The following is a 115,343-nucleotide window of genomic DNA, read 5'->3' on the forward strand; positions in this document are numbered from 1 at the left end:
CTTTGGTGGAAGGGGAGTTTGAAACTCGTCATCAATTCTTTAAAGATAACCAAGCATTATTAAATGATATTGAAGAGTTAGAGCATAAATCACGTCGTCGCGACATTTTAGTGGATGATGAAACCTTGTTCTTGTTTTACGATGAAATCGTACCGCAAACTGTCTGCAGTGCAAAACAGTTTGATAGCTGGTGGAATCGAGAAAAGAAACAACAACCTGATTTATTAAATTATCAGCGTGAACAAGTCATGGCGCATGATGCTGATAAAGTGACTGCTAATGCCTACCCTGATTTTTGGCAGCAAGGTGATTTCCGTTTAAAGCTAGAGTACGCTTTTGAACCGGGCACTAGTCAAGATGGTGTGACGGTGAACATCCCTTTAGCGCTATTAAATCAGGTTTCTGATCAAGGTTTTGATTGGCAAATTCCGGCCTTACGTGAAGAGTTATTGATTGCCTTAATTAAAACATTACCCAAAGCGATACGCCGTAATTTTGTTCCTGCACCTAATTATGCAGAAGCCGCTATGGCGAACTTAGTGCCTTTACAAGGCTCACTACTAGAAGCTTTCGAAAAACAGCTTTTACGCATGACAGGTGTGCGCATCCCCGAAGATTCTTGGGATGTAAATGCTTTGCCAACGCATTTACGTATTAAGTTTAATGTGGTTGATGACAAACAAAAAAGTGTTGCTGTGGGCACCGACCTCAAATTATTACAGCACGACCTAAAAGGTAAGGTAAAACAGACCTTATCTAACGTATCGAAACAAGGGATTGAGAAGTCTGACTTAGTAGAATGGGACTTTGGTAAATTACCTAAATCTTTCAAGAAAGATCATGGAGGTTACGAAGTAAAAGCGTATCCAGCGCTAGTGGATAAAAACAAAAGTGTCGCCATTGAGCTGTTTGATAGTGAAGATAAAGCACAACGATTTAACCAAGCTGGGGTACGCCGTTTAATTCTATTAAATGTGCCATCACCGATTAAATATCTACAACAAAGCTTGCCGAATAAAGCGAAGCTAGGCTTGTATTTCAATCCTTTTGGGCAAATTAAAGACTTAATCGATGACTGTATTAGTTGTGCTGTTGATGCCATTTTAGACGGTGAAGTTCACCCACAAGAAGCACCTGAATTTGAAGCTCAAAAAGAAAAAGTACGCGCAGAACTTGCAGATAAAACTTTACAAATTACCCAACAGGTTGAAGAGGTATTAACATTGGCACATGCGGTTAATAAACAGCTTAAAGGCAAAGCTGATTTAACCATGCTGGTGGCAAAGGGAGATATTAAGTCGCAACTAGAGCGTTTGATCTTCCCTGGTTTTGTTTGCCAAGTAGGTGAAGCGAAGTTAAATGATATTAAGCGTTATTTATTAGCCTTACAAAAACGTCTAGAGAAGCTGCCGGTTAATCCTAATCAAGACCGATTAAACACTATTGAGCTGCATGAACTGGAAGAGCGTTACCGTGCACTATGTAAGCAGTTATTAAGTAATGAAACGGAACATGAAGGTTTAGCTGAAGTGTATTGGATGATGGAAGAGTTACGGGTTTCGTTGTTTGCACAACAGTTAGGTACGCCTTACCCAGTGTCCGCTAAACGTGTGAGGTTGAAGTTGACGGAATTGAAAGGCTAAAGTTATTTAGATCATTCCCATGCTATGCGTGGGAGTGGTACTTAAAATGTTAATCTCGATTTACTTGTTTTTGATCGTCATATTCATCAATGTTGTTAGCAGTATCTACAACGGTTGGCGATTTTACTTTCTCTTTGTCAGCAGACAAACCTATGCTTGTAACAATTTTCCTAATTATCTACTCATCTATGCTTGTTAAAATGAATACTAGCTTGGTTATTTATGTTTAATTAAAACAACTAGTTAGTGCAATCAACTTCTTACTTTCATCGGTTTTTTCTACGCTTAAATAGATCATCTAATTCATCTGTTCATTGTTAAGGTAGCGCTGCGTATGTGCATCTCCGTGCTAGCCTCAACTAATCTAACCTTTATTAAAAATGGGCAATCACTTGGAAAGGTTTAATGGCGCGAAGTTGCAACCGCATGCGTCTCTAGTTAACTAAGGTCTTATTTCGAGTGGCATAATTACTTTGTCTTTCTTTTTATTTAGGAGTAAAAGCCAGTACACAAAAATAAACGCAGGTATGTTCATTAACAGCCCATACAGTAAAGGTATAGTCGCCAGTGCAGGTTGATGCATGATAGTGAAGGCAATCATCATCGCAGTACCTGCATTTTGAATGCCGACCTCTATCGCAATAGTTTTTCTATCTGTGTTGTTAACATTCAACTTGCCTGACATAAAATAGGCAATGATTAACGCCAAACTACACATAGTCACTACAGCAACACCCTGTAAAGAAAGCATCGCAGGAATAATCGTTAAGTTTGTCAAAACAAGTGCAGTAATCACTAATAACATCGCAATTGTTGATCCCTTTTTAACCAAAGGAATAGCCGACTGCGACCATTTATCGGCAAAATAACGAATACTCATACCAACTACTGTTGGAAGTAAGGTGACAACAGCGAGTTGTTTCATTGCTGGTAACAAAGGTAAATCAAAAAGTTGGTTATCTGCGCTACCGCTGTAATGGATGAAGCCAATAAAGGTTATCGGTAAAATGAGCGGTGATAACATACTAACGAGGCTTGTTAAGCAAACACTTAAGGCGAGGTTACCCTTAGCAAGAAAAGAAAATAAGTTTGAAGTCGCACCACCAGGACATAACGCCAATAAAAATAGCCCAGCTGCCGCCGTTTGATTAAGTGCAAAAACTTTACTAATAAATAGCGCTAATATCGGCAGTAAAAGTAGTTGTAGTAATAAACCAATCATCGCAGCTTTTGGTTCGGTTAATACTGCTTTAAAGTCTTTTATTTGTAAGCTTAACCCCATCCCTAACATTACCAACCCTAATACAACAGGTAACATAATTTGAGTAACAGCTTGTGCAATAATTGGTGTCATAAAACCCCTTAGTTCAGGAATAGCTTGATGGTATTGATATTAGCGGGAGTTTTGTAAGGAGGTTTTGATATGGCGCAGTATTTGTTGATAATGTATGGGGAATTACTTGTAACTCGTGCCTATGCTTTGCGTGGGAATGGAGTCTGAGAATATAATGGCAAGTTGTTTCTCTGTATTCATCAAATCAACTTGAAAAGTGATAGGTAGCCTATAAAGGGTAACTATAAGCTTCTACACCTTCTTTTTACACTTAAAGATGTTTAACTATTTTGTTCATAATTTTATAACGTTTATTGATTTATAAATATTTAATGAGGGTATTTTCGCAGTTATAGGTAATTTTTTTACTCAATATTGCTAACCGAAAGCCACCTTCATAGCGTTATTATTTTCTGTTTACGGATATATTTAAGCGACTAACAAGTCGCAGTGAGTCCCTAAAGGTGTCAACGGTCGTCTTTGTGAAAGTTATCTGCTGACTTGAGTTGGTATGATAGATAGTTAAGCTATTTATAATTTTAGTGTTTAATACGGATAGTACTATTTTTAAATCATGTTGTTCATTACATGCTAACCACATAATTCTATTTTCACTTTTAAATTAACTAAATTAAAAGAAAAGGTTAAATGCCCTATAGATTGTTAACTTGTGCGATAGTATGCATTAAGAATAGTCATCACATTAAATAAGTGCATTACTATAGAATGACACAAATGAGGAACTTTCCTATGGATATAACTGCACCTGATACTTGGTTATCTGGGTTTAAACAACACTGTAAAAATCATCCCTATCTTATTCTCGCGTTGATTGCTTCGGTTATTTTAATCACATTAATGATCTTACATTCTATTAATGCGAATAATCAGGCCTATGTTAAATATGCTTTATTAGGTGGTACTGCTGGGTTTGTTGCTACTGCTGTTGGGACCCTACCTGCATTATTCATTAAAGAGATCCCGCGCAAACTCTCTGATGCCATGCTTGGTTTTGCTGCTGGCATGATGTTAGCTGCTTCTGCTTTTTCATTATTGCTACCCGGTATTGAAGCGGCTATTGATTTTACTGGAAGTACTTTCTTAGGGGGCATGATTGTATTATTCGGTATGATTATTGGTGTTGCTTTAATGATGGGGTTAGATGAATTTGTACCTCATGAACACATGGATACAGGGCCTTGTGGTGCAGGACATGAAGCCTGCAGCCGCGCTTGGTTGTTTGTATTTGCTATTGCATTACATAATTTCCCTGAAGGTATGGCGATTGGTGTTGGTTATGCGCAAGGTGACTTGTCTGTTGGTGTGCCTCTAACAACGGCTATTGCATTACAAGATATTCCTGAAGGGTTGGCCGTCGCATTAACCTTACGCGCCACTGGTTTTAATACTGGCTTTTCTGTTTTGATTGCAATGGCGACTGGGTTATTAGAGCCGTTAGGTTCATTATTGGGGGTGAGTTTAGCTGGGGGATTTATTGTCGCGTATCCAATTGGTTTGGGGTTAGCAGGAGCGGCGATGCTGTTTGTTGTTTCCAATGAAGTTATTCCAGAAACACACAGTAATGGTAATAAAACAGTTGCGACTATAGGGTTGATGATTGGTTTTGCGCTAATGATGTTATTAGATACCACCCTAGGTTAAGCCTTTACACTCCGTTCACTGTCTTTTCTCATACCTCTTTTTGAAGTCAAGGGTATTAACTTGCCAAAATGAATCTCTTACTGTTCAACTTCTAAAAGTTGACTAATATTAATACTGTTCAATTTCATGCTTGGTTACAATATCCACTAATTTAATGAGGTTAATGGTTTTTTCATTATAGTTTTTGTTTTTCATTTAAGGCATTACATTTCGTGACCTTGATCTAAATTATCCATGGAATGCTATCTTTTAACCTTAATACTCAAAAATTAGTACTTTTTTGTTGTAAGTATGATTATTATGTGAAGTTAAAGTACATATGTTATAGGGAAATAGGTATGTCTGATATTGTAGAATCGGCATCTACAACAAAAAAGTACATTTGGGTGTTGGTTATCACTTGTATAGCATCAGTTCTTATCATTTTGATCCACCTTTATTTCTCTGTGCAGTTTGGTCAGCTACCAAGTATTTTGATACTGTTCACCGTCATATTAGCTAGTCTATTTTGTATGCTATTGCTTGATGAGCAACAGCATCGTTTATCTCTTAAAGTCGTCAATAATATACTTCAGAATATCACTGATTTTGTGGTGATAAAGGATGAGGAGGGGCGTTTTGTTTATGGTAATAAGAGCGTTGCTGAACTTTACGGGACTACTGAATCAGAGTTAGTTGGTAAAATTGATCATGATTTCACTGGTAACCTTGAGCAATCTGAAGCTATTTTAAACAATACAAAGTCAGTATTAAAGAAATTTGAAACAGTAGAAACTTTTGATGTTTCTATGGATATTAAAGAAAATAAAACTCACCATTTCCATTCTATTAAAATTCCATTTTACAATACAAAAAATCAATTACGATTATTTGTTATTTCAAAAGATGTCACTGATATTATCCAATTAAAAGAGGAGTCAGAAAAAAATAAATCTCGATTGCAACATGTTCTAGGTGTGTCGGAGGAAGGTTTATGGGAGTGGAATCCACAAACGGGTGAAGTGGCCTATAACGAAAACTGGGAAGAGATGTCTGGTCTTTACGGAGATCAACAAACCTTTGAGGAATATGAAAAATGTATTCTTGAAGAGGACAAAGCCGCAGTATTTGATGCGATTACGGCATTATTGACTGATGATATTACTTTAAATATTAAATATCGTTTAAAACGACCTGACGGCAAAATTGTTTGGATATGGGATCGAGGTCGGATTGCTGAGCGAGATAAAGATAATAACCCCACCCTGGTCGTTGGACTTGCGCTTGATATAACCCAAGAAAAACTTAATCAGCAACGAATTCATGAGTTAGCTTATCACGACCAGTTAACCGGATTGTACAACCGTACTCAGTTTGAATTGCATTTACATGAGACTGTAAAACAGAGTCAGCAACAAAATAGGTATAGCGCCTTACTATTTCTAGATATCGATAAGTTTAAGTTGCTCAACGATAGTTATGGGCACTATATGGGGGATAAGCTTTTGTCGATTATAGCTGAAAAGCTATTACGCAATAGACAGGGCAATGAACTAATCTCTCGGTTTGGGGGAGATGAGTTTGTGGTAATTCTCCCGCTTATCGAAAGGCACTTAAATGCCGCAACTGCTTATACGACTAATTATGCTAATCAATTAATAAAGGTGTTGTCTGAAGCGGTTTCCTTGAAGAGTGATTTGCAAGATATTGACATCGAATATGAAGTAACGGCAAGCATGGGGGGGGTTATTTTTAACTCCAATGAGCTTCATGAAAATAAAGTATTGCAGCTAGCAGATATGGCGTTATATAGAGCAAAAGCTAACGGTGGTAACGAAGCTGTCATTCTAGATCCACAGACACAACATGACTTAAATCATAGCGGTGAATTACAAAAAGCGATGCGTCAATCTATCGATGATCATGAATTTTGTATTTATTTACAACCTAAATACTCTAACGAGCATAAAATTATCGGAGCAGAAGCACTGGTCCGTTGGCAACATCCTACTCTAGGCTTATTACTTCCTTATGATTTTATTAATATGGCTGAAGAGAGCAATTTAATTGTCCCTATTGGTATGGAAGTACTTGAACAAGCTTGTAAACAATTGCAAAAGTGGCAAGCTTCACCAAGCACAGCGGCGTTAACTATTGCGGTGAATTTAAGTGCAAAACAAATTTGGCAAAAAGATTTTGCTGAGAAGATTATCGAGGTTGTTAACCTTTATCATATTGATGCTAGCAAATTAATTATGGAAGTCACGGAGTCTATTTTTCTTAAGGATATTAAAGCTGCCACAAATAAGTTGAATAAACTTAAAGCCATTGGTATTTCAGTTTCGTTAGATGACTTTGGTACTGGCTTCTCATCCCTAAGCTACTTAAGAGACCTGCCTATAGATGAAATTAAAATTGACCGCTCTTTTATGAAAGATATTCATAATGACAAAAATGCATTAATGATGGTTAAGTCTATTGTTAATCTGGCTGATAACTTTAACTTAAAAGTTGTCACTGAAGGTGTTGAAAAAAAAGAACAATTGGATTTGTTGACCGAACTTGGTTTAGCCATCTTCCAAGGTTTCTATTTCAGCAAACCGATTCCTGCAAAGGAGTTAGATAAGTTAATTGATACAGTTAACCATTGATTAAACAGGTTACTGTCACTTGCTTTTAACTTTTAAACAGTTTTTTGGTTACTCGAATGGATGTTAAGTACCAGGGGGAAGTGGAAATAAACAGCCTAATAAGTAAGCATTGTTAGGCTGTTAGAAAGTGATGTATTTAGTGTTAAAAGAGCATGTTAGCCCACTTTTAGGGGGTAGAACTTATAAACTTTCAGTAAAAGTACGCGTTAATACATCTTGCTGTTGCTCTGGTGTTAATGAGTTGAAGCGCACTGCATAACCTGATACGCGAATGGTTAATTGCGGGTATTTTTCAGGGTGCTTAATCGCATCTTCTAATGTTTCACGGCGTAATACATTAACGTTTAAGTGTTGACCACCTTCCTGCGCTGCTGGCGCTTCAATAGCTACTTCTTTGTATTGAATATCACCTAGTTCAGCCAAAGATATAATTTGATCTTCTGCATATGTATTATCTTTTACACATAGGCAACGAGCTTGTGCATTTTCTTGATCTAATAACCAGAATGAATTTAATAATGCCGCGTTATCTGCTTGTGTAATTTGGATACCTAAAGCCATAATATTTCCCTTAATTTTGTTTAATGAATATGCCAGTTAAATTTACTGTTCATAACTGCTGATTAATTAATCTATTAATGATTATAGGGCTGGTTTTAAGGGATGTACAACACTATTCACCTACTTTATTTAAGGATTATTTGTATGTAAATTGAGCTGCATCAAGGAAGTTTACTAACTGTTTGTTTTTTATAAAAATCTTATGTTATTTAAATGTGAACAAATAAAGTTAATATTTAACAATAGCTTATATGTTATATTGTGCTTATAACATTTAGATAAACAGCAGGTGATTATGTCTTGGTCAGATTTTATAGCAGAACAACAACAGCAAACTTACTTCAATAAACTACAGCGATTTATTGATCAACAAGTTGACCAGGGAAAAACCATTTATCCATCTGAAAAAGATCGTTTTAATGCTTTTTTATTAACTGACTTAGACAAGGTTAAAGTAGTTATTCTAGGTCAGGATCCTTATCACGGAGCAGGGCAAGCGCATGGTCTAAGTTTTTCTGTTAAGCCCGGTATTAAACTACCGCCTTCTTTACGTAATATATACAAAGAGTTGGCCGATGACCTTGCTTGGGATGAACTACCAAGTGACGGTGATTTGAGCCATTGGGCAACACAAGGTGTATTGTTATTGAATACCGTGTTAACGGTAGAAGAGTCCAATGCGGGTAGCCATGCAAAGCAAGGTTGGGAAATATTTACAGATAATGTAATACAGCATATCAATGAACAAACTGAAGGCGTGGTTTTTTTATTATGGGGAAGCCATGCGATTAAAAAGTCGAGCATGATTGATCAACAAAAACACCATGTATTAACCGCTGTTCATCCATCACCTTTATCAGCTTATCGTGGATTTTTTGGCTGTAAACATTTTTCACAAACTAATAAGTTATTATCTGATCAAAATAAAAAGCCTATTAATTGGTAAAAATTGGTTGTTGGTTTTTTAATCGATTATTTATTGATGTGGCGCATAAGTTAACTCCGTCAATGTGTTTATTATTTATCAATACATTCATTAACAGGTGAAGTGACATGATTAATCGTATTCATAAAGATCATATTAATATTATGCAGTTATTGAAGGTGGTTGAGAATAAGGTAGCGATGCTAAAGATTGATGGCAATATTGATTATCAATTATTAAAATCGATTACCGATTATCTTAAAAGTTACGCAGATAAATATCATCACCCAATGGAAGATCTGATCTACGCTTATTACTTAAAATACAGAGTGGTATCAGATCAAGTAGCCAATCGTTTGGAAGAAGACCACCAGCAATTAAGTGAGTTAACAACGGAGCTAGACGATATGTTAAGTATGATATTACTAGATGCGATTATCCCTAAAGATATTTTTATAGAAAAGCTTGAAACTTTTGTTAATAAACAAAAACAGCATTTAAGTTATGAAGAGTTATCTATATTGCCCGCAATCCAAGCGAGTCTTACCCCTGATGATTGGGCGCATTTAAGTTTACAATGGAAACAAAAAGAATATAGTGATCCATTGTTTGGTGACAGTATCAGTGATCGCTTTAAAACCTTATCCGAATATATTAATAGTAATACTGTTAATTAGTAGGTCCCTTATTGTTCAAAATTGAGGTAACAGAGCCCTTATCCATATGCATCACACTAGTCTCAATGATGATTAGTTCTGCAAATCATTCAGTATGACTGATCATCATTAAATACTTTTCTTTTTCAAAAAAACTGGCACTATTCGCATTCACTCCTTATCGCGATAAAAAGAGACCTTTTTATTCTCTCCAATCAAAGACGCAGTGTTGTTAGCTTAATTAAATCGACAATACGTTTTAGCTAGCATTATTTTAACAAGTAAAATAGACCAGTTAATTAGTGTAACTGGTGTTATTCATTTATTTAATAAGGGCACCGCTTTGTTAGCGTTAAAAAATGTCAGTCAGTTTTCTGAAAATAACTTTAATGATGATTCTTTATTTGCATTAATTGCACAGGGAATTGAATCCAATGGTTACAGTATTCTACCAACTGCATTACCTGAAGCATTAACTGAAACGTTGTTTACTCACCAACAACTGATGGAAGCAGATAAATTTAAAAATGCTGGAATAGGGCGTGGTAAAGAGTATTTAAAAAATGAATTTGTGAGAACCGATGCAATTAGTTGGATCACAGGTGAAACCGAAGCTGGAAAAGATTGGTTAAACTGGGTTGCAGGATTACAAAGTTATTTAAATCGTCGTTTGTTTTTAGGTTTATTCTCATTTGAAAGTCACTTTGCTCATTACAGCCCTGGTGATTATTACAAACGCCATTATGATGCATTTAAAGGTGAGTCGAATCGTGTTTTATCATTGATTGTTTACTTTAACAGTCACTGGCTGCCAAACGATGGCGGTGAATTAGTGTTATATCAGGATCAACATGACCAAGTTGGTACAAAAGTCGTGCCATTAATGGGGACTATTGTGGCTTTTCTTAGTGAAGAGTTTCCACATGAGGTACTGGCTGCGAACCGTGATCGATATTCTATTGCTGGTTGGTTCAGGGTGAATACTTCGGTTACTGACCGAGTTGACCCTCCGCGTTAGTATTTTAAAAGTGGCATTAAAAGTAGTCAGCGGGGGAGGCTGACTATTTTTACAATGCCAAGTAAAGTTAACTGGAAAATAGGATTACGCTAGTTTTTTTAGCTCATTAATAATATCTTCTGGCTCAGAGCGAACGCGGTAATCAACGTCTACAAAACGCCATACTGCAGTGCCTTCTTTATCTAATATATAGGTTGCTGGGATCGGCATGATATTAGCGTTACCGTTATTGATTTTTTCAATGTCTAGATGACGATCAACCTTCATATGTTCTAATACAAAGTCTGGTACTTTCCACGCTACACCAAATTGTGCTGCAACATCTGCATTTTGATCTGACAATACTTCGAAAGTCATTTCATTGATCTCATTTTTAGTTAATGAGTTATCAGGTACTTCTGGACTGATGGCTACTAATTGAGCTCCCAGTCCATTGATTTGTTCTAAACGTGACTGTAAGGCTCTTAATTGCAGGTTACAGTAAGGGCACCAACTACCACGATAAAAAGTAACAATAACCGGGCCTTTTGCTAATAAGTCATCTAATGAGGTTAATTTTCCTTGCTGGTTTGGTAAGGTAAAACGCGGTGCTTTATCCCCTAGTTTGAGTGCATTACTACCTTCTTTGAATGATTTAGCTTCCTTGATAACGTCATCAATCCCTCTCATAAATTCAGGGTTACCTTTACGGCCTGCTGCAATTTTAGCATCAGTTTGTTCTCTTAATGTTGTCATCTTTTTTTCCTAATCAGCTGATGGAAGTTAAGGGGGAGCTCTTTTATTTAAGGGTTAGAAAATAAAAGAACAAGTGTTCAATAACCTATCAGGAAGTGTTATAAAAAACAACGTTACTATCATGCCAATCACGCTAATTAATCGTTTTAGTTTATTTGTTAAACTCAGTTATTTTCTCTGCACAAAATTTAGCACTCTTATCTAATATAATTGGTATTATTCAATCTCATTTATACTGAGCTATTAAATATGGATGAATAGCCTTGTTAATCAAGGTGATAACGATTAAAGGATTAAGTATGTCATTTGAATCTGCAATTACATTTTTTATTGCAATCTTTATTTTTGGTATTACACCGGGCCCAGGTGTCTTTGCCGTTTTAGCTAGAGCAATGGTCAGCGGTCCTAAAAGCACGGTAATGTTGATTTTAGGTATGATAGCCAGTGATGTGCTTTATCTTATTTTAGTGTGTTTAGGGTTAGCTGCTATTGCAACTAATTGGTCGGAAGTGTTTATTGCTATTCGTTATATAGGTGCTGGTTATCTGATCTACCTCGGTTATCAGATGTTTAATGCTTTGCCTCCATTGCAAGGTAATATGAAAATAGAAGGGGATGTTGTGAAAAATCCTGCGCTTTTTTCTGGTTTTATACAAGGGTTCCTCATTTCAGTGTCTAATCCGAAAGTTATCCTATTCTATATTTCATTTTTACCGACTTTTATTAATTTAAATGTGCTGACCTCTTCGGATATTTTGTTAGTGTCAGTACTTTCTGCATTTGCTTTGTTTGCAGGGTTAATACTAATTGCAATTGGTGCGAGTCGAATGGCTAATTTGTTAAAAACACCAAGTGCTCATAAAAAATTAAATCGAGTAGCAGGGAGTATTATGATATTGGCGGGATTGTACTTGGTATTGAGGTAAGAAAAACATTAGTTAATGTGTCAGTGATAAGTGTATTACCTGTGTAATAGACGGGTAATACACTTACTGCTACTATTTCTCCATTAACAGTTTAACTGCCAAGCCAATCAATACTACCCCTGTTAAACGTTCCATCATCAGTTGTGTTTTTCCTCCATCGAAACGTTTCTTAGCAGCGACAATCATACGGCTAATAAAGGCTTGCCAACAAAGTGCAATCACGAAATGAATGGCTGCCATCAATAATGATTGCATGAAAGCAGAGTACTCTGGGTTAATGAATTGCGGTAAAAAGGCTAAGTAAAATATGGCTGTTTTTGGATTTAATGCATTCGACAGTAAACCTTCTCGAAAGCTTCTTGTTGCTTTAAAACTACCTTGGCTACCGAATTTTTCAGGATCTTTAGCTGAAGCAAAGAAGCTGTGTCTTAAACCTTGAATTCCTAAATACAGGATATACAGGGCACCAATCATCTTCACGGCTTGGAATAATTGTGGTGATTGTGAAAGTAATAATGAGATACCAACGGCAGATAAGGTGGCATGGAAGAATAAGCCAAAACAGATTCCAACATTTGTCACAAATCCATCCTTTTCTCCACCTCGAGTGGTATTGCGAATGACTAATGCGGTGTCCAGTCCTGGAGTCAGGGTTAAGATAGTAATGGCGATCAGAAAAGCTTCAATATGTAAGATTGGCATTGGCGGTCCATTTTTCTGGTGTTGTTTTTAGTTATCAAAAAGCTAACATCTTAATGAGTAGATGCAGCATCCATGTTGAATTTATTCGTTGGCAGGCAACGGTTTAATATAAAACTGAATATCAGGTAGGTCAATATAATATCAAGTACTGTATTGAAATGATGTTGTTAGAATAAATTGAACGTTATAATGAAAAATGACAGATACTTAAATCCATATGGCTAAGTATCTGTGCTTAATGTCAGAGCAGTAGCTAAATAGTGGTTTGTTATTGCCAGTAACTTTCCATCCAGCTTTCTAAAATCAACGCGGCGGATACACTATCTACTTTGCCTTTTTCTAAGGCTTTATAACCACCTCGCTCAAAAATAAATTCTTTGGCACTCGCAGTAGTTAAACGCTCATCTTGAAATGCGACTTTGGCACCAAAACGCCCAGATAGTCGGTTACCAAACTTCTTTGCTCTTTGGGTAATTGGTTGCTCTGTACCATCCATATTTAAGGGTAAACCAACAACAATAAGGTCGGGTTTCCATTCTTTAATGACATGTTCAACAGTGTCCCAATTAGGAATGCCATCATTGGCTTTAATTGCTGCGAGAGGTTGAGCGGTAGCAGTGATCATTTGTCCTGTTGCAACACCGATACTTTTGGTACCAAAGTCAAACCCCAACAGGGCATTAGGGGCTTTTGTTTCTGTTGTCATTATGCGTGGCCTATTTCGCTACTTAATTGTAATGGGTCTACGCCTAATTTTTGTAAGGAGCTAGCCCAGCGTTGTTCTGCAGGTGTATTGAAGATGATGTCATGTTCAAAGTTAATGGTAAGCCACTGATTTTTAACCATCTCTTCTTCTAATTGTCCTGAATCCCAACTGGCATAACCTAGAGTGACCATATAGTTAGTGGGCTCATGAGTTGTGCCTAAAGATGACAACACTGTATTTGAGTTAGACATCATTAAGTGCTCATTCAGTACGGTGCTTTGTGCGCCAGTATCACTGGTTGGGCTATGCAATACAAAGCCTCTATCCATATCTAATGGACCACCTAAAAACACGGGTTTTTTAAGAGGCGGATTTGGTTCATGGTCAATGCTTTCAGCATTTTTTAATAACTCTTGTACGGTTAGTTTAACGGGGTAGTTGATAATAAAACCCATTGCCCCTAACTCGTCATGTTCACAGATATAAACTACTGATTGTTTGAAGTAAGGATCTGTTAAAGAAGGCATCGCAATCAAAAAATGGTTTTTTAAAGAAGCAATCACTTCCGTTTGCGTATTTTCATCGGTAAGTTTAATTTCAGCATCAACAGAAGATACCTCCAATAAAGGATCAACCTCTGGATCGGAAAAAGGGGGTTTTGTTTTATCGATAGTCATATGCTTCTCCATGAATTTTGAATACATTGACAATATCTTCTGTGTTTAGACTATAACAATGTATTCAAATTAATAGGGATTTTTAGGTCTATTTAAGCACCTTTTACACGCTTCTCAATGGCATCCATTAATTTGCCACTGATGTTAGTACCATAAGCGTTGTCAATCTCTTGGATACACGTTGGGCTTGTTACATTGATTTCAGTGACTTTATCACCAATGACGTCTAAACCAACAAAGATTAAGCCTTTCTCTTTTAACTTAGGCCCGATGGTATTTGCAATATGCCAATCTGATTCAGATAATGGCTGTGCTACACCTCGACCGCCAGCTGCTAAGTTACCACGTGTTTCACCTTTTGCTGGAATACGTGCTAATGCATAAGGCATTGGTTCACCGTCAACGATCAAGATACGTTTATCACCGTCTTTGATTTCAGGGATAAATGCTTGTGCCATACAATAACGTTGTTGATGCTCGGTTAGTGTCTCGATGATTACACCTACGTTGCTGTCATTTTCTTTAATACGGAAAATAGATGCGCCACCCATTCCATCTAATGGTTTTAGGATAACGTCTTTGTGCTTAGCGTGAAATTCACGAATTTTTTCAGCACTGCGTGTCACTAAGGTAATTGGTGTGAATTCACTGAACCAAGCGGTAAACAGCTTTTCATTGGCATCACGAAGACTTTGTGGTTTGTTAACGATTAAACAACCCTCATCTTCTGCGCGCTCTAATAGATAAGTGGCATAGATATATTCGGTATCAAAAGGTGGATCTTTACGCATTAATACGGCGTCTAAATCAGATAATGGATGCGTTACTGATTCTTCTAATTGATAAAAATCACCTTCTTTACGTTGAACAGTTAGTTTTTTGCTAGTTGCAAAACAGCGACCGTTTTCTAGGTGTAAATCTTTCATTTCTAAATAGTATAATTCCCAACCACGTGATTGAGCTTCTAATAACATCGCAAAACTTGAGTCTTTTTTAATATTAACGTCAGCGATGGGATCCATCACGATACCAATTTTAATGGTCATATAATTTCCTATTGATAATAAATTAAGCTAAATCGCCAAAACGACATTGTAATGCAGTAATCGCAGTTAATGCCGCTGTTTCAGTACGTAAAACTCGAGGCCCTAATAATGTTTCTGTAAATGCTAAGGTCTCTGTTAGGGTGATTTCTTCGTCACTAAATCCACCTTCAGGACCAATCAATAAACGTACATGCTGGATATCGTCGGGTAATGTATTCATTGAATATTTAGCACGTGGATGTAGGGTTAACTTACAGCAATCGACAGGCTCTTCACTCCACTCTGTTAAGGATACAACAGGATGGATTGTAGGGACGATATTTCTACCTGATTGTTCACAGGCCGCAATGGCTATTTTTTGCCACTGTTGTTGTTTTTTCGCCATACGTTCAGCATTTAATTTAACACCGCAACGTTCACTGACTAATGGCGTTATTTCGTTTACCCCTAACTCTACTGCTTTTTGTACCACAAACTCCATTCTGTCACCACGAGAGATAACTTGCCCTAAATGTAAATACAGAGGACTTTCATTATCAGTTGCTTGGAATGCGTTTATTTGCGCTTTACAACTTCGCTTTTGTACCTCAGTAAGTTGTGCTGAAAACTGTCCACCTTGTCCATTAAACAAAGTAACTTGATCGCCTTGGTTAAGACGCAAAACACGAATATGTTGAGCAGCATCATCAGAAAGTGTAATGATGCTGTTTTCTGCTAACGGTTGTGGTTCATAAAAACGAGGGTTGCGCATAACGGGTCTTTTTTGTTGTAAATAATAGCTAGTATAGCGCGAAAACTTTCTATGTCGCCATCGATGAAAGGTTAATTATTCCTATTTAATACAAGCTTTTAGTCTATTCGCTGATTTTTGCCGCAGTGAACCTTAACGCTCGCGTTTTTAATATGCTTTCCTTAATACCAATTGTTGGCAAGATATGGGATACTTTTGCTCTTTTATTTTCTGTGTAAAGTCTGGGAACTTGATATGTCTAACTCTAAGTTAAAAAGTATTACCACTGATCCGAAACGTGGCGTTTATTTCATTGGTACTACACCTCCAAAAAAAGATACTGATTTAGAGCTGGTTTCTGGCATTGCAGATAAATTGTTAGGGCGTTTAGATGAGATAGAATATGACGGTTTAATCGTTTACGATATTCAAGATGAAACATCTCGTACTGATAAACCCCGCCCATTTCCTTTTAAATATACTCATGATTCGCGTTTATATTCGAAATTATTACACGATAAAGTAAATAAACCCGTTATTACCTATAAAAGTGTATCGCAACGTGATGCTGCTGATTTTACTGCGTGGTTATCTGATGCTTGGCATCAATTTTCAGTGCGTGATTTGGTATTAGTTGGCTCTCCTTCATCAGAAGGGGACATTAAACTGTCTTTGAATGATGCTTATAAAACGCTTGAAGACCATCCTCAAGATTTTTATTTAGGTGGTGTGACGATTGCTGAGCGCCATGTTGCTAAGGGGAATGAACACCTTCGTTTACGTAATAAGCAAGACCAAGGTTGTGAGTACTTTATTACCCAAGCGGTATACAATGCGCAAGCGACTATTGATCTATTAACTCGTTATGCAAGTGAATGTAAGCAACAAGGTATTCAACCAAAACGTGTTATTTTAACTTTTTCTCCATGTGGCAGCGCTAAAACCTTAGAGTTTATCGAGTGGTTAGGGATTTCTGTACCGGAAGCAACATCATTGCGTATTTTAGCGTCGGATAACCCGTTAAAAGAATCACTACAAATCAGTCGTAATAACTTTGAGCAAATATTACAGGCGGTATTACCCTTAAATATTCCGCTCGGATTAAACATCGAAAGTTTAACCAATCGCAAAGAAGAGATAGATGCTGCTATATTATTATTCAAACTTCTTAAAGCCACGTTAGATCTAAAACTGGCTGAATCTCAACTATAGGTCGAGTACACCATGAGCTTGTCGAAGGAAGCACAAACGGAATTGACACGGGTAGCCGTGTTTGCAGGACAGATTTTACATCAACATGGTGCTGAAAGCCGCCTGATTGAACAAACCACACAACGCATTGGTTTGGCGCTAGGTGCAGATAATATAGAGTTATCTGTTAGTCCTGATGCCATTGTCATTACCAGTTTGTCGGACGGTCATTGTGTCACTACCACAAGACGTTGCTTTGATCGTGGTATTAATATGCAAATGGTTTGTGAAGTTCAGCGTATTTGTGTGATGGCTGAAAAGCAGCTATTGGATGTGAGAGATGTAAAAAAGCGTTTAAAACGTTTAATTCCGTTCAAGCATAACCGCTGGCTGGTGGTATTAATGATTGGCTTTTCATGTGCAAGTTTTAGCCACTTTTTCGGCGGTGACCGTGCAGCTTACTGGGTTACTTTTGTAGCTGCTGCTCTTGCTATGATCCTCCGTCAAGAGCTCGCTCATCGACATCATAATCCCTTTGTTAATTTTGCTGCTGCGGCTTTTGTTGCAACGACTATCACCAGTTTTGGGGTGATCTTTGAAGCTGGTGAGAACCCACAAATTGCAATGGCAGCGAGTGTATTACTATTGGTGCCTGGTTTTCCCTTAATTAACTCAGTGTCAGATATGCTCAAAGGGCATATTAATATGGGCATAGCACGTTGGGTGTTTGCGACACTATTAGCCATTAGTGTATCCATTGGTATCGTCGCTTCGATGACACTAGTGGGTGTGTCAGGGTGGACTAGCTAATGATTGAATTACTTTATCTGTTATTAGAAGATGCATGGTTTGCCTGGATACCTGCAGTCGGTTTTGCAATGGTGTTTAATGTACCGCGTCATATGTTAATTTACTGCGCTATCGGTGGTGCTTTAACGCATAGTTCGCGTTTTCTATTAATGCATTACGGTGTACCAATTGAATGGGCGACTTTTATTGTTTCTGCGAATATGGGGTTCTTAGGTCTGTATTGGTCACGTAAACACCTTATTCCAAGACCAGTTTTTACAGTTGCTTCGGTTATTCCGATGATCCCCGGTAGTTATGCTTTTACCGCAATGATTGCTTTAGTTGAAATCAATACTACGGGTTATAGTTTAGGGTTAATGCAATTGGTGATGGAAAATGGCTTACGCACTTTATTTATCCTAACCGCGTTAAGTTTTGGTTTGGCATTACCGTCTATTCTTATCTACCGTGGTCGACCTATTGTTTAATCTAGCGTTGCTTATAGATTAGGCTAGATTGGTATTAATAATACTGTACACTGTCGGCAAAATGCATGTGCTGAGTATATGCGTAACAGATTAAGCGTGAATAAAGAATAAAATAACAAAGGTTAAATATGTCAGATAAGTTTTTCTTCAAAGGTAAAAAAGAGAAGAAGCCAAAACATTCAAGTTATGGTTTTAATACAAAGCGTGCTGTAAAAGCGGGAACTGAAGAGTTACCGTTGCAGGTGATTGTAAACAGCGAAGCGCGCAGTGAAGAGATTCAAGCTTTAGCTAAGCAACATCAATTAGTTGTTACAGTTACGGTCGATGCTGAGCAAGCAGAAAATACTACTGAGTTAGATGTATTAATTAATAAGCCTGTGACTACACGTTTTGAAAAGAAACCTGCACGTAACGAGCCATGTGTTTGTGGCAGTGGTAAAAAATTCAAGAAATGTTGTGGTGCTTAGATCCTAAGGTTGACATCGCCTTTTACATAAAACGAGCTCCTAGGAGCTCGTTTTTGTTTTCTATGGTGGGTAGGGAAGTTTTAACCTTGCTCTAATAAACGTCTTAAGTCGATTAATGCTGCATTTGCTCGTGACACGTAATTTGCCATCACTAATGAATGGTTCGCTAGAAAACCAAAGCCGCTACCGTTTAATACCATTGGGCTCCATACTGCTTGTTGAGTACCTTCTAAGTCACGGATGATCTGTTTTAAGCTCACTGTCGCATTCTTTTTCTCTAATACATCAGCAAAATCAATTTGAACCGCTTTTAAAAAGTGCAGTATAGCCCAAGTTGAGCCGCGGCTTTCATAAAATACATCATCAATTTTAAACCAGCTAGTTTGAATTTTTAACTCTTCAGAGGTTCTTGTTGATTGCTTAGCTGTGGTGTCACCTGCTAAGTTGGTATCAAAAATATCATTACCGACGCTGGCACTCAAATTTTGTGAAATAGAGCCTAAGCGCTTTTCAATTTCTCGTAACCAATCACTTAAATTATCTGCTCGTGTATAAAATTGTGCTTCTGTTTCATCTTCGGCACTTAGACGAGTACGGTAACGAGCAAAGGCTTTTATTGCATCTTTATATTCGCTTTCAGCACTAGGTAGCACCCAATTTTTATGTGAAATATTCATTTTATTTTGTGCTGTTTCAAGGTCTTTATCACCCGTTGATTGTGACTGTGAACGACTGAAGTCTAAACGCATCACTAACGCTAAATCACGAACTTGCTCTAACACACCATATTCAAATGCGGGCATATTATCCATTAGTAACCCTGGAGGAATAACATCATTTGATAATAAGCCTCCAGGTTTATCCACTAACCACTCAGCCATATCAATTAAGGTAGTGACAGTGGCATAACCTGGTACTAATTCAACATTTTCTGCTTGTGCTGTTTCCTGAACACGCGATTTAACATTATAAGATGATGGCATCCAGCCCCACCAAATAGACAGTAACCAAGAGATAAAAATAATAATGATTAATAAAGGGATGGCAGATTTTTTTAGCGCAGTAAGCATTATAGGCTTCCTATTTCAGTAATAACTATAGTATGACTGTAGCATAACCTGAGTAATAATTATCCTTTGTAGATAATAAATAGCCTCTACACTGGATAAGAAAAGCGAGTTAACACAGTTATTTATACAGATTTCTGATTACAACCAACCGTATTGCCTAATAAATGATTTAACTATCTGACTTTAGAAAGCCTGGTTTCCGTTAAGCTGAGCTCAGGTTAATTAAATAGATGAATTCTAAAACTTTATTGTTAAACTAACGCTTTACAGGTTATTTATATATTCACTTTATATTTTGGGCGTTACATGAAAATTTCAATGATAGTAGCAATGGCTGAAGATCGCGTAATTGGTTTAGACAACGATATGCCTTGGCATTTACCTGCTGATTTACAGCACTTTAAAAAAACTACCTTAGGTAAGCCAGTGATCATGGGCAGAAAAACCTATGACTCAATTGGTCGTGCTCTTCCGGGGCGCTTAAATATTGTGGTATCAAGAGATGTAAACCTGAGTATCGAAGGCGTAACTTGTGTGTCTACTGTAGAGCAGGCAATTGCTGCTGCTGAAGGCAGTGATGAGGTGATGATTATTGGTGGTGCAACCATTTATGAACACTTTCTTGCAAGTGCGAATCGTTTATACCTGACTTTGATTGACTTAAAAACTAAGGGGGATACGCATTTCCCTGATTATTTAGCACAAGGTCAGTGGCAAAAGGTGAGTAGTGAGCATTATGCCGCTGATGAAAAAAATGCCCATAATTTAGAATTTTTGACTTTGGATAGAGTATAACTCAGAGCTAAATGGTGAAGTTTAAATAGACTTAGATTATTTAGACCGTTTGAGTTTAACCATAAACAGGGCAGGATAGAGAGAACATTTTTTTATCTTGCCAACGTATCATCGACAAACTATTTCCCCATACACATCCTGTATCTAACGGATAAATGTCTGGTTGTTGTGTTTTACCTAATAGAGCAGCCCAGTGTCCAAATAAGATCGGCTTTTTATGCTTACGTGGCGTAATATCAAACCAAGGCTTTAACTGGCTGTCTTGAACTTCACTAGGTGAACGTTTATTTTGAAACTCTAATTCGCCATCAATAGTACAGTAACGCATGCGGGTGAATACATTAACAATAAAACGCATTCTTTCAACACCTTGTAACGACTTACTCCAACGTGTGGGGTGATTACCGTACATATCTTTCAGCATGGTTTTATAATTATCACCATGTAATTGTGCTTCAACTTCTTTAGCAAGTTTCTTGGCTTTTTTAATGCTCCAAGCAGGCAATATACCGGCATGAACCATGATGAATTTGTGCTCAGGATGTTGCAGTAAAAGTGGTTGTTGTCTTAACCAGGTAAGCAGCTCTTGCCCATCATCGGCAGCCACAATTTCTGCTGTTTTATCTTTTTCTTTAAACGGGTGAATACCTAAGGCGGTGGCTAACAGGTGCAAGTCGTGATTCCCAAGAATCACTTTTGCGCCTATTTTCTTTATGTAACGTAAGGTTTGCAGTGATTTAGGACCTCGCGCCACTAAATCACCGGTTACCCATAGTTCATCCTGCTGAGTATCAAATTCTGCCAATTTAAGTAGCTGACGCAATTCGTCGTAACAGCCTTGAATATCGCCAACTATATAGGTTGCCATAATAACTTAGTCTTGTTGACGGTCAAAAACGTAGTTAGCAACACGTACATACTCTTCTACTGAAATATTTTCTGCACGGCTACCAATATTGATATCTAAACTGGTTAGTTCTTCAGCAGTAAGGATTTCACGCCAGCCATTACGTACCGTTTTACGACGTTGGTTAAAGGCCATTGAGCATACTTGGTTTAAGACTTTGATACTTTTAGCAATAAATGGTGGTGTGTCGTAAGGCTCTAAACGTACTACTGCAGAGTCTACTTTAGGGGCTGGTTTAAATGCTGTTGGTGGCACTTCTAGCACTGGAATAACATTGCAGTAATATTGTGCCATTACACTTAAACGGCCATAAGCTTTACAGTCAGGACCTGCACATAAACGGTTAACTACTTCTTTTTGTAACATGAAGTGCATGTCTGAAATTTTGTCTGCAAACTCAAACAAGTGGAACATTAACGGTGTAGATATATTGTAAGGTAAGTTACCAAATACACGTAGCTGCTTGTCACCTTGTACTAATTGACCAAAGTCGAAACGCATAGCATCGGCTTGAGTAATTTTTAGTTTATCGCGTAGGGTTGGGTGCTCTTCTAATCGTGCTGCCAAATCACGATCTAATTCGACGACGTTTAAGCAATTTACTTTACGTGCAACGGGCTCTGTTAAAGCACCTAAACCGGGACCAATTTCTACAATATTGTCTTCTGCCTGTGGTGCAATAGCCGCAACAATCGAATCGATGATGTAATCATCATGTAAGAAGTTTTGTCCAAAACGTTTACGGGCAGTATGGCCTAGGTGGGTTTTATCATTCATTTTTTAGTTAACCTTGTTGATGTTACTTTGGACCATGGTAATTGCTTCATTGACTGCACATAATAAACTACCTGAGTCGGCTTTTCCTGTTCCTGCTAAATCTAATGCGGTGCCGTGATCAACCGATGTACGGATGAAAGGTAGGCCTAGTGTAATATTCACTGATTGACCAAAGCCTTTGTACTTAAGTACCGGTAACCCTTGGTCATGGTACATGGCTAATACAGCATCTGCATCTTGTAAGTATTTTTCTTGAAAGAGGGTATCGGCTGGGAGTGGACCTACTAAGTTAATGCCTTTTGCTCGAATATTATCTAAAGCAGGCTCAATGATGTCGATCTCTTCTCTACCCATATGCCCACCTTCACCAGCATGTGGGTTCAATCCACATACATAGATAGTTGGGTTTTGTATTGCATATTTGTTTTTTAATTCAGCGTTTAAGATACTGATAATATTATCTAGCAATGGCTCTGTGATCGCAGCAGGCACTGCCGATAACGGCAAGTGAGTTGTTGCAAGTGCAACTCGTAAGCCTGTGGTTGCTAACATCATTACCACTAAATCTACACCTGCTTGCTCAGCAAAAAACTCTGTATGGCCACTGAATGCAACGCCAGCATCGTTAATAATGCCTTTATGGACCGGTGCAGTGACTACCGCAGCAAATTCACCATTTAAACAACCTTGGCTAGCAAAGCGTAATGTTTCCAATACGTAAGCACCATTCTCTACGTTTAATTGGCCTGCTACAACAGTTGCTGGGGCTTCTATATGTGCTACTGTAAGTTGTCCAACAGCTGGGGATGCCTGTTGTCCGTCGCGTTGATACTCAACGAAGTTAATCTGTTTGTTGAGTAGCGTAGCACGGGATTTTAGTAAGTTTAAATCAGCACAAATCACTAACTCTACCGGCCATACTTGGTCGGCAAGTTGTAAAATTAAATCAGGGCCTATGCCGCCTGGTTCACCAGCGGTTACTACAATACGTGGTAACATATTTATTCCTCGATGATGTAGTCAGGGTTAGTGATTTTAATGTAAGCCTCTTGGCGTAATTCATTTAACCAAGCGTAAGCTTCAGCCGGGAAACGTTGTCTGTAAATTAAATTGTAGGCTTTTTGTTTGGTTGCACTTTCAGTGGTGTCAGACTCACGTTTGTCTAGCACTTGTAAAATATGCCATCCATGTGTTGTTTGGAATGGTTGGCTAATTTCACCAATCGCTTGAGTTTGTGCAATGTCTCTGAATTCTGGTACATAAACGTTTGGATCTGCCCAGCCTAAATCTCCGCCACGCACAGCTGAACTTGGATCTTGTGAGTATTGCTTCGCTAATTCTTCAAAGGTTTTGGTGCCATCTAAGATCTGTTGGCGTAAGCGCGCTAATAACTCTTGTGTTTTTTGTTCACTTAAAATAATGCTCGGTTTAATTAAAATATGGCGAGATTTAACCTCTTCAGTCATCACATTTTGACCACCTTTTTTATCCAATATCTTAATTATATGTACACCTAAGCGTGTATGGAAAGGGCCAACGACTTCGCCTTTCGTATTGTTTTCTGATAACTCTTCAGCAAACAGACTTGGCACCTCATCTAACTTTCTCCATCCCCAATCGCCACCTTCTTCAGCTTTAGGCCCTTCAGAGTTAGCAATTGCAAGTGTTTGGATACTCGCGCCATTTTTAATCTGTTCTGCTAATTTTTCTGCTTTTTTATCAGCTGCTAGCTTCTCTTCTGGTGATGCATCCTCAGCTACTTTTAATAAAATGTGTGCAAAACGTAATTCCGTTTGTTCTTCGCCAGCTTGATTAATACGGGCAATAACTTGCTCTACTTCTTGATCTGAGATGCTGATACGACGACGTACTTGTATTTGACGCACTTCATTAATCGTTAATTCATCACGAATATTGCTGACAAATGATTTGTAATTAATGCCTGAAGACGCTAATTCTTGACGTAGGCCAGCAACTGTTGTACCACGATCTTTTGCTATTTCTACAATTGTTTGGTCAACTTGAGAGTCATTGATACGCAGACCAATGCGGTCTGCAATTTGTAGCTGTAGACGGTCACTGATTAATTTATCTAATACTTGTTTATCTAAAATTTCTGCATCAGGTAAGCTTTGGCCACTGTCTTGGTAACGTTTTATTAAGTCACGTTTCATGCTGGTCATATCACTTGTGAGTATTAGCTCTTTATTGACCACAGCTTCAATCTTATCGACTTCTACTTCTGCTGCATTCGCGAATGGCGATAATGTAGTCACTACAATAAGAGCACTTAAAATTCGTTTTGATAAATTCATTTTCTACCTATTACTTTAAATAAAATGGACGGCCATAGTCGAATAGACCATCATCAGTACCAGAAGTGCCAACACCACCTAAACCTTTTAACTCTAATGTTAAGCTAACACTTCTTTCTGTTTCAATATCATCATCGTAACTGTCTTCGTCACCATAATAAGAAAGTAAATGTTGATCATACGTTAAACCAATCGCCCAACAACATGATTGATATTTAATACCGATAATACTTTCAAAACTATTGTCATAGTCGACATTATAATAATAACTAGCAAATGTTGACCATTGAGTATTTAGAGACCAGTTTACTTTTGTCCCCACTTGGTTAACGATTTCATCCCAGTCTGCATCTTGGTCATCTTTGTAATAACGATAACTTAGTTGCATATAGTTGTCGCCAAGCCAACGTTTTTCGAAGGTTGTATTAGCGCGACGAATAAAGTTCTGGTCACTATTCCACTCGATACCAGCATGGTAAAAGTAGTCATTTTCAAAGTTAACATCTAGCTCTGCTACTATCGATGATTTATTTAGTTCAGTGTCGTCATCGTCATCATCGTCACTTGGTAACACGGTGCGTGATTGTGAGAAATAGTAGTTTTGACCAACTGCAAAGCGTAATTTCTCTTTACCTTGTGCGTTTAAGAAGCTTGTTGAAACACCAAAAGTAAGTTGATCGGCTTCAGCGATACGATCATATCCTGAATAACGGTTATCACGGAACAGACCGTAGTAATCTTGTTGAAGAGTGGTCGTATCGTATAAACCAATACCAGATTGATCTTGGTAAGGCACATATAAGTACTGAAGTTGAGGTACTAATGTCTGACGGTAATCATCACCAAACCAAGTTAAGTCACGCTCTAAGTTAATACCTGAGTTAATTTTGAAAGAAGGCAGGTTACGCACTTCAGTCTCTTCTAAATCGTCATACCAGTCATACTTGGTTGCGTTATCTAAATCTTGTTCGTAGTAACTCAACATATATTTCAGTTCAGTGTTAACAAACATTGAATCATAATATAGAGGTAAAGATATTTTAGGCTCTACATGTACACGCGTACCTGTGTATACGTCATCGTCATCATGAGTAAATCGGGTAACTTCAGAATACAAATCAAACTGTAAACTTTTCCAGTTAAGTGGTTTGTGCGCATTGAAAGCAAGTTTAGGCAACACAATATGTGAAGAATCATCGTCATCATCACTTTCTAGTACTTGGAAATTTCTCACTTCTAATTCACTATTCCAGTTGCTTTCTGTGTAACTTAATTGCGCGGTTTGTAATAATTGGTTATCACTACGTGTACCGTAATCAGTACTGATATCACTGAAGTAATATTCATCACTTACTTTGTTGTAGTCAGCCTCAAAGCGCCAGTTTTGTCCAAAGTCAACGGAGTGATCAAGATGCACTAAATAACGGTCACCAATGTCATTACCATCATCATCTTGACGAATACGGTCATCGGAGAGGTATTCAACCTGAGCTGTGCCTGAACCAATCCCAAACAGGTAACGATATTCAGCGGCAACTAACATGCCACGATTTTGCATGTAAGTAGGAGTAATAGTTGCATCTTGATTAGGTGCAATATTAATATATACAGGTTGCTTGTAGGTTAACCCATTAACTGACGAGTATTCATAAGTAGGGAATAAAATACCTGTTTTACGAGTATCAGATAATGGGTAACTGATATAAGGGAAATAGAAAACCGGCACATCTTTAATTCTTAGTACGGCATTCCAAGCTGTACCCATATCTTCTTCTTGGTCGATATATAACGTTGAGGCATCTAAGCTCCAGGTAATATCGTTAGGTGGACAAGCAGTGTAATTTGATGACTTTAGTTCGTAAAAGCCTTTACCGTTATCATGTACCTCATCTGCACTACCGCGACCACCTTGGCCATGGAATTGGAATTCGGTTTGGAATATTGAAGATTCATCGGTTTTAAAGTTGGTATCAATTTGGTCTGCTAACAGCGTAACTTGGCCATCAACATAACGCGCATTACCAATAGCATTGGCTTGTGCGGTATCTCGGTTATAAATTAACTTATCAGTATTTAGGCTTTTATCACCTTGCACTAGGTTAACGTCGCCTTGATAAATAATTTCACCGTCTAGTCCTCTCAGTGAGTCAGCATCAACACTAACAGGGATTTGGTTTCTATCTAATTCATTATTACGTGTTGTGATACGAGGAACTTGCTGATAACACTGTTGGAAAAACAGTTCTTGATCATTAAGCTCAGTGTTTTCTGAACTTTCTGAACCATTATCTGTATTATTTATATTGTCTTTTAATTCACTATTATCAACTTCCTGTGCAATCGCACTTGCAATGGGGGATATTATAAACAATAAAGGCAGTAGTTTTAGCATGGATAACTCACAACAAGTGCTTAGAAGCATTAACAAACGCTAAGCAGAAACAATAATATGGCGTATATAATAGAGTAAACTTATGCATGCTCCAATCTTTGATTGATTAATACGCGTGTATTTTTGTTATTTAGTACAAATAATTGGCAAATCGTTTCAGAGTTAGTCAAAATAATAAACAGATTGAATTTTTTCTTAATTTATAGGTAATTATTAGTTATGCGCATATGGGGCAAATTATTAGGTGGTCTTTTTGGATTTATGTTCGGGCATTTTTTAGGCTTGATCTTAGGTGTGTGGTTAGGCCATCGTTTTGATGTTGCTGTGGGACGTAACTTTAATATGCAAGATGGTATTTTAGGCGGCCGCGGAAATAGCGCAGAAAAACAAAAATTATTTTTTGAAACTGCTTTTTCAGTAATGGGGCACGTTGCAAAATCTAAAGGGCAAGTAACACAAACTGATATTCAAGTAGCCAATGCTTACATGGATCAAATGAACTTGCACGGTGAAGCTCGTACTCAAGCACAAGCGGCGTTTACTGAAGGTAAAAATGCTGATTTTGCATTGGTCGATAGATTACAAGATTTTAAGCGTGGTCTTCATGGTGAGCGTAATGTATTGCAAATGTTCTTGGCTATTCAAGTGCAAGTTGCTTGTTCAGATGGTGAGATTGACCAAAATGAACAAGCTATTCTGTACACCATTGCCGAAACCTTAGGTTTTTCTCGTTTTGAGTTAGACAGGTTGATTCAAATGATTCAAGGCCAGCAACATTTCCATCGCGGTAGCCAGGGAGGACAGCAATATAATAAAGCCGATTCAGAAGCGGATGCATACAAAGTGTTAGGTGTGGAAAGCAGTGCCAGTGATAAAGAAGTTAAACGAGCTTACCGTAAATTGATGAGTCAAAATCATCCTGATAAATTGGCATCAAAAGGGCTACCTGAAGAGATGATGGAGCTAGCAAAAGAGAAAGCGCAAGATATTCAAAAAGCCTACGAAGTATTACGTACTAGTCGTGGCTTTAAATAACTGTGCACTTAAATAACTCTGGTTTGAAATAACTAATGTACTCGGTAATTAAACGTTATAGCTTACAACTCGTCTTCACTTTGAGTTTACTGGTTGGTTTACAATTACCGAGTTTTTTACATCAGTATGAAACGCGTTTACAAGGGCACTTTGCTGAAGCTCAATTACAACTTGCTAAATTTCAGTCACTGGCTGATTTATACTTTGAAGGTGACTTAGGAGCTCTTATTCAACAGCATCGCGATAGTAATGAAAATGTATTTCGTGATGAAGCTGAAGTGATTTCAGCCAATTATCAACGCGTGCAAACATTAAAAATACAAATCAATGAATTACAACAGCCTTTATGGCATCGTCTATTCAGGTTAACCCAACAAGTTAATTCTCCGATCATTAAACAAACGTGGCAACACTATCAGGCTAATATTGTGCTTAATCAGCAAGCAATTATTGTTGGTGTTTCTGTGGCAATTATATTGATGCTGCTCTTAGAAGTTATTTTAACGTTAATAAAATATTTAATATCGAGTCTATTTATTCGCACTAAACAACCGGTTAAAAACTGAAGGATTCAGGCTGCTCTGTAAACCCTGTTGTGTATTTCTTTTAAGTCTAAATAACCTCAATACTGGATAAGAAAAGCGAGTCAGACCGCTATTTATACTGGTTTCTACGTTACATTATTTCTTAATAACCCGTTATTGCTTCCATAATTTACCTTGAGCTACGCACAACTAGCTGTATTGTCTAATAAATGCTCTAACTATATAATTTTATGTTGTTTTTCGCTCCCATCAATCCAAACTGAGGTTAAATAGGCATTTAACTTTTGCATCTATTGCATCGCTTCTCTATTATTAGCACCTTATTATTTCTAATAGACTTTTAAATCGGAGCTTAAATCATGTCTACTTTCTCTCTTGCATTTGGTACTGCTACTAAAAATCGCGACCAAAAAATCATTGAAGCGTTTTTTCCAAATCCAATTTTAAATCCAAATGAAGATCTAGTGGCAACGATTGCTGCTATCGTAGGTTACCAAGGTGGCAACCAAGTTATTGAAATTGACCGTTCACTTGCTGAACAATTAGCAGCGGCATTTAATGGCGAAAACGACACTGATAATGCTGATTTTGCTGTTGCAGCGGCTAAATCAAAGCAAACCTTAGTACTCGTTATTTTAGCGACAGATGAAGCACCACAAAGTGTTGCTGAAGGTTACTTAAAGTTACAACTTATCTCACACCGTTTAGTTAAACCACATGGTGTTGTATTAGACGGTATCTTTGGTCTACTTCATAACATTGCTTGGACTAATAAAGGTGCTATTGACCTTCCAGAGTTAAAAGATCGTCAAATCGAAGCGCGTCTAAAAGGTAAAACTATCATTGTAGATTGTGTAGATAAATTCCCTAAAATGGTTGATTACGTAGTACCTGCTGGTGTGCGTATTGCTGATACATCACGTGTACGCCTAGGTGCGCACGTAGGTGAAGGTACGACGGTAATGCATGAAGGTTTCATCAACTTTAACGCAGGTACTTCAGGCGTAAGTATGGTTGAAGGCCGTATCTCTGCTGGCGTTATGGTCGGTGAAGGTAGTGATATCGGTGGTGGTGCTTCAATTATGGGCACACTTTCTGGTGGTGGTAAAATGGTTGTTGCTATTGGTGAAAATAGCTTACTGGGGGCAAATGCAGGTTTAGGGTTCCCACTAGGTAATCGTTGTACTATCGAATCTGGTTTATATGTTACTGCAGGCTCTAAAGTTAAAATGTTAGACAACGAAGGTAACGATGCTGGTTTTGTTAAAGCGCGTGATCTAGCGAATAAAGATGACCTATTATTCCGCCGTAATTCAATGACTGGTCAAATAGAATGCTTAGCAAACAAAAGCGCTGTTGAATTAAATAGCATGCTACATTCAAACTAAAGACTAATGTTTATTTAGTGCTCCTATTAAGGTTATCTTCGGATAACCTTTTTTGTATCTGCTTAAAAGTTGCTGTGATTAATTTATAGCTTGTCCAACCTTTAGTTTCTTCTACCACTTTCTGATTTTATTTTGAGATGCATTTGCTTAGTGTTTTTAACTTACTCTATATATAGTACAAAAGAGGTAGTTTTGTTTTTTATGTCTATACTCATTTATTAATGTCAATTAAATCAGCGTAAAATGGAAAAAAGGAAGAGGGAAACAATGGATAAGAGTCATTATAATGCGTCATTGACACTTAAATTATATGCACTAGCTGCCATTTTATTTGGCAGTTATGGTGGTAAGGTTTGTCCTTTTTTGGCGACTTTAACCTTCACTGAGATATTTATACATGTTGCCCTAACTTTTACGACTTTATTTTTAGCTCGTCACTTTTTATTAGCAGATCATCATCTAAATAAGAGTAATCAGCAGATTAAATTAGACACCTGGTGTTTTTTCATCGCTAGTATCCCTTTGACACTTGTTTACAATATTTTTTATGACTTTGGTTTAGACAGTAATGCTAAAGTGTTATTTGGAATGGCCTTATTTGGCTTTTTCACAGGTTGTCTTTTGCAGCTTTCTGCTAAGTTAACCCAGATGCAAGAGATGCAAGAAAAGGGTGATTTTAACTATCAATTATTAGGTTCGCGTACTTCATTAGTTAATCAGATGATTGCCTTAGTAGTATTTCTATTAATTATGCTAACCGGTGCATTAACCATGGTTGCGGTTAAGGATATTTTTTGGTTGAAACACAATCCTGCTTTAGTGGCTGATGGCACTGGGCAAATTAGTGTGATTAAGGAACTGCTATTTATTGCGGCGATTGTCACTGGCTATGCGATTGCGGTAATGAGGTTATGGGCGAAGGTAATTAAAGGTGTGTTATTAAGTCAAGAACGCGCATTAATCGATGTCAGTGAAGGGCGGCTTGATACGCGTTTACCTATATTCAGTTTCGATGAATTTGGCACTGCAGCATCGCTGACTAATAGCATGTTAGATAGTTTACAATTTTCACAAAACGAGGTGAAAACTACACGCGATGTGGCTATTGTTAGTTTGTCTGCATTAGCCGAGTCTCGAGATAATGAAACTGGAGCACATATTTTGCGCACTCAAGAGTATGTAAAAGCCTTAGCTGAGCAGTTAAGTTTATCTTCTAAATATAAGGAGTTATTAACACCTACATACATTGAGTTGTTATATAAATCTGCGCCGTTACATGATGTGGGAAAAGTAGGAATTCCCGATAACATTCTACTTAAACCGGGTAAATTAACTGATGAAGAGTTTGTTATTATGAAAGGGCATGCACAAATTGGTGCTGATGCCCTATCGATTGCTGAGAAGCAATTAGGCACGAGTTCTTTCTTACAAGTGGCTAAAGAGATAGCACAATCACATCATGAGAAGTGGGATGGTTCAGGTTACCCTAAGCAACTTGTGGGGGAGGATATTCCATTATCAGGTAGATTAATGGCATTGGCTGATGTTTATGATGCATTGATTAGTAAACGTGTTTATAAACCTGCTTTCTCACATGACAAAGCAAAGGGAATTATTCTTGAGGGGCAAGGTACACACTTTGATCCTAATATAGTGGTCGCCTTTTTAGAGGTGGAGGATAGGTTTGTTGAGATTGCAGCGCACTTTCAAGACAGTAGTGATGATATAGCTGCATAATACTAATTAACTGCGCTATTTCATTTGTTAAAATAGTTTATTTTTCGTTGTAAATTTCACAAAAGAGACTGCTGTTTATTTTAACTTTCGTCTTATACTAACTCATTTTACTGCGCAAAAATGTCGAACGCTTATTTAAAAAATTGGTATAAAAAAGACCTACTAGCCAAGCTGGTAGGTCTTTGAAGTTTTGTAAGTGAAACTTAAGCTGCTTTTTATTTTACATACTGCTTATTTACACGACGTGAAATACCACAAAGTAAAGTATAGCCAATAGTGTCGGCACATTGTGCAATCTCATTGACTGGGATGTTATCTCCCCAAAATTCTACTTCATAGCCAATACAGTCTTGGTCTTCGAACATAGACAAATCAATCATGATCATATCCATTGCTACTCGACCTAGTAATTGGCTTTTTTTACCATTCACCAAAACTGGTGTGCCAGTACCTGCATGTCTTGGGTAACCATCAGCATAACCGATAGAAACTGTTCCTATTTTACTTGGTTCTTTAGCTTCCCACAGGGCGTTATAACCAACGCATTCACCGGCTTCGATGATGCGTTCAGAAATGACTTTTGCCTTAAAGGTCATAGCAGGTGCTAATGACTTTGCAATCTCTGGACTATCAATAGGAGAAGCTCCATATAACATAATCCCAGGACGAACCCATTGTACTCTATCTGGCATAGCCTTAGTTAATACTGCAGATGAGTTTGCAATACTAATGTCGCCAGGTAAATCTCCAACGGTTTCTAAAAAAAGTTCTGTTTGCTGTTTAGTGCGGAGTGAACTTAAATCATCAGCAGAAGAGAAGTGCGTAATATGGGTTATACTATTAACCTGTGGCATCTTTTCAAGTTGCTGCCAAGCATTTGCATATTGGTGAGGTAAAAAACCTAAGCGATGCATACCAGTATCCATTTTTAACCAAGCATTTATCGGTTTAGCGAAACTTGCTTGTTGTATTGCATCTAATTGATATTGGCTGTGTATAACAGTCCATAAATTAAATTCACTGATATAAGTAAGCTCATCTGCGGTGAAGAAACCTTCTAGTAATAAGATCGGTTGTTCAATACCTGCATCACGAAGCTCTTTTGCCTCTTCGATACATGCAACAGCAAAAGCATCGGCGACATCACTTAGTTCATTTGCTACTTCAATAGCACCATGACCATAAGCGTTGGCTTTAATCGTTGCAATGGCTTTAGCCGGTGCTGCCAATGACTTTGCGTATAAATAATTTTGTTTAATTGCACTTAACTTAATAACTGCCGTTGCAGGTCTAGCCATTTTGAATCCTATTTTGTGTAACGGTCAACTGATAAACCAGCATCATCAATTTCTGGCTGTTTATCATTAATTACATCGCTAACAAATTTTGCTGAGCCTAAAGACATGGTCCAACCTAATGTACCGTGGCCTGTGTTGAGAAATAAGTTGTCGATGTTAGTTTTACCCAGAATAGGTGTGCCGTCTGGTGTCATCGGTCGTAAACCAGTCCAGAACTCTGCCTTTGCTAAGTCAGCTGCATGTGGGAATAGGTCCGCAATAGAGAATTCGATATTTTTGCGACGTTTTTCTAATAAAGCCGTGTTGTAAGAACTAATTTCGGCTGTACCACCCACTCGAATTCGGTCACCTAAACGAGTGATCGCCACTTTATAGGTTTCATCCATTACTGTCGACTCAGGCGCAGCAGAAAAATCTTCAATAGGTAATGTTAGTGAGTAACCTTTAATTGGATAAACAGGTACTTTGATACCCACATTCGCTAACATATGAGTTGAGTAAGAGCCTAACGCCATTAAGTAAGTATCAGCAGTAAGTTCACCTTTATCAGTTGAGACACTGACAATTTCACCACCTTGCTTGTTTAGCTTTTGAATGTTGGTATCCATCATAAATTTCACACCCATTCTTTCACAATCTTTCGATAGTTCAGTAACAAACTGGTGACAATCACCGGTTTCGTCATTAGGTAAGTGAAGACCACCAACAATTTTATTAATGGTATGTTTAAGAGCTGGCTCGTAACTTAGACAATCATCAGCACTTAATACGGTATGAGCAACGCCACACTCAGTCAGTACTTGGATATCTTTCTTAGCACTTTGTACTTGGCTCTCTGTACGGAAAACTTGTAATGTGCCTTGCGTTCTGTGATCGTACTGGATATTAATTTCACGTCGAATATCACGTAAACAGTCACGACTATATTCAGCAACACGCATCATGCGAGCTTTATTGATTTGGTAATCAGATGTATTACAGTTAGCGACCATTTTAGTCATCCAAATCATGGTTTCTGTATCAAGATCTTTAAAGTTAATCTTTAAAGGAGCGAGTTCTTGTATTAACCACTTCATTGCTTTGATTGGAATACCCGGTGCTGCCCAAGGTGCAGAGTACCCAGGAGAAATTTGACCTGCATTAGCAAAGCTAGTTTCGTTAGCAACTGTAGATTGTCTATCAACAACAGTAACATCATGTCCGGACTTAGCTAAGTACCATGCACTTGTTACGCCTATTACACCTGAACCTAAAATTAACACTTTCATTATTATTCCAAAAATAATCATCCATTAGTAATCTCATCATAATGGCTATTGATCATTATTAATGTTTGTATTTACATTTCTTTCAGAATAAAACACTGAAAATATCGTAGTATTTAGCGTTTTACTCTTAATAGTCTTATATTTTTAATGGGTATTAGTTTTTCACTTTGAAATGTGCGTAATAATTGTTCTGTCACAGAAATGCTGAAATGAGGGATTATAAAAGCTAAAAGCAGTGTTATTTATATTGCTTAAAGAAAAAATCCAATACATTGCTGTATTGGATTTTATGAATTATCTATTCAATGCTGATGGCTTATTAAATTAAGCGTGCCAACAAAGGCTATTTACTATCTGCATCCACTTTGTCTTTTATTTTCTCTTCATCTTTAGGTAAATATTTATAAATATAAACACCACTTATTAATGTAAAGACGATAGTTGCGCCCAATAAACCAAACACTTTGAAGTTAACCCAAATATCTTCTGCCATATAAAAAGCTACGTAGATATTCAAGAGCCCTAAGATGAAGAAGAATACCGCCCAAGCTAGGTTTAAATTTTTCCAAACCTTGTCTGGTAAGGTGATCTCTTTACCTAACATCTGCTTGATGATTGGCTTTTTGAAGATATATTGGCTGGCTAACAAAGCAATAGAGAAGAGGGCATATACTGCCGTCACTTTCCATTTAATAAATAGGTCGTTGTGTAGAACGAGTGTTAAAGAGCCAAAGATTAACACCATCAAAAAAGTGATCACGTGCATTTTTTCTACTTTACCGTGTTTAAAGTAGTTATAAGCGAGTAATAACCCCGTGGTGATAATTAACGAGCCAGTCGCTGCGTAGATATCAACCATTTTATAAACAATAAAAAAGATGATTAAAGGTATAAATTCAAAAAATTGTTTCATATCACTCTCTATTATTTGAATGTTGCAGCTTTCATGGCACTGATAAATTCAGTCATTTCTGATTGCATTTTTTCCGGATTACCTAGATTACGCTCAATCACTTTAACTACCGCGGACCCAGAAATAGCTCCAGCTGCACCCGATTTGATAGCATCTGCAACCTGTTCAGGTTGAGAAATACCAAAGCCCAGTAACGAAGGAGGGGCGTTATGCTCACCTAATGTTTCAAGCATATGTTCAACGGGCATACCTGCTTTAGCATCAGCGCCAGTGACACCGGCACGACTTAATAAGTAAGTATAACCTTGGCCATATTCAGCAACTTGTTTTAAAGTTGCTTTATCACCATTAGGTGGTGCAATAAAGATTTGTTGTAACCCCACTTTGTCTGCTGCTGCTCGGTAAGGTGCACTTTCATGTAACGGCACATCCGCAATCAGAATTGAATCAACGCCAGCTGCTTTACACTCTTGGTAGAAAGATTCAATGCCATTACGATAAACAAGGTTAACATATAACAATAAACCAATAGGAGTTTCAGGATGCCTTGCACGAATCTCTTTGATTATTTCAAAGCATACTTGCGGTGTAGTACCTGAGTTTAAGGCACGAATTGAAGCATCTTGAATCACCACGCCGTCAGCAACGGGATCTGAAAATGGGATGCCTAATTCAAGTGCATCTGCGCCTGCTTTAACTAGTGTATCAATAATATTTAACGACTGCTCGCGGTCAGGGTCTCCAACTGTCACAAATGGGACAAAGGCACCTTGATTCGCTTTTGCTAGTTTGTCGAATAATTTTGCGTATCGCTGTGATTGTAGATCGTGTGCCATTAGATCATACCTCTCTTTTCAAATATGTCTGCGACAGTGAAGATATCTTTATCGCCACGTCCTGATAAATTCACAATGATGACCTGTTCTTTATCATCATGCTCAATAATTTTTAATGCGTGTGCTAAAGCATGAGATGATTCCAAAGCTGGAATAATACCTTCCTGCTCGGCTAATGCTTTAAATGCAAGTAGCGCTTCATCATCGGTTGCATTGACATATTCTGCGCGGCCTATTTTTGCTAAGTGAGCATGTTGTGGCCCCACTGATGGAAAATCTAAACCAGCTGAAATTGAGTATGATTCTTGAATTTGGCCATGGTCATCTTGCATCATCAATGATTTCATTCCAAAGAATATACCATCTGTACCACAAGCAATAGGACAACCATGCTCACCCGTTTCTATTCCGTGGCCACCTGGTTCTACACCAATTAGCTGCACGTTTTCTTCTTCAATAAAGTCAGCAAAAATACCAATCGCATTAGACCCACCACCAACACAAGCAATTACTTTATCAGGTAAAATACCTTCTTTACGTAAACATTGCTGCTTCGCTTCTTCACCAATGACTTTTTGGTATTCACGGACAATGGTAGGGAATGGGTGTGGTCCTGCAGCAGTACCTAACAGGTAATGCGCAGTTTCGTAGCTACCAGCCCAATCACGAAGTGCTTCATTACATGCATCTTTTAATGTTGAAGAGCCAGAAGTAACTGGAATCACTTCAGCCCCCATTAGACGCATTCTGAACATATTAGGTTTTTGGCGTTCACAGTCTACTGCACCCATGTAAACTCGGCACTTTAAACCAAGTAATGCACAGGCTAATGCTGTTGCTACACCGTGTTGACCTGCGCCTGTTTCAGCAATGATCTCTGTTTTACCCATGCGTTTTGCTAATAAAGCTTGGCCTAATACTTGATTAGTTTTGTGTGCGCCACCGTGTAACAAGTCCTCACGTTTTAGGTATAACTTGGTTTTTTTACCCTTGGTTAAATTACGGCACAAAGTCAGTGGAGTAGGGCGACCAGCATACTCTGTCAGTAGTTCTTTAAATTCTTCTTGAAATGATTCATCTTGCTGCGCTTTTAGAAATTCAGCTTCAAGTTGTTTTAATGCTGGGACTAATATTTGTGGTACATACATACCACCAAAGTCACCAAAATAAGCGTTTAATGTTTCCATTTTTATATTACCTTTTAATCGGTTTAATGTTGTCTAATATCAACATCATTTATCGCGTCATGTATCGACGAATTTCAGAGAAGCTACGGTTTAATTTGTCCGCGTCTTTCTTACCTGGAGCAGATTCAACACCTGAGTTGAAATCTAATCCTGCACAGCCTATTAATGCGGCTTCCTGTGCATTTTCAGGGTTAAGACCACCTGCGATAATAATGCTATTTTTATCACAGTTTTGTTGATTAAGTAGAGTCCAGTCAAAGCGTTGACCTGTGCCACCACTTTGCTCGCCAACACGTGTGTCTAAGATATGCTTGCTCACATTGTATTTTTCAAACTCAGGTAAGCTGTCAGTAATGCCGTGTGCTTTCCAAACTTCACAGTTTTTAGGCAATACTGCAAGTAAGTCTTTAATATATTTAGGTGATTCATCTCCGTGAAGTTGTACTGCAGTTAAGCCTAGGCTTTTGGCAGTATAAGCAACTAGCTCAACTTCTTCATTTTGGAAAACGCCGACATAAGCGAGTGGTGCGCCTAACATCACTAAACGTGCTTGCTCTAATTCTACAAAACGAGGTGATTTTTCGACAAAAATTAATCCACCGTAAACCGCTCCCGCTTTATGTACATCAGCGGCATCTCGAGCGTGCGTCAAACCACACACTTTGTTTTCACCTAAAATCAGTTTACGACAAGCAAAGTCAATGTTTGCCTGTGACATGATTGAACTGCCTACTAAAAAACCATTCGCATAGGCGCTAAGGTCTTTTATTTGTTGGTGTTCGTAAATGCCTGATTCAGAAATCACAATGCGATCCTGTGGAATCTTAACCGCTAACTCTTTGGTACGGTTTAGGTCAATACTCAGATCACGTAAGTCTCTATTATTAATGCCAATAACTTTAGCACCAAGGGCAATAGCACGTACTAATTCATGCTCGTTACTGACTTCGGTTAATACACCCATATTGAGGCTATGAGCGGTATCACGATAAGCTTGGTAAGCATCATCATCTAATACCGATAGCATTAATAAGATTGCATCTGCTTGATAATAGCGTGCTAAGTAAATCTGGTATGGGTCAACAATAAAGTCTTTACAAATAACCGGCTGAGAAACTTGTGAACGTACAGTATTAATATATTCAAAGTCACCTTGGAAATACTTTTCATCAGTTAATACTGAAATAGCTGAAGCATAGTTTTTGTAAGTGCTGGCAATTAAATCTAAATCGAACTCTTTACGAATTAACCCTTTTGAAGGTGACGCTTTTTTACACTCAAGAATGAATACACTGTCTTCTTGGTCGAGTGCTTGATAGAAGTGGCGATCACTTTCTATTAATTGATCTTTAAAGGTAATTAAAGGTTGTTGCTGTTTACGTTGTTCAACCCAGATTAATTTGTCATCAACAATCTTGCCTAAAATTGTATCTTGTAAACTTTGGTCATTAAGCATTACTTTGCTCCGCAAGTTGTTTTAATAGTGTTAAAGGTTGCCCTGATTTCATGCTATTGAGGGCCATTTCAGTCCCTTGTTTAAAGTTATCTGCTTTGCCGTTTAAGACTAATAATGCAGATACATTAATTGCCACAGCAGATTGCTGAGCTTCAGTGCCTTTACCTTGTAAAATTTGTTCAATAATCTGTTTATTTTCTGCTGGTGTGCCACCAAAAATACTTTCAACTGGATGATGCTGCACACCAAAATCTTCAGGTGTTAATGTGTATTCTGTTATTTTATCATTGTGTAGTTCGGCTACTTGAGTTGAACCATGCAATGCTACTTCATCTAAACCACTACCGAAAACCACCATGACACGTTTCATACCTAATTGTTGGTGTACTTTAGCAATGGGGACGAGTAACTCTGGTGCATACACACCCATCAATTCAAAGTCAGGGCGTGCCGGGTTAATTAGCGGGCCAAGTACATTGAAAATTGAGCGAGTTTTTAATGCGCCACGCACCGGTGCTGCAAAACGCATTCCTGCATGGTAGCTTGGTGCAAAAATAAAGCATACGTTCAAATCATCTAAACATTGGCGCGCTGTTTCAGGTGACATATCTAAGTTAACACCAAACGCCGCCAGCAAATCTGATGAACCAGATTTGCTAGAAACACTACGGCTACCATGTTTACAAACCTTTACACCACAAGCTGCAGCAACAAATGCGCTGGCCGTTGAAATGTTGATAGTACCTAGTCCATCACCGCCTGTACCCACGATATCGGTAAATGGGTAATCAGGGCGAGGGAAGGTTTTTGCTTGTGCTAACAAGGCTCTTGCTGCACCAGTTATTTCAGCAGGGGTTTCGCCTTTAATTTTTAGCGCGGTTAATACTGAAGACAGTACAATCGGGTCTATTTCACCTAAGACAACTTGCTCAAAGAATGCTTGGCTTTGTGACTCAGAGAGAGTTTGACCTTGATATAATTGTTCCAAGGTCGGGTATACATCATATTTGCTCATTTAAACATTCTCCGATTTAGTCAATAAATTAAGGCTGTTCTCTAAAAGTTGTGCCCCTTCACAGGTCAAAATAGACTCAGGGTGGAATTGAAACCCGATCACCTTATCTTGTGCTTGATAGATAGCCATACACATATCGTTATAATCCGCCACAGTTTGTAATGTATCTGGTACCTTAGTACCTACTAACGAGTGGTAACGGGCCACGGATAACGGCAAAGATAAACCTGCAAACATCTTGTCAGCACAATGGTTAATTAACGATGATTTACCATGTTGAATTTCATCTGCTTGTCCTACAACTCCGCCATATTGTTCAATTAAAGCTTGATGCCCTAGACATATGCCTAGGATAGGCACTTGTCCTTTACACAGTGTGATTAAGTCAATCATACACCCTGCAGCACTTGGTGTACCTGGACCAGGTGATAACACTAACACTACTTCGCCTACACAGGCATCAATATGTGCTTTGATTTGTTCAGCACTTTGGTTATTACGGTAAATTTTGACTGGGTAACCTGATGATTTGAATTGATCTACCAAGTTGTAAGTAAATGAGTCAAAATTATCAAGAAAGAATAAGGTTGCTTTGTTGTTGGTAGAAGTCATTGCTTATTCTCCTTGCTCTGTGGTGTTGGCTGTAACAGCCTTGAGTGTGGTGCCATGAGCAAGTGCTACGGCATTAAGTACTGCTGCCGCTTTGCTACGGGTTTCATCAGCTTCTAATTGCGGCACTGAATCATAGACAACGCCTGCACCTGCTTGCGCATGGGCAACCCCGTCTTTTACAAACGCAGAGCGAATAACAATACAGCTATCCATATCGCCGTTACCATTAATATAACCGACTGCACCACCATAACTACCACGGCGCTTTTTCTCTACCTTACGTACTAGGTTAGAAGCACTGATTTTTGGCGCACCTACTAGGGTGCCCATATTCATACAAGCTTGGTATGCATGTAATGCATCTAAATCTTCACGTAATTTACCAACAACGCGTGACACTAAGTGCATCACATGACTGTAGCGATCAACTTGCAATAGATCTGCTACGTGGCGAGTGCCTGGTTGACTAATTCGTGCTACATCGTTGCGTGCTAAATCAACCAGCATAAGATGTTCTGATGTTTCTTTTTTATCAAGACGCAATTCTAATTCTAGGCGTCCATCTAAATCTTTATTAATACTGCCATCTGCATTGAAACCACGACGACGTGTGCCGGCAATGGGGTAAATCTCCACATCACCTGAGCTTTGCGTATATTTAATTGCACTTTCTGGTGATGCCCCAAACAAAACAAAATCACTGTCTTTTAAGTAGAACATATATGGACTTGGATTAGTTTCTTTTAACTTTTGGTAAGCAGAAATAGGATCGGGGCAAGGCAATGAAAAACTTCGAGAAGGGACTACTTGAAAAATATCACCTTTAACAATATTAGTTTTCAACTCTTCGACAATAGCGCAATATTCGACATCACTGATATCGACTTTTACTGTCGCATCAATGCTTACTTGTTGATTAACAGGCGCAATAAAGTCAGTACAGAAGCCTTGTAATTGTTCAATACGCTGTGCAATACGCGCTTCACTCTCATCTGAATATAAACCACCAAATACACTGCCTAGCACTTCACCTTGTTGAGTTTGGTGATCGTGTAGCATTAATGTCTCTGCAACATAGAACAGGTAGTCAGGTGTTGTGTTTTCACCATCAGGTACCTCTAATAACTGTTCAAAGGTTGCGATAAAGTCATAGGCAAACACTCCACCGAGGAACAACGCTTCAGGATGGGTTGATACCTTTTTAATACGCTCTACGATGCAACGAATAGCATCCATTGGCGAAGCTGATTTTAGACGTTGGTCTTCGTCACCACTGGTATCTGATTGAGGGAAAGTAAGTTGTAATTGGCTTGGTTGCTGTGCTGTGATTAATTGCGTTGAAAATTTAGGAGTAATGAAAGTAAGTAGGTCTTTACCATTATCCGTTAATGCATCTAGAGTAACGGTCAACCCTTGACAGGTTATTTTTAAACAAGCATCAACTAAAATTAAACTTTTTAAGTGCGCTTTGCTTTCAATTTCTGCTGAGTCAAAGAGGAGATGATGGTCGCTGTCTGCACTGATTTGCTGAAATAGTCCCAATGAATCTTGGATGTATTGACAGGGTGCTTCGATCGTTTTTAATGTGCCGATTGGGTGGTGCGTGTTCATATTTAAGTCCTTAAAAATTAGTGATTGCAAATAGAGTGTTTAGCTGATTTTTATTTGCCATCGCCAATTAAGGGCGGTGTTTAAAATGATCATGGTTTACCTGTTTTACTTTTGTGTGTTCCAAATATGAAAAAAGCCCGCAATATGCGAGCTTCTAAATAGGTTTTTCTGGGAAATTAAATATACAAAAACCTCATTGCTCGCTTATGAGAATGAGTGCCACCAAGAATCTTTAAGAGTAATTGTATTAAAAATCATATATTATGCATCCCGTATTAATTAGGAGTTATTTTTTTGCATTCTGCTTCTAATGTCAAGGTTATTTTTAGGATATTCATGTTAATTGATCTTCACTCGCATACTAAAGCTTCAGATGGACAACTTACCCCTAGTGAATTAGTGCAACGTGCTGAAAACAGACAAGTTCACTTTTTAGCCATTACCGATCATGACACTATAGATGGTTTAGCTGAAGCGTCACAATATATTCAAAATCATCAGTTAAAATTACAGTTAATTAATGGAATAGAAGTCACCAGTAATTGGTTAAATCATGAGATTCACGTTGTAGGCTTAAATATCGATCCTACGCATCCTGCTTTACTGGAGCTGATTGACATACAAAAAAATAAACGTGAACAGCGTGCTATTGAAATGGGGCGACGTTTAGCCAAGGCAAATATTGAAAATGTTTATGAAGGAGCTAAGGCTCTAGCCGGTGATGGTGCGATCACTCGAGCCCATTTTGCGCGTTATCTTGTAGAGATTGGCGTTGCACCTACATTTCCTAAAGTATTCGATAAATACTTAAGTCGCGGCAACACGGGATATGTGCCTCACGATTGGGTGGACTTAGCTGATGCAATAGCGGCCATTCATGCTGCTGGTGGACAAGCGGTATTAGCACATCCAGATGCTTACCGATTATCTAACAAATGGTTAAGAAAGCTATTAATTACCTTTAAAGCCGCTGGTGGAGATGCCATGGAAGTGGCAATGGGGCAACAATCGCCACAGATGCGTTTACAATTAGGTATGTGGAGCAAAGAGTATGATTTACTTGCTTCTCAAGGTAGTGACTTCCATTTTGTTGGGCGTTGGCGCGATTTAGGAAAAAGTCTATTTTTACCTGATATTTGTCAGCCAATTTGGCATAATTGGGATCTCAATCATAGCGCGGAGATTAGCGCTTAATATTGAGTTGGTAGCAATGAGAGTTAGGCTAGTGTGTCATTTTTTAGTTAGTGATTTTGATAAAAGGCTATAGAACAATATGAGTCAGTTTTTTTATGTACATCCTGAAAACCCACAAAAAAGACTAATGAAGCAAGCAGCTGAAATAGTGAACAATGGTGGCGTGATTATTTTTCCGACCGATTCCGGGTATGCATTAGGTTGTGCGCTGGATGACAAGCGTGCACTTGAGCGTATGTGTCAAATCAGGAAAATAGATAAAAAGCATAATTTCACTTTAGTATGTAAAGACTTAGCTGAAATCGCTGTGTATGCTCGTGTTGATAATAGTGCATATCGTATGTTGAAAAATAATACACCAGGCGCGTACACCTTTATCTTTAAATCCACTAAAGATTTACCAAAACGTTTGATGAATCCAAGTAAACGTACCATTGGTATACGTATTCCAGATAACGCGATTGCGTTATCGCTCTTAGAAGAATTAGAGACCCCTCTAATGACCACAAGTTTAATACTACCGGGCAATACAAGTACTGAGTTTGACCCTGAAGAGATTCGTGATCAATTAGAGCATCAAGTCGATTTGATTATTAATGGCGGATATTTAGGAGAATCACCCACTACTGTAATTGATTTATCCGAAGATGATGTCGTGATAGTAAGAGAAGGCACGGGCGATTTAAGTCCGTTCCAATAAATTTAATTTAAACAGAAACAATGTTGTCTCTCTTTATTGAGCTTTGTTAATAGAGAAAGGCAGTTGGCATAATGTGAATTACCCAAAGGAAAGTAACATGAGTGAAAAATTACAAAAAGTATTAGCACGAGCGGGATTAGGTTCTCGTCGTAAAATGGAAACCGTGATCTCAGAAGGTCGTGTCAGTTTAGACGGTAAAATTGTTGAGTTAGGTGAACGTGTTACACAGGAACAAGTCATTCGTGTAGACGGACATGTGGTTAAATACCAAGCTGCAGAAAGTGTTGTTTGTCGTATTCTAGCTTACAACAAACCGGAAGGTGAAGTGTGTACTCGTAGTGATGAAGAAGGCCGCAAAACGGTTTTTGATCGCCTACCGCAATTGAAAGGTGCACGTTGGATCTCTATCGGCCGTTTAGATATCAATACGTCAGGTCTGTTGTTATTTACAACTGACGGTGAGTTTGCAAATAAAATGATGCACCCAAGCCAACAGGTTGAGCGAGAATATGCAGTGCGTGTATTCGGTGATGTCACGGAAGCTATTTTGAATCGCTTACGTACTGGCGTACAACTTGAAGATGGTGAAGCAAAATTCTTGGATATTAAAGAGCACGGTGGTGAAGGTATCAACCGCTGGTTCCATGTGGTATTAACTGAAGGGCGTACACGTGAAGTTCGTCGTTTATGGGAAAGCCAAGGCCTTCAAGTTAGCCGTTTAATGCGTGTTCGTTACGGTAACATTATTTTAAATAATCAATTACCACAGGGCGGTTGGCAGGAGCTAACACTAAAAGAAGTAAACTACTTACGTAAAATGGTTGATATGCCGCGTGAAACGGAAACTAAAGTACGTGTTGATACTAATAAAGTCTCTAACCCTCAGGCTCGAATCCGCCGAGCAGTGAAAAAACATAATCAACACCGTAAAGCAGGTGAAAGACGTCGCGTAACCCGTACAAGAAGTTAAAAAACAATAGATTATGTTTAGGTGTTTTATTTTTAAAACAATGATAAAGTAGATCTATGTCAAATAAATATATTAACAAGGTGAGGGATTATGATTAAAAAATGTTTATTTCCAGCTGCTGGATACGGAACGCGTTTTCTACCTGCTACTAAGTCTATGCCTAAAGAGATGATGCCATTGGTTAACAAACCGTTAATCGAGTTTGGTGTTGATGAAGCACTTGAAGCTGGTATGACAGGTATGGGGATTGTAGTTGGTCGTGGTAAGCATTCAATTGCCGATCATTTTGATCATAATTACGAGTTAGAAAATGAAATCAGTGGCACACCAAAAGAAGAGAAATTAAAAGATATCCGTAAGATTATGGATAATGCACGCTTCTCTTTTATTCGCCAACGTCAAATGAAAGGTTTAGGCCATGCAATCCTAATTGGTCAAGAGCTGATTGGTGACCAACCTTTTGCAGTGGTGCTAGCTGATGATTTATGTATCAACCCTGATGGTGATGGCGTATTGAAACAAATGGCTGCATTATATGAACAGTTCCGTTGTTCAATTGTTGCTGTGCAAGAAGTACCAAAAGAAGAGATTTATAAATACGGTGTGATTAAAGGATCGATGATTCGTGATGATATTTACCGTGTTGATGATATGGTTGAAAAACCAGCGCCAGGTACTGAGCCTAGTAACCTAGCTGTTATTGGCCGTTATATCTTAACACCTGATATTTTTGATATTATTAAAGAGACTAAGCCTGGTAAAGGTGGCGAAATTCAAATTACCGATGCGTTGTTAGAACAAGCTAAACGTGGTTGTGTATTAGCTTATAAATTTAAAGGTAAGCGTTTTGACTGCGGTAGTGTCCCTGGTTACATCGAAGCGACTAACTACGTTTATGACAACCTTTACGAAGACTAGTCCTTAGTGAATGTTATAAACTTATATTTGCAAATGCCGTTCACTGTGTGAGCGGCATTTTTTTATGCCATTTTTTGCATTGTTAAATTAAATACATTCTCGAATAAAACCTTGATGTTGCTGTAAACTGTTTTTTGCTTGCTGGGCATTTACGCCAGTTAATATCATTACTATCGCTGTTTTACAGTGGTTACCTGATTCTTCCAGTGCTAATTCAGCAGTTTCCCTACTACATTCTGTGGCTTCCATAATGATCTTCTTTTGGCGTTCGATGAGTTTGGCATTAGTTGCTTGAACATCCACCATTAAGTTGCCAAATACCTTACCGCTTTTGATCATAGCGCCTGTGCTTAACATATTCAGTACCATCTTCTGCGCAGTGCCTGCTTTTAATCTTGACGAGCCTGTTACGACTTCTGGCCCAACAATGACTTCTAGCGGAACATCTGCAATTTTAGCCATCGTACTGTTGTCATTACAGGTTAAACTAATTACTTTACAACCTTGTTGTTGTGCATATTGCATTGCACCAATAACGTAAGGTGTGCGCCCACTAGCTGCAATACCTACCACTACATCCTGTGAAATTAATTTGATATCTACTAAGTCTTGCTGTCCTGCTTGTTGATTATCTTCAGCATTTTCAACCGCTTTTAAAATAGCTTGATTTCCACCAGCAATTAACCCAATGACTTGCTCTGCAGGACTGCCAAAAGTAGGCGGACACTCACTTGCATCTAAAATACCTAAACGTCCCGAGGTGCCTGCACCGCAATAGATTAAACGTCCACCTTGACTAAAAGCTGATTGTATTAGGTCAACTGCTTGAGCAATAGCCGGTAAAATACGCTCAACGGCCAGTGCGACTTTTTTATCTTCATTATTGATAATGGTTAACATTGTTTCAGTAGATACAATATCAATATCAGTACTAGCTTGATTACGGCTTTCGGTGATAAATTGTTGTAATTGTAGAGACATATTGGTTACTTATTTATAATTGTTTTTAACACTGAGGATGTAACTTGGTATAGTAACAGCTCATTTAATCTAGTTGAATTGATATCATGAAAGAGCCTTCGAAAAGACAAGATCAGCAGACTAACTCATTAAACAGCCCAAAAACACAACAAACCGTTGAAACGCCGCTAACTGATCAGCAAAAAGTCGCAATAATGGTTAAAAATAGCTTACAACTGTGCGCAGGTTTATCCATTATATTTTTGTTTTTAGCGATAGCTAAGTTAATTATTCATTACTTTAACAGTACCTTTCCTGCTTCAATTCTTGGTATGTTAATGTTGTTTTTAGCGCTGTCGTTAGGGGTCATAAAATTAACTTGGATTGAGTTCACAGGTAACTTGGTTTTAAAATATCTTGCACTGTTGTTTATTCCGGTTGGTGTTGGCTTGATTAACTATTTTGAGTTGATTACTGCACATTGGTTAGTGATTATCTTTTCTTTGTTTTTTACCACCTTAGTGACTTTATTTATGGTTGGGCATTGTTATCAATGGCTAACTAAGGAGAAAAGCTGATGTTTGTTTATATCGCTACACCACTGACATTATTGTTTTTTTTCTTAGCCAAAAAATTATACAGCATGGCACCTAACCCATTATTGAACCCGGTATTAGTGACTATTTTTAGTTTAATTTCTTTGTTACTGATATTTGCTATCCCATATCAAGATTATCAACAGGGCACGAGTGTGATCACCGCTTTATTAGAGCCCGCTATTGTTGCTTTAGCTGTGCCGTTGTATTTACAATTAAAGGTGATTAAAGCACGCCTTAAATATATATTATTAAGCTGTTTGGTCTCTGTACTGGTTGCCTTTTTCTGTGCTTTTTACGTGATGCCTTTATTAGGCGCTGATCCAGTGACTGCAGCGTCTTTTGCCGGACAATCTGTGACTACTCCAATTGCTATGGAGATCAGTAAAAATCTGCAAGGTATTGTTTCCTTAACGGCTGCTATGGTCATTTTTGCAGGTATTATTGGTGCAAGTATTGGGCTGCCTTTTTTAAGGTTATGTAACGTAAAAGACCCTCAAGCAGTCGGTGTAGCAATTGGTTGTGCGTCTCATGCATTAGGCACGGCAAAAATATTAGAAGAGAGTGAAGAGTCTGGCGCTTTTTCTTCTATTGCATTAATTATTTGTGCTATTTTGTCGGCCTTGATTATGCCTGTGTTGTATCAGTGGTTAATTATCTAATTGTTATACCAATCATATTAAAATTGAGTAGACGAAAAAAAACCGAAGCTTGCTTCGGTTTTTTATTATGCGATATAAATGATGATATTAGTCAGCAGCGTAGCCAAACTCAGTGAGTTGTTGACCATCTAAAAACGCATATTGGCCTTGCATCGTTAAACGGTCACTAATAAACCACGATGCAGCTAATGCGTAAATCTGATGCTCTTGCGTTAACACACGCTCCGCTAGATCTTGTGCACTATCTTCAGTGAAAATAGGCACTTTAGCTTGCAGTACAGTTGGACCGCTATCTAACTCTGGTGTCACAAAATGCACTGTTGCTCCATGTTCTTTATCACCTGCATCAATAGCACGCTGATGTGTATTAACACCCGGATATTTTGGTAGTAAAGAAGGGTGGATATTAAGCATTTTACCTTGGTATTGATTAACAAAATCAGGTGTTAAAATGCGCATAAAGCCTGCTAACAAAATAAGATCTGGTTGTAATTTATCAAGTTCAGCGGCTAATAAAGCATCATACTCTTCACGTGAAGCAACACCTTTACTCTCTACTAATATAGCAGGGATATTGGCATCAGTTGCACGTTGTAAACCGTATGCATCTGCTTTATTGCTAATCACAGCAACCACTTCAACTTGTTGTTCATTTATCTGTTGTTGGTGTAACTTATCCATTAATGCTTGTAAGTTACTGCCACTTCCAGAGATAAGTACAACGACTTTTTTAATGCTCATCTGATTATTTAATCTCTACTTGAGATTCACCTTCAGCAGCATCTTCGATGTGACCTAATACCCAAGCTTTTTCGCCTTGTGCATTTAAGATCTCAACTGCTTTTTCTTTTTCTGCAGCTGGCACAACAATCATTAAGCCAACACCACAGTTGAAGGTACGGTACATCTCTTCTGTTTCAACATTACCATTTTCTTGTAACCAGTCGAAAATAGCAGGCCATTCCCAGCTTTTGCCATCAACAACCGCTTTGCTACCAGCGGGTAATACACGAGGAATGTTTTCCCAGAAACCACCACCAGTAATATGAGAAATAGCATGTACTGGACAGTTCTTGATTAATTCCAATGTAGATTTAACGTAGATTTTTGTTGGTGTTAATAGTGTTTCACCTAACGTTGAATCACCAAATGGTGCATTCGTATCAGCTTCAGATACTTCTAAAATCTTACGTACTAGAGAATAACCGTTTGAATGAGGTCCACTCGAAGCAACAGCAATTAATGCATCGCCAGCAGCAACTTTAGTACCGTCAATTACTTCAGATTTTTCAACAACACCTACACAGAAACCAGCGATATCGTAATCGTCACCTTCATACATACCAGGCATTTCAGCAGTTTCACCACCGATTAATGAACAGTTCGATAATAGACAACCTTCGCCGATACCTGTTACCACGTCAGCTGCAACATCAACATCTAGCTTACCTGTTGCATAGTAATCTAGGAAGAATAGTGGCTCAGCACCTTGTACGATTAGGTCATTAACACACATAGCAACCAAATCAATACCAACGGTATCGTGTTTTTTAAGGTCGATAGCTAGACGTAACTTAGTACCAACACCATCAGTTCCAGCAACTAATAGCGGCTCTTTGTAACCCGTTGGTAGTTGACATAATGCGCCAAAACCACCTAGTCCGCCCATTACTTCAGGACGTTTAGTGCTTTTTGCTACACCTTTAATACGTTCAACTAATGCCGTTCCCGCGTCAATATCAACACCAGCGTCTTTGTAGCTTAAAGAGGTTTTTTGGTTGCTCACTTGGTTTCCCCACAGATAGAAGTTAAAAGCGAAAATCGCTTTAAAAGTTTAGAAGGTAAAAAATTGCGCGTATTTTAACATCTATACGACGAGGGTCGAATTATTTCTGAAAAGAATTGTCTCTTTTACCTAAAATTTTTTGATTTAGGTTCGTAAGTCATTAAAAAGAAGGTTAAATAGTCAAACGTTTATATATTTAATGCATGATACTTGCATTAGTAGAAGATCTGCTTATGATCTCTTAGTATTGATGAAATTGAATGGTTGTGTAAGTAGATGAAAAATAATGTGTTGATTGCTTTTATGTTAGTGGTAAGTGTGTTGTTTTCAGCGCACAGTGTTGCTTTACCGCAAATCAGTGCTTATCAAGGCTTAGTACTTGCAGAGGGAAATAACGAAGCGCAATTACGAGAGCAAGCTTTGCAACAAGTATTAGTCAAAGTATCCGGCAATAAAAGTGTTATCAAATTAGATGAAACACAGCTACTAGCAAAAGATATCCCTTCGATCTTAGCCAAATATGGTTATCAAAATATTGAGGGTGACCGTTACTACTCCGCTTTATTTGATAAACAAAGAATTAATCAAGCATTAATTGAGATGCAACAACCAATTTGGGATGAGACTCGTCCTAACCCTCTGATTTGGTTAGTCAATGAAAATAGACAGTTAACCTCAGATAACATGGTTAATAGTCACCAAGACAACTCGCTTTCTATTGGTTTAGATAGTGCGCAGCTTGAACGTGGTATTTCGGCTAATTTTCCATTGGTTGATTTAGAGGATTCATTAATAGTCTCTGTTTCAGATGTGAGCGGACGCTTTTACCAAACCGTTGCCGAAGCTTCAACAAGATATGATGCAGAGTTTTTTGTATTAGCAAATCTAAACCGCGCTGCTGGGGAATGGCAGTTGAAATGGGAATTGGTGAAATATAATGCCCAAAATAAGCAAAGCCAAGTAGTCATCAAGCAAACTAATCGTGGTGAAAAATCTAATGTCATGGCTAATATGATGGGAGATATTGCTGACTATTATGCGAAGCAATTTGCTATTGTAGAAAATAACGGCGAGCGAACTACACAGCTTGTTAATATCAGCAACTTAACTTCATTGACGAGTTTGATGGCACTAGACAATATATTGAATAATTTAAATGCGGTGGATAGCTTTGAAATATTGAGTTTAAGTGCTACAAAGGTGCAAGTATTAGTCACTTTAAAAGGCAGTGCAGCAAGTTTAGAAAATGCACTCAATGCACAACCTAAATTACAACAAGATTTAATTAGCAACGCACCTTTTTATTATAACTGGCGACAGTAGAGTATTTAATGCCTCAAGATGAATTAAGATTTCAATACCCTTTATTGGCGTTAAAGTTTCCTGATGATGAAACCTTTGCGAGCTTTTATCCTGGTCAAAATGCCGAGTTATTAACTTTACTTAAGAATAATGTGGTAGGTATCGGCGAACCTATCTTGTACATGTGGGGAGAGTCAGGCAGCGGCCGTTCACACCTATTACATGCTTTATGTTCTGAAGTGGACGAAATAGGCGAAACCGTTGCTTATATTCCTTTGCATCATCATCGTAGTATGACCTTAGATATTTTCGAAAACATGGAAAATATCACTCTCGTATGTATTGATAATGTGGATGCGATTGCGGGTAACAAACAATGGGAAAAAGCGCTGTTCGATTTTTATAATCGTTGGTTAGACAATAAAGATAACCGTGCACCTGGTGCGAATTTGGTCATTTCTGCTAGTGATTTACCTAAACAAATTGGTATCGAGTTAGTGGATTTAGTATCACGTTTGGAGTGGGGTGCTTGCCATCATTTACAACCGCTCAATGATGAAGAAAAATTAGGCGCATTACAGTTACGAGCACAGTTAAAAGGGATGCGTTTACCAATTGATGTGGGGCGATTTTTATTGAATCGTTTATCCCGTGAAATGTGTATGTTATTAAATACACTAGACCAATTAGATAATGCGTCTTTAGAAGCTAAACGTAAGCTAACGATTCCTTTTGTCAAAGAAGTATTACGTTTATAAGGCGTTTATTAATAATTCTTTGACTGTTATTTGGATCATGATCCACCGATGATATCGTTTTCTATCATCGGTGTTTTTTATATATTAGGTGATTATAAAATACTTAATACTGACTCTGGTGGACGACCGATGGCTGCTTTGCCATTAGCTACTACAATTGGGCGCTCAATTAATTTTGGGTTGGCCTGCATCGCCGCAATTAATGCCGCTTCATCTTGCTCTTCAGCTAAGTTTAACTCTTTATATACGCTTTCTTTAGTGCGCATTAATTGACGTGCTGAATCAAATCCTAACTGCTTAATTAGCTGTGTAATTGTCTCCACTGAAGGTGGTGTTGTTAAGTATTTAATTATTTCTACTTGGTGTTGTTCATTATCTACTAAAGCTAATGTTTCACGGCTTTTAGAGCAGCGAGGGTTGTGGTAAAAAGTAATATCTGTCATATCGTTCTCTATCTTGTATTTATTATTCTGCAGGCCAAATGGCAATATAATCTTCTAAATTATCAGGATCTACCTGCGTTTCTGAGACTATTTTCCCGCGCACTGAGTGGCCGCCTTTATGCATTGCAGATTGACTGCCTGTTAATAATGGATGCCATTCAGGCAATGGTTTTTCTTCCACTAATAATTTATAGGCGCAACTCGCAGGTAACCAATGAAATTGTTCAATATCATCTAAGGATACTTTCACACATTCTGGTACTATTTTTAAACGCTTTTCATATTTTTTGCATCGGCATGTTTTGGTGTGTAAAAGATGACAGGCCACATTCGTAAAATGCAGCTCCTCTGTTTCATCATCAATTATCTTATTAAGACAGCACTTACCACAACCATCGCAGAGTGATTCCCATTCTGGTTGTGACATTTGTGAAAGTGTCTTGGTTTCCCAAAATTTGTCCATTTACTTTTCCTTACTCAACTACAATTTGCGGTGACATAATACGTTCTGAAAGATAGGTGACCGCTGTTGCAAAGTAATAAGAACGATTCCAATGCATCAGTACTTTATAATTATTATAAGCGAGGTAAACACGACCGTTTTTATCATCAGGAATAATCAGTGAAGCTTGTAAATCAACATCCGGTAGGTCTTGGCCTTCATAACGACGCACACCTAATGCCTGCCATTCAGCTAATGATTTTTGTTGTTTAATACCTGCTAGATCAGTATCGAAATCTTTAGGAATGGTAACTTGGCGCCCCCAAATATGGCGACTATCCCACCCTTCAGTTTTAAGGTAATTAGCAGCAGAGGCAAATACATCGGCAGGGGTGCCCCATATATCTTTTCTACCGTCACCATCATAATCAACAGCATAATTTAGATATGAAGTTGGCATAAATTGTACTTGACCCATTGCACCAGCCCATGAACCAATAAATTTATCTTGGCTGATATGACCTTGTTCTAAAATGGTTAAGGCTGCAAATAATTGCTTTTTAAATAATGCTTCACGGCGGCCTTCATACGCCATAGTCGCTAATGAAGAGATGACGTAATGACGCCCAGTTAAGCGTCCAAAATTAGTTTCAATTCCCCAAAGCGCCACAATAAAGCTGGGTTGAACGCCATATTCTTTACCAATTTTATGCAACAGTTTGTAATGCTTTTTATAAGCTTCACGCGCTTGCTTTACTTTCCATTCAGGAACAGCACGAGGAATGTAAGTATCCAAGGTCATTTTGAATTCAGGTTGCTGTTTATCCGACGAAACACTGCGTTCCAAAAATTCAGCATCTTTAAAGGCACTATTGATGGTATTTTGATCTATGCCTAGCTCAGTGGCTTCTTGTTTTAAATTATCGATATATTGTGTAAATGAAATGTCACGCTCTGTAGCTGCAAAACTTGTGATAGAAAAACAGCACAAAGTGATCGCGGAAAGGCTTTTTAGTGAGCGACTAATATTGTTAAGTAATACATTCTTTACTTTCATGAATCTGATTCCAATTGCTGTTGTTTACGTTGTTTATGGTCTTTTAAGTAATCTACAGGTGGTGGTGGAAGCTGTAAATAAAAACCAGATAAAGTGACTTCAGCGATCACTTTAGGTGCTTTTGCCATCGCCATTTTAGTGGTGTCTGTAATATTTAATACAGAGATTAATTTCGGTGGACCAAATTGTTCGAGCAAAGGAGTGGGGACGCGAGAAAAGTCGTCTCGTTTTGCAACAAAAAGATAGGTTTGCGGTTTACGGATACTTTTATATACAGCACATAACATAATACTTATCGAGCCCTTTACTTGCCTAATGTTGACGCAAACTATAACATGCATAAGCATTTATTTTTTATAGAAATTGACTGAATTTTATGTCAAAACAGAAAGATTTAATTAGAAAGGACAATTATGACGTTAAAATCGTTGAATTTTACCTTATTGGTCGTCAATCTTGAAAGTGAATCACTTTCAGCATTAGCTGAAGAGTTGAATAAAAGACGACTAATGGCACCTGAGTTTTTTGCTGATACTCCCATGGTGGTAAATATAGAAGAATCTTCATTAAATATCGATTTTTCTCAATTAAAGCGTACAGTTGCAGAGCATGGCTTTATTTTAGTGGGCATTACTGGAACGGTATCAGAAGCACAAAAACAGTTAGCAATTGAGCATTCGATTGCACTATTGCATGGTTCAAAAAGACAAGTGGTCAAAGCAACACCTTCGGAAAAAACAACCGAACAGTCAGCTGAATCAGAACAACAAAATACACAAAGCACTGAAGCTTCGTTAGATGACTCTGAATATGTGGTCAGCGAAGTGAAAACAAAAGTGCATGTTGGACGAGTCCGCTCAGGCCAACAAATTTATGCTAAAGAATGTGATTTGGTGATAAACGGCGATGTGGGCGCCGGCGCTGAAGTTATTGCCGATGGCAACATTCATATATACGGAACATTAAGAGGTAAAGCATTAGCGGGTGCCATGGGCAACACGAGTGCGGCTATCTTTTGTACTGTATTAGAGCCTGAATTAGTATCAATTGCGGGTGTTTATAAATTAAGTGAAACATTACCAGAGGATATGTGGTCTACCTCTTGCTCTGTTTCTTTAGAGGACCAAAATTTGGTCTTTTCAAGTTTAAATAAAATTTAAAATTCAAAGGAAAGTTATATGGCAAAGGTAATTGTTGTCACATCTGGTAAAGGCGGCGTTGGTAAAACAACAAGTAGTGCTGCTATTGGTACAGGGTTAGCGAAAACGGGCGCTAAAACGGTTATTATTGATTTTGATATTGGTCTACGAAATCTAGATCTAATCATGGGATGTGAGCGACGTGTTGTTTACGATTTGATTAACGTGATTAACGGCGAAGCAAACTTACAGCAAGCATTAGTAAAAGATAAGCGTGTTGAGACCTTATACATTTTACCTGCTTCTCAAACGCGCAATAAAGATGCGTTGAGTAAAGAAGGTGTGGCTGAAGTTATCGATGCGTTAAAAGCCGATGGTTTCGATTACATCATCTGTGATTCACCAGCTGGTATTGAACAAGGTGCGATGATGGCCTTGTATTTTGCTGATGAAGCTGTTGTAACTACTAATCCGGAAGTCTCTTCTGTACGAGATTCTGATCGTATTACAGGCATGCTATCAAGTAAGTCTTACCGTTCAGAAAAACAGATGGAACCGGTTAAGGTACACCTGTTAATTACACGTTATTCTCCTGAGCGTGTTGAGCGTGAAGAGATGTTAAGTATTGAAGATATTGATGACCTATTAGGTATTGATTTATTGGGCGTGATTCCTGAGTCTCAAGATGTATTAAGTGCATCTAACTTAGGTGAGCCTGTTATCTTAAATCAAGATTGTGATGCAGGTAAGGCATATCAAGATGCTGTTGATAGATTATTAGGAGAAAAACGCGACTTACGTTTTGTAACGGTCGAAAAGAAAGGCTTTTTAAGTCGTATATTTGGGGGATAAAATGGGATTATTACAATACTTTATTAAGGACAAACCAAAAAAAGGTACGGCTAAATTAGCTAAAGATCGTTTACAGATCATTGTTGCACACGAACACTCTAGCTTTGATGTACCATCTTACATGCCTGAATTACAAAAAGAGCTGGTCGCAGTTATCCGTAAATACATGGATATCTCAACAGATGATGTTAAATGTGAATTCAGTGATAAAGAAGAAGATGAGCTATCTGTATTAGAAGTGAATGTAACGTTACCAAAACAAAAGTAATCTATATCTGATGAGATAAAGCGTTTCAAACAAAAAATGCGACTTAAACAGTCGCATTTTTTTGCTTTGAAAAAGACGCTTTAAAGTATTTATTCTTGGTTCTCTTGAACAACAATGCTATTGATTATGATGTTATGTAAAGGTTTGTCCTGGGATGTTGTTTGCACTTTAGCGATACTATCAACTACATCTAACCCTTCAGTAACTTTGCCAAATACTGCATAACCCCATTGGCTTCCCTTTGCATCTAAAAAACTATTGTCTTTTTGATTAATGAAAAACTGACGAGAAGCAGAGTGAGGTGAATTAGTTCGTGCCATGGCAATCGTCCCACGTTTATTGCTTAAACCATTAGTTGATTCATTTTTAATAGGCGAAAGCGTTTCTGCACGTTGTCCTGATGTTAAAAAGCCACCTCCTTGAATCATAAACCCATCAATCACACGGTGAAAGACAGTTCCTTTAAACTGATCTTTCTGTATGTAAGTCAAAAAATTTTCAACGGTTTTAGGTGCTTCATTAGGATACAGCTCAAGAGTTATTTGGCCTTTATTCGTATCAATTAGTACAGTTGGATTTGCAGCAAGTACGGTATTGCTCATTAATAAAAAGAATAGTGCGGTAATAAATTTCATGTAATTTCCTTGCTATAAGTAGATATTTAAAATTGTTGAAGCTGACTGTTTAATTCTTGATCTTCAATAATTTGTTTTAATAATAAAGATAATTGCTTGTTAAGTTGGTCTGTAATGCCGTCAATCTGATTAGAAAAGACACCATCCCATTGTTTATTAGAGCGGAATATTTTATGGAAGTGTTTACCTCGATGGGTTAATGCAACATCTACTACCATTTGTGACGAGGCATCGTAACTAAAAGTCGACTCAGTCACTTTAGCGATTGCTTTAACCAGTTTTATGTCGACTTGGTAGTCACTGTTAGCATCTGTTTTTAAACCATTCTCTAACCAAGCCTTCGTTAAACTTTTTTCGACTAAGAGACGTAATGACTGCTGTTCGTTGATTAATTTGGCAACCCCATCTCCATCTGTTATTTCAATAACGTGTCGAGCTATACGTAAATCTTGGCTGTCTATTTTCCAAGGCTGCAAGTTGGTGAATGCTTGTCTATTTTGTTCAAGATTAACCTGGGGTGTGATATTGGTATAAGTGGGAGTGGAAGCACACCCTAACAAAGTGAATAAACTGATATTGAGTAAAAGCCATTTGCAACACATTTTAAACATTTTTAGATCCTGATTGGGTGAGTAAAGGTACATCATAGCAAACCTATTATAGAAGCGAGTTAATTTATCTTAAGCGATGCCATTAATCGATTTTATTTTAACCACTACTTATTTTGTATAGGATATTTTTATCTAATAAAGAGGTGTTTTACCTATTATGAGCAAGTATTTAGCTGTTTGCCATGCTAAACAGACGATAACTTTACTAAAAACATTTTGCATAAAATTTGACCTAGTCAGGCTATTTTTTTTATTGTGAGATCTTCGTCATATTACCTTAATCTTTCTGTAACACTGATTAACTCTAGGCTAGCGGTGGTTATCCACTTTTTCTGTGGATAACTCTGTGGGAAGTTCAATGAGAAGTGTCTGAAGGCCTTGCTATACCTTGCTTTTGGTTAAATAGAGTTATTTTTAACCGTAATAAATACCCCTTTATTTTCAACTGGTTATAATCGTCAAGTGGTTTTTTATAGAGAAGGTTTAGTAATCTATACCAGCTCTTTATTTATTAGTCTGTCAATAGCTATGTGTGTATTATTTGAAAATATATTAATTTATTTTTATTGACAAACTTTTACATAACAGAATTTATATTGTTTATTTATTCTACAAGCTATTTTAGGAGGATATGTGTTTTGTGAGGCTTTATTTATTGGATAGTAAATAACATTTGATAAATAAAAAGGGGCTTATTGGCTTATTTTGTAGCATTGTTGTTAATTAAAATACAGGTTTGAGGATAATAATTTTACATACTACGTGTTTTTATGGTTTTCAGTTTTTACGATCTGCATTTATTTAATTTTATTCGTAAAGGATCATTCTGTTGCGAATGAGTAATGGTAAGATAAAAAGATAACTATACTGGTAACACTTTTTGAGTGAGTAGTATTAACAGGTTGTAAAGAGGGTTTATGAGTAAGTCATTTGAATTAGTATGTCCATTTTCTCCCGCAGGGGACCAACCACAAGCGATAGAGCAGTTAGTCGAAGGGATTGAGTCTGGTCTTGCTTATCAAACGCTATTAGGGGTAACCGGTTCGGGTAAAACATTTACATTAGCCAATACTATTGCTCAATTGAATAAACCCACCTTGATCCTCGCGCCAAACAAAACCCTAGCGGCTCAATTGTATGGTGAAATGAAAGCGTTCTTCCCACATAACGCGGTGGAGTATTTTGTTTCTTATTATGATTATTATCAGCCGGAAGCCTATGTACCTAGCTCTGATTCTTTTATAGAAAAAGATGCTGCGGTAAATGCACATATAGAACAGATGCGGTTATCGGCTACTAAAGCCTTACTAGAGCGTAAAGATGTAGTGTTAGTTGCATCAGTGTCAGCTATTTATGGTTTAGGTGATCCACAATCTTATTTACAAATGATGTTACATATCAGTGTTGGAGAGATAATTTCAAGTCGTGATATTTTACAGCGATTAGTGGATATTCAATATACCCGTAATGAAACTGAGTTAAGTCGCGGTACATTTAGAGTACGAGGGGAAGTTGTTGATATTTTCCCTGCTGATTCAGAGAAACAAGCAATACGCATTGAGCTATTTGACGATGAGGTAGAAGGCATAAGTGTATTCGACCCACTCACCGGACAGCAGTTAGAAAAATTATCGCGCACCACAATTTTTCCTAAAACTCATTATGTGACTCCAAGAGAGCAAATCTTAAATGCTATTGAAGGTATTAAAGAAGAATTACAGGAACGTAAAAAAGAGTTCTTAGCGGAAAATAAATTAATAGAAGAGCAGCGCATTTCGCAGCGTACGTTATATGATTTAGAGATGATGAACGAGTTAGGTTATTGTTCAGGTATCGAAAACTATTCACGTTATCTGTCTAGTAGAGGGCAGGGCGAAGCGCCGCCTACCTTATTTGATTATTTACCTAAAGATGGCTTATTAATATTGGATGAAAGCCATGTTACTGTGCCGCAAATTGGCGCGATGTATAAAGGTGACCGGTCACGTAAAGAAAATCTAGTCAATTATGGGTTTCGGTTACCCTCTGCGTTAGATAATCGTCCTCTTAAATTTGAAGAATTTGAAAAGCTTGCTCCACAAACCATATATGTATCGGCAACACCGAGCGACTATGAAATAGATAAATCACAGGGTGATATTATCAGGCAGGTGATACGTCCGACTGGTTTATTGGACCCAATTATTGAAGTACGTCCGGTTAGTTCTCAGGTTGATGACCTACTATCTGAAATTAATATTCGCATTCCTAAAAGTGAACGAGTGTTGGTCACTACATTAACGAAACGTATGGCAGAGGATTTAACTGAATACTTAAATGAACACGGTATTAAAGTACGTTACCTGCATTCTGATGTAGATACCGTGGAGCGTGTGGAGATTATTCGTGATTTACGCCTAGGTATATTTGATGTGTTGATCGGTATTAACTTATTACGAGAAGGGCTAGACATTCCAGAGGTTTCTTTAGTGGCGATACTTGATGCAGATAAAGAAGGATTCTTACGTTCAGAGCGTTCGTTGATTCAAACCATGGGACGTGCAGCACGTAACCTTGAAGGTAAAGCCATTTTATATGCTGATAGAATTACTGACTCAATGAAAAAAGCGATTAAAACCACTGAAGATAGAAGAGAACTGCAAGATAACTTTAATAAAGAAAATGGCATATCACCGAAAGGGTTGTCGAAGTCAGTGGCCGATGTGATGCAACTAGGGCAAAACCCTCAACCAAAATCAACCATTACACCATTGAATAAAGTGGCTGAAACCGATGCGCCATATTCCGCTGATAAAGTGGTTCGTTCAGAGCAGGAAATTTTGAAAGAGATTGCTAAATTAGAAAAGCAAATGTTTGCCTTTGCAAAGGATTTAGAGTTTGAAAAAGCTGCTCAATTACGTGATCAAGTCTCTAAATTACACGAGCAACTTATTGCAACAGGATAAATAACTATTACTAATGAGGGGATCCGTTAAAATACTAGCTCGCTTTATATGGAAATAAAGTAAGTAGGTTATCAGTGGGATAAATTGTGTTGTTGTAACTAGGTATTAATAACTTGTATTTTTGAGTAGAAATCAAAGACAAAATTAAACTTTATCTTAATACTAAAGTACGATTACAGGCAAAATCCTTAAATTAAGCAATAATAATGAATAGTTAAAAAATTCAGCAATCTTAAAATGGAAAGTTAATGATTGATAACGAAGAATATGGATATCGCCGTACTACATTACGGGTTTTACTCGCCGTGACCATTTTTGCTGCAAGTTTTTTTGCGGTGAATAATTGGATAGCAGGTTTCCACCTTTTTGCTGTAATAGAAGGGGGTGTTGCCGCTTTTTGGTGTTGGATCTTGATTATTGCTAAAAGTACAAAATACCTACAGCGATGGTCTTTTATTTATTTGTGTACTTTCTACTTTTTAGTGATTTACGGTATTTTGATCACCACTTTTAAAGCTGGATTATTTTCTTGGTTGTTCATTTTCCCTATTTTGTCTTATCTGTTACTAGGCATAAAAGCGGGCAGTTGGATCACTTTTATTAGTGTATCTGGTGGTTTAGCTGTTTTGGGGAACATGGTGTGGGTTGATAATCATGAGATGCATTGGATTGTTATGGGAAACGTTGGTTTTACACTCGCTGCTATCTGGTCAATGGTGTATGTTTATGAATCTAAACGCGAGTACATCTTTAATCATTTACGTGAGCAAGCAAGAAAAGACCCTCTCACCGGATTACTGAATGTAAAAGCATTAAACGATACCCTTGCTGACACTTTAAAAATAGCACAGCGACACTCATATCCAGTTACTTTAGTGTATATTGATATTAATGATTTTAAGCAAATTAATGATATGCAAGGGCATCAAAAAGGCAATGAAATTTTACTGGCTGTCGCACAGACAATTCAAGAGCTGACTAGAGTAGAGGATTATGCTTTTCGGTATGGTGGTGATGAGTTTTGTATTATTTTTCCCAACTGTGTACATGAGCAAGTGCGACAAACCTTTGGAGTACGTTTAATAGAACGGGTTAAGCTTAATTTAGATAATCTCACCATGAGTATCGGTTATGCGCAGACCGGGCCTAGTGATTTTTGTTTACCAGATACCCTGATCCATAGAGCAGATAAAAATATGTATGTGGTAAAATCTATTTTAAAATCAAGTGACTCTTTTCATGAGTGGCAAAGTGGCAACGAAACAGGGTAGCTAAGTGTTGCTTAAAAAATATAGAACAAAAGGAAGTAATATTAATATACAGCGATGAGCTTATATTGAATAAAGGTGAATCACCTAATATTACTTCCCTTGAATCATGCCCTTTTAAAAGATCAAAGGTAATACTGTAATGTCAATATTGCTTTCGATTAAAGTACAGGATGACCTTCTTTGTCTAACATTTCGATTAATGAAATAAGTGGCAGGCCGATTAAACTATTCGGATCTTTACCTTCAAAGCGGCTAAATAAACTGATGCCAAACCCTTCGCTTTTAAAACTGCCTGCACAATTATACGGCTCTTCTTTGTTCAAGTAATTAGTGATCATTTGGTCTGATAACTCACGAAAATAAACATCGTAGGGTTCAACTAAAGACTGTACTTCGCCCGTTGCACTGTTCACTAAGGCTAAACCAGTGTAGAAGGTGACATGTTGACCACTAGCTGCTTTTAATTGTTTGAAGGCATTTTCAAAGTTACCGGGTTTACCTAAAATTTGACCATTGTTCAAACAAACTTGGTCTGAACCAATGATTAAAGCATTGGGAAAATCACTAGTGACAGCTTGTGCTTTTGCGATCGCCAGTCTTTCTACTAATTGAATGGCGGTTTCACCAGGCAGTTCATCTTCATTAACCTGTGGGTTAGCTGTGGAAAAGTCTACGTGTAGCTTTTCTAATAGCTGTTTACGAAACGGCGAAGTCGATGCTAATACTAGCTTTTGTGGCATAATGAATCCTAGTTATGTGTAAAAATAAGTTTATTTTAAGGACTGTGAAAGAATAAAGCGATAGTTGAATAAAAACTTAAGAAAAATAGCGGTTTTTCTTTGACTATATTGAACTCTATCTATATTATTCGCGACCATGCAAAAGGTTAAACTACCGATTAGCGTTGATTCTGTTCGCGCTGCTAATAATAGATTGGAGCTAAATGCTAGCCTCGACAAGTCTTTATTAAGCAGATTAAGAGAGTCAACAAACAGTATTCACTCTGATATCGACGTGCATTTTTCTTTTGAAGTAGATCAGCAAAGGTTGAGAATATTTCATGGGAAAGCAAGCGTCGCAGTAGAACTCACTTGTCAACGGTGCAATGAGCCTATGACTTATCAATGTGAAGCTGAATTTACGTATTGTCCTGTTCTGAATGAAGAGCAGGAAAATAATTTACCAGACGTTTATGAACCCATTTATTACGATGAAAATGGGGAGGTAAATCTTCACCAAATAGTTGAAGACGAGCTGTTATTAACACTTCCACAGATTGCAATGCATGCAATTGAGGATTGTCATTACAGTGACTACGAAAGTAGCTTCGGCGAAATTGAAGAAGAACAAGAACGTCCTAACCCATTTGATGCTCTAGCTCAGCTAAAGCTCAAGTAACAAGCAGGAATTTTTAAAATGGCAGTACAAAAAAGTCGTAAGACTCCTTCAAAACGCGGTATGCGTCGTTCACATGATGCACTAAGTGCACCTACTTTAACTGTTGACAGTACTTCTGGTGAAACTCACCGTCGTCATCACGTTACTGCTGACGGCTTCTACAAAGGCAAAAAAGTAATCGAAAAGTAAGTTATTACTTTGCGTAACTTTACTATTGCGCTTGATGCCATGGGGGGTGATTTTGGCCCCCATATTTCTTTACCTGCAAGCTATAAATCCTTACAACTCCATCCCAACTTATTCATCATAATTGTCGGTGATGAGCAGCAAATAAATCCCTTATTAAAAAAATATCATTTACTTGATCACGCTCGCGTTAAATTAGTGCATGCACCTGAAACCATATCAATGGAAGATGATCCTGTTTCAGTGTTACGTCATCGCTCACCCTCTTCAATGCTAATGGCACTACAATTAGTCGCTGATGGAGAAGCTGATGCATGTGTTAGTGCGGGAAATACTGGCGCATTAATGTTGCTTTCTAAGCATATATTAAAAACGCTTGAGGGGATTTCCAGACCAGCATTGGTTTCTGCTTTACCCAATAACCGTGGCGGACACAGTTATATGATGGATTTGGGGGCAAATTTACAATGTGGTTGTGATACTTTATTTAATTTTGCATTAATGGGAAGTGTGCTTTGCGAGAAGGTTGAACAAGTGAGTTCACCATCTATTTCCCTATTAAATGTAGGACGAGAAAGTAATAAAGGGAGCGATGAAATCAAACATTGCGCGAGTTTACTTAATGAAACTAAATATATTAATTATATCGGTTTTATTGAAGCAAATGAGCTGTTTGATAGCCCAGCGGATGTTGTAGTAACTGATGGATTTAGTGGCAATATCGCATTAAAAAGCTATGAAGGGATGGGACGCGTTTTTATAGCACAATTAAAAAAAGCCATGGATGCAACCTGGTATAGTCGTTTGCTTGGTAAGTTATTAAATCCATTGATAAAAAACCAATTAAAACATTTACATCCAGATCTGTATAATGGTGCCAGTTTGATAGGGTTACGTGGCATTGTTGTGAAAAGTCACGGTAGCGCAAATGTAGAAGCATTCACTTGTGCAATAGAACAAGCCATCAAAGAAATTCAATGGCAGATCCCAACGAGTATTAGCGAAAGGTTGGCATCTGTATTAGCAGAGCGAGATTGTTTATTACATGAATAGCAAAATTATAGGTACGGGTAGTTATTTACCAACAGCAGTACGCACCAATCAAGATTTAGAGAAGATGGTCGATACTAGTGATGAATGGATCACAGTACGCACCGGCATTAAAGAGCGTCGTATTGCAAGTGAACAAGAAACGATCGCGTTTATGGGCACAAAAGCTGGCGAGCAAGCGTTACAATCTGCTGGTTTAGCTGCAAGTGATTTGGATTTAATTGTTGTAGCGACAACAAGTAATCATAATGCCTTCCCTTCTGCTGCTTGTGAAGTTCAGAATCTATTGGGTATTTATGATATTCCTGCGTTTGACGTATCAGCCGCTTGTGCTGGTTTCACATACGCATTGAGTGTGGCAGATAATTTTATCAAATCAGGTAGCGCTAAGAATGTGCTAGTGATTGGTGCTGATGCATTAGCGGCAACCTGTGACCCAGAAGATCGCAGTACTATCATTTTGTTCGGTGATGGTGCCGGTGCCGTAGTGTTAACAGCAACTGAAGAAGTAGGTATTTTATCTACTCATATTAATGCCGATGGTCGTTTTGGTGACCTATTAAAGTTGCCTAATGTTGAACGTGGTAATGATCAAACATTAACTAATTCATACCTATCAATGGCTGGGAACGAAGTGTTTAAAGTAGCGGTGAAGAAACTGAGCCAAGTGGTGGTGGATACATTAGCTGCAAATAACATTGAGAAAGACAAGTTAGACTGGCTAGTTCCACATCAAGCCAATCAACGAATTATTGCTGCAACAGCTAAAAAACTAGGTATGTCTATGGATCAAGTTATTTTAACACTTGATAAACATGGTAATACCTCAGCTGCTTCAGTACCACTTGCCTTAGACGAAGGGGTAAAAAGTGGAAAAATTAAACCTGGCCAATTAGTGCTATTAGAAGCATTTGGTGGTGGTTTTACTTGGGGAAGTGCATTAGTTGTAATGTAACAACTGACACTCTTTAAAGTAACAATATAGACAAGCGATACATTGATGAGATCGTAAGAATAAATATTAGGAATTAAACATGACAAACTTTACATTTGCCTTTCCTGGCCAAGGTTCGCAAAGCTTAGGTATGCTCGTTGATTTAGCGGCAACTTACCCGGTTGTTGTTGATACATTTAAAGAAGCAAGTGAAGTACTAGGTTACGATCTTTGGGCGTTATGCCAAGATGGACCGGTAGAATCATTAAACCAAACTGATAAAACACAACCTGCTTTATTAGCTGCTTCTGTTGCTATTTGGCGTGTTTGGGCAGAGGTTGGTGGGGAAAAACCAACGACCATTGCTGGGCATAGTTTAGGTGAGTACTCAGCATTAGTATGTGCTGGTGTGATTGACTTTAAAGATGCACTTAAATTAGTTGAATTACGTGGCCAATTGATGCAACAAGCGGTTCCTGCAGGTGTTGGCGCAATGTATGCGATTATCGGTTTAGGTGATGCAGAAATTCAAGCGGCTTGTGAGCAAGCAGCGCAAGGAGAAGTGGTTTCTCCAGTAAACTTTAACTCACCAGGTCAAGTGGTTATTGCAGGTAACAAAGATGCCGTTGAGCGTGCTGGTGTGTTATGTAAAGAAGCAGGTGCTAAACGTGCCTTGCCATTACCAGTATCAGTACCTTCACATTGTGCATTAATGAAACCAGCTGCAGACCAGTTAGCTGTTGCATTACAAAACGTTACTTTTAATACGCCAAGTATTTCAGTCATTAATAATGTAGATGTTGCGATTGAAACAGATGCTGACAAAATTAAAGATGCGCTAGTGCGTCAACTATATTGTCCGGTTCGTTGGACTGATATAGTAGTTAAAATGGCTGAGCAAGGTATCGACTTACAAGTTGAAGCTGGCCCAGGTAAAGTATTAAGTGGTTTAGTTCGTCGTATCGACAAGAGCTTTACTGCACAAGCAATTAACGATACAGCAAGTTTAGCGGCTGCATTAGCTGCTGTTAAAGGAGAATAAGAATGAGTATGCAAGATCAAGTTGTTTTAGTAACAGGTGCAAGCCGTGGTATTGGCCGAGCAATTGCTGAAAGTTTTGTAGCATTAGGTGCAACTGTATTAGGAACAGCAACGAGCGAAAGTGGCGCTGCTGCAATCAGTGAATATTTAGGTGATGCTGGTAAAGGTTTTGTCTTAAACGTCACAGAAACAGAGTCTATTGAAGCATTATTTGCTGACATTAAGAAAGAGTTTGGTAGTGTGGATGTGTTAGTGAATAACGCAGGTATCACACGTGACAACCTATTGATGCGTATGAAAGATGCTGAGTGGGATGACATCATTGGCACTAACTTAACGCCTATCTTTAAATTGAGTAAAGCTGCACTTCGTCCAATGATGAAAAAGCGTGCTGGTCGCATTATTAATGTAGGTTCTGTAGTCGGTACAATGGGTAATGCTGGTCAAACTAACTATGCAGCTGCTAAAGCTGGTGTAATTGGTTTTACTAAATCATTAGCACGTGAAGTTGCAAGCCGTGGTATTACTGTTAATACAGTTGCACCTGGTTTCATTGAAACAGATATGACGAAAGCACTAAACGAAGAGCAACGCGCAGCTACTTTAGCAAATGTGCCTGCTGGTCGTTTAGGTGATCCAAAAGAGATTGCTGCTACTGTTGTATTTTTAGCCTCTGAAGGTGCTGCTTACATTAACGGTGAAACAATTCACGTTAATGGCGGCATGTACATGGTTTAATTTTTTGCCTAACTTTGTTGAGCAAATAAGCAATTAACTCAAAAAGATAGATATTCTATTAATTTATTGATTAAAATCTTAAAATACTGGTCTAACCAGTGATAGAATACTTGAATATTAAACGCGATAGAATAAACTACCGCAACTTAACGCAAATGCGTAATTACATAGGAAGATAAAAAATGAGCAATATCGAAGAACGCGTAAAGAACATCATCGTTGAGCAATTAGGTGTTCAACTAGACGAAGTTAAAAACGAAGCTTCTTTCGTTGACGATCTTGGTGCTGATTCACTAGACACAGTTGAGCTTGTAATGGCTCTAGAAGAAGAATTTGATACAGAGATCCCAGATGACGAAGCAGAGAAAATCACTACTGTTCAATCTGCGATTGATTACGTTGTTAACAACGGTTAATTTCTCACTATAAGTGTAGAAATATCTAAAGGCGGTCTTGTGACCGCCTTTTGTCTATTTAAACATTAATAATTTGACCTTAAATAATAGCTAAGTATTTTAAAACACCAATCATACAAATCCCGTGTTCTATATTCCTGGTTAAAGTGACTTGTTTTTTGTTGTAAGTTTAGTAAAAGAGACATCATTACATTAACTTACGTCACAAATTCAGCCATTTTTTCATCAGTGTCATATTAGAAACACGAAATTAATATACATTGGTATAAAAATTTTTAGTTATTATTTTTATAGCTTTATTTTAGGAGAGTCTAGTGTCAAAGCGTCGCGTTGTAGTAACCGGTTTAGGGATCATCTCACCAGTAGGTAATACGGTTGAGCAATCATGGCAGGCTATTCAATCTGGTCAAAGTGGGATTTCAAATATTGAACACTTTGATACTGAAAAGTTTTCCACTAAATTCGCTGGTCTAGTTAAAGACTTTAACGTCGAAGAGTATATGCCAAAGAAAGAAGCACGCAAAATGGATCTATTTATCCAATACGGTGTGGCCGCTTCTGAACAAGCATTACAAGATTCTGGCTTAGAAATTACAGAAGAAAATGCAGAGAGAATCGGTGTTGCAATCGGCTCTGGTATCGGTGGTCTAGGCATTATCGAACAAAACAAAGATAATTATAACAAAACAGGACCACGTAAAATCAGTCCTTTCTTTGTACCTGCAACTATTATCAATATGATCTCTGGTCATGTTTCAATCAACAAAGGCCTGAAAGGTCCAAACATCGCCGTAACAACTGCTTGTACTACAGGTACACACAGCATTGGTTTAGGTGCGCGTATGATCCAACATGGTGATGCGGATGTTATGTTTGTTGGTGGTGCAGAAAAAGCATCAACTGAAATGGGAATGGGGGGCTTCGGTGCTGCACGTGCACTTTCTACACGTAATGATTCACCAGAAACAGCCAGTCGCCCATGGGATGAATCTCGTGACGGTTTTGTATTAGGTGATGGTGCAGGCGTATTAATTATCGAAGAATATGAGCACGCGAAAGCACGTGGTGCAAAAATCTACGCTGAAATGGTTGGTTTTGGTATGAGTGGTGATGCTTACCACATGACGTCACCACCAGAAAGTGGTGCAGGTGCAGCATTATCAATGAAAAATGCAATCCGTGATGCAGGTATCGATGCTTCTGATATTCAGTACATCAATGCACATGGTACGTCTACACCAGCCGGTGACATTGCTGAAACTCAAGCTGTGAAAAGCATTTGGGGAGAGGCAGCAAATTCAGTGATGATGAGCTCAACTAAATCAATGACGGGCCACTTATTAGGTGCTGCTGGTGCAATCGAAGCTATCTTCAGTGTGCTAGCCCTGAAAGATCAAGTTGCTCCACCAACGATTAACCTTAAAAACCCAAGTGAAGGCTGTGATTTAGATTACGTAACAGACGGTAAGGCACGTCCTGCAAATATTGAATATGCACTGTCAAACTCATTTGGTTTTGGTGGCACTAACGGTACGTTAATTTTTAAACGTATCTAGTACTATTGCTAATGATATGAATCAGTCACTTGTAGTTGCTGATCTTAAAAACCCGATACGCAAGTTCGGGTTTTTTTATGTCCAAAAATTGTGTCCGCAAAAGGGATATTTCAATTTTAATAATAGCAATTATGGGTAGACATACAGCTAATGCTGCACTTTTTTGCAGAATTTATAATCTAAAATAATGTATTTTAGTAATCAATAATATTCCGCTATTTAGCGTGATGGGGATTATTTCCGATCTGCTATTTAGTGAACAAGGGATTATGCGTATAATCCTTTATTCAACTTTACATTGGATGAGTAACGTCATGTTAATTAACGGTATTGTCAGTCAAACTATTGATGCTGCTGATCGTGGTTTAGCTTATGGTGATGGGGTATTTTCTACCATCAAAATTGCACACGGTGAAGTAATTGATTGGTCATTGCATTTACAACGACTTAAAGATGGTGCAGTGCGTTTATTTTTCCCTGATATTGATTGGGAGTTGTTACAAACAGAAGTATTTAACAGTGCGCAATCAGTTGCTGCATACCCTCAACATGTATTAAAAGTGATGTTGACCAGAGGCAGTGGTGGTCGAGGCTATAGTGCAAGTGGCTGTGAGCAAGTGGTGCGGATTATCAGCTTGTCAGCTTTTCCCGAGCAGTATCTTACTTGGCAACAAACAGGCATCGCCATAGTACAGTGCCAGAGTCAATTAGGGCGCAACCAACAATTAGCTGGTTTAAAGTCCTTAGCACGATTAGAGCAAGTCTTTATCAAACAAGAACTACTTAAATTGAATGCTGTTGAAGGGTTAGTTTGCGATGAATTCGGCCATATCATCGAAGCCTGTAGCGCCAATGTTTTTATTTACCTAGCAGGTCAATGGATCACTCCAAAGCTTAATTATAGTGGTGTCGCTGGAGTGATGAGAGCCCGTATTTTACAGCTGCAAAATATCAATGTGATTGAGAAAGAGATCACCTTAGCAGACATTAATCAAGCAACATGCCTGTGTTTAACTAATGCGCTTATGGGCGTTGTTGCAGTCAAACAATATCAAGATAGACATTATTCAGTAGAGCAACTTAAACCTGTTACTGAATTACAAACATTGCTTAAGCAAGGAAGTTAATTTATATGATCAAGAAAGTTGGTTTAGCAGTCGCCTTATTCATTGTTATAGTAATCGCTATGATAGGTTGGGCAAAACAGCAAGTGGACACTTATTTAAGTACACCACGTGTAACTGAAACACAACTATTTACCTTGTCGGAGGGCAGCTACTTTTCGCATTTAGCACCACAATTAATGGAACAAGGATTATTAGACTCAGACCGTTGGTGGAAAGTAGTTGCGAAATTGTATCCTGAGTTAACACATATTAAATCAGGTACTTATCAATTTCCTAAAGAGGCATCTTTACAGCAAATCTTAACTATCTTAAACAGTGGGCGAGGCTATCAGTTTAAAGTGACCTTTGTTGAAGGTAGCACTTACAAGGATTGGCTAACCACATTAAGCAAAGCTGACAGAATCAAACCAATTGTAGAAGATGAACAAGCTATTTTAGCTAAGCTAGGCAGCACTTCACCTAAATTAGAAGGGTTACTTTTTCCTGAAACCTATCACTATTCTGCTGATATGAGTGCCTTTAGTATTATTAAAAAAGCGTACTTACATCAACAGGCGGTCGTTGAAAAATTATGGGCAGAAAGAGACAAAAACCTTCCCTATAAAACACCTTATGAAGCCTTGATTATGGCGTCAATCATTGAGAAAGAGAGTGGTTTAGCCAACGATAGAGACAAAATAGCCTCGGTGTTTGTTAATCGTTTAAAAATAGGTATGCGTTTACAAACAGATCCAACGGTTATCTATGGAATGGGGGAACGTTATGATGGACGTATCCGTAGTAAAGATTTACGAGAAAAAACAGCTTATAACACTTACACCATTACCGGATTACCACCGACACCAATTGCGATGCCAAGTGAAGAAGCGCTGTATGCCGCTTTGCACCCTGCAGATACAAAATACTTATATTTTGTGAGCAAAGGGGATGGTACCTCTTATTTCTCTAAAAACTTAAGAGAGCATAACAATGCAGTTAATAAATATATCCGAGGAAAATAAAATGTCAGCAATACAAAAACTAGCGGGTAAATTTATTGTTATTGAAGGATTAGAAGGTGCAGGTAAAAGTACTGCTATTCAATACATTCAAGATTGGTTAGAGCAACAAGGAGTCAATAAACAACATATTGAATTAACGCGTGAGCCTGGTGGCACTGTACTCGCTGAAAAGATGCGAGAAATAGTTAAAATGGATGTCGCAGATGAACAACTTGATGATAAAGCAGAATTATTGATCATGTATGCTGCTCGTGTACAACTGGTTGAACATAAAATTAAACCAGCACTGGCAGCAGATAAAGTGGTGATTGGTGATCGTCATAATTGGTCTTCTTTAGCTTATCAAGGCGGCGGTCGTGGCATCGACTTACAGTTAATTAATGACATTAAGCAAGTGGCTTTAGGTGACTTCAAGGCAGACTTTACCCTATTTTTAGATATTGAACCGGAATTAGGGTTAAGCCGAGCAAGAGGTCGCGGAGAGTTAGATCGTATCGAGCGATTAGCTATCGACTTCTTTAATCGCTCTCGAGCAGTGTTTCAGGAACTGACAGAGCAAGAAAAAAATGCCGTGAGTATCGATGCAAGTCAGGATTTTGAACAAGTAAAAGCTGCGATTCATCTGCAACTCGATAACTGGTTAGCGAGTTTATAAATGGCTACTACGCAAGTAACATCAGATATGGTTGAATCAAGTTTTGAACAAGTGTCAACGCCTTGGTTAACTCCTTTTTATCAGCAACTTCAGCAGACTTATTTGCAGGGGCGATTTGCCCATGGTTTGTTGTTTACGGGGAGTGCTGGTATTGGAAAGTACAAGTTAGCACAACAATTAGCACAATATCTGTTGTGTACTAACAAACAACATGATGATGCCTGCTTTGAATGCCATTCCTGCAAGCTATTTAGTGCTCATAATCACCTCGATTATCATTTGTTAGTGGCTGAAAAAAATAAATCTATCGGTATTGATCAAATTCGTTTATTGACTGAAAAACTCAATGAACGCCCACAGCTAGGCAACAATAAAGTCGTGCTAATTAAAGGAGCAGAACAGCTCACTGAAGCCGCAGCCAATGCATTATTAAAAACATTAGAAGAGCCGCAGGGTGATAGTTATCTGGTTTTGCTAGCAAGAACGCATCATCAATTAATGCCAACTTTATTAAGCCGATTGCAACAAACTCATTTGCATAGCCCGGATGACCAAAGCTTAATTAACTGGTTGTATGAACTGGGTTATCAAGTCAGTGATCTAGGTGTATTGCGTTGGTTTCAAAATAGTCCATTAGCTTTATTAAATCATTTAAAAGCATTACAGCAAGATGCAAGTCTAGATACACGTCGTCAATGTGTGGAAGGTGTGTTTAACATGCTGTATCAACCACAGCAGTTATTTAGCTTTTCACGCTTGTTAGCTAACGATGCAGAGCAAAATTTATTACTGCTTTTTCATCTATTACATGATATTCATAAATTAAAATTAAACACCGAACAACTTGATCAAGATGCTATCTATTACTTTGCATTGCCACAGTTACAACTTTGGCAAGCCCAATTAAGCTTTAAAAGTTTACGTATGTTAAGCCAAGAAATATTAAAAACACGAAGCTTATTAACCGAACACAACGCATTAAAGAAAGAGTTATTGATCAGCGCTCTGTTGATTAAAATAAAGAATGAATTTAAGGAAACGCACCATGTTAGTTGATTCTCACTGTCACCTTGATCGATTAGATTACACTAAAAAACACACGGGAATTGCCGATGTGATTGAAAAGGCACAAGCAAAAGGCATCAATCACCTATTAAGCGTTTGTGTCACGTTAGAAGATTATCCAGCGATGGCTGAAATGATTCAACCTTACGATCAAGTATCGAGTACTTGTGGCGTACATCCCTTGTACAAAGAAGCAGTGATGAATGAAGATTTGTTACTTGAATATGCAAGTGCTGAAAAAGTGATTGCCATTGGTGAAACAGGCTTAGATTATTTCTACTCGCCAGAGACAAAAGAGTGGCAAATAGATGCTTTCCGTAAACAGATTCGAGTTGCTAAAAAACTCAACAAACCTTTGATTATTCATACCCGTGGCGCTCGTGAAGATACTCTGAATATTCTTCGTGAAGAGGGGGCGGAACAAGTCGGTGGTATTTTACATTGCTTTACAGAGTCTATTGAAATGGCGCAGGAAGCAATGCAAATGGGGTTTTATATTTCAGTATCAGGCATTGTTACCTTCAAGAATGCTAAAGAGTTACAAGAAGTAATTAAAGCGGTACCGTTAGAACGTTTATTAGTGGAAACTGATTCGCCTTATTTAGCTCCTGTACCACATCGTGGTGAAGAAAATGAACCCGCATACACTTACAATGTGGCAGAGTTTGTTGCTGACTTAAAAGGTGTTTCATTTGCTGAACTAGCCGAAGCAACGACTAATAACTACTTCACCTTATTTAAAAATGCAAAACGTTAATTAATTAGGCGGTATTAGCCAAGGAGCTTTTATGCAAACAGTATTATTTAATGGACAACCCATTAGCCCTTCAAAAGTGGTCTGTATTGGACGTAATTATGTTGAGCATATTGCTGAACTCAATAATGAAGTTCCTACAGAACCAGTGATTTTTGTGAAGCCGAATTCTGCGATTAGTACTGACATGACGACCCATGCTGTTGATGCGATTCACTATGAATCTGAAATCTCACTATTGATCGACGATAATCAGTTTGTTGGTGTTGCTGTTGGATTAGATTTAACTAAGCGAGAAGTACAAAGTGTGCTTAAAAGCAAATCTTTACCTTGGGAGCGAGCTAAAGCTTTTGATGCCTCTGCTGTTTTTTCTGAGTTTGTGAGTTTTGATCAGCCGGTGGATTCCTTAAGCTTAGTTTTATCGATTAATGATCAAATCATTCAACAGGCAAACTACCAACTTATGATTTACAAACCTGCTGAAATTATTGCGGCAGTAAATGAATTTATGTCCTTTGAAAAGCATGATATTTTAATGACAGGCACACCAAAAGGTGTGGGTAAAATTAACCAAGGTGATAAATTCACTGGGCAGATTTTTTCTCAGGACACACTTTTAGTGTCGCAAAGCTGGACCGTCTCATAAGGTGCATTAAGCACTCATCCTATTAGGTACTGGAAATGCACAAAATAATTATGCATTTCCAGCCTTTTATCTGCCGCAAACACTTCTCAGCACTAGCCATATCTATTTGATCTGCGTAAAATTACAGCCATATTTTTTATCACTTGTATAAAGTAGAGTAAATTGAATGCAGCATCTAGATGAAATCGTTGCTAACGCGCAACAACAGATCGAAAACGCCGCAGATACTAATGAATTAGAAGAGATTCGTTTACAGTATCTGGGTAAAAAAGGCCTAATGACTGAGCAAATGAAAGGCTTAGGCAAATTACCACCTGCTGAGAAACCAGCTGCAGGTCAATTAATTAATAAAGCAAAACAAGCGATTCAAGCGGTATTAGTTGAACGTAAAAAAGGCATGGAAGAGGATATTTTAAATGCCAAACTAGCCTCAGAAACGATTGACGTAACGCTACCGGGTCGTGGTACAAAACAAGGTAATGTTCACCCTGTAACTCGTACTACTGATCGTATCGTTGAGTTCTTTAGTGAGTTAGGTTTTGAAGTAAAAGATGGTCCTGAAGTAGAAGATGGTTACCATAACTTTGATGCATTGAACATTCCACCTCATCATCCAGCGCGTGCTGATCATGATACTTTCTACTTCAACCCTGATTTAGTACTTCGTACACAAACTTCAGGTGTGCAAATCCGTACCATGGAAGCACAAAAGCCACCAGTGCGTATTATCTCTCCTGGACGTGTTTACCGTAATGATTACGACCAAACACATACACCAATGTTCCATCAAGTAGAAGGCTTGATGATTGCAGAAAACGTAAGCTTTACACAGCTTAAAGGTATTTTGCATGACTTTTTACATAACTTCTTCGAAGAAGATTTGGAAATTCGTTTCCGTCCATCTTACTTCCCATTCACAGAACCTTCTGCAGAAGTTGACGTGAAAGGTAAAAACGGTTGGTTAGAAGTATTAGGTTGCGGCATGGTTCACCCAAGCGTATTAAAATCAATGGGTGTAGATCCTGAGAAATACTCTGGTTTTGCCTTCGGCATGGGTATTGAGCGTTTAACAATGCTACGTTACAACGTTAACGATTTACGTTCATTCTTTGAAAACGATCTTCGTTTCCTCAAGCAATTCAAATAAGGGTTAATAATAATGAAATTTAGTGAAGCTTGGTTACGCGAGTGGGTTAACCCAGAAATTACACGTGATGAATTAACACATCAAATTACTATGGCAGGTCTTGAAGTTGATGATGTAGATCCTGTTGCCGGTGAGTTTACCAAAGTATTAGTCGGTGAAGTGGTTGAATGTGGTCAACACCCTGATGCTGATAAACTACAAGTGACTAAAATCAATATCGGTGAAGAAGAGTTAATCGATATTGTTTGTGGTGCTAAAAACTGTCGTTTAGGTTTAAAAGTAGCAGTCGCGGTTGTGGGTGCTGTTTTACCTGGTGACTTTAAAATTAAAAAAGCAAAACTGCGCGGCCAACCCTCTTTTGGCATGCTGTGTAGTGAATCTGAATTAGGCATGGCAGAAAGTGCAGAAGGTATCATTGAACTACCTTTAGATGCACCGATTGGTCAATGTGTTCGTGAATACTTACAACTAGATGACGTGATCATTGATGTTGATTTAACAGCAAATCGTGCAGATTGTTTAGGTATTGCAGGTCTTGCTCGTGAAGTGGCGGTATTAAATGGCATTGTAGCAACACAACCAACTTGGGAAAATGTGGTTGTTTCAATTGATGACCAAGTGGCTATCAACTTACAAGCGCCAGAAGCTTGCCCTCGTTACCTTGGACGTGTGATCAAAGGTATTAATCAAAATGCAACAACGCCATTATGGATGGTTGAAAAACTTCGCCGTTGTGGTGTGCGCAGTGTTGATGCAGTCGTGGATATTACTCAGTATGTATTACTTGAGCTAGGTCATCCGATGCATGCCTTTGATTTATCAAAACTAGAAGGCGGTATTGAAGTTCGTTTAGCTAACCAAGATGAAGAGCTTACATTATTAGATGGCAAAGAAGTTAAATTAAATGCAGACACATTAGTGATTGCAGACCAATCAAAAGCCTTAGCAATGGCAGGGATTTTTGGTGGTCAAGATTCTGGTGTACAAGAAGGTTCAACAGATATCTTCTTAGAAAGTGCTTTCTTTGCTCCATTAGCTATTGCAGGCCGTGCACGTAGCTATGGTCTACATACAGATGCTTCTCATCGTTACGAACGTGGTGTTGATCCACTGTTACAAGTAACTGCGATGGAACGTGCAACTCAGTTATTAGTTGAAATTTGTGGCGGTCAAGTTGGCCCAATCACAGAAGCTGTGAGCGAAGCAAATTTACCAAAACAAGCAACCATTGAATTACGTCGTAGCAAACTAGATCGTTTAATCGGTATTTCAATTGATGCAGAACGTGTTCAACAAATTCTGACTCAACTAGGTTGTGAAGTAACTGAAACCGCTGAAGGTTGGTCTGCAGTTGCACCAAGTTACCGTTTCGATATGGAAATTGAAGAAGACTTAATCGAAGAAGTTGCTCGTGTATTTGGTTACAACAACATCCCAAATATCGCACCTCAAGCTGCATTAACTATGCCAGCTCACAATGAGTCACGTTTAAAATTATCTAAAATTCGTGATGTATTAGTGAACCGTGAATACCAAGAAGCTATCACATACAGCTTTGTTGACCCTGATAAGCAACTTAAATTACACCCAGAAGCTGATGCACTTATTTTACCGCATCCAATCTCTAAAGATATGTCAGCAATGCGTGTTAGCTTATGGACTGGTTTATTAGAAAGTGTATCTAAAAATCAAAAACGTCAACAGAACCGTGTTCGTTTATTCGAAACGGGTTTACGTTTCATCAAAGATGAACAAGCTGAAAATGGTATTCGTCAACAGGCTATGTTATCAGGTGTGATTATCGGTAATGTTAGCGATGAACATTGGTCAATGGAAACTCGTGCCGCAGACTTCTTTGATCTTAAAGCTGATTTAGAAGCAGTATTAGATTTAACGGTTGATGATGCTAGTTTTGAGTTTAAAGCAGAAAAACACAGTGCATTGCACCCAGGACAATCAGCAGGTATCTACCGAAATGGTGTAAATGTTGGTTATATCGGTAGCCTACACCCAAGTTTGAAGAAACCTTTTGCATTAAATGGTCAAGCTATTGTTTTTGAAATAGAAGTTGATAGTATATTAACTAGACAACTACCTCAAGCTGGTGATATTTCTAAGTTCCCTGCGAACAGCCGAGATCTTGCTTTTGTTGTAGATGAACAAGTAAATGCAGGTAAGGTCCTAAAATTTATAGAAAAAATTGGCGGTTCTGAGCTAGTTAGCATAAACTTGTTTGACGTATACCAAGGTCAAGGCGTTGAAGAAGGTAAAAAAAGCTTAGCAATAGGCTTAATATTACAAGATTCTACACGTACTTTGGAAGAACAAGAGATTGCTGACAGCGTTAGCTCGATAGTTGAAGCGGTTTCTACGGAGTTTAATGCATCTTTGAGAGATTAATTTTATGGCACTGACAAAAGCTGAAATAGCAGCACACTTATCGGAAGAAATTGGATTAAGCAAACGAGAAGCAAAAGAGTTTGTAGAATCTTTCTTTGAAGAAATTAAATCAACGCTTGAATCTGGCTCGCCAGTTAAAATTTCTGGCTTTGGTGGTTTTGAGCTTAAAGACAAAGGCGAGCGACCTGGTCGTAACCCTAAAACGGGAGAAGATATCCCGATTGAAGCTCGAAGAGTTGTTACCTTTAAAGCGGGTCAGAAGCTGAAAGAGTTAGTGGAAACTAGCTTATCAGACAAACCTAACAAATAATTAATCAGCGTTTTTGCTATTAATCATTAATCTAGGGTTAGCCAATATACTATCTAGAAAAGTCGCTCTGCGGCTTTTTTTTTGCCTAAAATTTGGCTCGCTTAAATATGTGATTGGTATTACATGAGTTCAGACACACATTTGTCATGCTGTTCAGATTACAATGTTGTGCATAAAATGAATGCTAACTTTATGTACTTTCAACTTCCTTAACCAATTAGGACCGAAGATTTGAGTGACTATAAAAAAATTGTGGTATTAACCGGAGCTGGTATTTCTGCAGAGTCTGGTATTGATACATTTCGTACTAAAGATGGCTTATGGGAAAGGTACAAACTAGAGGATGTAGCGACACCCGAAGGGTATCAGCGTGATCCAGAATTAGTCTTAGATTTTTATAATCAACGCCGAAAGCAATTTTGTTCGGGTATTAACCTACCTAATGCTGCTCATCATGCATTGGTTGAGTTAGAACAAAAGTTTGATGGTGACTTTCTCTTAGTGACACAAAATATTGATAATTTACATGAGCAAGCGGGTTCGAAAAATGTGTTACACATGCATGGGGAATTATTAAAAGCGCGTTGCCCTGGCTCTAATCAATTGGTGCAGTGGCTGGGAGATTTAAACAGTGATGACTTGTGTACTTGTTGCCAGTATCCAGTTCCCTTACGCCCACATATTGTCTGGTTTGGTGAAATGCCGATTGGCTTGGATAAAATCTATCATCATTTATCTGAAGCAGACCTGTTTATTGCGATTGGGACTTCCGGCACTGTTTATCCTGCAGCAGGCTTTGTGGAAGAAGCAAAAAGTAGTGGGGCAGAGTCCATTGAGATTAACCTTGAAGTCAGCGAAGTACATAGTCATTTTGATCAAGTTATACAAGGTAAAGCAACGCAGTTGGTGCCTGAATTAGTTAAACAAATTTTAAGCTAAGCACTAAGTCTTGGTTGTTTTGTTTTCAATCTAAATCGTCTTAGCTAAGTATGAATAAACTTGAAATGCTATCAGAACCCCCTACAATGACGGGCTGCTGAACAGCTGTTATTTCATTTAGGGAAGTTACTAGGTTATGAGTTCAAAATATTTTGTATTGGGCGGTGATATTAAAAAATCGTTGGCCGAAGGGTATCATTTAGATTTAAAAAAATTGTTAAGCGATGGTTTTAAAATCACTCGCAAACATTTTCTGCCGCTTGTCTCTGCATGTCTTTTTATCATGTTAGCGTCTTTCTCCTTATTAAGTCTATTCATTGATACTGAAACGTCACTAACCGATCCTAAAGTGATTGGTTTATTTTTTGTATTTGCATTACTGATTGCACCTCCAATAATGACAGGGCTTATTATGATGGGCGTTCATCATTCTGTGGGGCTTAAAACCAACTCTTTCCATCTTTTTCATTACTTTAAAATGATATTGAAATTGTCACTGGCAGCGATGATGGTTAATTTAATGACTAATGCTGTGAGTATGGTGTTTGGACAAATATTTGGCAGTGCAGGATTTGTATTGTCTGTACTTGTTTTACTGTATTTGAAAATGTCATTCTGCTTGGTTTATCCATTGATTGCGGAAAAGAAAGCCTCGCCTGTAATGGCCTTAAAATTGTCTTTTAAATTAGTGCATAAAAACATTAGCCAGTTTACACAATTATTAGTTATTTTCTGTTTACTGTTTCTCTTTGGTTTAATCACTTCTGGCATCGGTTTACTGTTTGTTATTCCTTACTGCATCAACGTATTAGGTATTGTTTATCGTCAAATCTGTGGTGTGAGCATTGCGGTAACAGAAACAGATGATCAAGATTCCGACTCAGGACCAGACTCAGATTCAGGTTCTCGCCATGGTGGCTTTGAAGCTTAACTTGAGCATCCCTCAGTAAGAGCAGAGGAACCTCTGCTCTTACTTGTATATTTCCTCCCAGTATTTTAATGCCTATCAACCCATTCCTGTAAAACCTTTTGCATTGCTTATCCTCTGCTATAAAACATCAATGATTAGGCTTAAAAGTTTAATTGGTTAAAACTAACTAAGTCATTGATTAAATCTATCTAAATAATCTAAAAATTGGTGAACTTAATCTAAGAGATCTCCGTATCACTTATTAAAGGCTGAAAGAGTGAATAATTGTGATAAATATCAAATTTTATTGGCGTTATTAAACACATTCTGCTTAGATGAACACACACTAAAAAATAAAAATGTTGTAGGAGTTATTTTTGAAATTCACGGATAAAAAAGCAATCCTGTTTGATCTAGATGGTACTTTAATTGATAGCGCGCCAGATTTAGCATTAGCCATTAATCACATGCTAACCAGTATCGGTCGAGAAGAGATTGAACCTGTTATCATCCGCTCTTGGGTAGGTAATGGAGCTAGCATTTTAGTACAACGTGGTTTATCTGGGCAAACAGAGATTGACCCAGATTTAGATCCTGTATTATTAGAAAAGTCTTTAGCCATTTTCTTAGACTTTTACGCTAAAAATCTTTGCGTTGATACAGTGACATATCCTAATGTGGTTTCATCGCTTCACGCATTGAAAGACAAGGGCTACCAACTTGCGATTGTGACCAATAAACCTTATGACTTTATACAGCCAATTTTAGATGGTTTATCACTGAACGGCTTATTTTCGCTGTTAGTTGGCGGAGATACCTTAGAGAAACGGAAACCTGATCCACTGCCTTTACACTTTGCTTGTGAAAAACTAGGCGTAAAAGCGGAACAGTGTGTGATGGTAGGTGATTCTAAAAACGATATTTTAGCCGCTAATGCAGCGAACATGCAGAGCATTGGTTTAACCTACGGTTATAACTACGGCGAAGATATTAACGAGCATGGGCCTGATGTTAGCTTTGATGATTTTGCAAATATCATTGCGACACTTTAGGACGCTAATCAATCAATGTTAACTGATTAGTTTCCCTCTTTTTACGCAAATATGAACGGTTTAATAGTGACTAGAAGCGATATGTCTGATAAAAAAATTGCAGTTATAGGTGGTGGAATCGCAGGAGCATCCATTGCCCTGTACTTGAGTGAAATTGGGTTAAAAGTAGATTTATTTGAAAAGGGCACAAGTCTAGTTAATGGACCTCCAATTTGCCACTTACATGCTGGTGGCAATCTGTATAGAGAGATTCCTGACGAGCAATGCGTGACTTTATTAGAAGAGTCTATTGAAGCATTACGTTTGTACCCCGATTCTATTGATTACCGACCAACGGTCATCGCAGTGCCAAAACATGACCCAGGGCAACCATTGGATCTGTTACCACGTTTAACGTTATTACAAGATGAATATCAAAAGTTAATTGATAAAGATAGTAATAATAAAGTGCTAGGTGAAGTAAATGATTATTATCGTTTAGTTGAATTAGAAGAGTTACAGCACTTAGCCACTTTAGATGAGCAAAAAGTGCCAAGCACATCTGAGGAATGGTTAATTCCCTTTGCTAAGCATACCGATCTATCTTTACTTAAGTTCCCTGTGGTTCTGGTACAAGAGTTCGGTTGGAATGTATTCCGCTTAGGTGCAACGGCTGCGTTATCTTTAGAGAAAAATGCTAATTGTCAGATTCATCTCAATAGCAAGGTAACCAAACTATCTCAACAACAGCCGGAAAAATGGCAGTTAAACTATGTTGAAGATGATGTGGAAGGTGAGCATGAATTTGATTATGTGATCAATGCTGCTGGTTTTAGAACGGGTGAAATTGATGACTTAGCAGGATTTCATCGAGATCGTTTAGTAGAGTTTAAAGCTGCTTACGTTACGCATTGGGAAGGTACAGGTGGTTTCTGGCCTGAAGTAATTTTTCATGGCACACGCGGTACACCTCAGGGGATGGCTCAATTTACCCCATACCCAGGTAATCTAGTACAATTGCACGGTATGACCGAGGATATTACCTTATTTAAAGATGGTTTAGTCGAAAATACTGAAAACAGCTCTCAGCCGCAATTAGATGCTAAATTTTTGAGAAAAATAGATAAAGGGTGGTTGGAGCAAGAGATCGCTGCAAGAGGGCAGTTGTCGATAGATTTCCTATCGCAGTATATCCCTGCCTTTAAAGATGCTAGCGTTGCTGGTAAACCTTTATTTGGTGCGCAGCAAATACCAGGTGATGATTCAACGTTACGTACTGCAGGTATCTCTTTTGAAAGTAACCATTATGCGCGTTGTGAAATAGTGAAAGCTTCTTCAGTATTAACTTGTGCTGATGCATTAACAGAAAAGTTAGCTGAACTAGGGTTTGTGGATAGAGAAAAAGTAGGTGCAAGATTGTTCCCAATCACTGACTCGATTGACGACCAAGCAATTACTGAACGTTCAGAGCTGTATACGCAACAACGTGGTTATCCTATTGCCTTAGCTTATCGTAATATTAAACAGGATTAAGTTGCTTACGCTGGCTAACCTGAGCTTAGAGCAATAAGTGAGATTACTTATTCAGCTTAAATAAAAAATCCCATGACTTAACAGACCATGGGATTTTTTAGTTTCTCTCCTTTAATTTTTTTATAGATAAGTGCACTTAATGTTGCGCATTTCTATTTTTAATCCCCACTTTATTCATCTATTACCATGACTATGATTTTTTTCTATGTGCTAGAAACATAGATTTTTTGGTTTAGTAAACCAATACAGCAATGGGGGCAATAAATAACTTACGTCATCTATTTAGACCAAAATGTGGTTAGTGATTAACGCAATAGACAACCCAAACAATGGATGTAGTTAAAACTCACGAAATGACACGTATATTTGGGGATGAGATCAAGAACACCCATAAACTTTGACGAGTCATCATTACTCTTCTCTGTTTTTACAAGAAACAAAAACGGCGCTATTAAGCGCCGTTTATTTAATATTGAATCTATTTATTAAAAAGCATGTTCACCGATCATTGGGGCGGTTTGGTTACTGCTGAATAAGCTAGCGTGTAATCGTAATGCATGATTATCAGTTAAGCTGGAAATGTAATCGGCAATCACTCGTTGTTGACGTGATACATCGCCTTCATACAGCGTCCACAGGTTTTTTGCTCTTTCTGGTAAAAAACGTAAAGGGCCAGACTCAAAGGCTTCAAATAGTTCCATTACAATTTGTTGTCCACGGTATTCCAAAATTTGTAAATCTGGGCTTTGGATAACATAGGTTAATACAAACTTCTTCAATACTTCTAAGGTTTTAAACATAGCAGTATCTAAATAAGCATTGTAAGCCAATAGCGGCTCTTTAAACTGCTTATCAACACGTTGAATGGTAATGGACGTGATTAACGCATTAACTAATGAGCCTATCGCATCTTTGCGTTTAAAGTGCTGTGATGAAAATAAGTTGTCGGTGAGTTCTTGCAATTTATCATGAAGACAAAAATTTTCAATGGCGGCTAGTTGTGGAACTACCTTTTCTTGCCATAGTGATTTATTGATAATCCCCATCGCGATCGCATCTTCTAAGTCATGTACGCCGTAGGCAATGTCATCAGCGATTTCCATTATTGAACAATCAAAGGATTTATATTTTGTTTTTAAGTGTTGCTTAGTCTGCACATCGGCATCGGGCGTTCGGGTGCTGGCAAACAAGCGGCGGTCACTTTCACACAACGTTGATAATACGGCATCCAATAAATGTCTATCATGGTCGTAAATGCCTTTTGCTGGCGTCCACTCTGATGTTTTTAATTGGCGAAAGTTACGTTGATTATCTGCAGGATAAGGCATGCTTAATTCACTTAAACATAGCGGGTATTTTAATACCCCTAATAAACTGCGGCGCGTTAAGTTCATGCCGTTATGCTCAGTGTATTGCTCTAGTTGAGTGAGAATTCTAAAGGTTTGTGCATTACCTTCAAATCCACCATGTTTAGCCATCATGTAATTCAGGGCTGTTTCACCGCCATGCCCAAAGGGTGGGTGACCGATGTCGTGGCTAAGACAGATTGTTTCTATCAAGTTATAACCAGATAATAAAGGACGAAATTCTGGTTGGATCATTTTTAAGTTCGCAATAATCCCCGAGCCAATTTGCGCCACTTCTAGAGAGTGGGTTAAACGGGTACGGTAAAAGTCACTTAATCCATTATTGTGAATTTGTGTTTTAGATTGCAGTCGTCGAAAGGCTGCAGAATGCAAAACACGTGCTTTATCTCGCTGAAATGCGCTGCGTTGGTCGAGTCGTCGATTTTTATTAGGCTCTGCTGTTAAACGCTCTAGCCAGATATCGGATACAAAAAGAGTAGGCTGTTTTGGGTCTAAATGTAATTCTGTGTCGTTAGCTTCTTGTAGGTTATCTACTGTTACTGTGTTCGTCTCTAAACTCATATATTCACCATAGTTTTGCTAATCACATAAAAAGTGTAACGTGTTTCTATAATGAAAAATATAAGTAAATGACTGAAAAATAAAATTTTAAAGTGTTTTTTCTTTAAAAAAGTAAGTTAAAAAAGAAGGAATTTAAAAAAATGGAGGTCATTTTACCAACAGAATAGATGTCTATTGGTAAAATTTTTTGTCTATGAATCAATTGTTTAGCTTAGTTTCTAACACCTTCCAATACAATGTCTAAATCGACATAACTCGAAGCACCTACCACTTTAATGCCGTAATCTGCCACTTGTAAACGAGTTGTACCTTCAAAACCTGCACGGTAACCACCCCATGGATCTTTACCTTCGCCGATAAATTTAGCATCTATAACCGCTGGTTTAGTCACGCCGTGTAGTGTCATATTGCCTGCAATAGCTAATGTACCATCGTCATTCTTTGTTACTTTAGTACTCACAAATTTAGCTGTTGAGTATTTACTTGCGTTAATAAAATCATCACTTCTTAAATGCTTATCACGTTCAGCATGGTTTGAATCTAAGCTTTCAGTGTTAACGTTTACGGTCACTTTAGAAGCTTCTATATTGTCAGCATCGTAACTGAATGTGCCATCAAACTCATTGAAACGGCCTTGAATAAAACTATAACCTAAGTGACTTACTTTAAAGCTAACAAAAGCATGTGCACCTTTAGTATCAACAGTATAGTCAGCAGCCATTGCACTTAGCGGTAAGGCCATTACAGCAGTTAGTGCTGAAGCCATCATTAATTTTTTCATGATATTTCCTTATTAAGTTAAATGTAAATTAAAGCATTTTCTTTAGGGTGTTATCTTTATTAATAAAGTGGTGTTTGAGTGCCGCAAGTACATGCAAACTAGCTAAGCCAATTAAGGTATAAGCAACGTATTCATGTACTAATCCTGCATAGTCTTCTTGATCTTCCACAAAAGAGCCTAATCCTGGTACTTCAAACCAATCAAATACATCAATACCCCGCCCATCTGCTGTTGAGATTAAATAGCCAGATAAAAACATAGTGAACAATAATATGTAAATTAATATATGCGCTGCCGTCGCCGCTTTCTTCTCAATGGTTGAGCCTTCAATCTCTGGTGCGGTTGATAGTAGTTTCCAGATTAATCGAGCAGTGGTGATAGCAACAAAACAAAGGCCTACTGATTTATGCCAGTGTGGGGCTGTTTTATACCATTCACTGTAGTAGCTTAAGTCAACCATCCAATATCCGGCTGCAAACAAGCCAATTACAAGTACTGCTGATAGCCAATGAAACGCTCTACTTAACCCATTATATTTAGCAATTATTGTTGCCATCGTAAACCTCACTACGTGTTAAGGAAATATAATCTCTTCACCAGATTCTAACCATGTTGGATACTTTTTCATGCACTGAGCAAATAAATTACTATTCATCAATGTCTCTAGCCATCGCTTAACTTGCTCATAACCTGCCTGCTCAAACCATGATTTATCAACACTGGCAAACTGACGAATAAATGGAAAAATAGCCATATCCGCTAAACTAATACGATCTGAAAATAGGTAGGGATTCTCATTCAAACGTGATTCTAATAGAAAAATAAACTCTTCTGCTTGTTGTCGATAATAATCTACTGAGTGTTCAGGGTGGCGATCTGCGTATTTATATCTATCTAACCAAGGTTTAAACTCATAATCGTTAATATCGATAAGGTCTAACATCTCTTCAATAGAGGGGGACAACCATTGTGCTGGATCGTTTTCTGATAAAGCCCAAACCATAATTTCTAAACTTTCATCAAGTACAGTATCAGGAGTCACTTGTTGTGTTAATTGCAGTACAGGAATGGTCTTATTAGGTGAAATAGCTAATAGTTCAGCGGGTTTGTGCTTTAATACAATTTCTCTGAGTCGTACTGATTGTTCGCTGATTGCAAGTGCCAACCTTGCTCGCATTGCATAAGGGCAACGTCTAAAAGAATATAAAATAGGCTGCATAACAATTCCCAATGATGAATGATAATTAATTGTTTCATTCTCCATCATAAGGGCAGGTTAAATTTTTGTAAAAGGGTGTTTATGTTATTTGTATCGCTTTTCTGGCCTTTTTTAGTTCTAAATGAAGAATAAAAAGCTAAGCGACTCAAAGGTGTCGCTTAGCGGAAGGTTTATGAGCAGCTATCATTTTCAAGTGCTTGTTTTTTCTCTTGCCTTGCTTGTTGAATAATTTGTTTTGCAGAACTTAAAAATAGGGTGGCTAAAAAAGCGGCGACAATGAGGTCGGGCAATGCACTGTCTGTGACCCATACGCCTGACGCTGCCAATAAAACCACTAAGTTACCAATGGCGTCATTACGGCTACATAACCACACCGAACGAACATTGGCGTCACCATCTTTGTATTTCATTAGCAACAAAACACTTAATACATTGGCAGCAAAAGCTAATATCGCAATACTCCCCATAATGCTGGCATCAGGAGTGACAGAAAACCAAAGTTTGTAGAATGTAGAAGCTAATACATATATTGCCATCAACAATAAGCTAACGCCTTTTATAAGAGCAATATTACTGCGTAAGCTTAATGATTTACCAATGACCCAAAGGCTAATGCCATAGGTCAGAGTATCACCTAAAAAGTCTAATGCGTCGGCTTGCAGTGCTTGTGAATTAGATTTTATACCTGCGAACATCTCTACTAAAAACATAACTGCATTGATTACAATAACGGCAATTAAAATACGTTTATAAACAGGATCAATTCCTGTGAAGTCTGCTTTATGATCACAACATCCAGCCATAGTTTATACCTCTTTGATAAATGAATTCGGAAACGTTAAGATAGTCTACAAGCTCTAGTAACTAGAGGTTCAAGCTTTTTTTTATTAATATCAATCATAAAAATTAGCTATCCTATTATTCTTGTTAAGGTAATTTATGGATTATTTGTAAATTTAACAATTAGTTATGAATGTTCCGTTTTAAACTAAGTCATTTTTCCTATACAAAATATCGAACAGTTATTTAATAAAAATAGTTTAACGAGGAGATGCATATGATTTATTCAATTGGTCAACTGAGTAAACTGGCACAGTGTAAAATACCTACCATTCGTTATTACGAAGAGATAGGTATTTTAGATAAAGCGACTCGCAGCACAGGAAATCAGCGTCAATATACACAAGCACATTGCGAACGATTAAATCTAATCTGCCATAGTCGTGCACTAGGGTTTAGTCTCAAAGAGATTAAACAATTGATTAAATTACAAAACGGTCAGTTTGATAGTGGCCAAAAATCGCATTCTATTGTGCAGAGTCATTTAACGGATGTTAGGAATAAGATAGCGAAATTAAAGGAGCTAGAGTTACAACTATTAACACTAGTTGAGCAATGCCATCAGTCAGAAACCTCTGATTGCCTTTGTGTGTCGGCGCTTAAGTAATATGAAAGTGGTTGTGGGCGGCCATGATAGTAACCTTGCTGTAAGCGATAACCTAATGAGTTTAACAACTCTGCTTGCTCTTCCGTTTCAATACCTTCAATTAAACTATTCATCGATAAGTCAGTCACTAAACGCTGAATACATTCCAGAGTTAAAGTGCTATTGATATTTTCTAGAAACGTTTTATCTACCTTTACCGTGGTTGCAGGAATGGTGTGCAAGTAGGCTAAAGAAGAATAACCTGTACCAAAATCATCAATACTGACTTTAATCTGGTGGCTAGCTAGAGTATTAATTGGGCTATTGCTATGATTAACATCAGTTAGCAACACACTTTCTGTCAATTCAAGAATCAAGTCTTGTGCCTGTAAGTCATGTTTATCGAGCATGTATAAAATAGTATCGACTAAGTTAGGGTTAACCAAATGTAACCCAGATAAATTAACAGCCATGGTGATACTAGGGTGGAACAGATCTTTGAGGGTTAGGAGATCATGCAGAGCTTGGTCCAGCACCCAGGTTTCAATTTCGTATATTAAGCCAACCTCTTCAGCAACACTAATTGCTTCTTCTGGTGAAACAAACCCAAGCTCATCGTTATACCATCTTAATAAAGCCTCAAAGGAAACGATCTTTCCTGTGGAGCAATCAAGTACAGGTTGGTAATGCAAGTAAAGTTCATTATTAGCTAAGGCAAAAGACAATTTTTGTGCAATTACACTTAAACGTTTTTGGCTATTTTCCATGCCTGTTTGGTATTGCACCCATTGCTTTTTACCGAGTTTTTTAGCGTGATACATAGCGGCATCTGCATAAGCGATAATTTGCTCGTAGCTTTGTGCATCATTAGGGTAATCTGCTACGCCAATACTGGCAGATAATAAAAGTTCTCGACTTAGGAAGCTTTGATAAGGTTCACTTAAGGAGTCGATGATAGCTTGGCAACGTAATGTAGTAGAAATATCACTCTGTGATGAACCGTTTTCAATAATGAAAATAAACTCATCTCCGCCAAAACGGCAAAGGATATCGCCTTTTTGCTTGTGCTCTTTTAACCGTTCACTCACTTTAACTAGTATCTCATCACCTTGTCTGTGCCCAAGAGAGTCATTAACCATTTTAAAGCCATCTAGGTCGATATATAGCAAAGTAAAAGGAGTTTGTTTTTCAAACATAGGTTTTAAAGTATCGATTAAACCACGTCTATTTACTAAGTTCGTTAACGGGTCTGCCCATGCTTGTTGACGTAAATTTTGCTCAACAATTTTACTTTCATGGATATCATATTGATTAATTAAGATATGTGTCGAGTCATCTTGGTTTTTAATTCTATTGGCAATCACTCTAAACCAGTTATCGCCATAACAAGTCTTCATTAAGATATCAGATTCAAACTTTTCCTCTTTATCGATCGCTTGCAGTAAGTTCAGCGCATCTTGATGATCGCAACATAGGTCTTTTAAATGTGTGGTGGTGCTACTAAATTTTTTGGCGAAGGGAGAGTTAGCACTCAGGAATTCGCCATTTAAATTATATAAAGAGATGATTGTTGCACTTTTAAACTGCATCGTTGTATGTGCTAAAGTTGGCGTGGCTTCAACTAACATCGCTAATCGACCATCTTCCAGAGTCACTCCTGAAAACTGACACAATGCCTCTGTTTCATTTCCTTTTGGAGAGAAAAACCAGTTTTCTTGTACGACTTTATTCTCTTTAAAAGCACGACGATATTGTTCAATGGTTTCATTGATAGCGTCAGATTGACCTATCTTAAAATCACGTTGGGCTAAGTCATCGATACTAGTGCTATCCCACAATAATAATGCAGCTGTATTTGCCCAGATTATTGCATAGGCATCAATATCATAAATCCAGATCGCGGTATGTAATTGGTCTATATTTACCTGCATAGAAGCCTATTTTTATTATTAACAATCGTAATATTTTGTGTGTAACGAGTTAATAAATAATGTAACTCTGTTTGCTATTTTAGCAGAAAAAACTACCAATATAGGAGTGTTATTTTTATGGTTTTATTGTTTAGTGGCTATAATGCGATAGGTAATTAAAATATTTTAAGTATATTATAAGTCTGATTTTATTATCTTATTGATATCTAAATAGTAAATATTAAAAGCTTACATAACCAACGGTACTGAGTTCGTTGTTAATAAACGATTAAATATTTGCTAAGCCACTGTTAACGATATAAATTTAAATAACCCTAATACTTATTGAGAATAATAATGAAAAAACCACAACGTGATATAACACTTCGATTTTTAGCTGAAACACAGGATGTAAATTTTGGTGGGAAGGTACACGGTGGCGCAGTGATGAAATGGATTGACCTTGCTGCTTATGCTTGTGCTGCTGGATGGAGCGGACGTTATTGTGTTACCGCTTATGCTGGTGGTATTCGCTTTGTTGCCCCGATCCATGTTGGTAGCTTAGTTGAAGTAAAAGCAAAAGTTGTTTATACAGGCAAAACATCAATGCATATTGCCCTAGAGGTGAATGCCTGTGATCCTAAATCTTTAAATAAACGCACGACAACACATTGTATAGTGATCATGGTTGCCGTTGATCAAAATGGTCAATCTGAATTAGTACCACAATGGGTGCCAGAAAGTGAAGAAGACATTAAACAGCACGAAACGGCTGTTAAGTTGATGGAGATGCGTAAAAAAATAGGTGACGAAATGGAAATATATATGGATTAATTCCGTTCTACTTATTATCAATAAATAAGAAGTTGAATAGATAAATAGGCAGCCATAATGAAACTAGTGTATAGCCATGATAACCACTTTATTGTCGGTAACATAAAAAATTTGATAGAAGCGCAAGGCATTCAAACATTTATTAAGAATGAGTTTACACAAGGTGCAATGGGTGAAACTTCTGCCGTAGATAGCTGGCCGGAAATTTGGGTCTTTGACGATAATGATCATCAACAAGCATTAGCTATCGCAATGCAATCTCAGCAAAGTGCTGATACACCTGACTGGGTTTGTAATAGTTGCAATGAGAGTAATGATGGCTCCTTTGATTTTTGTTGGCAGTGTCAGCAAGCAAAGTAATCGTGCATTAAAATTGACATAAAGGAAGGCTATTTGCGTATTATTGAAATTGATTGGCAACAAACGATTGCCATTCGCCATCAAGTTTTATGGCCAGATAAAAAGCCTGAGTTCTGCATTGTCGAAGGTGACGAACAAGCATTACATTATGCAGTGGAATTAAACGGTCAATTGATTTGTGTTGCTTCGATCTATCGCGATCATGATTGTGTTCGCTTAAGAAAGTTTGCAACCTTAGTTGACTATCAAGGTAAAGGTGCGGGTAGTTTGATGTTAAGGTTTATTATTAATGCCCTAAAAGAAGCAGGCACCAGCTATTTTTGGTTTGATGCAAGAGAATCTGCTTTAGCTTTTTATCAAGGTTTTGGTTTTGAAGTGGAAGGAGAGTTATTTTATAAAAGTGATGTGGCTTACTATAAAATGGCACGCCATTTATAACTCACGTTAATGCTGACTTAGAATAAAGGCAGTCAATTTAAAACTGCCTTAGTCGCTGAACTAATCGCTGAAACCTTGATGGATAAATTGCTGTCTTAGTTGAGTAAAGTTGGCTTCGTTACATTGTAAGAACTGCATCGCAAATTCATACCCTTGCTCCTTAAACTTATCTAATTTTGCAAGTTCATATTCATTCATGATCACGTGCATTGCTTCTTGAACTAATTCAGGCTCATCTTCACCAATTAATGTCTCTGGTGGATCAAAATGTGTCACCATCCAATCTTGTAATTGTTCATTATCGATTTTTTTTTGATGCCAAAGTGTCAATGTATCGATAAGCTGTTTTTTGCTGATAACCGGTTGTGTCATGATTTTTCTCATATAATAAACTTAATTGAGATCATAACTGATCCGTTCATTTATCACCACCTTAGCCATCTTTTTTCACTGAAGATAGAGCTCATAATTGCTATTCTTGTTACAAAGGCGCTTCTATGATTTTTGAACCATGGTAAAATATGTCATAAGGGAAAGGATTTTAATACAGGGGAAGGTAAGTGACTAAGATTGATAATCGAGAATTGACTCGTTTAAATCATGTTAATTGTGGTGAAGTAGTGCACCTTCAAGTTGTCACACCCACTAAGCCTATTCGTTTAAAAACACGTTTAATAGGCATCGACCCAAATATGTCGGTTATTCTGGCATTTGGCAATGATGCTTCTTGGATCAAAGCCTTACCACATCTAAAAGAGACGAATGATGTGATTGTTCGCTTTATGAATAGTGAACAGCAGCAAGCTAACGTCACTGCTTTTCGTACGTCGATACAAAAAATTATGACTATTACTGGTCGTTGGTTAGTGCTTGATTACCCTAAAAATATAGAATCAGTGCCGTTACGTAAACACCGCCGTGTTGACGTTAGTATTGAAGCGGCGTTAGTCAATTCTGAAAGTGATACTGTATTAGCAAACGGTGTATTGATTGATGTATCTATTCAAGGTTGTGCGTTTGTTTGTAAAAAGCAGGGCAGCCTTTCGATAGGTGGGATTTATCAATTGTTGATTGATTTAGGAGATGGTAGCTCAAAAGTGACGCTATCAGTAGCATTAAAGAGTAATAAAGAATTAGGCGTTAATGACGAAGTACAATATGGTTTAGTATTTACCACACCTGAAGATGTGCAATCTGCGATTCAGCAATTACTTTTACACTATTTACAAAAATAATGTTATTCCAAACTGATTGACAATAAAGCAGCTTACCTTCAATTCTATCGGTTATCTGAAGGTAAACTGCTTAGTTTTTATTGCTAACTATAAAAGATTAGTAACCTTCACTAAGAGAAGAAGGTCGACGTGGGTCAGACGCACCATATAAGCCAGTTTCAGACTTAATAATACTTTGCGTACTTCCCATTGCAGATTCAACTTTAAGTTGATGTCCCTTTGCTTCTAACAGTTTGATTGTATCTAAACTCAAACCAGATTCCATACGAATGTAATCAGGTAACCATTGATGATGGATACGCGGTGCTGCAGTGGCATCGGCAACATTCATATCAAAGTCGATAACATTAGAAATTACCTGTAAAGTGGTGGTAATGATTCTTGAACCGCCTGGTGTACCGGTTACCATGAATAATTCATTATCTTTTAGGATAACAGTTGGGCTCATTGAACTCAGTGGGCGTTTACCCGGCTCAATAGCATTTGCTTCACCACCAATCAATCCATAACCATTAGCTACGCCTGGTTTTGAAGAGAAATCATCCATTTCATTATTTAATAAAACGCCAGTACCTTCGGCGACAATCCCAGAACCATAGCTGTAGTTTAGGGTATAAGTATTGGCCACTGCATTACCCCATTTATCAACGATACTAAAGTGAGTCGTTTGGTTACTTTCATAAGGCAAGTCTGCATCAGGCAAAATCTCAGAGCTTGGTGTTGCTTTGTCTGGGTCAATACCGTCAACTAGTTGTTTTGCATACTTTTTACTGGTTAAGGTTTTTACAGGTACTTTAACAAAGTCACTATCACCCAAATGTAAACTACGGTCAGCATAAGCACGGCGCATACTTTCAACCATGGTATGAATATGTTGAGCACTATTGTGGCCCATCTTTTTAATATCGTAATTTTCTAGCATATTAAGGATTTGTACTATGTGAACACCGCCCGAAGATGGAGGTGGCATAGAGAATATTTGGTAACCTCGGTATGTACCTTCAATGGCCTTACGATCAACAGAGTTGTAGTCGATTAAGTCCTGTTGACTAACTGTACCGCCAGCCTCTTTAATGCTCGATACAATAGCATCAGCTACTGGACCTTGATAAAAACCTTTTTCACCTTGCTCACTAATTAAAGAAAGTGTTTTAGCTAAGTCAGTTTGTTTAAGTAGCTCTCCAGCATGGTAATTTGCACCATCTTTTTTATAAAATATTTTGCTGGTATTAGGCCATTTACTTAAACGTTCTTGCATCGCCGTTAACGAGTTTTCTAAATCAGGTGTAACGATAATGCCATCTTTTGCCAACTTAATAGCCGGAGCGATCAATGCTTCTCTTGAAAGTGTGCCGTAGGTTTTACGCGCATGCTCTAAGCCCATCACAGTGCCTGGTGTACCAATGGCTAAACCATGGAATTTAGATAAACCCGGTACAACATCACCATTTTCATCTAAATACATATCACGTGATGCAGTAGCTGGTGCTTTTTCTCGATAATCAATGGCAATTACTTGCTCTTTGTCAGCTAAATAAACTAACATAAAACCACCGCCACCAAGGTTACCTGCTCTTGGTAAAGTAACTGCAAGCGCATAACCTACCGCCACTGCTGCGTCTACCGCATTACCGCCTTGCTTTAAAATCTCAACACCAATCTTAGTCGCAAGTGCTTCTTGTGTTGCAACCATACCGCTCTTTGCCCACACTGGGTGATGAATCGACATTTGGCTAAAGATCGCCGGTTGGGAAGTGGTAGCCGCATTAATCGCTGGTGCAGTTAATAAAAATGAAGTGGAGACAACCAATAAGCTAATAGGTTTGGCTATTTTATTTTTGATCAGATCTAACATAATACTATTCCTTTATTTTTGTGTAGATTTATTATCGAAGGTATAAAGTCAGGCGTAATACCAATTATTTATTTTAATTGGTAACAGTTTTGCTCCTTAATGTAGTGACAGACAGGGGTAGGCGTTAAAAATTCTATGCCTTGGTTATTCGCGCATAGCTTACGAATTTGTGATGAAGAAATATCTAGCTGTGTTGTGCTTTGAAAATAGATACAACCATTAAGTGATGAATGCAGATCTGTTGTATCTTGTGTTTGATGCTTGGCGAGAATCGTTGAGACTGTTTCGTTAAATTGCGGTGACCAACCCGGTCGATGGCTAACAACAAGATGGCAATATTGCAAAATATCTTGGTAGCGATACCAAGTATGGAAGTTAATTAATGAGTCCATTCCCATAATGAAGCAGATCGGCGTATCAGGGTATTGTGCTCTTAATAGTGCTAAGGTTTCCACTGTATAGCTAGGAGAGTTGCGTAATAGCTCTTGTGTATCCATTTGTAAGCTAGGGGTATCTTGAATGGCTAATTTAACCATTTCAATGCGTTGTTCAGTGCTGGCTAAACTAGTTGCTTTATGCGGTGCAATATAATTTGGCATGAGGTATAAAGACTGGAGCTGAAGTGCTTCCTGAATCTCTAATGCAGGACGTAAATGCCCAAAATGAATAGGATCAAATGTCCCTCCCAAAAAGCCAATTGCAGACTCGTGTTTTTTGTTCATTCAATTCCTTTATTTGAAAAACTGATAACAGATAGCATCCAGTTGTAGCCAAATATCTGAACGATTTTCTACTTTAACTGAAATTTCTAAATCTGCACAAGCAATTAAAATATTTTCAAGTTGAGGTATTTTTAAGCGAGTGAGGGCCTGAGTAATTAAAGCTTGTTTCGCAGGCCATAATTTAGGTTTTTGTTGCGCAAGTAACTGGCTTAAAGGTGTATGCGTTAATTGATAGGCGTAATTAAGTAGTTTTTGCACTTCACTGCTTAAAGTTGCACTCAGTAAAAGCAGTTCAGTACCTTCGGCATTGAGTTGTTTAATGATCCGCGCATTACGTGCTTTATCACCGGCTAATAAACTATCAACCCATTGAAACAGGCTGAAATGGTTATGGGTAGTGATGCTTTGTTCGACTTGCGGCAAGTGTAAGTGCTGTTTAGGGAACAAAATAGACAGCTTCTCAATTTCCTGTTTGGCCGCCAGTAAATTACCTTCAAAATGCAAAGTCAGAAAGTCAATCACTTCATTATCCGCACTTAAACCAACTACTTTTAAACGCTGGTACAACCACTGTGGAAAGCGCTGTGGTAACAACGCGTTAGTAGATACAAATAAGCCTTGTTGCTCTAGTTTGGTAAACCAAGCACTTTTTAATTGTTGCGTGGTGAGTTTAGGGCCTTTAAGTATTAATAAAGTATCTGGATTTAGTAGAGGGGTTATCTCTTTAATAAAATCCGTATTATCCTTGGTTGTTTTAGACAAGGATAATTCTATGATTTGTCTTTCAGAAAAAAGAGATAGAGTATTGAATTGACTAAATATTTGATCTTTGTCGAAACTGCCATCTAGGCTGTAACTAAAACGTTCTAAAAAGCCTTGTTGCTTAGCTTGCGTTTGAATTTGTTCAAGCGCTTCAATGGTTAATAATGCTTCATCACCAAAGATTAAGCAGCAGCTAGGTAACGTCTGTTGCAGCTGCTTTAATAACTGTTCTGGGTAAATGCGCATTAACCGTTACTCTGGAGAATTGTTTTCAATACTTAACATGGTAGAGATGATGTGGTCAGCTGCAACTACACGTAACTCTTCTATTAATTGTTCTTCTTCACGAGATTTTGCTAGTGCTTGTGTTGAGTCGTATAAAAAGTCACGGTATAAATTTACGCTGTAATTTTTTGGCGTGTAATTTGGCATTTTAATAGAATACTTCATGATGTAACCAATCTCTTTTTCAGCATTTTGTGCCGTCGCATACAGAGAAATAGTACGTTTACTTTGTTTTTCTGATATTAATCTTAAGATGGCAGTATCTTCATTCGGTGCTGCTAATACTTTAATATTTGCACCTACTAGGCGGAGTTTAACCAGACGTGCTAACTCACCTTTAGGGTTACTGGTTTGCACATATATTTCTGGAAACTTTTCTACTAAACCATCACTGTGTTTCAAGTGAAATCCACAACCAGAGAGCATTACAGTCATTGCCAAAGTCGCAAATAACATAAAGCGGCGATAAAAAGCTTGAGGGCGAAGTGAATACATAAAAAAGCCTTTTGTAGTGTCTATGACAATCAATAATATAAACGGGTTGATGTGTTTTTTAATAAAATTAAACGCTCATCAACCGCTCATAAATAAGCGGTTGATGACGTGATTTGCTAGTTGCTATTAATCGTTTACATCAATAGCGTAACAAACTAGTTAGCTACAATATTCAGTAGCTTACCTGGTACATAAATCACTTTACGTACTGTTTTACCTTCAGTAAATTTATTTACATTTTCTTCAGCGTTTGCTTGTGCTTCAACTTGTTCCTGTGAAGCGTCAGCTGGCACTGTTAATTTTGCACGTAATTTACCATTTACTTGTACCACAATCAGTTTTGAATCTTCAACTAAAGCTGATTCATCCACTGTCGGCCAAGGTGCAGATAGAATATCACCTTCAGAGCCTAATAACGTGTGCAACTCTGCACAAATATGTGGTGTGATTGGTGATAGTAGTTTAGTGATAGCTACTAGTGCTTCTTGTAAAATAGCTCGATCTTGTACGTCCGCAGTCGGTGCTTTCGTTAGTTTGTTCATCAGTTCCATCACCGCAGCAATTGCAGTATTGAAAGTTTGACGACGACCAACATCATCACTTACTTTAGCAATTGTTTTATGTACTTCTCTGCGTAATGTTTTTTGGTTGTCATTAAATATTTTCACATCTAATTCAGCAACATCACCAGCTTGAACATGATCAAATGCTAATTTCCATAAACGTTTAAGGAAACGTAAAGAGCCTTCTAATGCAGAATCAGACCATTCAAGAGTTTGGTCAGAAGGTGCCGCAAACATCATGAATAAACGAACGCTGTCCGCGCCGTATTTATCAATCATTAACTGTGGGTCAATGCCGTTATTTTTTGATTTAGACATTTTGCTCATGCCGTCATAAACCAATTCTTGACCGTCAGCTGTTTTCGCTGAAATTACTTTACCTTTAGCATCAGTTTCTGTGATTGCATCTGTTGGTGCAACCCACACTTTACCGCCTTTCTCATCTTCATAGTAATAAGCGTCTGCTAATACCATACCTTGCGTTAATAGCTTTTTGTATGGCTCATCGCTGTTTACTAATCCAAAATCACGTAATAACTTATGGAAGAAACGCGAGTATAGAAGGTGTAAAATAGCATGCTCAATACCACCAATGTATTGATCTACTGGTAACCAGTAGTTTGCTTTTTCTGGGTCAAGCATCTGGTCATCACTTTGCGGTGAACAGTAACGTGCGTAGTACCAGCTTGATTCCATAAAGGTATCAAAGGTGTCTGTTTCGTGTGTAGCAGGTTGACCTTGGTAAGTTGTTTTTGCCCACTCTAAATCCGCTTTGATTGGTGAAGTAATACCATTCATTTTAACATCTTCAGGTAATACAACTGGCAGTTGGTCTTCAGGTACGGGTACCACGGTACCATCTTCCAATGTTAATGTTGGAATCGGAGCACCCCAGTAACGTTGGCGAGAAACACCCCAGTCACGTAAACGGAAGTTAACTTGGCGCTTACCTTTATTCTCACTTACTAACTTAGCTTCAACGGCATCAAATGCTGCTTCAAAAGTGAGGCCTTCTAATTCAGCGAAATCACCAGAATTAAAACAAACGCCTTTTTCTGTGTATGCTTCAGCGCTAACATCAACTTCTGCATCGGCAGGTTTGATTACAGCTTTAATATCTAAACCGTATTGCTTAGCAAACTCAAAGTCACGTTGGTCATGTGCAGGAACCGACATTACCGCACCAGAACCGTAACCCATTAATACGAAGTTAGCTGTCCAGATTGGCACTTCTTTACCGGTAATAGGGTGGATAGCTTTTAGACCTGTATCCACACCTTCTTTAGGCATAGTGGCTAAATCAGCTTCTGCTAATTTTACATTTTTACAGCTTTCACAGAATGCTGCTAATGCTGGGTTTGATTTTGCCGCTTCAAGTGCTAAAGGATGTTGTGCAGCAACTGCCACATAAGTGACACCCATCACTGTATCAGGACGAGTTGTGTAAACAGAGAAAGTTTCATCACTGTTTGCCACTTTAAAGTCCATTTCGATGCCTTCAGAACGACCAATCCAGTTTTTCTGCATGGTACGAACTTGCTCAGGCCATTCTTCTAACTGGTCTAAATCATCTAATAATTCTTGTGCGTAAGCTGAGATTTTAATAAACCACTGTGGGATCTCTTTTTGCTCAACAACGGCACCTGAACGCCATCCACGACCATCAATTACTTGCTCGTTAGCTAATACAGTTTGATCTACCGGATCCCAGTTAACTGTTGCCATTTTCTTATATACTAAATCTTTTTCTAATAATTTAGTGAAGAACCATTGTTCCCAGCGGTAATATTCTGGCTGGCAAGTTGCTAGTTCACGACTCCAGTCATAACCAAAACCTAGCTGTTTAAGCTGTGTTTTCATGTACGCAATATTTTCGTAAGTCCAACCTGCTGGTGCAGTATTGTTTTTAATCGCTGCATTTTCTGCAGGTAAACCAAATGCATCCCAACCCATAGGTTGCATTACATTTTTGCCTTGCATGCGTTGGAAACGAGAAACAACATCACCAATGGTGTAGTTACGCACGTGGCCCATGTGTAACTTCCCACTCGGGTAAGGGAACATAGAGAGGCAGTAGTATTTCTCTTTTGTTGGATCTTCTGTCGCTTTAAATGATTGATTGTCATCCCAATATTTTTGGAATTTAGCTTCAATCTCTTTAGGGTTGTATAACTCTTGCATATTCAGTCTGCCTGCAATGAAAAATGAAATAATAAGGGCTGTAGGATACAGTAGCAGTTGCTTTGCAACAATATTTATGAAGAATCAGAGGCTATTTTTTAAGAAATATGAATTATTGAGATAAAGAACCACATAAAAAGTGAATTTTTTGGACATAAAAAGCAAAAACTGCAGTAAAGTATTACTATATATAATTATAAGTGACAAAAGGCGAAGAGCAGATGGCTAAATTACATGAAGAATTATTAATCAACGATCAGGAATTAGATCTGCTGTCTGAAATGCTAGCAGAAACTGAAAAAGCAGAAAATAAAGAACTGGTTTATGATATTTCAGGCAAATCTGGCCAAGAATCATTGTTGTTTCAACTTGGTTTAGCAGATGATTTACAATTAGTTGCTAATTATGGCAATCATCATTTAGTGTTTCCTGTACAGATGCAAATGGGCGATTTTAGTAACTTTAGCATGAGCCTTAAGTCTCCTAAGATTTTTGAAACCGGTGACCAACTTCGCTCATGGCGTTTATCTAACAACACGGCCATGAGCATTGTGAACGAAAAAGGTGAAGTTTTACCATACCGAGTTAAGGATTTATCTGCTTCTGGTATCTCTTTGTTGATCGATGACCCTGAAAGCGAGACATTACCTAAAGAACTCAGTAACATTTATCTACAGTTGCCAGACCAGGAACGCTTAGCTATTTCAGGGTCTCAAATTAGACGTATCGATCAACATACAGTTGCTTATTCTCTAGGTAAAGAGGGCGATGATAATATGCTGTCTTCATTAACAGAATATTTGTTTAAATGTCATGCGGAACAACATCCTGAAGCGCATATTAATAGATTCAAATAAATATTAGCTTGTCGTTAAGGATATTTCTTTAATAGCAGTGGTATAAGAATTGATCAGAATGTTTTTTATTTAAACTGTTTGTTGGATTATTCGACAAACAGTTTTTTTTTGTAAAAAGTTCCTTTACAAACAAGGCTTAAACTCTGTATTATTCGTCTCGTTCTGCGGAGGGGTGGCAGAGCGGCTGAATGCACTGGTCTTGAAAACCAGCGAGGGTTAATAGCTCTCCGAGAGTTCAAATCTCTCCTCCTCCGCCACATTAAGAAAAAAGGCTTCTCATTTGAGAAGCCTTTTTTCGTTTCAGTCAGTTTACTTTTATCCTACCCAAAATAATAAAATATTTACACTCAGAGTTCTCAAGCCTGTTTAATTCCAATCAATTTGCTCGTATCCAACCTTACAATTTTAACTAATGTATTTGTATTCATAATTTTGATGAAATTTATAATCCATCTTCACTAAAAAGTGATATGTTAAGTAAAAATGTGATTTTATTTGCTGATTTATGACTATTAAGTGTTGTTTTTGGTTGATAAATGAACTTATTTACATAAGAAAGGAATCATAAATTATGAAGCTAAATCAAACTCTCTCCATAGTGAATCAAGTAGAAAAGTCTAAGTTTATTTCATGTCTGGATCGTATGTGTACAGACATTGCTAAAGATAATAAAAAACTTGCTAAGGCAATAGATAATATCGATGGTCAGATTAAAAATGCCTCAGGAAGTGAAATTACACAATTGTTCAATACAGTAAGAGTTTACTTTAAGGGATCTGTAAAAGAACAAATATTAATGAGCTCAGCCCAATTAAACTTACTGATTAATATCCTAAGTCGTGATGGAAATTGTGTTGCTAGGATTAGCTGGATTGAGTCTTTATATGCAAAAGAATGGAAGCAGTTATCAAGCTTGTCAAAAGAGTTACATGATTCAATACAACAATCAAACGACAATAATAATTTAGATCGAAACCGCTCATTAAAAATTTACCATAGTTGTATGAAAGAGGCTTACTTAAATGATGAAAAAGTTAACAGAGAAGCAAAAGTTACTGATGATGAAAGAAGTATATTGAATGTTTTAGCAAATGAATTAAACCTAACTACAGATGAAAGCGCTGCTATTGAACATCTGGTAGATATTATTCCTCAAAATGGGGTATTAGATGCTCTAAATAGTTTAAGGGATATGGGACTATTATTTATAAGTAGAAAAAGACAAGAAGTTTTTGTTCCAGATGAAATTGTTGCGTTGTTAAATGAAATTCAAGGTAAAGAATTAGCTGATAAGTATGTACTACGGATTCTTAGAACTCTAACTGACGGTGAGTTATCAAATATTTTGAAATCTTACGGTCGAAAAATAAGGGGAGTAAGTCGCATTGATAAAATTCATACAATTATTCACTCTGGGCTGAGCGCAGTAAAACTACTTTCTGAAGATATCTACAATGAAGGTGATAACCAAAATCAAAGAAAAGAACGTTTAAAACAATTAATCAATGACTTAGATATTGATGTAGATAAATTGGGAACTACTTTAGATGAGAGGATTAATTTAATTTTAGTTTCTTTATCAAATGCTTCAGAAAAAGAGTTTGATGTATTAAGTGCAAGTGGCTTTAAAGAGTTATTAAAAACATTGGAATCTCATTTTCCAAGTATGTTGAAAATTTTGAAAGAAGCTTTTGAATTAGAAGATAATGAAATTATTGATACTGAAAAGCTACGTTCACTGAGTATTACTCCGCATGATATTTTATATTTGCTTTCCAATGATGAAGTAAAAGAAGTTAGAGATAGTATGGGTCTAGCTAAAAGAGGTAATGCTAGGTTTGCCATATTAGAAAGTTTTGCGAATGCAACAGACAAATTAATTGAAAACTATGATGCTTTAGCTAAAAGAGACATGAATTTACTTAAGGATGTTGGTGTAGAAATCAATGAATCTGAGATTGGAGTAAAGTTCGAAGAAGTTACAAAAGCTATTTTTGAGCACTTAGAGTTAAATATAGATGAAGATCTTAGGAAAGATTTGAATACAACAAAGGATAAAGCCGACATCATTATATCATTAAGTGAGAATGATATTATCATTGGAGAGGCTAAGACTTGTAAAAATGGTGATTTCGCGAAATATTCAACAACTTCAAGACAAGTAAAGTCATATGTCACAAGGGCAGAAAATCAAGGAAAAAGAGTTGCTCAAGTATTGATAATTGCTCCTAGCTTTTCGAATGATTTCATTGAATCTGTTGAAATGGATACTGAGGTTAATATTTCATTGTTGGAAGCTCATGGGCTTAAGCTTATTCTTGATGCTTTTAAAGCTAAAAGAAACCCAAATTTTTCACCTAAATTACTTACAAAAGGTGGTTTGTTGAAAGCTCAGCTAATCGCAAAAAACTTATAAACAGTTTTCTCTATAAACTATTTAATTAATAAGATAGAACCGGGAAGAGTGATTAAACTTTACTTTATTATGACTTTAATCATCTATGGTTTATTGGGGCTCGGCTTTGTACCTTTGAGGTGGGAAGCTTTTCAAATTGTTAGCTTCTTTATTATTTACGGACCTATCTTATTCTTGATGCGTTAGGGGTGCCTTGGTTACTTGAGAATAATGGTTTATGTGGAGCAGGAATTTGTGACTTAACCATTTTGGGGTGGGGGGGCTATATTTTGGAAAGCTTTTATCTTTATCGTTTTAAAATTAATTACGTGTTTGCCTAAAAATCAAAACAATTAACTCTAGACTTTTTAATATGTGTAGTTGGGCAAGGTAAAAAAAGCACATCTACTACTTCATTGAACGTATCAAGAAAGGGGCAGATGCACTTGATTTATTTTGATTAAAAAGGCGCGTAATTATCCGTAAGGCTTTGTGTTTTTGTCCAACGCTCAGTTGCAGCTATTATTGGTCTTGTTGTATTGGGTAACGGAGTTTGGCCTCTATTACCGAATAACCACATTACAAAATTAGTACGCTCACCACTTCTGATTGGCTGTGCTGTGTGCACAACAGAGCCTCGGTGTAACATTGCACTACCAGGTGTGAATGTTAGTGGGATCATTTTTCCACTGCTTTGGTCAAAAAAGTCCACGCTTGAACCAGTAAACTCCTCTCCTGGTATATTCAAATTTACGTTTAATGTGACTGCTGATGCGTCCGAATGTGGGCGAAGTGAGTTATCAGTCGTTGGTTTATAGTTAATAGAAAAACCAAATGTTTGCGTATCAAACCCGATTATCTCAGGGAATAATAGTCGCGAAATTGGTCGCATATAAATATCTAATACCTCTTGATAAAAAGCTTGGAAGCTAGGTGCTGCAAAGTAACCTTCAGAGCGTTTGTCCAACATTGCTCCACCACGGTTTAAAGCGATACCGTAGGGTGGGCGTAATGGGATTTGTGCATTCCATGCGTTTTTTAAATACGCTCTTAACGCCGCTAATTTTGCTGGATCAAACAATTGCAATTGATACACATCCGGTGCTACTTCTGCTAATAGATCTTTAACTGCGAACTCTTTACTAGGATCTTGCCAAGCTTGAGTGATGGCTTCACGTAACGCTTTATCAAAGAGACTACCGTTTAATAGGAATGAATTTTCTTGTGTTTTTTCCCATTCAGCCCATGCATCTATTAAGGTTGATTTGTTAGTATCCCAGAAATGTTGTACTGAAGACTCTCTGTATAATATTGCTGTTTGAGAAGGTAATCTCAGTTCTTGTGCTCTTTGTAATTGAATTGCTGACATAATGTTTACTCCAATATTAGGGTCGCCTGTGTTGGCGTTGAAGTTAATTTATTATAATTGGTTTTGTTGATAAACAGGGCTTGTTATGAAACAGATTCAAGGTTTTGTATATAATAGTTAACACCGAACTGGGTTCTGTTTTATGTCTACGATAGAGCGTTATATTTAAACCATTAATTTATAACTATATTCTGTATTATGAACAACATAGTCATATCAATATCAAAGGGTAAACATGATTCAATTATTTATAGGTGGTGTGCGCAGTGGTAAAAGCGATGCTGCGGAAGAGCTGTTATTGGAACTGACCAACAATAACGCAATGAAGCCAGCCTATGTTGCCACTAGTGTTGCCTTTGGTGAAGAAACGGTTGAGCGTATCAAACTACATCAAAAAAATCGTGAGTTACGTTTTGGACAACCGATTACAACCTATGAACTGAATTATCAAACATTAGATTTGTTATCTGTTTTAAAATCTCTCGATAAACCTGACAATATCGTTTTAATTGAATGTTTATCCACTTGGGTTGGTTGGTATTTATCATTGGATAATACGCTTCAAAAGAATCTAGACATAATGGCAGAGCAGCAAGCTGCTTTATTGGCATTTTTAAGAGATGCAACATGTCATGTGATCATCGTGACCGGGGAAGTCGGTTGCGGTTTGATTGGAGAAACACCATTACAAAGGCGATATGCGGATCAATTAGGTAAATTAAATCAGGAGGTCGCTGCACTATCTGAACAGGTTTATCTGTTAACCGCCGGGTTAAAACAGCAATTAAAATAAAGAGTTTAGATAGATTATCTTTGTTTTATAAGGGATTTTTTAATTTATTTAAATAAAATGTAATTTTTTATGGTTTTTCCCTTTAAATCTTATTTTTGTTCCCCATATAATTAATAACATCGATGGGGAAACCCAAAAATTCAATTATATAAGAGAATAATTATGTCTGAATATACTACTCAAGAGCAACAAGCAAGTTACGGTATCGGTTTACAAATGGGTGAGCAACTTGCTTCTAATCCTTTTGAGGGTTTAGATATCTCTGCTGTTTCTGCTGGTATTGCTGATTCTTTCGCTGGCGCTGAAAGCAAAGTTTCACAACAAGACCTTCAAGCTGCTTTCCAAGTAATCTCTGAGCGTATGCAAGCTGCTGCTGCTGAGCAAGCGAAAGTATTAGGTGCAGCTGGTGAAGCATTCCTAGCTGAAAACGCTAAAAAAGATGGCGTTACAGTCACTGAATCTGGTCTTCAATACGAAGTTATTACTGAAGGCGAAGGCGAAAAACCAACTGCTGAATCTACAGTAAGTGTTCATTACCACGGTTCTTTAATCGACGGTACTGTATTTGATAGCTCTGTTGAACGTGGTCAACCAGCTGAATTCCCAGTTGGCGGCGTTATCGCTGGTTGGACTGAAGCACTACAATTAATGTCTCCAGGTGCTAAATACAAACTAGCTATTCCAGCTGGTCTTGCATACGGCGAACGTGGCGCAGGTGCTGCAATCGGTCCACACGCTACATTAGTATTTGAAGTTGAACTACTAGCAATTAAATAATTTTATTTAATTGGTTTTAGCTTAAAAACCTTCTCTGGTAACAGGGAAGGTTTTTTTATGCTTGGTGATTTATTTTAGCCTACGTGTTTGATTATGTAATTATAAACTAACAAAACATCATTAAAGGGGCGCTTGCTTTGACTTTATGTTTTTCAGGGGGATAGTAGCTTCGCTTTGGCATTCTTTTATCGATGAAAAAGATGAAATAGGTTTTAGAGGCGTGCTGCTTTAACCTTTAACCTTCCACCTTACCCACTACTGACTAAAATGCTCTAATATCAAAGGAAGGAATTCATATCCGCTAATACACACCAACCAAAACCAGGCGCTTAAGCTAATACGTTGAATGGCTAGGCTCACTTTTTGTGCGCTTGGCTGTTGGTCAAAACCGATATTGGCGTAGGTGATCTTCTGTTCTTCGTATAAACGTACTCCACCTAATTGTGTTTCCGTGCTTAAACCAAAGCTACTTAATAACAAACCAGATGAAAAGTGATGCCAATCAGCACCCTGTTTGAACTTTTTAAATAAGTTTTTTATTGGTTTATCGTATAAAGCAAAAGTGAAACTAACAATAATATGCACAGGAATTTGTAATAAGCTTGTAATTAAAGAGGGGAGTTTTCCCAATGCGCTATATTGCGGTAACTTGCAATTCCATTGTTGCCCGCAAATATGCATTAGTTGATAAAATAGAGCGCCGTATATGCCTGTCGCTAAATACCAAAATATTACTGCAAACCAACCGTTGGTTAACTGTAACACTAAAGACTCAATGGTTGCTTTATGTGTGCCTAATTGGGATAAAGGTTTTGTTTCTCTAAGGGTAAGCTTATCTAATAACAACTTAGCCGTGGCTAGGCTTTCATATTGCAAGTCGTTGTCTATCTGTTTATATACGTGCATTTTATCGTGCCAAGATAACAGTAAATAAATTGCGACTAAATCAATGATAAAAGGCTTGAAAGCAACAACGTAAAGTTGGCTAATAATTAATACAATGGGAAAGAAAATTAGCGAAAACGCCAACATGCTTGCTAGTCGTTTATAGCCATCATTGCGATCAGGTCGATTTACTTTGAGCGCGATACGTTGAAAAATAAGTGCAAAAGCAGAAAGAGGATTTAGATCTCTAGGTAATGAAAAACAGAACGAGCACAAGGCCGCAGTTAAAAAACTGAAAAAGGCTGCGTGCTGTTCTATTAACATTAAAAGGGATTGCATTAATTCAATCTATCTACAATGGCTTCTACTAATATAGAAGCGTTTTTTGCTGCAACAGGTAAAAACTCATCAAAAGAGAGTTCAGATTTTTTACCTGCAATATCAGATAGAGATCGAATAATGACAAATGGTACTGAGAATTGGAAACAAACCTGAGCAATCGCTGCAGCTTCCATTTCACATGCAGCCATAGTAGGGAAGTTGTTACGCGCTACTTCTGCTTTTACTGGGTCAGCCATAAAGATGTCACCAGTACAGATTAATCCTTTGATGATGTTTAAACCTGGTAATGTTTTTGCCGCATCTTCAGCAATATCAACTAAAGAAGACGTTGCTTCAAAAGCAGCTGGCAATTGTGCCATTTGTCCAATTTCATAACCAAAAGCAGTCAGGTCAACATCGTGGAACCTTACTTCCGTAGAAATAACAATATCACCTACATTTAATGCCGTGTCGTATCCGCCAGCTGAACCTGTGTTAATGACGACATCAGGAGAGAACTGATCCAGTAATAATGTCGTTGCAACAGCTGCAGCGACTTTACCTATACCTGATTTAGTTAAAATCACTTGTTTGCCGTTAAGGTCACCTTGGTAAAATTCGCAACCTGCGACTTTGCTTGTAGTAACGTTATTCATCGCTGATTTTAAGATGCTAATTTCTTCATCCATTGCACCAATAATGCCTATTTTCATCTGTTTTTCTCTTTGTTATACCTATAAAAGTGTAATGCTATCATATTGTTGACGATATCTTCACTCTAAGGTTTTTTTGTGGTGAGTAACTGTGTAAAATCCTAGCCAATTATTGCTAGTAAACCAGGAAAAGTAAATGAATGCCTTAATAGAAGATCTAAAAGCCCGTGGCTTAATCGCTCAAACAACCGCTGATGAAGAGTTACATGAACATTTATCAAGTGGAAGTCGTACATTATATTGTGGCTTTGATCCGACAGCTGATAGTTTACATATTGGTAGCCTAGTACCGTTATTAATTTTAAAACGTTTCCAAGAAGCTGGTCACAAGCCATTGGCATTAGTGGGTGGAGCAACAGGGTTAATTGGTGACCCAAGCTTTAAAGCCGCTGAACGTAAATTAAACAGTGATGATATTGTTGCAAACTGGGTTGATTCAATTAAAAAGCAAGTAAGTGCTTTTATTGAATTTGGCGAACAAGATAACGCAGCTGAAGTGGTAAATAATTTAGATTGGATCAGTAAAATGGACAGCATCTCTTTTTTACGTGATGTTGGTAAGCACTTCAGTGTTAACGCTATGATTCAAAAAGAGTCTGTTAAACAACGTATTGATCGTGAAGGTGCAGGTATCTCATTTACTGAGTTTAGCTACATGTTGCTTCAATCTTATGATTTCGCGGCATTAAATAAAGAGAAAAACTGTACGTTACAAATTGGTGGATCTGATCAATGGGGTAATATTACTGGTGGTATCGATCTAACTCGTCGTATGAACCAAGAGAAAGTATTTGGTCTAACTATGCCGCTAGTAACTAAAGCAGATGGTACTAAGTTTGGTAAAACTGAATCAGGTACCATTTGGTTAGATCCTGCAAAAACATCACCTTATGCTTTCTTCCAATTCTGGATCACTACGCTAGATGCTGATGTTTACAAGTTCCTACGTTACTTTACTTTCTTAACCGTCGAACAGATTGCGGAAATTGAAGAAACAGATAAAAACATTAAAGGACGCCCACAAGGTCAAGGCATCTTAGCACGTGAAGTAACCCGTTTAGTGCATGGTGAAGAAGGTTTAGCATCGGCAGAGCGTATTACAGAAGCGTTATTTTCAGGGAACTTAAGCAACCTAAGTGAGTCTGACCTTGCGCAATTAGCACAAGATGGTTTACCAGCGACGGATGTGAATAATGATAGTGCTTCAATTGTTGAACTATTAACAAGTTGTGAGTTAGCGGCTTCAAACAAGATGGCTCGTGAATTTGTCAATAATGGCGCGGTGATGGTAAATGGTGAGAAAATAACCGATACTGAAGCGACTATTACAAAAGCTGATGCATTATTCTCACGCTACACGTTAATTAAACGCGGCAAACGTTTATTTAATCTATTTATTTGGAAATAAAAGAGAATCATATGATTTTAAAAAAATGTGTTTTAACCGCTTCGGTTGGTTCATTGTTAAGTCTTTCTTCTTTATCGGTATTCGCAGCAGATGAAGATGTTACTTTCTCTGATGATACTCCTGCAGTAACAGAGTCTGTGCCACTTACTGAAACAGAAAGTGATCCTAGTACTTGGGTTGATATGAGTGATCCAACGGCTATCTACTCTCACGCAAGTATTGGTGGCGGTAATCAAGGTGTTGATTTATCGGCTACTTATGGTGGCTACTTAAGCGGTGTTTATAAGCATAGCTTTACACTTGCAGCACGTGAAGATTTAGAGCATTACGAAACCAACTATTTTATCTTGAACTCTGCTTCTAATTCAGGTGTTGCATTTGATAATAGTTGGAGTGAAGACATGCGTATTGATCACACTGATTATGATGACCTGAATGACAACTCAATCGGTTTTTTCGCTAAACTGCCATTCATGGAAGATAAAGTAAGATTCCACCCTAAAGTAAGCGTTGGTTTTATTTGGGGCGATCATTTCAGTGATACAACTTACGTTAAATTCGATGCAACGACTCGTTACCGATTTGACCACATGTACTGGGTCGGTGTAACACCAACTTATGCATATGGCTTTAAAGGCGAAGACTTAAATGAATGGACTGCGACATTAGATGCTGGTGTTCAAATTTCTGATGTTTTTGGTATCAGTGCAAGTGTTAATGATGATAAAGATTTCCTTGCGAATGTAACCTTCGCTTTTTAATCTTTGTTGATTCATCAAATAACCTTATCCTTTAAACAGATAACGATTATTAATAGTAGGCCAGACGCATTATGCTTCTGGCCTTTTTTGTAATTAAAGGAGGGGATTATATTGAAATAAAAGTACTTTTTAGCATAGTGTAAATATTATCACTGGTTTAATTATGAGCACATTGGCAACAAATTAGTCCTTTCATTCACTCTCTACGTTTAGTAAAACCCCGTCATTGAAACTTTATTGGTAGGTGCCGCGAAGCGCACTTATTTTAAAAAAAGAATAAATAATAAGTCTTTCAAACATATTAAATAAGTCGCTTTGTACTATTTACTTGACATCGTTCGGTTAAATAAATCACAATACGAATCTAAATAATTATCATTTGATATGTTATTTCTTGTTTATTGTATTTATATCAATCAATTTTAACTTAATACTTTTTGGAACATTATTAATGAAGTTCACCCGTATTTTTTTCCTTTCCTCATTTATTGCTCTCATGACAATCAACTCATCAGCCTTTGCTAGCGAAGCAGCCAAAACAGCACAACTAGATGCTGATGGTTTTAGTGTAGAAATGAATGATCCACGTTATACAAAATTAAAAACCTATCTTGTTGAGATGAAAGATGGTGTGTTAACGCCAGCTGAATTAGTCGTACCAGAAAAAACTAAATTTCGTCTGGTAGTACGTAATCTTGGTAATAAACCTGCTGAGTTTGAAAGTAACCAGTTACGTCAAGAAAAGGTTCTCTTTATGGGCGCTGAAACGACATTAGTGATTATTCCTCTCGATGTGGGTAGTTATGATTACTTTGATGACTTCGCACCAACAACACACGGTAAAATAGTAGTTAAAGCTAAGGATTAAAAGATGGGACAAACAATTTTTGTCGTCTGTAGAGAGAGCATTGAAGCACTCTTAGTGATCGGAATTCTTTATGCTTGGATGGATGGAAGAGCGGATGCAGCAACAGGTAAAAAATGGTTGCTTGCAGGGGTAGTAGGTGGCTTTGGTTTAGCCGCGTTATTAACGTTAACGTTAATTGGTGTATCAGATTTATTAGGTGGCGAAAGCCGCGCTTGGTTTGAAGTCGGCATGTTAACGTTTGCCAGTGCATTGATTGTCCAAATGGTGCTGTGGATGCGAGTTCATGGACGTACATTAAAGAAAGAGCTAGAAGCTGGATTAGAGAAAAGCTTACAAGGCAAAAAAAGCTGGTGGGGTGTTTTCTTCCTCGCGATGATTGCCGTTGGTCGTGAAGGTTCTGAAACGGTGATGTTCCTATATGGTTCGCTTTTACAATTGGGTACTTTAGCTTCTTATGTGAGCTTTTTTAGTGCTGTCGCTATTGGTTTAGCCTTAGCCATGGTGCTGTTTTATGCATTGCAATTAGGTGGCAAGTTCATTTCGTGGAAATGGTTTTTCAAGGTCACTGAAATCATGTTGTTATTTCTTGGATCTGCCCTGTTCTTGGCTGCTTCGGAAAAACTATTAGGTGGGCCGCTTGCTGCAACTGATTTACCGGGCTGGTTATACAGCAATATCTGGGATATGAGCAGTGTATTGAGCGATAGCTCAGTATTTGGCAACTTATTAGCCTCATTATTTGCCTATCGTTCACAGCCGATAGGTTGGGACTTAGCTGTATTAGGTGCTTATTGGGTTGCTGTGATCGTTATTCTTAAATGGCAAACAAAAGCTAAATTAGAGCCTGTTGCATATGTGACGGCTGAGCATGCTTAACCAGTAACAAATATTAGTAGTAAATTTTTATAAACAAATTGCAGAACACAATTTACATAGTTGCAGGAAGCAATTAATAACTTGAGCTTTATTGATAATAATAAAGCTCCTAACGTTTAAACGTAAAACCAGGAGTAATAAAAGTGAAAAAGACAATGTTAAGCACTGTGATTGCAGGAGCTCTATTAGTTTCTGCTTGTAACTCAGAAGCTGAAAAACCAGCTGCAGCACAAACTGAAGCACCTGCAGCAGTAGAAGCAGCTGCTCCGAGTGAAGCAGCGACAACAGGTTTATCTAAGAGCGATAAACTAGCAACATTATCAACTTATGCAAGTATTGCTTCTGCTAACTACTCTGATGCAGTAAAAGATGCAAAAGCACTACAAACAGCGATTAGCGAGTTTGTTGCTGAGCCAACAGAGGCAACATTACAAGCAGCAAAAGACGCATGGTTAGTTTCTCGTGAAAGTTACGGTACCACTGAGATTTTCCGTCTTTCTAACGGTCCAATTGATGCTGAAGATGGTTGGGTAGCTGAGACTTACGGTGGTGTTGAAGGTGAACTTAACTCTTGGCCACTAGATGAAAACATGATCGATTACACTGTGAATGCAAATAATGAGCGTACTAGTGGTAATATTATCGATACGCAAGGTATGTTTACACCAGGTGGTGAAGACGTAACAGCGGTTGATGTAACAACACTAACACCAGAAGTTTTAGGTGAGTTAAACACTAACGGTGGTGATGCAAACGTAGCAGCTGGTTACCATGCAATTGAATTCATGCTTTGGGGTCAAGATCAAGACTACAACAACATGATTGAAGACACTATCAGCAATGGCGCAATGACAGCAGGTCAACGCCCACTAACTGATTTCACAACAGACAAATTAGCAGAGCGTCGTCTTGCTTACCTTGGTGCTGTTGCTGAAAAAATGGTTGATGATCTATCTGTAGTGGCAAGTGCTTGGGAAGATAAAGTAAGTGGTGATAACGGTCTTTACCGCGCTGCTTTACTAGAGCAACTAACGGGTGACCAAGCGTCTAAAAATATCGAGCTAGCAACTGCACTTAAGCAAATCTTTGCTGGTGTTGGCGTGTTCTCTAAATCAGAATTAGCAAACGAACGTATTGCTGTTGCTGTATTAACACCAAGTGAAGAAGATGAGCATTCATGTTTCTCTGATAACACGCACCGTGATATTGCATTGAACTATCAAGGCATTAAAAACGTATTACTAGGTGAATACAAAGGTAAAAAAGTAGGCCCTGGATTTATTGATAACGTATCAACTGAAGAGCAAGCTGCTATTACTGAGTTAATGACAGACATTGAAGCACGTATTGCTACTATCAATACATTAGCAACAACGACAATGCACTTTGATTACCAAATTCGTCCAGAAAACGAAGAAAGTGTTCAAAACATTGTAACGCTTAAAAACCAATTACGTCGTTTAGGCGACCAAATGGTTGTTGTGTCTAAAGCTTACGGTATTTCACTGACTACAAATGATGTAACGGATGTTGAAGAAACTCAGCTATAAGACCTTATATCGCTGTAATACAGCAATGTAGTCCAGCATGAAATAACAAACGCCACTTACCGTATTCGGTCGGTGGCGTTTTGCGTTATCTGTTCACCTTAAGGTATACCATTCATTTTGAAAGTGATCTATGAAAAGTAATTATTCCAAGGTCTCGAAGCATATTCTTCGCGGCGCTTTTTTGTTTTTTAGCCTTAATAATATGGCGCAGGCTGACAGCACTAAGTTTAATACCGATGAGTTTAGCGATGCCAGTGGCAGCAAGCCTTTTTCACACCCAATAAAAATGAATGATAAAGAGTTTGACCAATATATTCTTGGCCGCTCATTTTTTACTATCCCTTGGGTAGAAGCACCTAGTGCAACGACTGCTCGTGATGGTTTAGGTCCACACTTTAGTGCCAATACCTGTGTCAGTTGTCATGAAAATAACGGCAGTGCACCTACTCTGAGCAGTAAAAACCAACCTCTAAGAGCATTAGTTTTTAAATTAACTCAACCTAGCAAACATGCTTCACGTTGGTTAATTAATAATATCGATACACCTGCCCACGATAATGTACCTGACCCAGTTTATGGATCACAGGTGTCGATTAGAGGCAATGGCAAAGTAATGCCTGAAGCACAAACTAGGTTAAAAGTGGAGTCTGTTCCATTTACTTACCCGGATGGTCAGACATTGACCTTAACCAAATTTAAACCTTATTTAGATAAATTAGCTTATGGTCCGTTAGCAGAAGAGACAACCATCTCTTTACGACAGCCGCCAACATTAGCTGGTTTAAGATTAATTGAACAAGTCCCAGTTGCAGATATTCTGGCTTGGGAAGACCCAACAGATGAAAATGAAGATGGTATCAGTGGTCGTGCAAACTGGTTAAATGCACCAGATCAAGATGAAAAAATATTAGGTCGCCTTAATTGGAAAAGTAGTGCCGCTGGCATAGTTAATCAAACGGCTAATGCAGCCGCTCATGATTTAGGCTTAACAAATCCCTTTTTCACCGAAGAACGTTGTCAACCTGCACAAAAAGATTGTTTAGCTGCGCCTAAAGGGGATAATACGCGGCTTGGTAGTTTAGATTTACCTATGTTGCGTTTACAGGCGATTAGCGCGTTTATCCGTGACCATAAAGCACCACAAACGGTGCGCTTGGATGAACAAGGACGCCAAGGTAAAAAACTATTTGTAGAAACAGGCTGTGCCGCTTGCCATCGGGCCACAATGACAACTAGCGAAGGCGTTGAATTTCATCCATACAGTGACTTGTTATTACATGATATGGGTGAACAATTACAAGACGGTCGCCCGGAATTTTTAGCCACAGAAAGAGAGTATCGTACCGCACCTTTATGGGGTGTTGGGGCTAGATTAAGAGCGAAACATCGTTTTTTACATGATGCACGAGCAAAAACACCGGAAGAAGCGATTCTTTGGCACGGTGGAGAAGCAGAAACTGCGAAATTAACATTTATTAAATTAGACCAAGAGCAACGCTTGGCCTTGCTACACTTTTTGGAGCAATTATGAAAACTTTTACACATCTGTCATGCATTTGTTTACTTAGCGTACCAATGTTAAGTCATGCCGTGCAAAAAGACCCTTATGCCTCTATTTATGACAATGTGCTTCAGCAAAATGCTGATAACGCAGTGCAATACTGTGCTGATTTACAAGGTGCATTAGACAGTGACTCAGGTGAAGTACGTCATCAAGCATTCGAACAACTGGCAAAAGGCTGGGGGCAAGTGCAAGCTAGTTACATTCTTGGCGGTTACGACATGAATGCCATGGATTACCCATTGATGGTGGATTTTTTCCACAGTGGAAATGAAGATATTCATGCCAGTATCGAACGTTTAATTGGCCGTGATTCAAAACCACAGACCGCATTGTACAAAAACTCTTACAAAACCATGACCGCTATTGATTCAGTAATGTTCAGCGGTGAGTGGTCTGAGCGCAGAAAAGAGTTTGCAGAGGTAATGGTTGCTAATGTATGTAAGCGCTTTACGCAAATTAGCGACGGTTACAAAGCAAACCGTGATGCGTTCCTGTTTGACGTTGATAAAGGTTTATCGTTAGTGGTTAATGCGCAAATTGAGCATATTTACAAAACTCGTGATTGGCGTATTGCTCAAGTGAGTGGGTTAACTAAGGCAAACTTAGGTGAAACTAAACCTGAACACCAACAGTTCCCATACAGTGAAGCATCTTGGGCATTCATTGGTGGAGTATTGGAAACCAATCAACAACTACTAGCGGAAGATAAGCAACCTAACGTAGCGACTATTGCTTACGAAAAACACGGTAGTGAAGGTATTAAAGCGGTACAAAATGCACTGACTGCATCAGTAGAAGCGTATAACAATACACCGGCAGACCAT

Annotated in this window: 114 protein-coding genes and 1 tRNA gene (2 of these 115 running past the window's edge); 67 read left to right on the top strand and 48 right to left on the bottom strand. The window is 37.9% G+C overall.

Translation table 11 applies throughout. The annotated features are described in order from the left end of the window. Positions 1–1,643, top strand: the 3' end of a protein-coding gene (hrpA, locus tag AC0L3W_RS02500; protein ID WP_409439749.1) for an ATP-dependent RNA helicase HrpA. The gene continues 2,245 nt to the left of window position 1, outside the view; 1,643 of the gene's 3,888 nt are visible here — the last part of the coding sequence; the start codon falls outside the window, past its left edge; it ends in the stop codon at positions 1,641–1,643. A gap of 442 nt (positions 1,644–2,085) precedes the next feature. Here hrpA and AC0L3W_RS02505 read toward each other — a convergent pair whose 3' ends face one another. Beyond that, positions 2,086–2,997, bottom strand: coding sequence for a bile acid:sodium symporter family protein (locus tag AC0L3W_RS02505; protein WP_290038531.1), 912 nt, complete (start codon positions 2,995–2,997; stop codon positions 2,086–2,088). Positions 2,998–3,726: 729 nt separating this feature from the next. On the opposite strand from AC0L3W_RS02505, the gene AC0L3W_RS02510 reads away from it, so the two are divergent. After that, on the top strand, positions 3,727–4,638 hold the full coding sequence (locus AC0L3W_RS02510; RefSeq protein ID WP_290038530.1) for a ZIP family metal transporter: 912 nt from the start codon (positions 3,727–3,729) through the stop codon (positions 4,636–4,638). A gap of 338 nt (positions 4,639–4,976) precedes the next feature. Beyond that, a complete protein-coding gene (locus AC0L3W_RS02515) occupies positions 4,977–7,268 on the top strand; it encodes an EAL domain-containing protein (RefSeq protein WP_409439748.1) in 2,292 nt (763 codons plus the stop codon). Between the two features lie 180 nt (positions 7,269–7,448). Here the strand turns inward: AC0L3W_RS02515 and grcA are convergent, their stop codons facing one another. After that, entirely contained in the window at positions 7,449–7,829 is a 381-nt protein-coding gene (grcA, locus tag AC0L3W_RS02520; RefSeq protein ID WP_290038527.1) for an autonomous glycyl radical cofactor GrcA, read from the bottom strand. A gap of 292 nt (positions 7,830–8,121) precedes the next feature. Between grcA and ung the strand changes: the two genes are divergently transcribed. From ung to AC0L3W_RS02535, 3 genes are all read left to right on the top strand, one after another. Beyond that, positions 8,122–8,775, top strand: a complete 654-nt coding sequence (gene ung / locus AC0L3W_RS02525) for a uracil-DNA glycosylase (protein WP_417697589.1) — start codon at positions 8,122–8,124, stop codon at positions 8,773–8,775. A 107-nt stretch (positions 8,776–8,882) separates the two neighbouring features. Next, a complete protein-coding gene (locus AC0L3W_RS02530; protein WP_290038526.1) occupies positions 8,883–9,431 on the top strand; it encodes a hemerythrin domain-containing protein in 549 nt (182 codons plus the stop codon). 322 nt (positions 9,432–9,753) lie between these two features. Continuing rightward, positions 9,754–10,428, top strand: a complete 675-nt coding sequence (locus AC0L3W_RS02535; RefSeq protein WP_290038524.1) for a 2OG-Fe(II) oxygenase — start codon at positions 9,754–9,756, stop codon at positions 10,426–10,428. A gap of 84 nt (positions 10,429–10,512) precedes the next feature. On the opposite strand, the gene AC0L3W_RS02540 is transcribed toward AC0L3W_RS02535, so the two are convergent. Beyond that, the gene (locus AC0L3W_RS02540) at positions 10,513–11,163 is read right to left on the bottom strand and encodes a peroxiredoxin-like family protein (protein WP_409439746.1); all 651 of its coding nucleotides are present in this window, start codon (positions 11,161–11,163) and stop codon (positions 10,513–10,515) included. Positions 11,164–11,462: 299 nt separating this feature from the next. Here AC0L3W_RS02540 and AC0L3W_RS02545 point away from each other — a divergent pair, with 299 nt between their 5' ends. After that, entirely contained in the window at positions 11,463–12,089 is a 627-nt protein-coding gene (locus AC0L3W_RS02545; RefSeq protein WP_409439745.1) for a LysE family translocator, read from the top strand. A 72-nt stretch (positions 12,090–12,161) separates the two neighbouring features. Here the strand turns inward: AC0L3W_RS02545 and AC0L3W_RS02550 are convergent, their stop codons facing one another. From AC0L3W_RS02550 to rsmE, 5 genes are all read right to left on the bottom strand, one after another. Beyond that, entirely contained in the window at positions 12,162–12,791 is a 630-nt protein-coding gene (locus AC0L3W_RS02550; RefSeq protein WP_290038520.1) for a LysE family translocator, read from the bottom strand. A gap of 268 nt (positions 12,792–13,059) precedes the next feature. Then, positions 13,060–13,497 (bottom strand): Holliday junction resolvase RuvX, encoded by a 438-nt coding sequence (ruvX, locus tag AC0L3W_RS02555; RefSeq protein ID WP_290038519.1) that lies wholly within the window; start codon positions 13,495–13,497, stop codon positions 13,060–13,062. Then, entirely contained in the window at positions 13,497–14,174 is a 678-nt protein-coding gene (locus AC0L3W_RS02560) for a YqgE/AlgH family protein (protein WP_409439744.1), read from the bottom strand. The genes ruvX and AC0L3W_RS02560 overlap by 1 nt, the downstream gene beginning before the upstream one ends. A gap of 92 nt (positions 14,175–14,266) precedes the next feature. Further along, positions 14,267–15,220 (bottom strand): glutathione synthase, encoded by a 954-nt coding sequence (gene gshB / locus AC0L3W_RS02565; protein ID WP_290038517.1) that lies wholly within the window; start codon positions 15,218–15,220, stop codon positions 14,267–14,269. Positions 15,221–15,242: 22 nt separating this feature from the next. Then, positions 15,243–15,971 carry a 16S rRNA (uracil(1498)-N(3))-methyltransferase gene (gene rsmE / locus AC0L3W_RS02570; RefSeq protein ID WP_409439743.1) on the bottom strand — a complete coding sequence of 243 codons (729 nt, stop codon included), beginning with the start codon at positions 15,969–15,971 and terminating at the stop codon, positions 15,243–15,245. Positions 15,972–16,205: 234 nt separating this feature from the next. On the opposite strand from rsmE, the gene AC0L3W_RS02575 reads away from it, so the two are divergent. The 4 genes from AC0L3W_RS02575 (at position 16,206) to AC0L3W_RS02590 (ending at position 18,885) form a co-directional block, all read left to right on the top strand. Continuing rightward, on the top strand, positions 16,206–17,162 hold the full coding sequence (locus tag AC0L3W_RS02575) for a methylenetetrahydrofolate reductase (protein WP_290038514.1): 957 nt from the start codon (positions 16,206–16,208) through the stop codon (positions 17,160–17,162). A 12-nt stretch (positions 17,163–17,174) separates the two neighbouring features. Then, positions 17,175–17,951, top strand: coding sequence for a threonine/serine exporter family protein (locus AC0L3W_RS02580; protein WP_290038512.1), 777 nt, complete (start codon positions 17,175–17,177; stop codon positions 17,949–17,951). Further along, positions 17,951–18,418, top strand: a complete 468-nt coding sequence (locus AC0L3W_RS02585; protein ID WP_409439742.1) for a threonine/serine exporter family protein — start codon at positions 17,951–17,953, stop codon at positions 18,416–18,418. The genes AC0L3W_RS02580 and AC0L3W_RS02585 overlap by 1 nt, the downstream gene beginning before the upstream one ends. Before the next feature lie 128 nt (positions 18,419–18,546). After that, a complete protein-coding gene (locus tag AC0L3W_RS02590) occupies positions 18,547–18,885 on the top strand; it encodes a PBPRA1643 family SWIM/SEC-C metal-binding motif protein (RefSeq protein WP_290038509.1) in 339 nt (112 codons plus the stop codon). 80 nt (positions 18,886–18,965) lie between these two features. Here the strand turns inward: AC0L3W_RS02590 and AC0L3W_RS02595 are convergent, their stop codons facing one another. Next, the gene (locus AC0L3W_RS02595; RefSeq protein ID WP_409440428.1) at positions 18,966–19,958 is read right to left on the bottom strand and encodes a DUF2333 family protein; all 993 of its coding nucleotides are present in this window, start codon (positions 19,956–19,958) and stop codon (positions 18,966–18,968) included. 303 nt (positions 19,959–20,261) lie between these two features. Here AC0L3W_RS02595 and folA point away from each other — a divergent pair, with 303 nt between their 5' ends. Next, positions 20,262–20,750, top strand: a complete 489-nt coding sequence (gene folA / locus AC0L3W_RS02600; RefSeq protein WP_409439741.1) for a type 3 dihydrofolate reductase — start codon at positions 20,262–20,264, stop codon at positions 20,748–20,750. A gap of 55 nt (positions 20,751–20,805) precedes the next feature. Here folA and AC0L3W_RS02605 read toward each other — a convergent pair whose 3' ends face one another. Genes AC0L3W_RS02605 through lptD form a run of 5 tightly spaced genes read right to left on the bottom strand, consistent with a single transcriptional unit; the run spans position 20,806 to position 27,141 of the window. After that, positions 20,806–21,618 (bottom strand): symmetrical bis(5'-nucleosyl)-tetraphosphatase, encoded by an 813-nt coding sequence (locus AC0L3W_RS02605; RefSeq protein WP_290038505.1) that lies wholly within the window; start codon positions 21,616–21,618, stop codon positions 20,806–20,808. Positions 21,619–21,624: 6 nt separating this feature from the next. Next, on the bottom strand, positions 21,625–22,434 hold the full coding sequence (gene rsmA / locus AC0L3W_RS02610; RefSeq protein WP_290038503.1) for a 16S rRNA (adenine(1518)-N(6)/adenine(1519)-N(6))-dimethyltransferase RsmA: 810 nt from the start codon (positions 22,432–22,434) through the stop codon (positions 21,625–21,627). A 3-nt stretch (positions 22,435–22,437) separates the two neighbouring features. Next, the gene (pdxA, locus tag AC0L3W_RS02615) at positions 22,438–23,433 is read right to left on the bottom strand and encodes a 4-hydroxythreonine-4-phosphate dehydrogenase PdxA (RefSeq protein WP_409439740.1); all 996 of its coding nucleotides are present in this window, start codon (positions 23,431–23,433) and stop codon (positions 22,438–22,440) included. A gap of 2 nt (positions 23,434–23,435) precedes the next feature. Then, the gene (surA, locus tag AC0L3W_RS02620) at positions 23,436–24,749 is read right to left on the bottom strand and encodes a peptidylprolyl isomerase SurA (RefSeq protein WP_409439739.1); all 1,314 of its coding nucleotides are present in this window, start codon (positions 24,747–24,749) and stop codon (positions 23,436–23,438) included. A gap of 10 nt (positions 24,750–24,759) precedes the next feature. Then, a complete protein-coding gene (gene lptD, locus AC0L3W_RS02625) occupies positions 24,760–27,141 on the bottom strand; it encodes an LPS assembly protein LptD (protein ID WP_290038500.1) in 2,382 nt (793 codons plus the stop codon). Between the two features lie 219 nt (positions 27,142–27,360). Here lptD and djlA point away from each other — a divergent pair, with 219 nt between their 5' ends. The 4 genes from djlA (at position 27,361) to AC0L3W_RS02645 (ending at position 31,846) form a co-directional block, all read left to right on the top strand. Continuing rightward, positions 27,361–28,176 (top strand): co-chaperone DjlA, encoded by an 816-nt coding sequence (gene djlA / locus AC0L3W_RS02630; RefSeq protein WP_409439738.1) that lies wholly within the window; start codon positions 27,361–27,363, stop codon positions 28,174–28,176. Between the two features lie 35 nt (positions 28,177–28,211). Next, positions 28,212–28,742 (top strand): DUF2937 family protein, encoded by a 531-nt coding sequence (locus AC0L3W_RS02635; protein ID WP_409439737.1) that lies wholly within the window; start codon positions 28,212–28,214, stop codon positions 28,740–28,742. A gap of 338 nt (positions 28,743–29,080) precedes the next feature. Beyond that, complete coding sequence (dapD, locus tag AC0L3W_RS02640) at positions 29,081–30,109, top strand: 2,3,4,5-tetrahydropyridine-2,6-dicarboxylate N-succinyltransferase (RefSeq protein WP_290038497.1); 1,029 nt, start codon at positions 29,081–29,083, stop codon at positions 30,107–30,109. Positions 30,110–30,376: 267 nt separating this feature from the next. Continuing rightward, positions 30,377–31,846: an HD-GYP domain-containing protein gene (locus tag AC0L3W_RS02645; protein WP_409439736.1), complete on the top strand. Its 1,470-nt coding sequence runs from the start codon at positions 30,377–30,379 to the stop codon at positions 31,844–31,846. Between the two features lie 215 nt (positions 31,847–32,061). Here the strand turns inward: AC0L3W_RS02645 and alr are convergent, their stop codons facing one another. The 9 genes from alr to AC0L3W_RS02690 form a co-directional block, all read right to left on the bottom strand. Next, positions 32,062–33,144 (bottom strand): alanine racemase, encoded by a 1,083-nt coding sequence (alr, locus tag AC0L3W_RS02650; RefSeq protein WP_290038495.1) that lies wholly within the window; start codon positions 33,142–33,144, stop codon positions 32,062–32,064. Between the two features lie 8 nt (positions 33,145–33,152). Then, positions 33,153–34,412 carry a D-amino acid dehydrogenase gene (locus tag AC0L3W_RS02655; protein WP_409439735.1) on the bottom strand — a complete coding sequence of 420 codons (1,260 nt, stop codon included), beginning with the start codon at positions 34,410–34,412 and terminating at the stop codon, positions 33,153–33,155. Positions 34,413–34,755: 343 nt separating this feature from the next. Beyond that, entirely contained in the window at positions 34,756–35,325 is a 570-nt protein-coding gene (locus AC0L3W_RS02660; RefSeq protein ID WP_409439734.1) for a septation protein A, read from the bottom strand. Between the two features lie 11 nt (positions 35,326–35,336). After that, a complete protein-coding gene (gene trpA / locus AC0L3W_RS02665; RefSeq protein ID WP_290038492.1) occupies positions 35,337–36,161 on the bottom strand; it encodes a tryptophan synthase subunit alpha in 825 nt (274 codons plus the stop codon). Further along, positions 36,161–37,348 carry a tryptophan synthase subunit beta gene (gene trpB, locus AC0L3W_RS02670; protein WP_290038491.1) on the bottom strand — a complete coding sequence of 396 codons (1,188 nt, stop codon included), beginning with the start codon at positions 37,346–37,348 and terminating at the stop codon, positions 36,161–36,163. Before trpB ends, trpA begins: the two co-directional genes overlap by 1 nt. A 49-nt stretch (positions 37,349–37,397) precedes the next feature. Beyond that, positions 37,398–38,804, bottom strand: a complete 1,407-nt coding sequence (gene trpCF / locus AC0L3W_RS02675) for a bifunctional indole-3-glycerol-phosphate synthase TrpC/phosphoribosylanthranilate isomerase TrpF (RefSeq protein WP_409439733.1) — start codon at positions 38,802–38,804, stop codon at positions 37,398–37,400. After that, positions 38,797–39,819, bottom strand: a complete 1,023-nt coding sequence (gene trpD / locus AC0L3W_RS02680) for an anthranilate phosphoribosyltransferase (protein ID WP_409439732.1) — start codon at positions 39,817–39,819, stop codon at positions 38,797–38,799. The genes trpCF and trpD overlap by 8 nt, the downstream gene beginning before the upstream one ends. Further along, positions 39,820–40,431: an aminodeoxychorismate/anthranilate synthase component II gene (locus tag AC0L3W_RS02685; protein ID WP_409439731.1), complete on the bottom strand. Its 612-nt coding sequence runs from the start codon at positions 40,429–40,431 to the stop codon at positions 39,820–39,822. 3 nt (positions 40,432–40,434) lie between these two features. Beyond that, complete coding sequence (locus tag AC0L3W_RS02690) at positions 40,435–42,042, bottom strand: anthranilate synthase component 1 (protein ID WP_409439730.1); 1,608 nt, start codon at positions 42,040–42,042, stop codon at positions 40,435–40,437. A 336-nt stretch (positions 42,043–42,378) separates the two neighbouring features. Here AC0L3W_RS02690 and rnm point away from each other — a divergent pair, with 336 nt between their 5' ends. From rnm to galU, 4 genes are all read left to right on the top strand, one after another. After that, the gene (gene rnm, locus AC0L3W_RS02695) at positions 42,379–43,236 is read left to right on the top strand and encodes an RNase RNM (RefSeq protein ID WP_290038486.1); all 858 of its coding nucleotides are present in this window, start codon (positions 42,379–42,381) and stop codon (positions 43,234–43,236) included. Positions 43,237–43,315: 79 nt separating this feature from the next. Beyond that, the gene (locus AC0L3W_RS02700; protein WP_409439729.1) at positions 43,316–43,936 is read left to right on the top strand and encodes an L-threonylcarbamoyladenylate synthase; all 621 of its coding nucleotides are present in this window, start codon (positions 43,316–43,318) and stop codon (positions 43,934–43,936) included. Between the two features lie 97 nt (positions 43,937–44,033). Next, positions 44,034–44,906, top strand: a complete 873-nt coding sequence (gene rluB / locus AC0L3W_RS02705) for a 23S rRNA pseudouridine(2605) synthase RluB (protein ID WP_113820629.1) — start codon at positions 44,034–44,036, stop codon at positions 44,904–44,906. A 90-nt stretch (positions 44,907–44,996) separates the two neighbouring features. Beyond that, positions 44,997–45,824, top strand: a complete 828-nt coding sequence (gene galU / locus AC0L3W_RS02710; protein ID WP_290038481.1) for a UTP--glucose-1-phosphate uridylyltransferase GalU — start codon at positions 44,997–44,999, stop codon at positions 45,822–45,824. 87 nt (positions 45,825–45,911) lie between these two features. Here the strand turns inward: galU and murQ are convergent, their stop codons facing one another. After that, on the bottom strand, positions 45,912–46,805 hold the full coding sequence (gene murQ, locus AC0L3W_RS02715; protein WP_290038479.1) for an N-acetylmuramic acid 6-phosphate etherase: 894 nt from the start codon (positions 46,803–46,805) through the stop codon (positions 45,912–45,914). 86 nt (positions 46,806–46,891) lie between these two features. On the opposite strand from murQ, the gene AC0L3W_RS02720 reads away from it, so the two are divergent. Both AC0L3W_RS02720 and AC0L3W_RS02725 read left to right on the top strand, forming a co-directional pair. Then, complete coding sequence (locus AC0L3W_RS02720; protein ID WP_409439728.1) at positions 46,892–47,362, top strand: CidA/LrgA family protein; 471 nt, start codon at positions 46,892–46,894, stop codon at positions 47,360–47,362. After that, positions 47,362–48,042 carry an LrgB family protein gene (locus AC0L3W_RS02725; protein WP_290038477.1) on the top strand — a complete coding sequence of 227 codons (681 nt, stop codon included), beginning with the start codon at positions 47,362–47,364 and terminating at the stop codon, positions 48,040–48,042. The genes AC0L3W_RS02720 and AC0L3W_RS02725 overlap by 1 nt, the downstream gene beginning before the upstream one ends. Positions 48,043–48,129: 87 nt before the next feature. Here AC0L3W_RS02725 and purN read toward each other — a convergent pair whose 3' ends face one another. After that, positions 48,130–48,783, bottom strand: a complete 654-nt coding sequence (purN, locus tag AC0L3W_RS02730; RefSeq protein WP_290038476.1) for a phosphoribosylglycinamide formyltransferase — start codon at positions 48,781–48,783, stop codon at positions 48,130–48,132. Between the two features lie 4 nt (positions 48,784–48,787). Continuing rightward, entirely contained in the window at positions 48,788–49,828 is a 1,041-nt protein-coding gene (gene purM, locus AC0L3W_RS02735; protein ID WP_290038475.1) for a phosphoribosylformylglycinamidine cyclo-ligase, read from the bottom strand. Positions 49,829–50,104: 276 nt separating this feature from the next. Between purM and AC0L3W_RS02740 the strand changes: the two genes are divergently transcribed. Together AC0L3W_RS02740 and hda are read left to right on the top strand one after the other, a co-directional pair. After that, entirely contained in the window at positions 50,105–51,151 is a 1,047-nt protein-coding gene (locus AC0L3W_RS02740) for a DUF2066 domain-containing protein (RefSeq protein ID WP_290038474.1), read from the top strand. Between the two features lie 8 nt (positions 51,152–51,159). After that, positions 51,160–51,888, top strand: a complete 729-nt coding sequence (gene hda, locus AC0L3W_RS02745; protein WP_290038473.1) for a DnaA inactivator Hda — start codon at positions 51,160–51,162, stop codon at positions 51,886–51,888. A 92-nt stretch (positions 51,889–51,980) separates the two neighbouring features. Here hda and arsC read toward each other — a convergent pair whose 3' ends face one another. From arsC to AC0L3W_RS02765, 4 genes are read right to left on the bottom strand one after another with little or no spacing between them, the layout of a single operon-like run. Then, on the bottom strand, positions 51,981–52,331 hold the full coding sequence (gene arsC, locus AC0L3W_RS02750; protein ID WP_409439727.1) for an arsenate reductase (glutaredoxin): 351 nt from the start codon (positions 52,329–52,331) through the stop codon (positions 51,981–51,983). Positions 52,332–52,353: 22 nt separating this feature from the next. Continuing rightward, complete coding sequence (locus AC0L3W_RS02755) at positions 52,354–52,794, bottom strand: YcgN family cysteine cluster protein (protein ID WP_290038471.1); 441 nt, start codon at positions 52,792–52,794, stop codon at positions 52,354–52,356. A gap of 10 nt (positions 52,795–52,804) precedes the next feature. After that, a complete protein-coding gene (locus AC0L3W_RS02760) occupies positions 52,805–53,830 on the bottom strand; it encodes a lytic murein transglycosylase (RefSeq protein WP_409439726.1) in 1,026 nt (341 codons plus the stop codon). Next, positions 53,827–54,117 (bottom strand): YcgL domain-containing protein, encoded by a 291-nt coding sequence (locus AC0L3W_RS02765; RefSeq protein ID WP_409439725.1) that lies wholly within the window; start codon positions 54,115–54,117, stop codon positions 53,827–53,829. Before AC0L3W_RS02765 ends, AC0L3W_RS02760 begins: the two co-directional genes overlap by 4 nt. 126 nt (positions 54,118–54,243) lie before the next feature. On the opposite strand from AC0L3W_RS02765, the gene minC reads away from it, so the two are divergent. The 3 genes from minC to minE are packed head-to-tail and all read left to right on the top strand — an operon-like array spanning position 54,244 to position 56,089. Continuing rightward, positions 54,244–54,990, top strand: coding sequence for a septum site-determining protein MinC (gene minC / locus AC0L3W_RS02770; RefSeq protein WP_409439724.1), 747 nt, complete (start codon positions 54,244–54,246; stop codon positions 54,988–54,990). An 18-nt stretch (positions 54,991–55,008) separates the two neighbouring features. Beyond that, entirely contained in the window at positions 55,009–55,821 is an 813-nt protein-coding gene (gene minD, locus AC0L3W_RS02775) for a septum site-determining protein MinD (RefSeq protein ID WP_290038467.1), read from the top strand. Between the two features lies 1 nt (position 55,822). Next, on the top strand, positions 55,823–56,089 hold the full coding sequence (minE, locus tag AC0L3W_RS02780; RefSeq protein ID WP_290038466.1) for a cell division topological specificity factor MinE: 267 nt from the start codon (positions 55,823–55,825) through the stop codon (positions 56,087–56,089). Positions 56,090–56,178: 89 nt separating this feature from the next. On the opposite strand, the gene AC0L3W_RS02785 is transcribed toward minE, so the two are convergent. Further along, positions 56,179–56,724, bottom strand: a complete 546-nt coding sequence (locus tag AC0L3W_RS02785; protein WP_409439723.1) for a peptidylprolyl isomerase — start codon at positions 56,722–56,724, stop codon at positions 56,179–56,181. A 26-nt stretch (positions 56,725–56,750) separates the two neighbouring features. Further along, positions 56,751–57,335: a YajG family lipoprotein gene (locus AC0L3W_RS02790; RefSeq protein WP_409439722.1), complete on the bottom strand. Its 585-nt coding sequence runs from the start codon at positions 57,333–57,335 to the stop codon at positions 56,751–56,753. 917 nt (positions 57,336–58,252) lie between these two features. Between AC0L3W_RS02790 and uvrB the strand changes: the two genes are divergently transcribed. Next, the gene (gene uvrB / locus AC0L3W_RS02795; RefSeq protein ID WP_290038463.1) at positions 58,253–60,280 is read left to right on the top strand and encodes an excinuclease ABC subunit UvrB; all 2,028 of its coding nucleotides are present in this window, start codon (positions 58,253–58,255) and stop codon (positions 60,278–60,280) included. A gap of 248 nt (positions 60,281–60,528) precedes the next feature. Further along, positions 60,529–61,551, top strand: a complete 1,023-nt coding sequence (locus AC0L3W_RS02800) for a GGDEF domain-containing protein (protein WP_409439721.1) — start codon at positions 60,529–60,531, stop codon at positions 61,549–61,551. 158 nt (positions 61,552–61,709) lie between these two features. Here AC0L3W_RS02800 and AC0L3W_RS02805 read toward each other — a convergent pair whose 3' ends face one another. After that, complete coding sequence (locus AC0L3W_RS02805) at positions 61,710–62,291, bottom strand: Maf family protein (RefSeq protein WP_290038460.1); 582 nt, start codon at positions 62,289–62,291, stop codon at positions 61,710–61,712. 136 nt (positions 62,292–62,427) lie between these two features. Here AC0L3W_RS02805 and yceD point away from each other — a divergent pair, with 136 nt between their 5' ends. The 21 genes from yceD (at position 62,428) to AC0L3W_RS02910 (ending at position 82,388) form a co-directional block, all read left to right on the top strand. Then, positions 62,428–62,949 (top strand): 23S rRNA accumulation protein YceD, encoded by a 522-nt coding sequence (gene yceD, locus AC0L3W_RS02810; protein WP_290038457.1) that lies wholly within the window; start codon positions 62,428–62,430, stop codon positions 62,947–62,949. Between the two features lie 18 nt (positions 62,950–62,967). Continuing rightward, positions 62,968–63,138: a 50S ribosomal protein L32 gene (rpmF, locus tag AC0L3W_RS02815; RefSeq protein ID WP_025562454.1), complete on the top strand. Its 171-nt coding sequence runs from the start codon at positions 62,968–62,970 to the stop codon at positions 63,136–63,138. 9 nt (positions 63,139–63,147) lie between these two features. Next, positions 63,148–64,188 carry a phosphate acyltransferase PlsX gene (plsX, locus tag AC0L3W_RS02820; RefSeq protein ID WP_290038454.1) on the top strand — a complete coding sequence of 347 codons (1,041 nt, stop codon included), beginning with the start codon at positions 63,148–63,150 and terminating at the stop codon, positions 64,186–64,188. Continuing rightward, positions 64,181–65,140, top strand: coding sequence for a beta-ketoacyl-ACP synthase III (locus tag AC0L3W_RS02825; RefSeq protein WP_290038452.1), 960 nt, complete (start codon positions 64,181–64,183; stop codon positions 65,138–65,140). The genes plsX and AC0L3W_RS02825 overlap by 8 nt, the downstream gene beginning before the upstream one ends. A 79-nt stretch (positions 65,141–65,219) precedes the next feature. Then, positions 65,220–66,161 (top strand): ACP S-malonyltransferase, encoded by a 942-nt coding sequence (gene fabD / locus AC0L3W_RS02830; protein WP_409439720.1) that lies wholly within the window; start codon positions 65,220–65,222, stop codon positions 66,159–66,161. 2 nt (positions 66,162–66,163) lie between these two features. Then, positions 66,164–66,898 (top strand): 3-oxoacyl-ACP reductase FabG, encoded by a 735-nt coding sequence (gene fabG / locus AC0L3W_RS02835; protein ID WP_290038448.1) that lies wholly within the window; start codon positions 66,164–66,166, stop codon positions 66,896–66,898. 182 nt (positions 66,899–67,080) lie between these two features. Next, a complete protein-coding gene (gene acpP, locus AC0L3W_RS02840; protein WP_025562459.1) occupies positions 67,081–67,314 on the top strand; it encodes an acyl carrier protein in 234 nt (77 codons plus the stop codon). A 314-nt stretch (positions 67,315–67,628) separates the two neighbouring features. After that, positions 67,629–68,870 carry a beta-ketoacyl-ACP synthase II gene (fabF, locus tag AC0L3W_RS02845; RefSeq protein WP_290038445.1) on the top strand — a complete coding sequence of 414 codons (1,242 nt, stop codon included), beginning with the start codon at positions 67,629–67,631 and terminating at the stop codon, positions 68,868–68,870. Between the two features lie 269 nt (positions 68,871–69,139). Continuing rightward, positions 69,140–69,997 (top strand): aminodeoxychorismate lyase, encoded by an 858-nt coding sequence (gene pabC, locus AC0L3W_RS02850; RefSeq protein ID WP_409439719.1) that lies wholly within the window; start codon positions 69,140–69,142, stop codon positions 69,995–69,997. A gap of 5 nt (positions 69,998–70,002) precedes the next feature. After that, positions 70,003–70,998 (top strand): endolytic transglycosylase MltG, encoded by a 996-nt coding sequence (mltG, locus tag AC0L3W_RS02855; RefSeq protein WP_290038443.1) that lies wholly within the window; start codon positions 70,003–70,005, stop codon positions 70,996–70,998. Position 70,999: 1 nt separating this feature from the next. Further along, the gene (gene tmk, locus AC0L3W_RS02860; protein WP_409439718.1) at positions 71,000–71,653 is read left to right on the top strand and encodes a dTMP kinase; all 654 of its coding nucleotides are present in this window, start codon (positions 71,000–71,002) and stop codon (positions 71,651–71,653) included. Beyond that, positions 71,654–72,709 (top strand): DNA polymerase III subunit delta', encoded by a 1,056-nt coding sequence (gene holB / locus AC0L3W_RS02865; RefSeq protein ID WP_290038441.1) that lies wholly within the window; start codon positions 71,654–71,656, stop codon positions 72,707–72,709. Further along, complete coding sequence (locus AC0L3W_RS02870) at positions 72,699–73,475, top strand: TatD family hydrolase (protein WP_290038439.1); 777 nt, start codon at positions 72,699–72,701, stop codon at positions 73,473–73,475. The genes holB and AC0L3W_RS02870 overlap by 11 nt, the downstream gene beginning before the upstream one ends. Positions 73,476–73,506: 31 nt before the next feature. Then, positions 73,507–74,118 (top strand): fumarylacetoacetate hydrolase family protein, encoded by a 612-nt coding sequence (locus tag AC0L3W_RS02875; protein WP_409439717.1) that lies wholly within the window; start codon positions 73,507–73,509, stop codon positions 74,116–74,118. A 166-nt stretch (positions 74,119–74,284) separates the two neighbouring features. Continuing rightward, positions 74,285–75,265 carry a phenylalanine--tRNA ligase subunit alpha gene (gene pheS / locus AC0L3W_RS02880; protein WP_290038437.1) on the top strand — a complete coding sequence of 327 codons (981 nt, stop codon included), beginning with the start codon at positions 74,285–74,287 and terminating at the stop codon, positions 75,263–75,265. Positions 75,266–75,277: 12 nt separating this feature from the next. Next, on the top strand, positions 75,278–77,665 hold the full coding sequence (gene pheT, locus AC0L3W_RS02885) for a phenylalanine--tRNA ligase subunit beta (protein WP_290038436.1): 2,388 nt from the start codon (positions 75,278–75,280) through the stop codon (positions 77,663–77,665). A 4-nt stretch (positions 77,666–77,669) separates the two neighbouring features. Further along, the gene (locus tag AC0L3W_RS02890; RefSeq protein ID WP_113820660.1) at positions 77,670–77,975 is read left to right on the top strand and encodes an integration host factor subunit alpha; all 306 of its coding nucleotides are present in this window, start codon (positions 77,670–77,672) and stop codon (positions 77,973–77,975) included. Between the two features lie 231 nt (positions 77,976–78,206). Further along, positions 78,207–78,914, top strand: coding sequence for a Sir2 family NAD+-dependent deacetylase (gene cobB, locus AC0L3W_RS02895; protein WP_290038432.1), 708 nt, complete (start codon positions 78,207–78,209; stop codon positions 78,912–78,914). Positions 78,915–79,050: 136 nt separating this feature from the next. Then, entirely contained in the window at positions 79,051–79,845 is a 795-nt protein-coding gene (locus AC0L3W_RS02900; protein WP_290038431.1) for a hypothetical protein, read from the top strand. A gap of 356 nt (positions 79,846–80,201) precedes the next feature. Continuing rightward, positions 80,202–80,876 (top strand): phosphoglycolate phosphatase, encoded by a 675-nt coding sequence (locus tag AC0L3W_RS02905; protein ID WP_409439716.1) that lies wholly within the window; start codon positions 80,202–80,204, stop codon positions 80,874–80,876. Positions 80,877–80,957: 81 nt separating this feature from the next. Beyond that, on the top strand, positions 80,958–82,388 hold the full coding sequence (locus AC0L3W_RS02910) for an FAD-dependent oxidoreductase (protein WP_290038429.1): 1,431 nt from the start codon (positions 80,958–80,960) through the stop codon (positions 82,386–82,388). 485 nt (positions 82,389–82,873) lie between these two features. Here AC0L3W_RS02910 and AC0L3W_RS02915 read toward each other — a convergent pair whose 3' ends face one another. The 5 genes from AC0L3W_RS02915 to AC0L3W_RS02935 all read right to left on the bottom strand — a co-directional run bounded on the left by AC0L3W_RS02915 (position 82,874) and on the right by AC0L3W_RS02935 (position 87,119). Beyond that, positions 82,874–84,316, bottom strand: coding sequence for an anti-phage deoxyguanosine triphosphatase (locus AC0L3W_RS02915; RefSeq protein ID WP_290038428.1), 1,443 nt, complete (start codon positions 84,314–84,316; stop codon positions 82,874–82,876). A 211-nt stretch (positions 84,317–84,527) separates the two neighbouring features. Continuing rightward, positions 84,528–85,097: a YceI family protein gene (locus tag AC0L3W_RS02920; protein ID WP_290038427.1), complete on the bottom strand. Its 570-nt coding sequence runs from the start codon at positions 85,095–85,097 to the stop codon at positions 84,528–84,530. Positions 85,098–85,125: 28 nt separating this feature from the next. Then, positions 85,126–85,653, bottom strand: coding sequence for a cytochrome b (locus AC0L3W_RS02925; RefSeq protein WP_409439715.1), 528 nt, complete (start codon positions 85,651–85,653; stop codon positions 85,126–85,128). Between the two features lie 18 nt (positions 85,654–85,671). Then, positions 85,672–86,316 carry a glutathione S-transferase gene (locus tag AC0L3W_RS02930; RefSeq protein ID WP_409439714.1) on the bottom strand — a complete coding sequence of 215 codons (645 nt, stop codon included), beginning with the start codon at positions 86,314–86,316 and terminating at the stop codon, positions 85,672–85,674. A 170-nt stretch (positions 86,317–86,486) separates the two neighbouring features. Next, complete coding sequence (locus AC0L3W_RS02935; RefSeq protein ID WP_290038424.1) at positions 86,487–87,119, bottom strand: cation efflux transmembrane domain-containing protein; 633 nt, start codon at positions 87,117–87,119, stop codon at positions 86,487–86,489. A gap of 254 nt (positions 87,120–87,373) precedes the next feature. Here AC0L3W_RS02935 and AC0L3W_RS02940 point away from each other — a divergent pair, with 254 nt between their 5' ends. After that, positions 87,374–87,763 (top strand): MerR family transcriptional regulator, encoded by a 390-nt coding sequence (locus AC0L3W_RS02940; protein WP_290038422.1) that lies wholly within the window; start codon positions 87,374–87,376, stop codon positions 87,761–87,763. Here the strand turns inward: AC0L3W_RS02940 and AC0L3W_RS02945 are convergent. Next, complete coding sequence (locus AC0L3W_RS02945; protein WP_409439713.1) at positions 87,718–89,673, bottom strand: sensor domain-containing protein; 1,956 nt, start codon at positions 89,671–89,673, stop codon at positions 87,718–87,720. The genes AC0L3W_RS02940 and AC0L3W_RS02945 overlap by 46 nt on opposite strands. A gap of 336 nt (positions 89,674–90,009) precedes the next feature. On the opposite strand from AC0L3W_RS02945, the gene AC0L3W_RS02950 reads away from it, so the two are divergent. From AC0L3W_RS02950 to AC0L3W_RS02960, 3 genes are read left to right on the top strand one after another with little or no spacing between them, the layout of a single operon-like run. Then, on the top strand, positions 90,010–90,486 hold the full coding sequence (locus AC0L3W_RS02950) for an acyl-CoA thioesterase (protein ID WP_290038420.1): 477 nt from the start codon (positions 90,010–90,012) through the stop codon (positions 90,484–90,486). A 57-nt stretch (positions 90,487–90,543) separates the two neighbouring features. Further along, positions 90,544–90,846 carry a putative signal transducing protein gene (locus tag AC0L3W_RS02955; RefSeq protein ID WP_290038419.1) on the top strand — a complete coding sequence of 101 codons (303 nt, stop codon included), beginning with the start codon at positions 90,544–90,546 and terminating at the stop codon, positions 90,844–90,846. A gap of 33 nt (positions 90,847–90,879) precedes the next feature. Continuing rightward, positions 90,880–91,284, top strand: a complete 405-nt coding sequence (locus AC0L3W_RS02960; protein ID WP_290038418.1) for a GNAT family N-acetyltransferase — start codon at positions 90,880–90,882, stop codon at positions 91,282–91,284. Between the two features lie 60 nt (positions 91,285–91,344). Here AC0L3W_RS02960 and AC0L3W_RS02965 read toward each other — a convergent pair whose 3' ends face one another. Then, a complete protein-coding gene (locus AC0L3W_RS02965) occupies positions 91,345–91,656 on the bottom strand; it encodes a hypothetical protein (protein ID WP_290038417.1) in 312 nt (103 codons plus the stop codon). A gap of 188 nt (positions 91,657–91,844) precedes the next feature. On the opposite strand from AC0L3W_RS02965, the gene AC0L3W_RS02970 reads away from it, so the two are divergent. Beyond that, complete coding sequence (locus tag AC0L3W_RS02970; protein WP_290038415.1) at positions 91,845–92,519, top strand: PilZ domain-containing protein; 675 nt, start codon at positions 91,845–91,847, stop codon at positions 92,517–92,519. A 97-nt stretch (positions 92,520–92,616) separates the two neighbouring features. On the opposite strand, the gene ggt is transcribed toward AC0L3W_RS02970, so the two are convergent. The 5 genes from ggt to leuS all read right to left on the bottom strand — a co-directional run bounded on the left by ggt (position 92,617) and on the right by leuS (position 99,382). Beyond that, positions 92,617–94,374 (bottom strand): gamma-glutamyltransferase, encoded by a 1,758-nt coding sequence (gene ggt / locus AC0L3W_RS02975; protein ID WP_290038414.1) that lies wholly within the window; start codon positions 94,372–94,374, stop codon positions 92,617–92,619. Positions 94,375–94,442: 68 nt separating this feature from the next. After that, positions 94,443–95,096, bottom strand: coding sequence for a nicotinate-nucleotide adenylyltransferase (gene nadD / locus AC0L3W_RS02980; RefSeq protein WP_409439712.1), 654 nt, complete (start codon positions 95,094–95,096; stop codon positions 94,443–94,445). Between the two features lie 9 nt (positions 95,097–95,105). Next, positions 95,106–96,104, bottom strand: coding sequence for a DNA polymerase III subunit delta (gene holA, locus AC0L3W_RS02985; protein WP_290038412.1), 999 nt, complete (start codon positions 96,102–96,104; stop codon positions 95,106–95,108). A gap of 6 nt (positions 96,105–96,110) precedes the next feature. After that, positions 96,111–96,638 (bottom strand): LPS-assembly lipoprotein LptE, encoded by a 528-nt coding sequence (locus AC0L3W_RS02990; protein WP_290038411.1) that lies wholly within the window; start codon positions 96,636–96,638, stop codon positions 96,111–96,113. A 155-nt stretch (positions 96,639–96,793) separates the two neighbouring features. Further along, the gene (gene leuS, locus AC0L3W_RS02995) at positions 96,794–99,382 is read right to left on the bottom strand and encodes a leucine--tRNA ligase (RefSeq protein WP_409439711.1); all 2,589 of its coding nucleotides are present in this window, start codon (positions 99,380–99,382) and stop codon (positions 96,794–96,796) included. A gap of 221 nt (positions 99,383–99,603) precedes the next feature. Between leuS and AC0L3W_RS03000 the strand changes: the two genes are divergently transcribed. From AC0L3W_RS03000 to AC0L3W_RS03010, 3 genes are all read left to right on the top strand, one after another. Next, on the top strand, positions 99,604–100,239 hold the full coding sequence (locus tag AC0L3W_RS03000; RefSeq protein ID WP_290038408.1) for a PilZ domain-containing protein: 636 nt from the start codon (positions 99,604–99,606) through the stop codon (positions 100,237–100,239). 166 nt (positions 100,240–100,405) lie between these two features. After that, positions 100,406–100,496, top strand: a tRNA-Ser gene (locus tag AC0L3W_RS03005). A 314-nt stretch (positions 100,497–100,810) separates the two neighbouring features. Continuing rightward, complete coding sequence (locus AC0L3W_RS03010; protein WP_409439710.1) at positions 100,811–102,655, top strand: hypothetical protein; 1,845 nt, start codon at positions 100,811–100,813, stop codon at positions 102,653–102,655. Between the two features lie 439 nt (positions 102,656–103,094). On the opposite strand, the gene AC0L3W_RS03015 is transcribed toward AC0L3W_RS03010, so the two are convergent. Next, complete coding sequence (locus AC0L3W_RS03015; RefSeq protein ID WP_409439709.1) at positions 103,095–104,003, bottom strand: 2OG-Fe(II) oxygenase family protein; 909 nt, start codon at positions 104,001–104,003, stop codon at positions 103,095–103,097. A gap of 235 nt (positions 104,004–104,238) precedes the next feature. On the opposite strand from AC0L3W_RS03015, the gene AC0L3W_RS03020 reads away from it, so the two are divergent. Continuing rightward, a complete protein-coding gene (locus tag AC0L3W_RS03020) occupies positions 104,239–104,796 on the top strand; it encodes a bifunctional adenosylcobinamide kinase/adenosylcobinamide-phosphate guanylyltransferase (protein ID WP_409439708.1) in 558 nt (185 codons plus the stop codon). 162 nt (positions 104,797–104,958) lie between these two features. Continuing rightward, positions 104,959–105,573 (top strand): FKBP-type peptidyl-prolyl cis-trans isomerase, encoded by a 615-nt coding sequence (locus tag AC0L3W_RS03025; RefSeq protein WP_290038404.1) that lies wholly within the window; start codon positions 104,959–104,961, stop codon positions 105,571–105,573. A 255-nt stretch (positions 105,574–105,828) separates the two neighbouring features. On the opposite strand, the gene AC0L3W_RS03030 is transcribed toward AC0L3W_RS03025, so the two are convergent. Both AC0L3W_RS03030 and mtnN read right to left on the bottom strand, forming a co-directional pair. Continuing rightward, positions 105,829–106,782, bottom strand: coding sequence for a cobalamin biosynthesis protein (locus tag AC0L3W_RS03030; protein ID WP_290038403.1), 954 nt, complete (start codon positions 106,780–106,782; stop codon positions 105,829–105,831). Between the two features lie 14 nt (positions 106,783–106,796). Then, entirely contained in the window at positions 106,797–107,492 is a 696-nt protein-coding gene (gene mtnN, locus AC0L3W_RS03035) for a 5'-methylthioadenosine/S-adenosylhomocysteine nucleosidase (RefSeq protein WP_409439707.1), read from the bottom strand. Between the two features lie 136 nt (positions 107,493–107,628). Here mtnN and tyrS point away from each other — a divergent pair, with 136 nt between their 5' ends. The 7 genes from tyrS to AC0L3W_RS03070 all read left to right on the top strand — a co-directional run. Beyond that, complete coding sequence (gene tyrS, locus AC0L3W_RS03040; protein WP_290038400.1) at positions 107,629–108,900, top strand: tyrosine--tRNA ligase; 1,272 nt, start codon at positions 107,629–107,631, stop codon at positions 108,898–108,900. A gap of 11 nt (positions 108,901–108,911) precedes the next feature. Then, positions 108,912–109,661, top strand: a complete 750-nt coding sequence (locus AC0L3W_RS03045; RefSeq protein ID WP_409439706.1) for a hypothetical protein — start codon at positions 108,912–108,914, stop codon at positions 109,659–109,661. Between the two features lie 451 nt (positions 109,662–110,112). Next, on the top strand, positions 110,113–110,529 hold the full coding sequence (locus AC0L3W_RS03050; RefSeq protein ID WP_409439705.1) for a cupredoxin domain-containing protein: 417 nt from the start codon (positions 110,113–110,115) through the stop codon (positions 110,527–110,529). Between the two features lie 3 nt (positions 110,530–110,532). After that, on the top strand, positions 110,533–111,405 hold the full coding sequence (locus AC0L3W_RS03055) for an FTR1 family iron permease (protein WP_290038396.1): 873 nt from the start codon (positions 110,533–110,535) through the stop codon (positions 111,403–111,405). A 143-nt stretch (positions 111,406–111,548) separates the two neighbouring features. Further along, on the top strand, positions 111,549–112,955 hold the full coding sequence (locus tag AC0L3W_RS03060; RefSeq protein ID WP_409439704.1) for an imelysin family protein: 1,407 nt from the start codon (positions 111,549–111,551) through the stop codon (positions 112,953–112,955). Positions 112,956–113,085: 130 nt separating this feature from the next. Beyond that, positions 113,086–114,486, top strand: coding sequence for a di-heme oxidoredictase family protein (locus AC0L3W_RS03065; protein ID WP_409439703.1), 1,401 nt, complete (start codon positions 113,086–113,088; stop codon positions 114,484–114,486). Continuing rightward, positions 114,483–115,343: the 5' portion of a hypothetical protein gene (locus AC0L3W_RS03070; RefSeq protein ID WP_409439702.1), read on the top strand. Its footprint extends 126 nt past the window's final position; only the first 861 of its 987 coding nucleotides appear in the window; it begins with the start codon at positions 114,483–114,485; its stop codon lies beyond the right edge, outside the window. Before AC0L3W_RS03065 ends, AC0L3W_RS03070 begins: the two co-directional genes overlap by 4 nt.

The organism is Psychromonas sp. KJ10-5 (genome assembly GCF_055808325.1).

Excerpts from the sequence above, each read along its gene's own strand:
- AC0L3W_RS02505 (WP_290038531.1), bottom strand. The coding sequence starts at position 2,997 with ATGACACCAATTATTGCACAAGCTGTTACTCAAATTATGTTACCTGTT.
- AC0L3W_RS02510 (WP_290038530.1), top strand. The coding sequence starts at position 3,727 with ATGGATATAACTGCACCTGATACTTGGTTATCTGGGTTTAAACAACAC.
- AC0L3W_RS02515 (WP_409439748.1), top strand. The coding sequence starts at position 4,977 with ATGTCTGATATTGTAGAATCGGCATCTACAACAAAAAAGTACATTTGG.
- grcA (WP_290038527.1), bottom strand. The coding sequence starts at position 7,829 with ATGGCTTTAGGTATCCAAATTACACAAGCAGATAACGCGGCATTATTA.
- AC0L3W_RS02530 (WP_290038526.1), top strand. The coding sequence starts at position 8,883 with ATGATTAATCGTATTCATAAAGATCATATTAATATTATGCAGTTATTG.
- AC0L3W_RS02540 (WP_409439746.1), bottom strand. The coding sequence starts at position 11,163 with ATGACAACATTAAGAGAACAAACTGATGCTAAAATTGCAGCAGGCCGT.
- AC0L3W_RS02545 (WP_409439745.1), top strand. The coding sequence starts at position 11,463 with ATGTCATTTGAATCTGCAATTACATTTTTTATTGCAATCTTTATTTTT.
- AC0L3W_RS02550 (WP_290038520.1), bottom strand. The coding sequence starts at position 12,791 with ATGCCAATCTTACATATTGAAGCTTTTCTGATCGCCATTACTATCTTA.
- ruvX (WP_290038519.1), bottom strand. The coding sequence starts at position 13,497 with ATGACAACAGAAACAAAAGCCCCTAATGCCCTGTTGGGGTTTGACTTT.
- AC0L3W_RS02560 (WP_409439744.1), bottom strand. The coding sequence starts at position 14,174 with ATGACTATCGATAAAACAAAACCCCCTTTTTCCGATCCAGAGGTTGAT.
- gshB (WP_290038517.1), bottom strand. The coding sequence starts at position 15,220 with ATGACCATTAAAATTGGTATCGTGATGGATCCCATCGCTGACGTTAAT.
- rsmE (WP_409439743.1), bottom strand. The coding sequence starts at position 15,971 with ATGCGCAACCCTCGTTTTTATGAACCACAACCGTTAGCAGAAAACAGC.
- AC0L3W_RS02575 (WP_290038514.1), top strand. The coding sequence starts at position 16,206 with ATGTCTAACTCTAAGTTAAAAAGTATTACCACTGATCCGAAACGTGGC.
- AC0L3W_RS02580 (WP_290038512.1), top strand. The coding sequence starts at position 17,175 with ATGAGCTTGTCGAAGGAAGCACAAACGGAATTGACACGGGTAGCCGTG.
- AC0L3W_RS02585 (WP_409439742.1), top strand. The coding sequence starts at position 17,951 with ATGATTGAATTACTTTATCTGTTATTAGAAGATGCATGGTTTGCCTGG.
- AC0L3W_RS02590 (WP_290038509.1), top strand. The coding sequence starts at position 18,547 with ATGTCAGATAAGTTTTTCTTCAAAGGTAAAAAAGAGAAGAAGCCAAAA.
- folA (WP_409439741.1), top strand. The coding sequence starts at position 20,262 with ATGAAAATTTCAATGATAGTAGCAATGGCTGAAGATCGCGTAATTGGT.
- AC0L3W_RS02605 (WP_290038505.1), bottom strand. The coding sequence starts at position 21,618 with ATGGCAACCTATATAGTTGGCGATATTCAAGGCTGTTACGACGAATTG.
- rsmA (WP_290038503.1), bottom strand. The coding sequence starts at position 22,434 with ATGAATGATAAAACCCACCTAGGCCATACTGCCCGTAAACGTTTTGGA.
- pdxA (WP_409439740.1), bottom strand. The coding sequence starts at position 23,433 with ATGTTACCACGTATTGTAGTAACCGCTGGTGAACCAGGCGGCATAGGC.
- surA (WP_409439739.1), bottom strand. The coding sequence starts at position 24,749 with ATGAATTTATCAAAACGAATTTTAAGTGCTCTTATTGTAGTGACTACA.
- lptD (WP_290038500.1), bottom strand. The coding sequence starts at position 27,141 with ATGCTAAAACTACTGCCTTTATTGTTTATAATATCCCCCATTGCAAGT.
- djlA (WP_409439738.1), top strand. The coding sequence starts at position 27,361 with ATGCGCATATGGGGCAAATTATTAGGTGGTCTTTTTGGATTTATGTTC.
- AC0L3W_RS02635 (WP_409439737.1), top strand. The coding sequence starts at position 28,212 with ATGTACTCGGTAATTAAACGTTATAGCTTACAACTCGTCTTCACTTTG.
- dapD (WP_290038497.1), top strand. The coding sequence starts at position 29,081 with ATGTCTACTTTCTCTCTTGCATTTGGTACTGCTACTAAAAATCGCGAC.
- AC0L3W_RS02645 (WP_409439736.1), top strand. The coding sequence starts at position 30,377 with ATGGATAAGAGTCATTATAATGCGTCATTGACACTTAAATTATATGCA.
- alr (WP_290038495.1), bottom strand. The coding sequence starts at position 33,144 with ATGGCTAGACCTGCAACGGCAGTTATTAAGTTAAGTGCAATTAAACAA.
- AC0L3W_RS02655 (WP_409439735.1), bottom strand. The coding sequence starts at position 34,412 with ATGAAAGTGTTAATTTTAGGTTCAGGTGTAATAGGCGTAACAAGTGCA.
- AC0L3W_RS02660 (WP_409439734.1), bottom strand. The coding sequence starts at position 35,325 with ATGAAACAATTTTTTGAATTTATACCTTTAATCATCTTTTTTATTGTT.
- trpA (WP_290038492.1), bottom strand. The coding sequence starts at position 36,161 with ATGGCACACGATCTACAATCACAGCGATACGCAAAATTATTCGACAAA.
- trpB (WP_290038491.1), bottom strand. The coding sequence starts at position 37,348 with ATGGAAACATTAAACGCTTATTTTGGTGACTTTGGTGGTATGTATGTA.
- trpCF (WP_409439733.1), bottom strand. The coding sequence starts at position 38,804 with ATGCTTAATGACCAAAGTTTACAAGATACAATTTTAGGCAAGATTGTT.
- trpD (WP_409439732.1), bottom strand. The coding sequence starts at position 39,819 with ATGAGCAAATATGATGTATACCCGACCTTGGAACAATTATATCAAGGT.
- AC0L3W_RS02685 (WP_409439731.1), bottom strand. The coding sequence starts at position 40,431 with ATGACTTCTACCAACAACAAAGCAACCTTATTCTTTCTTGATAATTTT.
- AC0L3W_RS02690 (WP_409439730.1), bottom strand. The coding sequence starts at position 42,042 with ATGAACACGCACCACCCAATCGGCACATTAAAAACGATCGAAGCACCC.
- rnm (WP_290038486.1), top strand. The coding sequence starts at position 42,379 with ATGTTAATTGATCTTCACTCGCATACTAAAGCTTCAGATGGACAACTT.
- AC0L3W_RS02700 (WP_409439729.1), top strand. The coding sequence starts at position 43,316 with ATGAGTCAGTTTTTTTATGTACATCCTGAAAACCCACAAAAAAGACTA.
- rluB (WP_113820629.1), top strand. The coding sequence starts at position 44,034 with ATGAGTGAAAAATTACAAAAAGTATTAGCACGAGCGGGATTAGGTTCT.
- galU (WP_290038481.1), top strand. The coding sequence starts at position 44,997 with ATGATTAAAAAATGTTTATTTCCAGCTGCTGGATACGGAACGCGTTTT.
- murQ (WP_290038479.1), bottom strand. The coding sequence starts at position 46,805 with ATGTCTCTACAATTACAACAATTTATCACCGAAAGCCGTAATCAAGCT.
- AC0L3W_RS02720 (WP_409439728.1), top strand. The coding sequence starts at position 46,892 with ATGAAAGAGCCTTCGAAAAGACAAGATCAGCAGACTAACTCATTAAAC.
- AC0L3W_RS02725 (WP_290038477.1), top strand. The coding sequence starts at position 47,362 with ATGTTTGTTTATATCGCTACACCACTGACATTATTGTTTTTTTTCTTA.
- purN (WP_290038476.1), bottom strand. The coding sequence starts at position 48,783 with ATGAGCATTAAAAAAGTCGTTGTACTTATCTCTGGAAGTGGCAGTAAC.
- AC0L3W_RS02740 (WP_290038474.1), top strand. The coding sequence starts at position 50,105 with ATGAAAAATAATGTGTTGATTGCTTTTATGTTAGTGGTAAGTGTGTTG.
- hda (WP_290038473.1), top strand. The coding sequence starts at position 51,160 with ATGCCTCAAGATGAATTAAGATTTCAATACCCTTTATTGGCGTTAAAG.
- arsC (WP_409439727.1), bottom strand. The coding sequence starts at position 52,331 with ATGACAGATATTACTTTTTACCACAACCCTCGCTGCTCTAAAAGCCGT.
- AC0L3W_RS02755 (WP_290038471.1), bottom strand. The coding sequence starts at position 52,794 with ATGGACAAATTTTGGGAAACCAAGACACTTTCACAAATGTCACAACCA.
- AC0L3W_RS02760 (WP_409439726.1), bottom strand. The coding sequence starts at position 53,830 with ATGAAAGTAAAGAATGTATTACTTAACAATATTAGTCGCTCACTAAAA.
- AC0L3W_RS02765 (WP_409439725.1), bottom strand. The coding sequence starts at position 54,117 with ATGTTATGTGCTGTATATAAAAGTATCCGTAAACCGCAAACCTATCTT.
- minC (WP_409439724.1), top strand. The coding sequence starts at position 54,244 with ATGACGTTAAAATCGTTGAATTTTACCTTATTGGTCGTCAATCTTGAA.
- minD (WP_290038467.1), top strand. The coding sequence starts at position 55,009 with ATGGCAAAGGTAATTGTTGTCACATCTGGTAAAGGCGGCGTTGGTAAA.
- minE (WP_290038466.1), top strand. The coding sequence starts at position 55,823 with ATGGGATTATTACAATACTTTATTAAGGACAAACCAAAAAAAGGTACG.
- AC0L3W_RS02785 (WP_409439723.1), bottom strand. The coding sequence starts at position 56,724 with ATGAAATTTATTACCGCACTATTCTTTTTATTAATGAGCAATACCGTA.
- AC0L3W_RS02790 (WP_409439722.1), bottom strand. The coding sequence starts at position 57,335 with ATGTTTAAAATGTGTTGCAAATGGCTTTTACTCAATATCAGTTTATTC.
- uvrB (WP_290038463.1), top strand. The coding sequence starts at position 58,253 with ATGAGTAAGTCATTTGAATTAGTATGTCCATTTTCTCCCGCAGGGGAC.
- AC0L3W_RS02800 (WP_409439721.1), top strand. The coding sequence starts at position 60,529 with ATGATTGATAACGAAGAATATGGATATCGCCGTACTACATTACGGGTT.
- AC0L3W_RS02805 (WP_290038460.1), bottom strand. The coding sequence starts at position 62,291 with ATGCCACAAAAGCTAGTATTAGCATCGACTTCGCCGTTTCGTAAACAG.
- yceD (WP_290038457.1), top strand. The coding sequence starts at position 62,428 with ATGCAAAAGGTTAAACTACCGATTAGCGTTGATTCTGTTCGCGCTGCT.
- rpmF (WP_025562454.1), top strand. The coding sequence starts at position 62,968 with ATGGCAGTACAAAAAAGTCGTAAGACTCCTTCAAAACGCGGTATGCGT.
- AC0L3W_RS02825 (WP_290038452.1), top strand. The coding sequence starts at position 64,181 with ATGAATAGCAAAATTATAGGTACGGGTAGTTATTTACCAACAGCAGTA.
- fabD (WP_409439720.1), top strand. The coding sequence starts at position 65,220 with ATGACAAACTTTACATTTGCCTTTCCTGGCCAAGGTTCGCAAAGCTTA.
- fabG (WP_290038448.1), top strand. The coding sequence starts at position 66,164 with ATGAGTATGCAAGATCAAGTTGTTTTAGTAACAGGTGCAAGCCGTGGT.
- acpP (WP_025562459.1), top strand. The coding sequence starts at position 67,081 with ATGAGCAATATCGAAGAACGCGTAAAGAACATCATCGTTGAGCAATTA.
- pabC (WP_409439719.1), top strand. The coding sequence starts at position 69,140 with ATGCGTATAATCCTTTATTCAACTTTACATTGGATGAGTAACGTCATG.
- mltG (WP_290038443.1), top strand. The coding sequence starts at position 70,003 with ATGATCAAGAAAGTTGGTTTAGCAGTCGCCTTATTCATTGTTATAGTA.
- tmk (WP_409439718.1), top strand. The coding sequence starts at position 71,000 with ATGTCAGCAATACAAAAACTAGCGGGTAAATTTATTGTTATTGAAGGA.
- holB (WP_290038441.1), top strand. The coding sequence starts at position 71,654 with ATGGCTACTACGCAAGTAACATCAGATATGGTTGAATCAAGTTTTGAA.
- AC0L3W_RS02870 (WP_290038439.1), top strand. The coding sequence starts at position 72,699 with ATGTTAGTTGATTCTCACTGTCACCTTGATCGATTAGATTACACTAAA.
- AC0L3W_RS02875 (WP_409439717.1), top strand. The coding sequence starts at position 73,507 with ATGCAAACAGTATTATTTAATGGACAACCCATTAGCCCTTCAAAAGTG.
- pheS (WP_290038437.1), top strand. The coding sequence starts at position 74,285 with ATGCAGCATCTAGATGAAATCGTTGCTAACGCGCAACAACAGATCGAA.
- pheT (WP_290038436.1), top strand. The coding sequence starts at position 75,278 with ATGAAATTTAGTGAAGCTTGGTTACGCGAGTGGGTTAACCCAGAAATT.
- AC0L3W_RS02890 (WP_113820660.1), top strand. The coding sequence starts at position 77,670 with ATGGCACTGACAAAAGCTGAAATAGCAGCACACTTATCGGAAGAAATT.
- AC0L3W_RS02900 (WP_290038431.1), top strand. The coding sequence starts at position 79,051 with ATGAGTTCAAAATATTTTGTATTGGGCGGTGATATTAAAAAATCGTTG.
- AC0L3W_RS02910 (WP_290038429.1), top strand. The coding sequence starts at position 80,958 with ATGTCTGATAAAAAAATTGCAGTTATAGGTGGTGGAATCGCAGGAGCA.
- AC0L3W_RS02915 (WP_290038428.1), bottom strand. The coding sequence starts at position 84,316 with ATGAGTTTAGAGACGAACACAGTAACAGTAGATAACCTACAAGAAGCT.
- AC0L3W_RS02920 (WP_290038427.1), bottom strand. The coding sequence starts at position 85,097 with ATGAAAAAATTAATGATGGCTTCAGCACTAACTGCTGTAATGGCCTTA.
- AC0L3W_RS02925 (WP_409439715.1), bottom strand. The coding sequence starts at position 85,653 with ATGGCAACAATAATTGCTAAATATAATGGGTTAAGTAGAGCGTTTCAT.
- AC0L3W_RS02930 (WP_409439714.1), bottom strand. The coding sequence starts at position 86,316 with ATGCAGCCTATTTTATATTCTTTTAGACGTTGCCCTTATGCAATGCGA.
- AC0L3W_RS02935 (WP_290038424.1), bottom strand. The coding sequence starts at position 87,119 with ATGGCTGGATGTTGTGATCATAAAGCAGACTTCACAGGAATTGATCCT.
- AC0L3W_RS02940 (WP_290038422.1), top strand. The coding sequence starts at position 87,374 with ATGATTTATTCAATTGGTCAACTGAGTAAACTGGCACAGTGTAAAATA.
- AC0L3W_RS02945 (WP_409439713.1), bottom strand. The coding sequence starts at position 89,673 with ATGCAGGTAAATATAGACCAATTACATACCGCGATCTGGATTTATGAT.
- AC0L3W_RS02950 (WP_290038420.1), top strand. The coding sequence starts at position 90,010 with ATGAAAAAACCACAACGTGATATAACACTTCGATTTTTAGCTGAAACA.
- AC0L3W_RS02955 (WP_290038419.1), top strand. The coding sequence starts at position 90,544 with ATGAAACTAGTGTATAGCCATGATAACCACTTTATTGTCGGTAACATA.
- AC0L3W_RS02965 (WP_290038417.1), bottom strand. The coding sequence starts at position 91,656 with ATGACACAACCGGTTATCAGCAAAAAACAGCTTATCGATACATTGACA.
- ggt (WP_290038414.1), bottom strand. The coding sequence starts at position 94,374 with ATGTTAGATCTGATCAAAAATAAAATAGCCAAACCTATTAGCTTATTG.
- nadD (WP_409439712.1), bottom strand. The coding sequence starts at position 95,096 with ATGAACAAAAAACACGAGTCTGCAATTGGCTTTTTGGGAGGGACATTT.
- holA (WP_290038412.1), bottom strand. The coding sequence starts at position 96,104 with ATGCGCATTTACCCAGAACAGTTATTAAAGCAGCTGCAACAGACGTTA.
- AC0L3W_RS02990 (WP_290038411.1), bottom strand. The coding sequence starts at position 96,638 with ATGTATTCACTTCGCCCTCAAGCTTTTTATCGCCGCTTTATGTTATTT.
- leuS (WP_409439711.1), bottom strand. The coding sequence starts at position 99,382 with ATGCAAGAGTTATACAACCCTAAAGAGATTGAAGCTAAATTCCAAAAA.
- AC0L3W_RS03000 (WP_290038408.1), top strand. The coding sequence starts at position 99,604 with ATGGCTAAATTACATGAAGAATTATTAATCAACGATCAGGAATTAGAT.
- AC0L3W_RS03010 (WP_409439710.1), top strand. The coding sequence starts at position 100,811 with ATGAAGCTAAATCAAACTCTCTCCATAGTGAATCAAGTAGAAAAGTCT.
- AC0L3W_RS03015 (WP_409439709.1), bottom strand. The coding sequence starts at position 104,003 with ATGTCAGCAATTCAATTACAAAGAGCACAAGAACTGAGATTACCTTCT.
- AC0L3W_RS03020 (WP_409439708.1), top strand. The coding sequence starts at position 104,239 with ATGATTCAATTATTTATAGGTGGTGTGCGCAGTGGTAAAAGCGATGCT.
- AC0L3W_RS03025 (WP_290038404.1), top strand. The coding sequence starts at position 104,959 with ATGTCTGAATATACTACTCAAGAGCAACAAGCAAGTTACGGTATCGGT.
- AC0L3W_RS03030 (WP_290038403.1), bottom strand. The coding sequence starts at position 106,782 with ATGTTAATAGAACAGCACGCAGCCTTTTTCAGTTTTTTAACTGCGGCC.
- mtnN (WP_409439707.1), bottom strand. The coding sequence starts at position 107,492 with ATGAAAATAGGCATTATTGGTGCAATGGATGAAGAAATTAGCATCTTA.
- tyrS (WP_290038400.1), top strand. The coding sequence starts at position 107,629 with ATGAATGCCTTAATAGAAGATCTAAAAGCCCGTGGCTTAATCGCTCAA.
- AC0L3W_RS03045 (WP_409439706.1), top strand. The coding sequence starts at position 108,912 with ATGATTTTAAAAAAATGTGTTTTAACCGCTTCGGTTGGTTCATTGTTA.
- AC0L3W_RS03050 (WP_409439705.1), top strand. The coding sequence starts at position 110,113 with ATGAAGTTCACCCGTATTTTTTTCCTTTCCTCATTTATTGCTCTCATG.
- AC0L3W_RS03055 (WP_290038396.1), top strand. The coding sequence starts at position 110,533 with ATGGGACAAACAATTTTTGTCGTCTGTAGAGAGAGCATTGAAGCACTC.
- AC0L3W_RS03065 (WP_409439703.1), top strand. The coding sequence starts at position 113,086 with ATGAAAAGTAATTATTCCAAGGTCTCGAAGCATATTCTTCGCGGCGCT.